This is a genomic window from Nocardia colli (assembly GCF_008704205.1).
In the GTDB taxonomy this organism is placed as follows: Bacteria; Actinomycetota; Actinomycetes; order Mycobacteriales; family Mycobacteriaceae; genus Nocardia; species Nocardia colli.
In genome coordinates, this window is sequence record NZ_VXLC01000008.1 from 284,834 (window position 1) to 394,939 (window position 110,106).

At 68.1% G+C, this 110,106-nt stretch carries 118 protein-coding genes; 41 read left to right on the forward strand and 77 right to left on the reverse strand.

All coding sequences use genetic code 11. The annotated features are described in order from the left end of the window. Positions 1 to 210 precede the first annotated feature (210 nt). Positions 211 to 1,149 carry an alpha/beta hydrolase gene (locus F3087_RS20260; protein ID WP_223885218.1) on the forward strand — a complete coding sequence of 313 codons (939 nt, stop codon included), beginning with the start codon at positions 211 to 213 and terminating at the stop codon, positions 1,147 to 1,149. 48 nt (positions 1,150 to 1,197) lie between these two features. On the opposite strand, the gene F3087_RS20265 is transcribed toward F3087_RS20260, so the two are convergent. Further along, positions 1,198 to 1,956: a class I SAM-dependent methyltransferase gene (locus tag F3087_RS20265; protein ID WP_150403565.1), complete on the reverse strand. Its 759-nt coding sequence runs from the start codon at positions 1,954 to 1,956 to the stop codon at positions 1,198 to 1,200. A 134-nt stretch (positions 1,957 to 2,090) separates the two neighbouring features. On the opposite strand from F3087_RS20265, the gene F3087_RS20270 reads away from it, so the two are divergent. Further along, positions 2,091 to 2,813, forward strand: coding sequence for a hypothetical protein (locus F3087_RS20270; protein WP_150403566.1), 723 nt, complete (start codon positions 2,091 to 2,093; stop codon positions 2,811 to 2,813). Positions 2,814 to 2,819: 6 nt separating this feature from the next. On the opposite strand, the gene F3087_RS20275 is transcribed toward F3087_RS20270, so the two are convergent. The 3 genes from F3087_RS20275 to F3087_RS20285 form a co-directional block, all read right to left on the reverse strand. Further along, entirely contained in the window at positions 2,820 to 3,740 is a 921-nt protein-coding gene (locus F3087_RS20275; protein ID WP_150403567.1) for an LLM class flavin-dependent oxidoreductase, read from the reverse strand. Between the two features lie 104 nt (positions 3,741 to 3,844). Further along, a complete protein-coding gene (locus F3087_RS20280; protein WP_150403568.1) occupies positions 3,845 to 4,255 on the reverse strand; it encodes a nitroreductase family deazaflavin-dependent oxidoreductase in 411 nt (136 codons plus the stop codon). A 124-nt stretch (positions 4,256 to 4,379) separates the two neighbouring features. Further along, on the reverse strand, positions 4,380 to 5,885 hold the full coding sequence (locus F3087_RS20285) for a flavin-containing monooxygenase (protein ID WP_150403569.1): 1,506 nt from the start codon (positions 5,883 to 5,885) through the stop codon (positions 4,380 to 4,382). Between the two features lie 69 nt (positions 5,886 to 5,954). Between F3087_RS20285 and F3087_RS20290 the strand changes: the two genes are divergently transcribed. Next, complete coding sequence (locus F3087_RS20290) at positions 5,955 to 6,959, forward strand: AraC family transcriptional regulator (protein WP_150403570.1); 1,005 nt, start codon at positions 5,955 to 5,957, stop codon at positions 6,957 to 6,959. 5 nt (positions 6,960 to 6,964) lie between these two features. Here the strand turns inward: F3087_RS20290 and F3087_RS20295 are convergent, their stop codons facing one another. Next, positions 6,965 to 7,534 carry a TetR/AcrR family transcriptional regulator gene (locus tag F3087_RS20295; RefSeq protein WP_223885219.1) on the reverse strand — a complete coding sequence of 190 codons (570 nt, stop codon included), beginning with the start codon at positions 7,532 to 7,534 and terminating at the stop codon, positions 6,965 to 6,967. 126 nt (positions 7,535 to 7,660) lie between these two features. Here F3087_RS20295 and F3087_RS20300 point away from each other — a divergent pair, with 126 nt between their 5' ends. Then, a complete protein-coding gene (locus tag F3087_RS20300) occupies positions 7,661 to 9,091 on the forward strand; it encodes an MFS transporter (RefSeq protein WP_223885220.1) in 1,431 nt (476 codons plus the stop codon). Positions 9,092 to 9,232: 141 nt separating this feature from the next. Further along, on the forward strand, positions 9,233 to 12,103 hold the full coding sequence (locus F3087_RS20305) for an AfsR/SARP family transcriptional regulator (protein WP_191094065.1): 2,871 nt from the start codon (positions 9,233 to 9,235) through the stop codon (positions 12,101 to 12,103). Positions 12,104 to 12,417: 314 nt separating this feature from the next. Here the strand turns inward: F3087_RS20305 and F3087_RS20310 are convergent, their stop codons facing one another. Together F3087_RS20310 and F3087_RS20315 are read right to left on the reverse strand one after the other, a co-directional pair. Then, on the reverse strand, positions 12,418 to 12,840 hold the full coding sequence (locus F3087_RS20310; RefSeq protein WP_150403573.1) for a MarR family transcriptional regulator: 423 nt from the start codon (positions 12,838 to 12,840) through the stop codon (positions 12,418 to 12,420). Between the two features lie 118 nt (positions 12,841 to 12,958). Further along, complete coding sequence (locus F3087_RS20315) at positions 12,959 to 13,198, reverse strand: hypothetical protein (RefSeq protein WP_150403574.1); 240 nt, start codon at positions 13,196 to 13,198, stop codon at positions 12,959 to 12,961. Between F3087_RS20315 and F3087_RS20320 the strand changes: the two genes are divergently transcribed. Beyond that, a complete protein-coding gene (locus F3087_RS20320; RefSeq protein WP_150403575.1) occupies positions 13,198 to 13,716 on the forward strand; it encodes an FAD-dependent oxidoreductase in 519 nt (172 codons plus the stop codon). The two genes, F3087_RS20315 and F3087_RS20320, sit on opposite strands and share 1 nt — an antisense overlap. Here the strand turns inward: F3087_RS20320 and F3087_RS20325 are convergent. The 3 genes from F3087_RS20325 to F3087_RS20335 all read right to left on the reverse strand — a co-directional run bounded on the left by F3087_RS20325 (position 13,668) and on the right by F3087_RS20335 (position 16,710). Next, entirely contained in the window at positions 13,668 to 14,657 is a 990-nt protein-coding gene (locus F3087_RS20325) for a zinc-binding alcohol dehydrogenase family protein (protein WP_150403576.1), read from the reverse strand. The two genes, F3087_RS20320 and F3087_RS20325, sit on opposite strands and share 49 nt — an antisense overlap. A 4-nt stretch (positions 14,658 to 14,661) precedes the next feature. Further along, entirely contained in the window at positions 14,662 to 15,126 is a 465-nt protein-coding gene (locus tag F3087_RS20330; RefSeq protein ID WP_223885221.1) for a MarR family winged helix-turn-helix transcriptional regulator, read from the reverse strand. A gap of 147 nt (positions 15,127 to 15,273) precedes the next feature. Next, positions 15,274 to 16,710, reverse strand: coding sequence for an alpha/beta hydrolase (locus F3087_RS20335; RefSeq protein ID WP_150403578.1), 1,437 nt, complete (start codon positions 16,708 to 16,710; stop codon positions 15,274 to 15,276). A gap of 72 nt (positions 16,711 to 16,782) precedes the next feature. Here F3087_RS20335 and F3087_RS46005 point away from each other — a divergent pair, with 72 nt between their 5' ends. The 3 genes from F3087_RS46005 (at position 16,783) to F3087_RS20350 (ending at position 18,795) form a co-directional block, all read left to right on the forward strand. Next, entirely contained in the window at positions 16,783 to 17,385 is a 603-nt protein-coding gene (locus tag F3087_RS46005) for a TetR/AcrR family transcriptional regulator (protein ID WP_191094066.1), read from the forward strand. 96 nt (positions 17,386 to 17,481) lie between these two features. After that, positions 17,482 to 18,018, forward strand: a complete 537-nt coding sequence (locus F3087_RS20345; protein ID WP_396897571.1) for a YdcF family protein — start codon at positions 17,482 to 17,484, stop codon at positions 18,016 to 18,018. 45 nt (positions 18,019 to 18,063) lie between these two features. Beyond that, entirely contained in the window at positions 18,064 to 18,795 is a 732-nt protein-coding gene (locus F3087_RS20350) for a VIT1/CCC1 transporter family protein (RefSeq protein WP_150403579.1), read from the forward strand. 50 nt (positions 18,796 to 18,845) lie between these two features. Here the strand turns inward: F3087_RS20350 and F3087_RS20355 are convergent, their stop codons facing one another. Continuing rightward, entirely contained in the window at positions 18,846 to 20,057 is a 1,212-nt protein-coding gene (locus F3087_RS20355) for an alpha/beta hydrolase family protein (protein WP_150403580.1), read from the reverse strand. A 110-nt stretch (positions 20,058 to 20,167) separates the two neighbouring features. On the opposite strand from F3087_RS20355, the gene F3087_RS20360 reads away from it, so the two are divergent. Further along, positions 20,168 to 20,758 carry a TetR/AcrR family transcriptional regulator gene (locus F3087_RS20360; RefSeq protein WP_150403581.1) on the forward strand — a complete coding sequence of 197 codons (591 nt, stop codon included), beginning with the start codon at positions 20,168 to 20,170 and terminating at the stop codon, positions 20,756 to 20,758. Between the two features lie 104 nt (positions 20,759 to 20,862). Further along, on the forward strand, positions 20,863 to 21,828 hold the full coding sequence (locus tag F3087_RS20365; protein WP_396897572.1) for an alpha/beta hydrolase: 966 nt from the start codon (positions 20,863 to 20,865) through the stop codon (positions 21,826 to 21,828). A gap of 14 nt (positions 21,829 to 21,842) precedes the next feature. Here the strand turns inward: F3087_RS20365 and F3087_RS20370 are convergent, their stop codons facing one another. From F3087_RS20370 to F3087_RS20375, 3 genes are read right to left on the reverse strand one after another with little or no spacing between them, the layout of a single operon-like run. Then, entirely contained in the window at positions 21,843 to 22,019 is a 177-nt protein-coding gene (locus tag F3087_RS20370; protein WP_150403582.1) for a CsbD family protein, read from the reverse strand. 9 nt (positions 22,020 to 22,028) lie between these two features. Beyond that, the gene (locus F3087_RS46010; RefSeq protein WP_191094067.1) at positions 22,029 to 22,184 is read right to left on the reverse strand and encodes a DUF6131 family protein; all 156 of its coding nucleotides are present in this window, start codon (positions 22,182 to 22,184) and stop codon (positions 22,029 to 22,031) included. Between the two features lie 24 nt (positions 22,185 to 22,208). Next, positions 22,209 to 22,664: a hypothetical protein gene (locus F3087_RS20375; protein WP_150403583.1), complete on the reverse strand. Its 456-nt coding sequence runs from the start codon at positions 22,662 to 22,664 to the stop codon at positions 22,209 to 22,211. 127 nt (positions 22,665 to 22,791) lie between these two features. Here F3087_RS20375 and F3087_RS20380 point away from each other — a divergent pair, with 127 nt between their 5' ends. Next, on the forward strand, positions 22,792 to 22,986 hold the full coding sequence (locus tag F3087_RS20380; RefSeq protein WP_150403584.1) for a heavy-metal-associated domain-containing protein: 195 nt from the start codon (positions 22,792 to 22,794) through the stop codon (positions 22,984 to 22,986). 38 nt (positions 22,987 to 23,024) lie between these two features. On the opposite strand, the gene F3087_RS20385 is transcribed toward F3087_RS20380, so the two are convergent. Further along, positions 23,025 to 24,596, reverse strand: coding sequence for a Na+/H+ antiporter (locus F3087_RS20385; RefSeq protein ID WP_150403585.1), 1,572 nt, complete (start codon positions 24,594 to 24,596; stop codon positions 23,025 to 23,027). A gap of 151 nt (positions 24,597 to 24,747) precedes the next feature. Between F3087_RS20385 and F3087_RS20390 the strand changes: the two genes are divergently transcribed. Then, entirely contained in the window at positions 24,748 to 25,920 is a 1,173-nt protein-coding gene (locus tag F3087_RS20390) for a cytochrome P450 (protein WP_191094068.1), read from the forward strand. Positions 25,921 to 25,927: 7 nt separating this feature from the next. On the opposite strand, the gene F3087_RS20395 is transcribed toward F3087_RS20390, so the two are convergent. Further along, positions 25,928 to 26,923 (reverse strand): DUF418 domain-containing protein, encoded by a 996-nt coding sequence (locus F3087_RS20395; RefSeq protein WP_150403587.1) that lies wholly within the window; start codon positions 26,921 to 26,923, stop codon positions 25,928 to 25,930. A gap of 120 nt (positions 26,924 to 27,043) precedes the next feature. On the opposite strand from F3087_RS20395, the gene F3087_RS20400 reads away from it, so the two are divergent. Together F3087_RS20400 and F3087_RS20405 are read left to right on the forward strand one after the other, a co-directional pair. Beyond that, positions 27,044 to 27,484 carry a MarR family winged helix-turn-helix transcriptional regulator gene (locus tag F3087_RS20400; RefSeq protein WP_150403588.1) on the forward strand — a complete coding sequence of 147 codons (441 nt, stop codon included), beginning with the start codon at positions 27,044 to 27,046 and terminating at the stop codon, positions 27,482 to 27,484. An 18-nt stretch (positions 27,485 to 27,502) separates the two neighbouring features. Continuing rightward, on the forward strand, positions 27,503 to 27,883 hold the full coding sequence (locus F3087_RS20405) for a DUF5313 family protein (protein ID WP_150403589.1): 381 nt from the start codon (positions 27,503 to 27,505) through the stop codon (positions 27,881 to 27,883). A gap of 48 nt (positions 27,884 to 27,931) precedes the next feature. On the opposite strand, the gene F3087_RS20410 is transcribed toward F3087_RS20405, so the two are convergent. Continuing rightward, positions 27,932 to 29,182: a cytochrome P450 gene (locus F3087_RS20410; RefSeq protein WP_150403590.1), complete on the reverse strand. Its 1,251-nt coding sequence runs from the start codon at positions 29,180 to 29,182 to the stop codon at positions 27,932 to 27,934. A gap of 228 nt (positions 29,183 to 29,410) precedes the next feature. On the opposite strand from F3087_RS20410, the gene F3087_RS20415 reads away from it, so the two are divergent. Next, the gene (locus tag F3087_RS20415) at positions 29,411 to 29,965 is read left to right on the forward strand and encodes a TetR/AcrR family transcriptional regulator (protein WP_150403591.1); all 555 of its coding nucleotides are present in this window, start codon (positions 29,411 to 29,413) and stop codon (positions 29,963 to 29,965) included. 9 nt (positions 29,966 to 29,974) lie between these two features. On the opposite strand, the gene F3087_RS20420 is transcribed toward F3087_RS20415, so the two are convergent. The 3 genes from F3087_RS20420 to F3087_RS20430 are packed head-to-tail and all read right to left on the reverse strand — an operon-like array spanning position 29,975 to position 32,717. Beyond that, positions 29,975 to 30,859, reverse strand: coding sequence for an aminoglycoside phosphotransferase family protein (locus F3087_RS20420; RefSeq protein WP_150403592.1), 885 nt, complete (start codon positions 30,857 to 30,859; stop codon positions 29,975 to 29,977). A gap of 32 nt (positions 30,860 to 30,891) precedes the next feature. Beyond that, positions 30,892 to 31,536: a response regulator gene (locus F3087_RS20425; RefSeq protein ID WP_150403593.1), complete on the reverse strand. Its 645-nt coding sequence runs from the start codon at positions 31,534 to 31,536 to the stop codon at positions 30,892 to 30,894. Then, a complete protein-coding gene (locus F3087_RS20430) occupies positions 31,533 to 32,717 on the reverse strand; it encodes a sensor histidine kinase (protein WP_223885222.1) in 1,185 nt (394 codons plus the stop codon). Before F3087_RS20430 ends, F3087_RS20425 begins: the two co-directional genes overlap by 4 nt. 126 nt (positions 32,718 to 32,843) lie before the next feature. Here F3087_RS20430 and F3087_RS20435 point away from each other — a divergent pair, with 126 nt between their 5' ends. After that, positions 32,844 to 33,842, forward strand: coding sequence for an SDR family NAD(P)-dependent oxidoreductase (locus F3087_RS20435; protein WP_223885223.1), 999 nt, complete (start codon positions 32,844 to 32,846; stop codon positions 33,840 to 33,842). A gap of 3 nt (positions 33,843 to 33,845) precedes the next feature. Here F3087_RS20435 and F3087_RS20440 read toward each other — a convergent pair whose 3' ends face one another. The 13 genes from F3087_RS20440 to F3087_RS20505 form a co-directional block, all read right to left on the reverse strand. Then, complete coding sequence (locus tag F3087_RS20440; protein WP_150403594.1) at positions 33,846 to 34,730, reverse strand: aminoglycoside phosphotransferase family protein; 885 nt, start codon at positions 34,728 to 34,730, stop codon at positions 33,846 to 33,848. Between the two features lie 46 nt (positions 34,731 to 34,776). Next, positions 34,777 to 35,589 (reverse strand): hypothetical protein, encoded by an 813-nt coding sequence (locus tag F3087_RS46015; RefSeq protein WP_191094069.1) that lies wholly within the window; start codon positions 35,587 to 35,589, stop codon positions 34,777 to 34,779. A 168-nt stretch (positions 35,590 to 35,757) separates the two neighbouring features. Further along, a complete protein-coding gene (locus F3087_RS20455) occupies positions 35,758 to 36,363 on the reverse strand; it encodes a hypothetical protein (protein WP_150403596.1) in 606 nt (201 codons plus the stop codon). 14 nt (positions 36,364 to 36,377) lie between these two features. Beyond that, complete coding sequence (locus F3087_RS20460) at positions 36,378 to 37,334, reverse strand: MlaD family protein (RefSeq protein ID WP_150403597.1); 957 nt, start codon at positions 37,332 to 37,334, stop codon at positions 36,378 to 36,380. After that, on the reverse strand, positions 37,331 to 38,452 hold the full coding sequence (locus F3087_RS20465) for an MlaD family protein (RefSeq protein WP_150403598.1): 1,122 nt from the start codon (positions 38,450 to 38,452) through the stop codon (positions 37,331 to 37,333). The genes F3087_RS20460 and F3087_RS20465 overlap by 4 nt, the downstream gene beginning before the upstream one ends. After that, on the reverse strand, positions 38,449 to 39,519 hold the full coding sequence (locus F3087_RS20470; protein WP_191094070.1) for an MlaD family protein: 1,071 nt from the start codon (positions 39,517 to 39,519) through the stop codon (positions 38,449 to 38,451). The genes F3087_RS20465 and F3087_RS20470 overlap by 4 nt, the downstream gene beginning before the upstream one ends. Further along, entirely contained in the window at positions 39,519 to 40,553 is a 1,035-nt protein-coding gene (locus F3087_RS20475; RefSeq protein ID WP_150403600.1) for an MlaD family protein, read from the reverse strand. The genes F3087_RS20470 and F3087_RS20475 overlap by 1 nt, the downstream gene beginning before the upstream one ends. Continuing rightward, entirely contained in the window at positions 40,541 to 41,542 is a 1,002-nt protein-coding gene (locus F3087_RS20480) for an MlaD family protein (protein ID WP_150403601.1), read from the reverse strand. Before F3087_RS20480 ends, F3087_RS20475 begins: the two co-directional genes overlap by 13 nt. Next, the gene (locus F3087_RS20485; RefSeq protein ID WP_223885224.1) at positions 41,539 to 42,606 is read right to left on the reverse strand and encodes an MlaD family protein; all 1,068 of its coding nucleotides are present in this window, start codon (positions 42,604 to 42,606) and stop codon (positions 41,539 to 41,541) included. The genes F3087_RS20480 and F3087_RS20485 overlap by 4 nt, the downstream gene beginning before the upstream one ends. Next, positions 42,570 to 43,436, reverse strand: coding sequence for an ABC transporter permease (locus F3087_RS20490; RefSeq protein WP_150403602.1), 867 nt, complete (start codon positions 43,434 to 43,436; stop codon positions 42,570 to 42,572). Before F3087_RS20490 ends, F3087_RS20485 begins: the two co-directional genes overlap by 37 nt. A gap of 1 nt (position 43,437) precedes the next feature. Then, on the reverse strand, positions 43,438 to 44,283 hold the full coding sequence (locus tag F3087_RS20495) for an ABC transporter permease (protein ID WP_150403603.1): 846 nt from the start codon (positions 44,281 to 44,283) through the stop codon (positions 43,438 to 43,440). A gap of 439 nt (positions 44,284 to 44,722) precedes the next feature. Further along, on the reverse strand, positions 44,723 to 45,814 hold the full coding sequence (locus F3087_RS20500; RefSeq protein ID WP_223885225.1) for a calcium:proton antiporter: 1,092 nt from the start codon (positions 45,812 to 45,814) through the stop codon (positions 44,723 to 44,725). Positions 45,815 to 45,918: 104 nt separating this feature from the next. Next, positions 45,919 to 46,320, reverse strand: a complete 402-nt coding sequence (locus F3087_RS20505) for a PPOX class F420-dependent oxidoreductase (protein ID WP_150403605.1) — start codon at positions 46,318 to 46,320, stop codon at positions 45,919 to 45,921. Between the two features lie 115 nt (positions 46,321 to 46,435). Between F3087_RS20505 and F3087_RS46020 the strand changes: the two genes are divergently transcribed. Beyond that, a complete protein-coding gene (locus F3087_RS46020) occupies positions 46,436 to 47,434 on the forward strand; it encodes a DUF4189 domain-containing protein (RefSeq protein ID WP_191094071.1) in 999 nt (332 codons plus the stop codon). Between the two features lie 7 nt (positions 47,435 to 47,441). On the opposite strand, the gene F3087_RS20520 is transcribed toward F3087_RS46020, so the two are convergent. Further along, positions 47,442 to 47,837, reverse strand: a complete 396-nt coding sequence (locus F3087_RS20520) for a nitroreductase/quinone reductase family protein (protein ID WP_150403608.1) — start codon at positions 47,835 to 47,837, stop codon at positions 47,442 to 47,444. Positions 47,838 to 48,046: 209 nt separating this feature from the next. Here F3087_RS20520 and F3087_RS20525 point away from each other — a divergent pair, with 209 nt between their 5' ends. Then, positions 48,047 to 49,207 carry an FG-GAP repeat domain-containing protein gene (locus F3087_RS20525; RefSeq protein WP_150403609.1) on the forward strand — a complete coding sequence of 387 codons (1,161 nt, stop codon included), beginning with the start codon at positions 48,047 to 48,049 and terminating at the stop codon, positions 49,205 to 49,207. Between the two features lie 6 nt (positions 49,208 to 49,213). Here the strand turns inward: F3087_RS20525 and F3087_RS20530 are convergent, their stop codons facing one another. Next, positions 49,214 to 50,017: a transglutaminase-like domain-containing protein gene (locus F3087_RS20530; RefSeq protein ID WP_150403610.1), complete on the reverse strand. Its 804-nt coding sequence runs from the start codon at positions 50,015 to 50,017 to the stop codon at positions 49,214 to 49,216. Between the two features lie 141 nt (positions 50,018 to 50,158). Between F3087_RS20530 and F3087_RS20535 the strand changes: the two genes are divergently transcribed. After that, a complete protein-coding gene (locus F3087_RS20535; RefSeq protein ID WP_223885226.1) occupies positions 50,159 to 50,824 on the forward strand; it encodes a phosphate signaling complex PhoU family protein in 666 nt (221 codons plus the stop codon). A gap of 3 nt (positions 50,825 to 50,827) precedes the next feature. Here F3087_RS20535 and F3087_RS20540 read toward each other — a convergent pair whose 3' ends face one another. Beyond that, on the reverse strand, positions 50,828 to 51,733 hold the full coding sequence (locus tag F3087_RS20540; RefSeq protein WP_150403611.1) for a LysR family transcriptional regulator: 906 nt from the start codon (positions 51,731 to 51,733) through the stop codon (positions 50,828 to 50,830). Between the two features lie 70 nt (positions 51,734 to 51,803). On the opposite strand from F3087_RS20540, the gene F3087_RS20545 reads away from it, so the two are divergent. Continuing rightward, on the forward strand, positions 51,804 to 52,952 hold the full coding sequence (locus F3087_RS20545) for a TDT family transporter (protein WP_150403612.1): 1,149 nt from the start codon (positions 51,804 to 51,806) through the stop codon (positions 52,950 to 52,952). Here the strand turns inward: F3087_RS20545 and F3087_RS20550 are convergent. Both F3087_RS20550 and F3087_RS20555 read right to left on the reverse strand, forming a co-directional pair. Then, entirely contained in the window at positions 52,949 to 53,806 is an 858-nt protein-coding gene (locus F3087_RS20550) for an RNA polymerase sigma factor (protein ID WP_150403613.1), read from the reverse strand. The genes F3087_RS20545 and F3087_RS20550 overlap by 4 nt on opposite strands. Before the next feature lie 45 nt (positions 53,807 to 53,851). Continuing rightward, positions 53,852 to 54,991, reverse strand: a complete 1,140-nt coding sequence (locus tag F3087_RS20555) for an FAD-dependent monooxygenase (protein WP_150403614.1) — start codon at positions 54,989 to 54,991, stop codon at positions 53,852 to 53,854. Between the two features lie 117 nt (positions 54,992 to 55,108). On the opposite strand from F3087_RS20555, the gene F3087_RS20560 reads away from it, so the two are divergent. Beyond that, on the forward strand, positions 55,109 to 56,041 hold the full coding sequence (locus F3087_RS20560) for a TetR/AcrR family transcriptional regulator C-terminal domain-containing protein (RefSeq protein ID WP_150403615.1): 933 nt from the start codon (positions 55,109 to 55,111) through the stop codon (positions 56,039 to 56,041). A 21-nt stretch (positions 56,042 to 56,062) separates the two neighbouring features. Here the strand turns inward: F3087_RS20560 and F3087_RS20565 are convergent, their stop codons facing one another. After that, positions 56,063 to 56,938 carry a haloalkane dehalogenase gene (locus F3087_RS20565; protein WP_150403616.1) on the reverse strand — a complete coding sequence of 292 codons (876 nt, stop codon included), beginning with the start codon at positions 56,936 to 56,938 and terminating at the stop codon, positions 56,063 to 56,065. A gap of 670 nt (positions 56,939 to 57,608) precedes the next feature. On the opposite strand from F3087_RS20565, the gene F3087_RS20570 reads away from it, so the two are divergent. Then, positions 57,609 to 58,334 (forward strand): HNH endonuclease family protein, encoded by a 726-nt coding sequence (locus F3087_RS20570; protein ID WP_150403617.1) that lies wholly within the window; start codon positions 57,609 to 57,611, stop codon positions 58,332 to 58,334. A 1-nt stretch (position 58,335) separates the two neighbouring features. On the opposite strand, the gene F3087_RS20575 is transcribed toward F3087_RS20570, so the two are convergent. Together F3087_RS20575 and F3087_RS20580 are read right to left on the reverse strand one after the other, a co-directional pair. Continuing rightward, entirely contained in the window at positions 58,336 to 59,355 is a 1,020-nt protein-coding gene (locus tag F3087_RS20575; RefSeq protein WP_191094072.1) for a zinc-dependent alcohol dehydrogenase family protein, read from the reverse strand. Beyond that, positions 59,352 to 59,798, reverse strand: a complete 447-nt coding sequence (locus F3087_RS20580; protein WP_150403618.1) for a hypothetical protein — start codon at positions 59,796 to 59,798, stop codon at positions 59,352 to 59,354. Before F3087_RS20580 ends, F3087_RS20575 begins: the two co-directional genes overlap by 4 nt. A gap of 129 nt (positions 59,799 to 59,927) precedes the next feature. On the opposite strand from F3087_RS20580, the gene F3087_RS20585 reads away from it, so the two are divergent. Further along, complete coding sequence (locus F3087_RS20585; RefSeq protein ID WP_150403619.1) at positions 59,928 to 60,719, forward strand: helix-turn-helix domain-containing protein; 792 nt, start codon at positions 59,928 to 59,930, stop codon at positions 60,717 to 60,719. A 160-nt stretch (positions 60,720 to 60,879) separates the two neighbouring features. Here F3087_RS20585 and F3087_RS20590 read toward each other — a convergent pair whose 3' ends face one another. From F3087_RS20590 to F3087_RS20625, 9 genes are all read right to left on the reverse strand, one after another. Beyond that, positions 60,880 to 61,803 carry a LysR family transcriptional regulator gene (locus F3087_RS20590; protein ID WP_150403620.1) on the reverse strand — a complete coding sequence of 308 codons (924 nt, stop codon included), beginning with the start codon at positions 61,801 to 61,803 and terminating at the stop codon, positions 60,880 to 60,882. Positions 61,804 to 61,942: 139 nt separating this feature from the next. After that, positions 61,943 to 63,508 carry a hypothetical protein gene (locus F3087_RS20595; protein WP_150403621.1) on the reverse strand — a complete coding sequence of 522 codons (1,566 nt, stop codon included), beginning with the start codon at positions 63,506 to 63,508 and terminating at the stop codon, positions 61,943 to 61,945. Beyond that, positions 63,493 to 64,260 (reverse strand): ABC transporter ATP-binding protein, encoded by a 768-nt coding sequence (locus tag F3087_RS20600; RefSeq protein WP_150403622.1) that lies wholly within the window; start codon positions 64,258 to 64,260, stop codon positions 63,493 to 63,495. Before F3087_RS20600 ends, F3087_RS20595 begins: the two co-directional genes overlap by 16 nt. A 71-nt stretch (positions 64,261 to 64,331) precedes the next feature. Beyond that, positions 64,332 to 65,537, reverse strand: coding sequence for an FAD-dependent oxidoreductase (locus tag F3087_RS20605; protein WP_150403623.1), 1,206 nt, complete (start codon positions 65,535 to 65,537; stop codon positions 64,332 to 64,334). A 184-nt stretch (positions 65,538 to 65,721) separates the two neighbouring features. Further along, complete coding sequence (locus tag F3087_RS20610) at positions 65,722 to 66,381, reverse strand: PadR family transcriptional regulator (RefSeq protein ID WP_150403624.1); 660 nt, start codon at positions 66,379 to 66,381, stop codon at positions 65,722 to 65,724. A gap of 82 nt (positions 66,382 to 66,463) precedes the next feature. After that, positions 66,464 to 68,497, reverse strand: coding sequence for an MDR family MFS transporter (locus F3087_RS20615; protein ID WP_150403625.1), 2,034 nt, complete (start codon positions 68,495 to 68,497; stop codon positions 66,464 to 66,466). 55 nt (positions 68,498 to 68,552) lie between these two features. Further along, positions 68,553 to 68,777, reverse strand: coding sequence for a sigma factor-like helix-turn-helix DNA-binding protein (locus tag F3087_RS46665; protein WP_223885227.1), 225 nt, complete (start codon positions 68,775 to 68,777; stop codon positions 68,553 to 68,555). Then, positions 68,774 to 69,496, reverse strand: coding sequence for a sigma-70 family RNA polymerase sigma factor (locus F3087_RS20620; RefSeq protein WP_223885228.1), 723 nt, complete (start codon positions 69,494 to 69,496; stop codon positions 68,774 to 68,776). Before F3087_RS20620 ends, F3087_RS46665 begins: the two co-directional genes overlap by 4 nt. A gap of 74 nt (positions 69,497 to 69,570) precedes the next feature. Continuing rightward, positions 69,571 to 69,852: a hypothetical protein gene (locus tag F3087_RS20625; protein WP_150403626.1), complete on the reverse strand. Its 282-nt coding sequence runs from the start codon at positions 69,850 to 69,852 to the stop codon at positions 69,571 to 69,573. Positions 69,853 to 69,954: 102 nt separating this feature from the next. On the opposite strand from F3087_RS20625, the gene F3087_RS20630 reads away from it, so the two are divergent. Further along, entirely contained in the window at positions 69,955 to 70,590 is a 636-nt protein-coding gene (locus tag F3087_RS20630; protein WP_150403627.1) for a TetR/AcrR family transcriptional regulator, read from the forward strand. Here the strand turns inward: F3087_RS20630 and F3087_RS20635 are convergent. Further along, a complete protein-coding gene (locus F3087_RS20635; protein ID WP_150403628.1) occupies positions 70,575 to 71,219 on the reverse strand; it encodes a TetR/AcrR family transcriptional regulator in 645 nt (214 codons plus the stop codon). The genes F3087_RS20630 and F3087_RS20635 overlap by 16 nt on opposite strands. A 196-nt stretch (positions 71,220 to 71,415) precedes the next feature. Here F3087_RS20635 and F3087_RS20640 point away from each other — a divergent pair, with 196 nt between their 5' ends. The 4 genes from F3087_RS20640 to F3087_RS20655 all read left to right on the forward strand — a co-directional run bounded on the left by F3087_RS20640 (position 71,416) and on the right by F3087_RS20655 (position 74,823). Next, entirely contained in the window at positions 71,416 to 72,822 is a 1,407-nt protein-coding gene (locus F3087_RS20640) for a lipase family protein (RefSeq protein ID WP_223885229.1), read from the forward strand. Between the two features lie 172 nt (positions 72,823 to 72,994). Next, positions 72,995 to 73,870, forward strand: a complete 876-nt coding sequence (locus F3087_RS20645) for an oxidoreductase (protein ID WP_150403629.1) — start codon at positions 72,995 to 72,997, stop codon at positions 73,868 to 73,870. 108 nt (positions 73,871 to 73,978) lie between these two features. After that, entirely contained in the window at positions 73,979 to 74,431 is a 453-nt protein-coding gene (locus tag F3087_RS20650) for a transcriptional regulator (protein ID WP_150403630.1), read from the forward strand. Then, positions 74,428 to 74,823, forward strand: a complete 396-nt coding sequence (locus F3087_RS20655) for a DUF3817 domain-containing protein (RefSeq protein ID WP_191094073.1) — start codon at positions 74,428 to 74,430, stop codon at positions 74,821 to 74,823. The genes F3087_RS20650 and F3087_RS20655 overlap by 4 nt, the downstream gene beginning before the upstream one ends. 75 nt (positions 74,824 to 74,898) lie before the next feature. Here F3087_RS20655 and F3087_RS20660 read toward each other — a convergent pair whose 3' ends face one another. From F3087_RS20660 to clpS, 10 genes are all read right to left on the reverse strand, one after another. Beyond that, complete coding sequence (locus F3087_RS20660; RefSeq protein WP_150403631.1) at positions 74,899 to 75,510, reverse strand: non-canonical purine NTP pyrophosphatase; 612 nt, start codon at positions 75,508 to 75,510, stop codon at positions 74,899 to 74,901. Between the two features lie 2 nt (positions 75,511 to 75,512). Then, complete coding sequence (gene rph, locus F3087_RS20665) at positions 75,513 to 76,283, reverse strand: ribonuclease PH (protein ID WP_150403632.1); 771 nt, start codon at positions 76,281 to 76,283, stop codon at positions 75,513 to 75,515. A gap of 46 nt (positions 76,284 to 76,329) precedes the next feature. Beyond that, positions 76,330 to 77,094: a cyclic nucleotide-degrading phosphodiesterase gene (locus F3087_RS20670; RefSeq protein ID WP_150403633.1), complete on the reverse strand. Its 765-nt coding sequence runs from the start codon at positions 77,092 to 77,094 to the stop codon at positions 76,330 to 76,332. 69 nt (positions 77,095 to 77,163) lie between these two features. Continuing rightward, positions 77,164 to 77,901 carry a rhomboid family intramembrane serine protease gene (locus tag F3087_RS20675; protein WP_150403634.1) on the reverse strand — a complete coding sequence of 246 codons (738 nt, stop codon included), beginning with the start codon at positions 77,899 to 77,901 and terminating at the stop codon, positions 77,164 to 77,166. 89 nt (positions 77,902 to 77,990) lie between these two features. Beyond that, on the reverse strand, positions 77,991 to 78,953 hold the full coding sequence (locus F3087_RS20680) for a PLP-dependent cysteine synthase family protein (RefSeq protein WP_150403635.1): 963 nt from the start codon (positions 78,951 to 78,953) through the stop codon (positions 77,991 to 77,993). A gap of 7 nt (positions 78,954 to 78,960) precedes the next feature. Further along, positions 78,961 to 79,233: a MoaD/ThiS family protein gene (locus F3087_RS20685; RefSeq protein ID WP_150403636.1), complete on the reverse strand. Its 273-nt coding sequence runs from the start codon at positions 79,231 to 79,233 to the stop codon at positions 78,961 to 78,963. A gap of 33 nt (positions 79,234 to 79,266) precedes the next feature. Then, positions 79,267 to 79,689, reverse strand: a complete 423-nt coding sequence (locus tag F3087_RS20690; RefSeq protein WP_150403637.1) for a Mov34/MPN/PAD-1 family protein — start codon at positions 79,687 to 79,689, stop codon at positions 79,267 to 79,269. 100 nt (positions 79,690 to 79,789) lie between these two features. Next, on the reverse strand, positions 79,790 to 80,854 hold the full coding sequence (locus F3087_RS20695; RefSeq protein ID WP_150403638.1) for a P1 family peptidase: 1,065 nt from the start codon (positions 80,852 to 80,854) through the stop codon (positions 79,790 to 79,792). 76 nt (positions 80,855 to 80,930) lie between these two features. Beyond that, complete coding sequence (aosR, locus tag F3087_RS20700; protein ID WP_150403639.1) at positions 80,931 to 81,500, reverse strand: oxidative stress transcriptional regulator AosR; 570 nt, start codon at positions 81,498 to 81,500, stop codon at positions 80,931 to 80,933. Between the two features lie 22 nt (positions 81,501 to 81,522). After that, complete coding sequence (gene clpS, locus F3087_RS20705) at positions 81,523 to 81,873, reverse strand: ATP-dependent Clp protease adapter ClpS (RefSeq protein WP_150403640.1); 351 nt, start codon at positions 81,871 to 81,873, stop codon at positions 81,523 to 81,525. Between the two features lie 162 nt (positions 81,874 to 82,035). Here clpS and F3087_RS20710 point away from each other — a divergent pair, with 162 nt between their 5' ends. Next, positions 82,036 to 83,349 (forward strand): nicotinate phosphoribosyltransferase, encoded by a 1,314-nt coding sequence (locus F3087_RS20710; protein WP_150403641.1) that lies wholly within the window; start codon positions 82,036 to 82,038, stop codon positions 83,347 to 83,349. 4 nt (positions 83,350 to 83,353) lie between these two features. Here F3087_RS20710 and F3087_RS20715 read toward each other — a convergent pair whose 3' ends face one another. Beyond that, a complete protein-coding gene (locus tag F3087_RS20715) occupies positions 83,354 to 83,539 on the reverse strand; it encodes a hypothetical protein (protein WP_150403642.1) in 186 nt (61 codons plus the stop codon). Positions 83,540 to 83,719: 180 nt separating this feature from the next. Between F3087_RS20715 and F3087_RS20720 the strand changes: the two genes are divergently transcribed. From F3087_RS20720 to F3087_RS20730, 3 genes are all read left to right on the forward strand, one after another. After that, positions 83,720 to 84,286 carry an isochorismatase family protein gene (locus F3087_RS20720; protein ID WP_150403643.1) on the forward strand — a complete coding sequence of 189 codons (567 nt, stop codon included), beginning with the start codon at positions 83,720 to 83,722 and terminating at the stop codon, positions 84,284 to 84,286. A gap of 44 nt (positions 84,287 to 84,330) precedes the next feature. Next, on the forward strand, positions 84,331 to 86,373 hold the full coding sequence (locus F3087_RS20725) for an ATP-dependent DNA helicase (protein ID WP_150403644.1): 2,043 nt from the start codon (positions 84,331 to 84,333) through the stop codon (positions 86,371 to 86,373). Between the two features lie 177 nt (positions 86,374 to 86,550). Next, positions 86,551 to 87,246 (forward strand): class I SAM-dependent methyltransferase, encoded by a 696-nt coding sequence (locus F3087_RS20730; protein ID WP_223885230.1) that lies wholly within the window; start codon positions 86,551 to 86,553, stop codon positions 87,244 to 87,246. On the opposite strand, the gene F3087_RS20735 is transcribed toward F3087_RS20730, so the two are convergent. The 7 genes from F3087_RS20735 to F3087_RS20765 all read right to left on the reverse strand — a co-directional run bounded on the left by F3087_RS20735 (position 87,247) and on the right by F3087_RS20765 (position 93,277). Next, positions 87,247 to 88,014: an ESX secretion-associated protein EspG gene (locus F3087_RS20735; RefSeq protein ID WP_191094074.1), complete on the reverse strand. Its 768-nt coding sequence runs from the start codon at positions 88,012 to 88,014 to the stop codon at positions 87,247 to 87,249. It abuts the gene before it with no gap. Then, positions 88,011 to 89,369 carry a hypothetical protein gene (locus tag F3087_RS20740; RefSeq protein WP_150403645.1) on the reverse strand — a complete coding sequence of 453 codons (1,359 nt, stop codon included), beginning with the start codon at positions 89,367 to 89,369 and terminating at the stop codon, positions 88,011 to 88,013. Before F3087_RS20740 ends, F3087_RS20735 begins: the two co-directional genes overlap by 4 nt. Further along, positions 89,369 to 89,779 (reverse strand): hypothetical protein, encoded by a 411-nt coding sequence (locus F3087_RS20745; RefSeq protein ID WP_150403646.1) that lies wholly within the window; start codon positions 89,777 to 89,779, stop codon positions 89,369 to 89,371. The genes F3087_RS20740 and F3087_RS20745 overlap by 1 nt, the downstream gene beginning before the upstream one ends. Positions 89,780 to 89,857: 78 nt before the next feature. Next, positions 89,858 to 90,430 carry a DUF3558 domain-containing protein gene (locus F3087_RS20750; protein WP_150403647.1) on the reverse strand — a complete coding sequence of 191 codons (573 nt, stop codon included), beginning with the start codon at positions 90,428 to 90,430 and terminating at the stop codon, positions 89,858 to 89,860. A 279-nt stretch (positions 90,431 to 90,709) separates the two neighbouring features. Further along, on the reverse strand, positions 90,710 to 91,105 hold the full coding sequence (locus F3087_RS20755) for a RidA family protein (RefSeq protein ID WP_150403648.1): 396 nt from the start codon (positions 91,103 to 91,105) through the stop codon (positions 90,710 to 90,712). A gap of 121 nt (positions 91,106 to 91,226) precedes the next feature. After that, positions 91,227 to 91,766, reverse strand: a complete 540-nt coding sequence (locus F3087_RS20760) for a DoxX family protein (RefSeq protein ID WP_150403649.1) — start codon at positions 91,764 to 91,766, stop codon at positions 91,227 to 91,229. A 149-nt stretch (positions 91,767 to 91,915) separates the two neighbouring features. After that, positions 91,916 to 93,277, reverse strand: a complete 1,362-nt coding sequence (locus F3087_RS20765; RefSeq protein ID WP_150403650.1) for an NCS2 family permease — start codon at positions 93,275 to 93,277, stop codon at positions 91,916 to 91,918. Positions 93,278 to 93,415: 138 nt separating this feature from the next. Here F3087_RS20765 and F3087_RS20770 point away from each other — a divergent pair, with 138 nt between their 5' ends. After that, on the forward strand, positions 93,416 to 94,105 hold the full coding sequence (locus F3087_RS20770) for a DUF3108 domain-containing protein (RefSeq protein WP_150403651.1): 690 nt from the start codon (positions 93,416 to 93,418) through the stop codon (positions 94,103 to 94,105). 3 nt (positions 94,106 to 94,108) lie between these two features. On the opposite strand, the gene glgP is transcribed toward F3087_RS20770, so the two are convergent. Both glgP and F3087_RS20780 read right to left on the reverse strand, forming a co-directional pair. Beyond that, positions 94,109 to 96,697 (reverse strand): alpha-glucan family phosphorylase, encoded by a 2,589-nt coding sequence (glgP, locus tag F3087_RS20775; RefSeq protein WP_150403652.1) that lies wholly within the window; start codon positions 96,695 to 96,697, stop codon positions 94,109 to 94,111. A gap of 189 nt (positions 96,698 to 96,886) precedes the next feature. After that, complete coding sequence (locus F3087_RS20780; RefSeq protein WP_223885231.1) at positions 96,887 to 97,375, reverse strand: hypothetical protein; 489 nt, start codon at positions 97,373 to 97,375, stop codon at positions 96,887 to 96,889. Between the two features lie 93 nt (positions 97,376 to 97,468). On the opposite strand from F3087_RS20780, the gene F3087_RS20785 reads away from it, so the two are divergent. The 3 genes from F3087_RS20785 to glgB are packed head-to-tail and all read left to right on the forward strand — an operon-like array spanning position 97,469 to position 102,319. Continuing rightward, positions 97,469 to 98,110 (forward strand): LysE family translocator, encoded by a 642-nt coding sequence (locus F3087_RS20785; RefSeq protein ID WP_150403653.1) that lies wholly within the window; start codon positions 97,469 to 97,471, stop codon positions 98,108 to 98,110. Between the two features lie 55 nt (positions 98,111 to 98,165). Continuing rightward, positions 98,166 to 100,166 carry an alpha-1,4-glucan--maltose-1-phosphate maltosyltransferase gene (locus F3087_RS20790; protein WP_150403654.1) on the forward strand — a complete coding sequence of 667 codons (2,001 nt, stop codon included), beginning with the start codon at positions 98,166 to 98,168 and terminating at the stop codon, positions 100,164 to 100,166. Positions 100,167 to 100,180: 14 nt separating this feature from the next. Beyond that, entirely contained in the window at positions 100,181 to 102,319 is a 2,139-nt protein-coding gene (gene glgB, locus F3087_RS20795) for a 1,4-alpha-glucan branching protein GlgB (RefSeq protein ID WP_150403703.1), read from the forward strand. Positions 102,320 to 102,339: 20 nt separating this feature from the next. On the opposite strand, the gene F3087_RS20800 is transcribed toward glgB, so the two are convergent. The 3 genes from F3087_RS20800 to F3087_RS20810 form a co-directional block, all read right to left on the reverse strand. Then, on the reverse strand, positions 102,340 to 103,191 hold the full coding sequence (locus F3087_RS20800; protein ID WP_150403655.1) for a tetratricopeptide repeat protein: 852 nt from the start codon (positions 103,189 to 103,191) through the stop codon (positions 102,340 to 102,342). A 61-nt stretch (positions 103,192 to 103,252) separates the two neighbouring features. Next, a complete protein-coding gene (locus tag F3087_RS20805) occupies positions 103,253 to 103,630 on the reverse strand; it encodes a DUF3817 domain-containing protein (protein WP_150403656.1) in 378 nt (125 codons plus the stop codon). A gap of 162 nt (positions 103,631 to 103,792) precedes the next feature. Continuing rightward, on the reverse strand, positions 103,793 to 104,971 hold the full coding sequence (locus F3087_RS20810; protein WP_150403657.1) for an acetyl-CoA C-acetyltransferase: 1,179 nt from the start codon (positions 104,969 to 104,971) through the stop codon (positions 103,793 to 103,795). A 106-nt stretch (positions 104,972 to 105,077) separates the two neighbouring features. Between F3087_RS20810 and mce the strand changes: the two genes are divergently transcribed. Both mce and F3087_RS20820 read left to right on the forward strand, forming a co-directional pair. Next, positions 105,078 to 105,539 carry a methylmalonyl-CoA epimerase gene (gene mce / locus F3087_RS20815; protein ID WP_150403704.1) on the forward strand — a complete coding sequence of 154 codons (462 nt, stop codon included), beginning with the start codon at positions 105,078 to 105,080 and terminating at the stop codon, positions 105,537 to 105,539. Positions 105,540 to 105,625: 86 nt separating this feature from the next. Continuing rightward, positions 105,626 to 106,624: a coiled-coil domain-containing protein gene (locus tag F3087_RS20820; RefSeq protein WP_150403658.1), complete on the forward strand. Its 999-nt coding sequence runs from the start codon at positions 105,626 to 105,628 to the stop codon at positions 106,622 to 106,624. A 268-nt stretch (positions 106,625 to 106,892) separates the two neighbouring features. Here F3087_RS20820 and F3087_RS20825 read toward each other — a convergent pair whose 3' ends face one another. Then, on the reverse strand, positions 106,893 to 107,201 hold the full coding sequence (locus F3087_RS20825) for an ATP/GTP-binding protein (RefSeq protein ID WP_150403659.1): 309 nt from the start codon (positions 107,199 to 107,201) through the stop codon (positions 106,893 to 106,895). A gap of 259 nt (positions 107,202 to 107,460) precedes the next feature. Here F3087_RS20825 and F3087_RS20830 point away from each other — a divergent pair, with 259 nt between their 5' ends. Further along, positions 107,461 to 108,177, forward strand: a complete 717-nt coding sequence (locus F3087_RS20830; RefSeq protein ID WP_150403660.1) for a rhomboid-like protein — start codon at positions 107,461 to 107,463, stop codon at positions 108,175 to 108,177. Between the two features lie 37 nt (positions 108,178 to 108,214). Beyond that, positions 108,215 to 108,901 (forward strand): endonuclease NucS, encoded by a 687-nt coding sequence (gene nucS / locus F3087_RS20835; protein ID WP_150403661.1) that lies wholly within the window; start codon positions 108,215 to 108,217, stop codon positions 108,899 to 108,901. Positions 108,902 to 108,944: 43 nt separating this feature from the next. Here nucS and F3087_RS20840 read toward each other — a convergent pair whose 3' ends face one another. Together F3087_RS20840 and F3087_RS20845 are read right to left on the reverse strand one after the other, a co-directional pair. Beyond that, a complete protein-coding gene (locus F3087_RS20840; protein ID WP_191094076.1) occupies positions 108,945 to 109,721 on the reverse strand; it encodes an SDR family oxidoreductase in 777 nt (258 codons plus the stop codon). 44 nt (positions 109,722 to 109,765) lie between these two features. Further along, positions 109,766 to 110,106: MMPL family transporter (locus F3087_RS20845; RefSeq protein ID WP_150403663.1), on the reverse strand; the 341-nt coding region annotated here is incomplete at its 5' end.

The window sequence follows — 110,106 nt, forward strand, 5'->3', positions numbered from 1 at the left end:
GGATCACTGTGCCGGATGGGTTCGCATTCGCTGTCCATCGGGTTCTGCGGTCGAGAAGCGCTGCTTTGCAGGGTGATTCAGCCGGGTCCGGCAGTTCGTGAGAAGTCCCAATCTGCGAACAACACTATTCGCAAAGGGGTGATCTGCTCTAGATTCAGTCCTGCGGGATCGAGCGGTTCGGAGCCGATCCGGGGAGGAAAGGATCACCTGTTGCCCAGACTCAGCCGACTGACCCTGGCCATCGCCACCGTAATCACCAGCCTCACTTTGCCTTTCACGGTCGATGTGCCCGCCGGGGCCGCAGCGGGCACGGTCCGCTGGGAAACCCGGGTCAGTGACCGCATTCTCGATATCGGCGTCTCCTCCCCCAACCTCGAGGGGCCGGACTGGTCCGTCAAGGTGGTCCGGCTGCTGCTGCCGCCGGGCTGGACGAAGGAATCCACGCGCAGCTGGCCGACCGTCTGGGTGCTGCACGGCGGCTTCGACGATCACAAATCCTGGACCGACAAGGGCAACCTCGAAGCGCTCACCGCGGGCAAGAACGCCATCTTCGTGCTGCCCGAAACCAGCTGGTGCAGCGCCTATTCCGACTGGTACAACGACGGCCACGGCGGACCACCCGCGTGGGAGAAGTACCTGCTCGGCGATGTCCGCACCATCCTCGAATCCACCTACCACGCCAACACCACCCGGGCCATCGCGGGCAACTCGATGGGCGGTCTCGGCGCGATGAAGTTCGCTGCCGCCCACCAGGGTTGGTTCAACTCCGCCGCCTCGTTCAGCGGGAACGTGGACCCGTTGCACGAGTCGGGCGCGCCCGGCGAACCCGACAAGCCGGGCCAGGGCTGCGCCGCCGACTGGAAACGGGTCTGGGGCGATTACCAGAACCATCGTGATATCTGGGTCGCCAACAATCCCTACAGCCAAGCCGGCCAGCTGACCGACATCCCGCTGTTCGTCTCCTACGGCAAGGGCGATGCCGTGGAATCGCTTGCCTACGAACAGAACTTCCGCTTCGTCGACCACCTGCAAGAGCTGGGCGCCCAGGTCGACGAACGCTATGTGCCCGGGCAAGGCCACAACTGGGACGCCTGGAAGGTGCAGATGCAGAACGCGCTCCCGATGCTGCTCAGCTCGATCGGCGCCTGATCCGCCGAGAAGCCGTGCTGGACAATCCTGTTCAGCACGGCTTCGCGGTCAGGTGGTTTCCCGGCGCAGCACGGCCTGGTATTCCCAGGCGTCCCAGAGCGGGTGCGTTGTCGAATTCCGCTGGTCTGTCCGGAGTTCCGCGCCGTCGAGTTCCATCCGCTCCACGGTCAGGCCGGTGCCCTCGGCCAACAGCAGCAGGTCGGCGGGCGCGTAGCAGCGGCCGAACTGATCGAGGGCCTGGGATTCTTTGTCGACCGGCCACCATCGGTCGCTGAAGTGGCTGGTCAGCGGGTCGTAGTCGGTCAGGTTCGCGAGGTCGACGAGGTACTGCTCGTGATCGATCTCGCCTGCGGCGCGGGCCCATTTCCACGGGCTGAACACATCGAGGATCAGCGCACCGCCGGGACGCAACCATTCACCGCTGACCCGGCGCAACAGCTTTCGCTGATCGGCGTCGCTGCCGACCCCGAAGCCGTTGAAATAGACCACGCAGTCGAACTGCGCACCGAGCTCGACCTGATAGAAATCACCCTCGATGATCCGCAGGTCGCGCCCGCCGACCTCGGCCGCGCGCTCCCGCGCCTGCTGCGCGCGCACCGAACTGAGTTCCACCGCGGTCACGGAGTAGCCGAGATCCGCCATGACCACCGCGGTCGTCCCGCTGCCCGCACCCAATTCGAGGACTCGTTCGACCCCGTCGCCCGCCAGCCGCGCGATGGATGCCGCGCGCTGCCGGTCCGATTCGCGCACCGTCTGCGGACCCCACCACATCGGCGCGGTCTCGAAAAACAGCTTTACCCAATCCATGGAAGAACCGCCCCGCCAGAGGTAACCGGCCACTGCCCCAGGCCGATTCGATACCAATCGGATGATGCCCGATATTCGCCTGCACGGAAAGGACAAAACCGCAGGGTTACATCACGATTCCGTAATCTGTAACGATGGGTACCGTGACCGCGCGGATCGACACGAACGAGTGGGTGCGCGCGGCCGCGCTCGACAATGCCGCGTGGTGCGCGGCGGTGTGCCGATCCCACGGGTTGACCGGTGACTTCGATGCCACCGCGTGGGCGAACGCCCGGCGGACCCCGCCGCTGTATCCGGACGCGGTGACCCTCAGCCCGCAGACGACCGCGGATCAGCTGCTGGGCCGAATCGATCGCACGGCACCCGGCGCGTCCGTCAAGGACAGCTTCGCGTGTCTGGATCTCAGTGCGGCAGGTTTCCGCGTCCTGTTCGAGGCGCAGTGGATCTATCGACCGGCCGACCTTCCGCCGCCGGCCTCGTCACGCCGTTGGACATCGATCGATGATCCTGCCACGCTGACCGAATGGGCAAGCGCCTGGAGCAGGGATCCGTTACTCCGCAAGATATTTCGACCGGAGCTGCTGGCCGACGATTCGGTGGCGGTGCTCGGCCGCCGGGATGACGACCGGTTCACCGCCGGCGCGGTCGCTCATCGAAGCCGGAACGTGGTGGGTGTGACCAATCTGTTCTATGACGGCATCGAGGCTGCCGAGGCTTGGGCCGGCTGTTTGCGCGCGGTTCACCAATTGTGGCCCGGCCTGAGCATTGTCGGCTACGAGCGGGACGCGGACCTGACCGCGGCGATCCACCACGGCTACACGCCGGTTGGCCCGCTGCGGGTTTGGGTTGCCGCCTAGACCGCGTCAGTCGACGTGCGGCAATACCTCGGCGGTGATCCGTTCCATCTGGGCCGCCGAGTCGAAAAGCGGGTTGATCAGGATCATTTCGGCGCCGGCCGCGGCGACCGCACGTAGTCCTTCGACGCAGGTTTCCGGCGATCCGCAGACGGCGACCGGCAGTAGTTTCTTGCCGTAGTCGCCGTATTGGGCGATCAGAGCCTCGGACATCCGTTGCCGAGCACGGTCGGCGTCGTCGTCCACCGCGATGTAGACGCGTTTGGCGATACGGAAATCTGTTGCTTCCCGGTCGGATTCGGCCAGGGCCGCGCGGACGATCGGAACCTGCTCAGCGAACTGCGCGGTCGTCGATGATCCGGCGCCGAAGAACCCGTCCCCGTGGCGCACTGCTCGCCGCAGTGCCGCGGGCTTACTGCCGCCGAACCACAAGGGCGGGTACGGCTTCTGGAACGGCTTCGGCTCCATCGCGGCGTCGGCCAGCTGCCAGAACTCGCCGTCGAGATCGACCGTCGGCTCGGTCCACAGCGACTTCATCACCCGTAAGCCCTCGTTGAATCGCCGCACCAGGTTGTCTTCGGGATCTACACCGAACGCCGAGAACATCCGGCCCCGCCCGCCGATCCCGACGCCGACCTCCAGCCGTCCCCGGCTCAACTGATCCACCGTCGCGATCCGCTTCGCGAGATGCACCGGATTGTGCAGCGGCGTCACGAACACCGCACACCCCAGCCGCAACCGCTCATTGCACGCCGCCGCGAACGCCAACGTCTCCAACGGACTCGAACTAGGTGCCGCCCCCAGCACCTGCTCCGTCATCCACGCACCCTCGAACCCGAGCTCCTCGGCCCGATCCAGATACTCCCGCAGCTCCTTCGGCCGAAAACCCCCGTCGGCGGCATGCTGCGGAATCGAGATCGCGTATCGCATGGCTTCGACCCTAACCCGACTGGTCGACGACGTCAGCGACCCGAGGTCAGCGGCGGCCCGGCGAGCGCCGCCGGCCGGTCCACCACCACGGGAAGCGGAGTGCGTCAGTCCTCGAGGGCGAGGGAGACGACCGGGATGACGCGGTCGGTCTTCTGTTCGTATTCGGCGAAGCCGGGCATGACCTCGACCATGGCGGCGTAGAGGCGGTCGCGCTCGGGGCCCTCGGTGATCGGGGTGGCGGTGGCCTTGTGGGTTTCGGTGCCGATCTCGACCGAGACCTCCGGGTTGGCGCGCAGGTTGTGGTACCAGTCGGGGCTGGTGGGGGCGCCGGCCTTGGAGGCGATGATGACGACGCGGTCCTGGTCACGGATGAAGGCGACCGGGCTGGTTCGCGGGAGGCCGGATTTCGCGCCGGTGGTGGTGAGCAGAAGCAGATCGTGCCCCTCGAAGGGACCACCCACCTTGCCCGCGTTGGCATGGAATTCTTCGATGATGCTCGCGTTCCAGTCGGACATCCAAAACTCCTCACGTCGGAAGGCACACGCCGTCCCCCCGACCCTATCGAGAAGATCACCTCGGCGAACGGGACATCACTGTGGCGACACGCCGGGCGGGGCGCGGTGATGTCCCGTTCGACGGTCAGCGCAGCGCCAGGACTGGTTCGCGGACGGCCGACTTCGGGGTGGCGGCGAGGGTTTTGTTCAGGTCGGTGCGCAGGGTGGTGGCGGAGTCGAGCAGGTAGTTCTGCCGGACCTTCCAGGGGTGGCGATCGCCCTGGTGCGGGAAGTCGGCGATCGAGCGCTGGATGTAGCCGGCGGCGAGGTCGAGCAGCGGTTGCTGGTTGAGCTTGCCGTCGGGCTTCGGGACGACGGCGGCGTAACCGCGGCGGTCCATATGGTTGATGACCCTGCAGACCAAGCGGGAACTCAGGTCGGCGCGCAGCGTCCAGGAGGCGTTGGTGTAGCCGACGCAGACGGCGAAGTTGGGCAGGCCGGTGAGCATCGCGCCCTGCCAGATGAATTGGTCGGACAGGGTGACCGGCGCGCCGTCGACGCGCGGGGTGATGCCGCCGAAGGGCAGCATTTGCAGGCCGGTGGCGGTAACCACGATGTCCGCCTGGAGAATTCGGCCGGACTTCAGTCGAATGCCTTCCGGCACAAAGCTATCGATGTGATCGGTGACGACCTCGGCCTTGCCCTTCTTGATCGCCCGGAAGAAATCGGCGTCGGGGACCGCGCACAGGCGCTGGTCCCACGGGTTGTAGGTGGGCGTGAAGTGTTCGGCAACCGCCTTCTCGTCCTTGAGGATTCGCGTGGTGAGCGCGGTGAGCAGTTTGCGCGCGGCGGCCGGACGGCGACGGCAGTACTGATAGAAGCCGATGGAGAACAGGATGTTCTTGGTGCGGATCACCCGGTGCGCCAGTTCCGGCGGCAGCAGCTCACGGATCCGGTCGGCGTACTTGTCCCGGCCGGGCACCGCGCTGATCCAGGTCGGCGTGCGCTGCAACATGGTCACCAGCTCGGCCTGCCCGGCCATCGACGGCACGAGGGTGACCGCGGTGGCGCCGCTGCCGATCACGACGACGCGCTTACCGGCGTAGTCGAGGTCTTCGGGCCAGAACTGCGGATGCACCACCTGACCGGAAAACGAAGCGAGACCGGGGAATTCGGGCGTGTACCCGTGGTCGTAGTTGTAGTAGCCGGCGCACGCGTACAGGAAGCCACAGGTCAGCTCGCGCCGCGATACGGCGCCCGCGGCGTCGCGCTCTTCGAGAGTCAGTGTCCACCTGGCGGTTTCGCTCGACCAGTCGGCGGCGAGCACCTTGGTCTGATACCGGATGTGCCGGTCGATGCCGAACTCTTCGGCGGTCTCGTTGATGTAGCGCCGAATCGACGGCCCGTCGGCGATCGACTTGGCCTCGCGCCACGGCTTGAACGGGTAGCCGAGGGTGAACATGTCCGAGTCCGAGCGGATGCCGGGATAGCGGAACAGATCCCAGGTGCCGCCCATCGCGGCGCGCGCCTCCAGCACGGCGTAGGTCTTGCCGCGGCATTCGGTCTGCAACCGGTAGGCGGCGCCGATGCCGGACAGACCGGCGCCGACGATCACGACATCGAGGTGTTCGGTGGCTACGGTCTCGCTCATGGTCCCAGTCTGGGACCGAATCGACGCGCGTTCTTGACTTTGCGCGACAAGTATTTGACTCTGGGCGACATGAGCGTGATCAGATCCGCCGGGCTGCGCGGCTTCCGCGCGACGGTGGCCGAACTCGGCGGCGATGCCGAGCAGTACGCCCTGGCCTGTGGGCTGCCGATCGCCGCGCTCGACACCGACGACCTGCTGATCCCCGATCAAGCCCTGGCCGCGGTGCTCGAACTGGCCGCGCAGCGCCTGGACTGCGACGACCTCGGCCTGCGCATTTCACTCCGCCAAGACCTCGACATGCTCGGCCCGCTCGCCCTGGCCATCCGGAACTCGCCGTCGCTGACCCACGTCCTGGAATGCTCGGCGCGCTACCTGTTCCTGCATGCCCGCGCGCTCACGCTGACCACCGAACCGGACCCCTACGGCGATCGCGGCGTGCTCGCTCTGCACTACGGCGTGCAGCCGGGCATGCTGTCGCCTATCCAGGCCACCGATCTCGGCCTCGCGTTCGTGCACCACACCATCGAACGGCTGGCCGGCGACCACTACCGGCTCCTCTCGGTCGAGCTGCCGTACCGGCCGCCCGCGCCGATCGCCCGCTACGAGCAATTCTTCGGCGCACCGGTGCGGACCAACCGGCCGTACGCCGCGCTGCGGGTGCCGCGAAATCTGCCGGGGCTGCCGCTGAGCGGCGGTGACGAGAACCTGCACCGGTTGGCGATGGCATTCCTGGCCGGGCAGGCGGGCGGCATCGATGGTTCGGTGGTGCCCAAGGTCCGGGCCACCGTGCAACAGTTACTCGGCACCGTCGCGCCCGAAATCGGTTCCGTCGCAAAGCTGTTGACCGTCCACCCGCGCACCCTGCAACGCCGCCTGGCCGCGGAGGGCAGCTCGTTCGCCGCCATCCTCGACGACGTCCGCCGCGACGAGGCCCGCCGCTACCTCACCACCACCGACATGCCGATGAGCCAGGTCGCCTCGATCATCGGACTGTCCGAGCAGTCGACCTTCACCCGCTGCTGCCGAAGATGGTGGGGCACGACGCCGACCGCGATTCGCCGCAACCGGACGTGAGCCGGCTACTTGGCGACGCGCAACCCGTCGAGCGTGACCCCGATCAGTCGCTCGGCGGCCTCCGGCGTCTTCTCGCAGGCGATGCCGATGCCGTGGCCCAGCCGCAGCATGTCGCGCGGCTCGATATCGGTGCGAATCACGCCCGCGTCCTGTGCGGATTTCAACAACGCGGCGGCCGCGCCGTTGATCAGCCCCCGGCACAGGGCGAAGGTCTCGGAGTCGTGATCGATCAGCGCCTTCAACGTGGTGGTGAGACTGCGCTTGTCCATCACGAAGTCCACCTGCTCGCGCATCCACTGCTCGAATGCGTCTGCGGGAGTCTCGGTTTCGAGTAATTCGTAGGCGCGCTGACTCAGCTGTTCGATGCTGGCCCGATACACCGCCTCGATCAGCGCCTCCCGATTCGGGAAGTGCCGGTACAGCGTCCCGGGGCCGACCGCGGCGCGGCGCGCGATGTCGTCCAACGGCACCTCGGGCCCGTCGTCGGCGAACGCCTCGCGCGCGCACTCGACGATGCGCTCATAGTTGCGCCGCGCGTCGGCCCGCATCGGCCGCGCGGTCGACGGTTCGGCCACGGTCCCTCCAGTGGAAACGGATGAAGTCTCCGGTTAGTCTTGCGTAAACGGAGAATCTCTCCATATGATAGCTCTATCGGAAGCGGAGACTCTCTCCGTTTAGCTCACGAATCGATGGAGCGCTTCTTGTCCACGAACACCATCTCCGCGGGCACCCCCACGTCCGCTCCAAGCACCCGGCCGTTCCGTTCCGGCCTCGTGCTGGTCACCCTGCTGACCTGCCAATTGATGATCATCCTCGACATCACCGTGATGAATGTCGCGCTGCCGCGCATCCGCACCGACCTGGAGTTCAGTGCCACCGGCCTGTCCTGGGTGATGAACGCCTACACGTTGGTCTTCGGCGGCCTGCTGCTGCTCGGCGGCCGGGCCGGCGACCTGTTCGGCCGGCGCAACCTGTTCATCGCGGGCACCACCCTGTTCACCCTGGCCTCGCTGGCCGGCGGCTTGGCGCCGTCGGCGACCTGGCTGCTCGTCGCCCGCGTCGTCCAGGGCATCGGCGCGGCCATGGCCGGCCCGAGCACGCTCGCCCTGCTGACCACGACGTTCAGCGAACCGAAGGCCCGGATGCGGGTGCTCGCGCTGTTCTCCGGCATGTCCAGCGCCGGCTTCGCCATCGGCCTCATCCTCGGCGGCCTGCTGACCGAATGGCTGAGCTGGCGCTCGGTGCTGTTCATCAACGTGCCCTTCGGCCTGGTCGTCGTGCTGCTCGCGCTGCGGTACCTGCCCGACGCGGTGCGCCAGCCGGCCCGCCTCGATCTGCCCGGCGCGGTGACCGCGACCGGCGGTGTGGCCGCGCTGGTCTACGGCTTCATCAGCGCCGCCTCGAACGGCTGGAGCAACGAGACCACCGACATCTCGCTGGCCGCGGGCGTGCTCCTGCTCGTGGCGTTCGTCGCGATCGAACTGCGCACGGCACAGCCCCTGCTGCCGCTGCGGCTGTTCACCGATCGCAATCGCGCCGCCGCCTACGCCAACATGTTCCTCGGGCCGATGGCGGGCATGTCGATGTTCTTCTTCCTCACCCAGTACCTCCAGGAGGTGCGCGGATTGAGCGCGCTGGCAACGGGTTTCGCGTTCCTGCCGACCGCGGTGCTGATGTTCACGATGATCCGGCTGATCCCCCGGCTGCTGCCGCGGTTCGGGCCGAAGCCGGTGACCCTGGTCGGCACGGCGTTGATGGGGTCCGGATTGGCATTGCTGACGCAATTGCGCACCGACAGCGGATATTTCCCGCTGCTGTTCGTGGCGATGGTGCTGATGGGGTTCGGTATCGGACTGGCGTTCTCGCCGTTGAACGTGATCATCATGTCGAGCGTGCCGCCGAGCGACGCCGGCGCGGCGGGCGGTGCGTTGCAGACGTTGCAGCAGACCGGCTCCGCGCTCGGCTTGGCCATTCTGGTCACGGTGTTCGGCACGGCGGCGCTGGGCGCGACCGGATCGCCCCAGCAGGTGCTGGTCAGCGGCACCACGACGGCGTTCGCCGTGGCGGTCGGCATCGCGGTGCTGACCTTCCTGGTCGCGCTCACGTTCCGGAGCACCCGCACGACCAGCTGATCCCCTTCGATGCAGGAAGCCGGAGGTCCGGCGCCCACTGGCGGCGCGGGGCCCCAGCTTTCCGCGTATCCGACCTGGCCGAGATCCGCTCCCCGGTCGCCACGCCGCGCCGCGTTAAACTCCCAGCGTTCGGGAGGTCCGTTGTTGCATTTCGTGGTCTTGGGCGAGGTCAGGGCGTGGCGCGGGGAGGAAGCGCTACAGCTCGGACCGCCGCAGCGCCGGGCCGTGCTCGCGGCCCTGCTTTTGCGTGCCGGCAGCGCGGTCACCGCGGCCGAGCTGGTCGAGGGCATCTGGGGGCAGCGGCCGGTGCCGCGCGCGATCGCCGCGCTGCGCACCCACGTCGCGCAGTTGCGCCGGACACTGGAACCCGATCGGCCGGCGCGCGGTCCGTCGACGGTGCTGGTGTCCATCGGGGACGGCTACGCGCTGCGGATACCGCCGGGGTCGACCGATGTGGCCGAGGTCGAGCGGCTCGTCGCGGCGGCCGGACAGGTCCGGGACCGCAGGCCCGCCGCCGCGCGGTCGAATCTGGTTGCCGCACTGAGCAAGTGGCAGGGCACCGCGCTGAGCGGGCTGCCCGGCCCGTTCGCCGAACGGCAGCGCTCGCGGCTGGAGCAGTGGCGGCTGGCCATCCTGGAGGATCGGCTCGCCCTGGACATCGAGACCGGCCGCAGCGCCGACGCGGTCGCCGAGCTCACCTCGTTGATCGAGGAACATCCACTGCGCGAACGGTTTCGGGCGTTGCTGATGACGGCGTTGTACAACTGCGGCCGCCAGTCCGACGCGCTCGACGCCTACGCGCAGGCCCGCCGCGCCCTGGTGGACGGCGTCGGGGTCGAGCCGGGTCCGGAGCTGACCGTGGTGCACGATCGGATCCTGCGCGGCGCGATGCCTGCGATCACCGAAACCCGCGCGGAGCCGAGCCTCGACCAGGCGCCCGCCCAATTGCCGCCCGACATCGCCGATTTCACCGGCCGGGAGCGACTGGTGGACGAGTTGGCGGCGCAGCTGACCGGCGCGGGCAGTGCGGTGGCGATCTCCGCGGTCGGGGGCATGGGCGGGGTCGGGAAGACGACCCTCGCCCTGCATGTCGCGCACCGGGTGCGAGATCGGTTCCCGGACGGGCAGTTATACGCGAACCTGCACGGCGTCGACCCGGTCCCTACTCCCCCGGGTGCGGCGCTCGGCGGCTTCCTGCGTGCGCTCGGGGTGGCCGAGGGTGACATCCCGTCCGGTGTCGACGAACGTGCCGCCGAACTGCGAACTCGCTTGTCCGGCAGGCGAATACTCATGGTGCTGGACAACGCACGGGACTACGCGCAGGTGGCCCCGCTGCTTGCCGGGTCGGCGGTGCTGATCACCAGCCGATCCGCGCTGACCGAGTTGCCCGCGGTGACCCGCACCCGGCTCGACGTGCTCGAAACGGCCGAGGCGATGGCGCTGCTCGTCCGCATTCTGGGCGCGGAACGCGTTGGCGCCGAAGTGGAGTCGGCACGGGCGGTGGTCGCGCATTGCGGCCTGCTGCCGCTGGCGGTGCGCATCGTCGGCGCCCGGCTCGCGGTCCGGCCGCAATGGACGATCGCGTCGTTCGCCGAGCGACTGGCCGACGAGAAGAGCAGGCTGAACGTGCTGAAGACCGGCGAGCTCGCGGTCGAGGCGGTGTTCCGGCTCGGCTACGGACAGCTAGTTCCCGCGCAGGCCAAGGCTTTTCGCACGCTGGCGCTCGCGGAGGTGCCCGATCTGTCCGTCGACGGGATCGCGGCGATCCTCGGCATCTCCCCGCATGACGCGGAGGAGGTGTGCGAATCCCTGGTCGACCTCAGCCTGTTGGAGACGACCGCGCCCGGCCGCTACCGATTCCACGATCTGCTGCGGCTGTTCGCGCGCGGGGTGGCCGACGAGGACGAATCCGCCGTGCTGGTCCGAGTGCTCGACTATCACCTGGCGAGTGCGAAGAACCTGCTCAGCGCGATCGACTACAGCAACACGACCCGGCTGCTGGTCGCGACGAACGTTCCCGGTCGCGCGTTCGCCAGCGGCTCGGATGGCCAGGCGTGGAACGACATCGAGCGTCCGGTGGTCATCGCACTGCATCAACAGGCCGCGCGCGTCGGCGGCCGGGCACTCGACGTGGCGGCGGATCTGGCCTGGGTGATGGCCGAGTTGATGGACGCGGGCACCGGTGCGCGCGAGCTGTCCCGCGCGCTGGAGTCGTTGCTGGACACCGCGATCGCCGAGGACAACCTGGACGCCGAGCGCCGGATCCGGACGGCGCTCGGCGCGCTGCTCCAGGTCGGGCTCGGCGAGGTGGAGGCGAGCCTGCCGCATCTGCGCGCGGTCTCCGGGCCGCCGGCCAACGACGTCGACCGCAGGCTCTCGGTGCTCGCGTCGGTGCTGCTCGGTGTGGCCGCCCGGCGGATGGGCGACGCGTACGCCTCGCATCGGCATTTCGAGCACGCCACGGAGCTCACCCGCACCCTCGGCGACCGTTCGATGGAGGCCTGGTGCTTGGCGCTGGTCACCCGAACCTACTGCGAGGCAGGGCAATACGACGAGGCGGTGCAGATGGCGGAGCGGGCCATCGCGCTCGCGCGCGAGTCGTCCAATCCGGTCGCGCTCGGCTGGGCCACGCACGAACTGGCCGCCACCCTGTCGATGCTCGGCGAGCATCAGCGCGCGATCGAACTCGGCGGCGAGGCGGTGCGTGCGGCGCAACACAACGGCGTGCGGCTGTGGGAGGGCTGGGCGCGGACCCGGCTGGCGCAGATCCATCTGCAAGCAGGCAATGTGGCCGAGGCGGAGACGCATGCCGCCGGCGCGCTGCAACTGCTGACCAAGGCCGCCGATCCGATCGATCGAGCGCGGGCGATGGCGTTGCATGCCGCCGCGCTGGCGGCGCGGGGTCGGCCGGTGCGCGCCGAGCAGGAGTTCCGCGAGGCGGCCGAGATCTTCACCCGCGCGGGGCTTTCACCGCCGAGCATCGACCGGTTGTTCGGCACCGGAGCGGAGTGAGCGCGAATCTGCCGCACCGAATAACGAACGTTTATTCGATATTTATCGGTCGCTGAACCGCGGCTGGCATCCTGCTGAGTCGATGCGACCACACCATCGCCAATGGTGCGCAGGAGAGGGGTCGTGCGGACTCGCGACCGCCCGGAACTGGGACCGAGCGGTCACTCGGGTCCGCGCCGACTCGCGCTCGCGGGGTGCGCGAGCCGTTGCGCGGACCCGCGACGTCAAGGCTCGAAGGTCACGTCGAAGACCCCGCCGAATTGATCGAGGGCGGCGGGGTCACCGAACACGAATTCCGAGCCGACATCCGGACGTCAGGCGCGAAAATCCTTGGCCAGGGCCGTGATCCGGGTGCGGTGGCGCTCCTGGAGTTCGCGGGATCGGCGCAGGAAATCGAGGATCGTGCGCAGTTCGTCGGCGGTGTAGCGGGCCACCTCGTCCGCGCCCTCCGCGGCGATGGGTCCGTAGATCTGCCAGGCCTTCGCGGCGGCCTCGGGCGTGATCCGGACCAGCACCTTGCGCCGGTCCCCCGGTTCGGGCTCGCGGACGACGTAGTCGAGCCTGGCCAGCCGGTCGAGCATCGTGGTCACGCTGCCGCTGGTCAGGCCAAGCGCGGTGGTGAGCGCGCTCGGGGTCGAGTCGCCGGCCAAGAGGATCTCCAGACAGCGCAGATCGGTCCGGTTGACGCCGAGGACCGCAGCGGCGGCCGCGTCCACCGAGTCGACCGCGGCCTGCAAAAGCGAAACCTCGGAGGCACACCATGAAGCAGGCGTTGATCATCGGCGGCGGCATCGCCGGGCCGGTCACAGCCATGGCCTTGCAGCGGGCCGGGCTGGAGCCGATCGTCTGCGAGGCCTACCAGGAGGCGGCGGCCGAGCAGATCGGCGCGTACCTGACGGTCGCGGTGAACGGGCTGTCCGCGCTGGCCCTGCTCGACGCCGAACACGTCGTCACGGAGACGGGCCACCCGACCGGCACGCTGTCGTTCGCCACCAGCGCGGGCAAGCACATCGTGGACACGCCGATCGGCGGCACCCTCCCCGACGGCACCACCACGCACAGCGTCAAGCGCCGCGACCTGTATCGCGCGTTCAATGCCGAGGCTCGTCGAGCTGCTGTCGGTCGACCACACGCCCGCCGCTCGCATTGTCGCGGCGACACCGGACGACACCTTCGTCTCCGGCTTCAACCAGTACGACATGCCGTCGGTGCGGACGTGGCACACCGGCAACATGGTCATCGTCGGCGACGCCGCGCACGCCGTGGCCTCCTCGTTCGGGCAGGGTGTGTCGATGGCGGTGGAAGACGCTGTGACACTGGCGATCTGCCTGCGCGATGTGCCGGATACCGCCGATGCGCTGGCGGTGTACGAGCAGCGCCGCCGCGACCGGGTCGAACGTGTCGTGCAGCACGGCGCGGCGACCAGCGGCGACAAGGCGTCCAGCGGGTTCGGCCGGTTGCTGGTCCGGCTGCTCACGCCCTACTTCCTGAAGAAGGCCGCCAAAACCGGTGTCGGTCCGTTGAGCTGGATGTACGACTACCGGATCGGCTGGGACAACGAGGCTCAGAGCGCGACGACGAGTTTGCCGGTAGCGCCGCCGGATTCCATGTAGCCGTGGGCTTCCCGGATCTGGTCGAGGGTGAAGACGCGGTCGACCGGGATGGTGATCCGGTCGGCGGCGGCCGCGTCGAGGAAGTCTTGCAGCACCTCGGCGGGCAGGTCGCTCGCGTCGCCGCCGTAGGCGGTGAGCCGGACGCCCTGCGGGAGATAGCCGATGGGATAGAAGTTCTCGACCAGCCACTCGTTGGACAGCATGCCGGTGAAGCAGACGACGCCGTGGATTCTGGTGGCGCGCAGGGTATCCGGCAGGGTCGGGGTGCCGACGAGTTCGAGGGCCGTGTCGACGCCGTCGGGGGCGATGCGCCGGACCTGGTCGGCGACCTCGCCGTTGTCGATCAGCACGTGATCGACGCCGAGTTGCTTCAGTGCGTCGGCCTTGGCCGGGTTACGGGTGGTCGCGAAGACGATCATGTCGCGCTGCTTGGCGAGGATCGCGGTGGCCGCGCCGACCGAGGAGGTGCCGCCACGGATCAGAATCGACTGCCCCGGCCGGCCGTCGAGGCCGATGGTCAGCGAACCGTAGGCGGTTTGCAGCATTTCCGGGACGGCACCGAGGGTGGGCCAGTCCAGTGCGCTGGTAAACGGAATCACTTGGGCCGCAGGGACACAGGTGTACTCGGCATAACCGCCGTCGAAAGTGCGGCCCATGCCGCCCATCATCGCGACGACCTGTTGGCCGGCCTCGAATTCGCCGCCGGGACTGGACGCGACGATGCCGGTCGCCTCGATGCCCGGCACGCGCGGGAAGGTGACGCCCTCCGCCAGTCCGAGGCGCGTGTGAAGTTCGGATCTGTTGAGGCCGAATGCTTTTACTCGGATGAGCACTTCGCCCGGTCGCGGCGTCGGTACCGGAAGGTTCCGTATCTGCAAGGCTTCCAGGGGACCCGGGCCGTCCAGCACGACGGCCCGCATAGTGGTGGGGATCGCGGACATTCGTTTACTCCTTCTCTTGCTCCGCCGTGGGCGCGGCGGACAGGTTGGCGGAGCGGAGCAGGCGCAGCGTGGCCTCGAGGCGATCCACGGAGCCGGGGCCGAGTACCGCGCCGATCCGTTCGGCGAGTTCGGCCTCGACCGTCGTCGTCGCGGCGTGCAGCAGACGGGTACCGCTGCGCGTCAACGTGATTCGATGCGAGCGACCGTCGGCGGGATCGCGCTGCCGTTCGGCGTGGCCCGCGGCCTGTACTCGATCGACGACCTTGCTGGCCCCACCCTCGGTGATGGTCATCGCCTCGGCGATATCCCGTACCCGTGCGCCGCCGAGGCGGTCGGTGACGCGCATCATCTCGAACCAGGGCAGCGGCAGCGCGTGGTCGTCGCGCAGTCGGCGCTCGACGGTGTTCCACAGCAGGATTTCCACCCGCACCAGCTGGTCGAACAGCTCGACCAGGCGTGCTTCCGCCACGAGAAACTCCATTCCTTGTCATGCTCATGGCTCAACCAAAGTGGGACCATGTGCACTATCTCGTGGAGTTGTCGCCTTCAGAGCCGCACAACTCCATTCCATGGAATGGAACATACTAGGTGTCGTCCAATATTCCCGTGAGTCGAGCTATCGACAGACAGTCCCCCGCTCGGGCACCGCACCCTCGCGCAGGTAGGCGTTCACCACACGGTCGACGCAGTCGTTCACGCCGCCGTACGCACCGTGCCCCACCCCGTGATAGGTGACCAGAACACCCGACGCCAGCGCCTGCGCCAGTTCGGACACCCACTCGATCGGGGCCTCCGGATCACCGGTATTGCCGATCAACACGATCGGCGCCGCACCCGCGCCACTCAGCGGAGCGCGTCCGACACCGTGCACCGGCCAATGCGTGCACTCGGCCAACCGGAGGCCGGTCAGCTCACCGAAACGCGGTGAGACCTCGGCGAACTCGGGCAGGATCCCGCGAACCTGGTCGATGCTGTAGAAGTCCGGATAGTCCGCGCAGTTGGCGGCCGTGTTGATCGACGCGAAGTTGGAGCGGGAGCCGTCCGGGCGGCGGCCTGCGAAAAGGTCGGCGTAGCCGATGAGTTCGTTGCCGTTGCCTGAATAGGCATGGGCGAGTGCGGTGGTCAGATGTGGCCAGACCTCCGGGGCCGCCACCCCGAGGCCGAGTGCCGCCGTGGCGACCGGCCTGGTGAGCGGTGCACCGCGGTCGGTGCTCAACGGCGATACCTCGACCCGGGCGAGGAACGCGTCGATCCCGTCCGACGCCGCCTGCTCCGTGCCACCGAGTGGGCAATTTCCCTGAGCCACACAAAAACTCAGGAACTGCCGCAACGCCGCCTCGCTACCCGCGGACTGATCGAGCAGACTTTGCCGGAAGGTGCGCAGTGGCGTGCCCGGCGCGTCCAGGAGCATGCGGCCGACCCGCTGCGGGAAGAGCGTGGCGTAGGCGGCGCCTAGCTGACCACCGTAGGAAACACCGAGGTAGTTCAGCTTCTCGTCGCCCACCGCCGCGCGAACGAGGTCGATGTCGCGCGCGGAATCGAACAGGCCGATATGCGCGAGCAGCGGTCCGGACGCCGCCACACACGAGTCGGCGAACTGCTCACTGCCGGCATCGATCGCCGCCCATTCGGCGTCCGTACGCGGAACCCGTTCCGGCAGTCCACCATCCGAGCAATCGACCGCGGAGCTGCGACCGGCACCCCGCGGATCCCAGGACACCAGGTCATACCGATCGAGCAAGGCCGAGAACCGCGAAGCCACGCCCACCACGGTTTCCAGGCCGGAGCCGCCGGGCCCGCCCGGGTTGTAGACCAGCGAGCCGAGCCGCCTCGCCGGATCGGCGCTGCGGGTTCGAATCAGCGCGAGATCGATCGTGCCCGCACCGGGCGCCCGGTAGTCCCGCGGCGCGGTGATCGTCGCGCATTCCCACACCCGCCCGTCGCCTGCGACGCCCGGACACGGCGACCACACCGTCTCGTCCCGTTTCGGGCCTCCCCCGCAGGCCGTCGCCATCAGCGCAACGATCCCGAGCACTACGCCGAACCATCGCATCTCCGTCCCCACCTTTCCCAGCACGACTGTGTTACTTATCGAAAGCTAACACAGTCGTGCTACAAATACGAGGTGGCAAGAACCGTCGACCAACAGGCCCATCAGCAGCGCCGGCAGGAGATCGCCGAGGCCGTGTGGCGGGTCATCCAGCGCGACGGGCTGGAGAACGCGTCGGTCCGCAAGGTGGCCACCGAGGCCGGCGTCTCGATGGGTAGCCTGCGGCACTACTTCTCCACCCAGTCCGAGCTGCTCGCCTTCTCCCTCGGCATGGTCGGCGAAGGAATGATGGACCGGATCCGGCAACTGGACCTGGCCGCGGATCCGCTCGACCGCGCCGCACAGATCCTGCTCACCGGATTGCTGCCGACCGGTCCCCGGCAACGCGCGGTGACCAAGGTGTGGCTGGCGTTCCTCGGCCGCGTGCTCACCGAACCGGCCTTGCGCAAGAGCAGCGACGAACTCTATGACTCCACCGCGGAACTCGTCACCTGGATCATGCGGGAACTGGCCGCGAGCGGCCGGCTACGCGACGGCATCGATCTGGAATCGGAAACCGATCGCCTCTACGTCTTCGTCGACGGCCTCACCGTGCAGTCCCTGATCCGCCCGGAAAAGGTTCCGCCGGAGCGGGTTCAGGAATTGCTGCGACAGTACCTGGACCAGCTGTGCCGCTGAGCTCGAGGCCGGCGGATCACAGCGGAGCCGGACGCTTCCCGCCTGCGTGAAACCGGCCCGCGCGCGGATTTCGGTATCGTCGGGCGAGTGACCGGCCTGCGACGAGCTGGAATCTTCTTCGGAGCCCTGCTCGCGCTGATCCTGGGGATCGGGGTCGCGGGTCTGCCGGTGTACGTCTATCCGCAGACCGATCCGTTGCGCAAGGCCGATGCCATCGTGGTGCTGGGTGGTACCGCGTACGAGCGGTTCGATGTCGGACTCGAGCTCGCCGAGCAGGGATACGCTCCGACGCTGTTGATTTCGCGTTCCACGGGGCTCGACGACCACGAGATGGACAGATACTGCGCGGGGCACTTCGCCTTCACCGTCAGCTGTTTCGTCCCGGATCCGTGGACCACTGAGGGCGAGGCGCAGGAAATCCGGCGGCGGGCACAGCAATTCGGCTGGCGGCACATCATCGTGGTGACCTACACCCCGCACGTGTCGCGGGCGCGCTACATCGTGTCGAAATGCTTCGACGGCGAGCTGACCATGGTGGCCAGCCCGAGCGCGTCGGGACTGCGGTTCTGGGCGTGGATGTACCTGCGGCAGTCGGCGGGATATCTGCGGGCGTTCCTGTCGCCGGGCTGCTGAGCGAGCTACCGGTCGGCCGGCCGACTTTCGCTTAGTCTTCGATTCATGGACGAGACGACCAGTGCACCCGCGGGCGCGCACCCGCACGAACCCCATGCCGAGGGGTTGGCGTCCAAGCTGAACTGGTTGCGCGCGGGGGTGCTCGGCGCGAACGACGGCATCGTGTCCACGGCAGGCCTGGTGGTCGGCGTCGCCGCCGCGACGACCAGCACGAGCGCCATCTTCACCGCGGGCATCGCGGGACTGTCGGCGGGCGCGATCTCGATGGCGGTCGGCGAGTACGTCTCGGTGAGCACCCAGCGCGATTCCGAGCGGGCCCTGCTGGCGAAGGAGCAGCGCGAGCTGCGCGAGGAACCGGAATTCGAGCTGGCCGAGCTGGCGGGCATCTACCAGGCGAAGGGCCTGTCCGCGGACACCGCCCGCAAGGTCGCCGAGGAGCTCACCGCGCACGACGCGTTCACCGCGCACGCCGAGGCCGAGCTGGGACTCAATCCGAAGGACCTGACCAACCCCTGGCAGGCCGCGTTCTCCTCGGCGGTGTCGTTCACCTTCGGTGCCCTACTGCCGTTGCTGGCCATTCTGCTGCCGCCGGTCCCGCTGCGGATTCCGATCACCTTCGCCGCCGTGCTGGTCGCGCTGGCGGCCACCGGTTCGGTCAGCGCCCGCCTCGGCGGCAGCGAACGCGGCCGCGCGGTGCTCCGGGTGGTGATCGGCGGGGCGCTGGCCATGGCGGTCACCTACGGCATCGGGCAACTCGCCGGCGTCGCCGGGATCTGATCCCGGCGAGGGGAACAGCCCGGCTCCGGCCACCCAGCAGGCGACCGCGATCACGCGACCGGCAGCGCTTCGAAAATGCCGTCCAGCCAATCGAATGCGCGCTGGTGGGTGAGCAGCATGGCGCCCATGTGGCAGTGCGCGCCCGCGCCCTCGGCTTCGGTGCCGACGATCAGTTCCTTCGGGCAGGTCAGGGCCGCGTAGACGCGCTGCGCCTCCCCCTTGAAGAACAGGTCGTTCTCGGCGTCGAAAACGAGTGTCGGGCAGTCGATCCGGTCCGCGATGCCGTCCAGGGTGTACGGCTTGGTCTTGCGGATGTAGTCGGCCGGTGAGGTCGCGCCGAAGGTCCAGGTGCCGTTGCGCAGCGCCCACCGGACGGTGGTGTCGAAGGCCATGATCAGCCCGGTGACCGCGAGCGCCTCGGCATCGCGTCCGGACTCGACCCACTCGGCGAGGAATTCGGGCATCGCCCTGGTGTTGGCGGTGTGGTAGTCGAAGAGTCCGTCGTTGAGCACGAGCGCGGCGATCCGGTGTTCGAAGGCGGCCGCGCGGGCGACCAGGTAGCCGCCGAGGCTGTAGCCGTACACCGCGATTCGCTCCGGATCCACTTCCGGCAGGCTCAGCGCGAAGTCGACGACCGGGGTGATGACCGCCTCCCAGTCGTGCCGGAACGGCAGGCCTTGATCGCGGATCACCGCACCCTGACCCGGCCCATCGAACGCGAGCACGTGGTACCCGCGCTCGACCGCGGCGGCGCCAAGGGCGAACCACGCCTCCTCCAGGGTGGAGTCGAAGCCGCTGTTGAAGATCACCGTCGGTCGCGGCTCGCCGGAGTCGTCGGCCAGGAAGAGGTAGCCGGGAAGGGTGGTGTCCTGGAAGGGAATTGCCACCTCGCGCACCGGGGTGCCGAGCAATTCGGCTGCCTGCGCGAAAGTTTCGCGTGAGCGACGGGACAGCTCGCGGGCGACCGGGTCCGCGGTGGGGTTGTCGCGGAGATAGAACTCGGCGGTGCGGTAGTAGTTCGAGGCGCGCAGCAGCGCCTCCCTGGCGCTGATCGTGCGCCCCTTCGCCAGCGCGTCGGTGCCGATCGCGTGCACCCGCTCGGCGGTGGCCTGCCACTCGCGCCGCCAGGCCTCCTCGTCGCCGTCGGTGATCCGGCTCGCGGTGGCCAGCACCTCGCCCAGATCGGCCCCGCCGTAGCTCGCGAAGCCGGCCGCGCGCAGCGTCTCGAAGTCGAAGGACTCGTTGTCGAACTGGAATTTCATCGCTCTACCTCGATCTATACGTCGATACGGTTGCGTTTCGTCGTGCATGAATGACGGTACGACGACTCACGACGAAACGCAACCGTGTCGACGTGATTAAGATAGGTGACATGACGGACTCACCCCGCGTCCCCGCCGGAGCCGCGGTGATGCAGCCACAGGTCACCACCGCGATCACCCGCGCGGCCTTCGCCGAACTGGCCGAGGTCGGCTACGGCAAGCTGACGATGGAGGGGGTGGCGCGACGCGCGGGGGTCAGCAAGCCGACGCTGTACCGGCGGTGGGCGACCAAGGAGCAACTGGTGCTCGCGCTCGTCGAACAGGTCGCGGTAGCCGCCGCGGAGGTGCCCGACACCGGGTCGCTGCGCGGCGATCTACGGGCATTCCTCGAGGTCACCGCCGCGGGTTTCAGTCACCCGCTCGCCTCGCGGATTATCCCCGACCTGCTCGCCGAGGGCATTCGCACGCCCGCCGTCGCCGACGCGTTGCAGGCCGTCGGGCTAGGCCGCCGGGAAAAAGTCGGGCAAATTCTGCGGCGCGGGATCGATCGGGGCGAACTCCCGGCCGGGCTCGATCTCGAACTCGCCCTCGATCTGTGCATCGCCCCGCTGTTCTGGCGACGGCTGCTGGGCGGGGAGCCGACCAGCCCCGATTACCTGGACAGCCTGACGGACACCCTGATCGCGGCGTTCCGCGGCTGAGGCTCTCCTGAGGATTCGGATCGCGTAGCGAATCCGCCGCTACCCTGGACTGGGTGCCGAGTTGCCGAAGAACCTACGCGGCGAGCCTGCTGCTCGCGGTCACGCTGACGCTCGGAGCGGCACCGGCGTACGCGGCGAACATCGCGGCCGCGACGACTTCCGCGATCACCGAATCGCATGCGGTGAACGACCGGACGGTGCAGCTCCAGGTCTATTCGGCGGCCATGCGGCAGAACATCACCGTCAATGTGCAACGGCCGGCGGATGACTCGGTGCCGCGGCCGACGCTGTATCTGCTGAACGGCGGGGGCGGCGGCGAGGACCAGGCGACCTGGCAGCTCAACACCGACGCGCTGAGCTTCCTCGGCACCAAGGACGTCAATGTGGTGCAGCCGGTCGGTGGACAGTGGAGCTATTACACGGATTGGCGGGCGCCCGACCCGAAACTCGGGCTGTACAAGTGGAAGACGTTCCTCACCGAGGAGCTGCCACCGCTGATCGACGCGAAGTTCGGCACGAACGGCGTGAATGCCATTGCGGGGCTGTCGATGTCGGGGACCTCGGCGTTGCAGCTGCCGATCGCGAAGCCGGGTCTGTATCGGGCGGTCGCGTCCTACAGCGGGTGCGCGCAGATCAGTGATCCGGTCGGGCAGAGCTTCGTGAACCTGGCGGTGCAGATGTGGGGCGGCGGCAATACGGTGAATATGTATGGGCCGCCCGATGATCCGATGTGGCAGGCGAACGATCCCTACGTGCACGCGGACCGGTTGCGCGGGCTGAAGTTGTTCCTGTCCAGCGGAACCGGGGTGCCGGGGATGTACGACGTGCCCGGCGGCAAGTACGTGCAAAAGGGACCGAACGGCTTCGTCGATCAGGTGGCCGGCGGCAGCGTGATCGAGGCGGCGGCCGACTGGTGCACGCGGAACATGCGAGATCGACTGGACGCCTTGGGTATTCCGGCGACCTATGATTTCCAGCCGACCGGGACGCACTCGTGGGGATACTGGCAGGACGCCCTGAAAGCGTCATGGCCGGTTTTAGCCGAGGGGCTTGGTGTGCCCCTCGGCTGAAACCGGCCGTCAGGTCAGCGTTTGAACGCGTCCCGCAATTTGTCCGCGGCGCGTTTCACGTTGCCGCGAGCCTGTTCTCGACGTCCCTCGGATTCCAGGCGGCGGTTGCCCACCGCCCGGCCGAGGTATTTCTTCGCATTGCCCCGGGCGGCTTGCACCTGGTGCGCGATCCGATCTTCGAACTTACTCATGGCCGGGCCCTAGTAATACCAGCGCCGACCACCGACCGGGCGGCCGACCGATCCGGCGATCATGAGCACGAGGCCGACGACGAGGATGATGATGCCTGCGGTGGTGAGCAATCCGATTCCGAGCAGCCACCCCGCGATGAGGAGGACAAGTCCGAGAATAATCATGGTCGTATTTCCTTTTCTCGATGATTATTTCGACGCCGGCGCCTGCACGCGGGTCGTGCTGTCGGCGCGCGGTGTGCCACCGGCCGGAGTCGTGGCCGGACGGCGCACGAATCGACTCCAGACGGGCTCGCGGTGCGGCTGCGGTACGGGCTCCTTGCGGGCCGGCGGTGTGCTGCCGCCCGCCAGATCGCGCCGGACCGCCGCCATTTCGCGGCGGGATTGCCTGAGCTCACGACGTGCCGCCATGTTTCGGCGGGACACACGCCATACACCGGTCAGCAGTAAGGAAAGGCCGACGGCGCCGATGGCGCCGAGGACGATGCCGTAGCCGAACAGCAGACCGCTGGAGCCATGGAAGTGGTAGTCGAAGACGGCGAAATCACTTGATAGGAAGTGGGCTTCGCCGTTGTTCGCCACCACGCCGGCGACCCCGACGATCACTGCTGCGATCAAGACGACGAGCCCGATGATGATGATCATGACAATCCTGTTGTGTCGAGTTGTATGACATCCCGGCTATTCCCGGGGCCACGACAACCAAACGTAGGGAATCGAACTCGACTGTTCGCCGGCGTTTACCGGCCCGGAATCGGTCTATCCGAAGGGCATGAGTTCGTACACCATCACCTTGCACAACGTCACCCATGAGTCCGCCTCCGCCATCGAGTCCTCGCTACGCAGCGTCAACGGCGTCGACTACGTCGACATCGACGTGCCGTCCGAATCCGCCACGGTCAACTCCGACCTCACCTACAACGAGGTGCTCGAGGCGATCCGCAGCACCGGCGTGGCGGCAAGCTGATCTTGCTGTCCGCCTGCACGATTCGATCTTCGGCCGGCTCAGCGCCTGCCGAGATCGAGCCGGCGGGTCACCCGGTCGACGAGGTCCGGCGGCATGCCCGGTTCGCGCCGGGCGTTGAGTGCTTCGCGGCGTCCTGCTTCGACCACCTCGTCGCGGATGACGCGTAACCGCTTGGCCAGCTTCATGTTTCGCTCGGCCTCTGCTTTGGCATCCGCGTCGGCCGCCTGTGGGTCGGCGCGCGCCATTCGCTGACGGAAGCCGTCCCGGAGACGTTCGTAGACGTCGTCGGGTAGATCTTGTTCGGCGGCAACTTCTTTCAGTCTCGTCATCTCGGCCTTGATCACGCGGTCCCACAGCTGACGTTCGAGTTCGCGTTCCTTCTGGGTGTCCGCGTGCACACCGGTGAGCCGGACGACGAACGGCAGCGTCGGCCCTTGCAGCAGCAGGGTGAACAGGACGACGACGAACGCCGTGAACAGGATTTCGGTGCGGCCGGGAAAGTCCTTCCCGTCGTCGGTCACGAACGGAATGGCCAGTGCCAGTGCGACCGTCGCGACGCCGCGCATCCCGGCCCACCAGGTGACGACCGTCTCGCGCCAGGTGTAGGGCTCGTCGGCGTTCGGCCACCAGACCCGGCCGATCGCCCAGGTGGTCAACAGCCAGACCAGGCGCAGACCGACCACCACCGCGACCACCGCCCCGGCCCCGCCGATCAGCTTCGGCCAGTCGTGCCCGGTCGCGTCGAGCACCGCGCCGAGTTCCAGGCCGATCAGGCCGAAAGCGAAGCCGCTCAACAGCATTTCGATGATGTCCCAGAACGAGGCGCCGACCAGGCGGTAATCCGAGTCGCCGAACTCGGTGACGGCGTCGGTCAGGTACAGCGCGCAGACCAGCACCGCGAGCACGCCGGACCCGTGCCAGGCCTCGGCGAGCCCATACGCGGCGAACGGCAGCAGCAGGCTCAACGCCACCTGCCACGTCGCCTCCGCGAGATAGTTGGTCAACCGGCTGCCCGCCCAGCCGAGCACCAACCCGACCGCGATCGCGACCACCGCCGAGATCACGAATTCCGCTGCCGCACGGGGCGCGGAGAACTTTCCGGTGACCACGGCCTGCACCGCGACGCCGTAGATGACGATCGCGGTGACGTCGTTGAACAGCCCCTCACCGCCGAGCACCACCACCAACCGGCGCGGCAACCCGAGACTGCCCGCCAACGCGGTGGCCGCCACCGGATCCGGCGGTGCGACCAACGCGCCCAACGCGACCGCGGCCGCGATCGGCAACGCCGGATACCAGGCATGGAACACCGCGGCCACCGCCGCGGCCGTCGCGACCACCAGCCCGAACGCCCGCAGCGCGATCAACCCCCAGCTCTCCGCGAACTGCCGCCACGATGTCCGGCGCGACGCCGCGTACAGCAACGGCGGCAGCACCAACGGCAAGATCAGATCCGGCGGAATATTGATCCGCGGAGCGAACGGAACCAGCGCCACCACACACCCGAACACCGTCATCAACACCGCCGACGCCACCCCGAGCCGCTTCCCCAACGGCTCGGCGAAGATCGCGGCGAACAGAATCACGAACATCAGCACCAACTGGTCCATGACCGACCAGTCTGCGATGCCTGCCCAGCGTTGCTCAGCCGCCGCGCCGATTCGCGACTGTGAGATTTGCCGGACGATAGCCTGCTGACCGGCGGCCGGTGGGTGCCGGACCTTCGAGAAGTCTTGCCGCGCAATGCGAGATGATGAACCGGTGACGGACGTATTCGATGCCGGGTTCGCGGCGAATCCGTGGCCGACGCTGGCGAGGTTGCGGGCCGAGGGCGGGGTGCATCGGGTTCGGACGCCGGATGGTCCGCCCGCATGGTTGGTGACCAGGTATGGCGATGTGCGCGCGGGGCTGCTGGATGATCGGCTGTCGACCGACATTCACCGGGCAGGCCCAGAAGACTATCGAGGTTTCGCCGTCCCGCCGTCGTTGCTCGCATTCCTGCTTGCCGATCCGGTCGAGCATGCGCGCCTGCGCCATTTCGTGACCAGCGAACTGTCGCCACGACGACTGTCCGAATGGTCGCACCGCGCCCCGATCCTGGTTGATTCCTTTCTGCGCGAACTGGATTCGGGAGCCGAAATCGACCTGGTCGAACGACTCGCCGTCCCGCTGCCCGCCGCCGTGCTCGGCGAACTGCTCGGGCTCGAAGCGGCCGAACGCGAAACCCTGCTCGGCTGGGCGACTTCGACGCTCCTCCCCTCCGCCGATCCTCCGCGCGCTCGCGACACGCTGACCACCATGCTCGCGATCATCACCGCGACAACGGAACAGGGACGGGCAACGCGCGCCGACACGCTGCTCGGCCGGCTGGTAGCGGCACACGACGACACCGGCTCCCCGTCCGCGGACGAGCTCGCCGGGTTGCTGTTCTACCTCCTGTTCGTCTGGTACGAGGTGCTCGTAGACCTGATCGCCGGCTCGGTGCTGACGCTGCTCGGCCGCCCGGATCAGCTGCGTATCCTGCGCGACACCACCGAAAAACCCTCAGCGGTGGACGAATTGCTGCGTTACCTGTCGCCGCAGGTCCTCGCCGGTCCACGCTTCGCCACCACCGACCTGACCATCGGCGGGCAAACCATCCACGCCGGTCAGACCGTCCTGCTGTGCCTCGCCTCAGCGAACCGCGACCCCGAAATCTTCGACCGCCCGGACGAATTGGACCTCGCCCGCGCACCCCACGCCCAACTCGGCCTCGGCTACGGCCTGCACGCCTGCCTGGGCAACGCGCTGGTGCGCACGCTCACCGCGACGGCCCTCGACCACATCTTCACCCGCTGGCCGGGCACCACATTGACGGTGGACGAGCGAGATATCGCGTGGCGCTCGGGCTTTCGGCATCGCGGACCGTTCACGCTGCCGGTGAAGCTCGGCTGATTCGCCGTTACCGGTACCGGATGGGCTCCGGGATGCGCCTGGCGGGAACCAATTCCCACCAGGTCACGCAGCGCCACACCCATTCGACGGGGCCGTAGCGGAAGAGTTTGAGCCAGGCCCAGCTGGCGAGCGCTTGGATGGTGATGATCGCGGCGGCCAAGGCGAGGAGGATGCCGTACTTGGCGGTTCCGGCGAGGGCGAGGTGGGGTTCGGCGAGGAGGATCAGTGCGGTGGCGGTGAGGTAGTTGGTCAAGGCCATTCGGCCCATCGGTTCCAAGATCTCGGACAGGACGCTGCCGGTTTCGGTGCGTAAGACCAGGAGTAGGCCGGTCAGGTAGGCGAGAGCGCCGAGGAGACCCGCGATCGGCGGGGCGTTGCTGATCAGGAGGTCGAGGTAGGGGACGCGGTACTCCCACATCGCGGTCAGGACCGCCGCGGGGAGGGCCAGCGCGAACACGGCGGCGATCTGCCAGCCGCGGTCTTCGAGGGTGTCGGGGATGCCGTAGCGGGCGGTGGCCAAGCCGAGCAGGAAGAGTCCGGGGACGAGGCCGAAGCCGCCGCCGAGGGTGACCGCGACACCGATGGTCGCGGCGAGGCCGGCGACCAGTATCGCCAGGCGGGGCAGGCCGGCGGCGGGCAGCAGGATCACCAAGCCGACGAGCGCGTAGGGCAGGAGCGCTTCGCCGGGCTGGAACTGGTGGTGGATGAGGCCGAGGACGCCGAGTGCGACGAGCCGACGGATCAGGACGAGGCGCGGGCGGTCGGTGCGCTGGGCGGCGCTGTCCAGGAACAGCGCGAAGCTCAGGCCGAACAGGAACGAGAAGATCGGGAAGAAGCGGCCCTCGAACAGCACCGAGAGCAGGTGCCGCAGCGGGATCATCTCGCCGGGCGCGCGCACCACGGCCATGTCGGTGAGCTGCCAGATGTTGACCACGAGAATCCCGCACAGGGCGAATCCGCGCACGGCGTCGAGCTCACGGATGCGGCCTGTGTCGGAGTTCATGTGTCTCAAACTAACGATCACCCGCGCCGGAACCACGCTTCTCCGACGTGATGTCGCCCATATACTTCATGCACTAACTGTTTGTGCGTTAATCTTAATGGTAGGTCGACAGGAGGACAGATGGACGATCCGTTGCAGCTCGACCGCCAGGTGTGCTTCGCCTTAGCGGTGGCCAATCGCGCGGTGCTCGGCGTGTATCGGCCGCTGCTGGAACCGCTCGGCCTCACCCACCCGCAGTATCTGGTGATGCTCGCGCTGTGGGGCGAGGCGCCGATGTCGGTGAAGGCGATCGCCGAGGCCATTCAGCTGGACTCGCCGACGCTCTCGCCGCTGCTCAAGCGGTTGGAGAGCGCCGGGCTCATCACCCGCGAACGGGACAGCCGAGACGAACGGAACCTGGTCGTGAAGCTGACCGAGGCCGGTGCCGCGCTGCGCAAGCAGGCGGAAAAGATCCCGCCCGCGGTGGTCGAGCGGCTCGGCGTCACCCTCGCCGATCTCGAGGAACTGCGCGAGGTCCTCACCCGCGTCAACGAGGCCGCGCGTCGAACGATCACCGTCTAGCTCTCGTCAGGAGTGCGAATGTCCCGAAAATCACGGCGGCCCAATCCCATCCAGTGGATCGGCTATGCGTTCGGCCGCCGCCTGCCCGACTCGATGCTGGACTGGGTGCGCAACGACCTGGCCGGAAAGCACGCGACCACCCGGCACATCGTGCGCGGCATGATCCCGTTCACCCCGCTGTTCGTCGTCTTCCTGCTCTTCCCCGGCGAGCTGTGGCTGCGCGGTGCGATGGTGCTGCTCGCAGTGCTGCTCGCGCTGTTCTACACCGCGGCCTTCATGCCGATGAACCGCGCGCACCGCCTCGCCAAGCACGGCCTGCCCGCCGACCTGGAAAACCCGGAGCGCGCCCACCGCCGCGCCCTCGAACGCGCGAAGTACGCAGCACAACACCCACATTGACGATTGCCGCGCACCAGTCGTGCCGCTGCGCCTGGAATTGCTGGCAATTCATTGCGCAGGTTGATGATTCGTGCGCGGGGGCCAGACGGTAGTCAAGCGCAGGCGTTGGTGGCGGCGGACGAAGATGCTCGGGACCCAGTGGGCCGCATCGGGCAGCAGGTGGAACTCGTCGGTGCGTTCGAGTAGCGCGGTCAGGGCAATTCGGGCTTCCAGTCGCGCCAATGCCGCACCGACGCAGAAGTGGATGCCCTTGCCGAAGGCCAGATGTCCGCGCGGGACAGGACGATTCAGCCGGATCTCGTCCGGCTCGGCGAATACCGCCGGGTCGCGATTCGCGGCACCCCACATCAGCAGCAGGTGACTGCCCGTGGGCAACTCGACGCCGCCCAACTCGGTGGTGGCGACGACATGGCGGTGATGCGCCCGGAACGGCGATTCCAGCCGCAGTGCCTCCTCCAGGAATGGTTCGAGCAGGTCCGGCTGCGCGCGGACCCGGCGCTGCATGGACTGATCGGAAGCGAGCAGCCGGGCGGCATTGCCGAGCAGGCCCGCGGTGGATTCGCCACCTGCGCCGACCAATTGGACCAGGATCAGGACGGCGACCTCGCGGCTGAGGTCGCCTGCGGCGCACGCGCGGGCCAGGTCACCGAGCAGGTCGTCCTGCGGCGCAGCGCAAGCAATCGCGAGCTTCTCGTACAGGTAGCCCGCTAACTCGACCGACGCCGTGACGACCGCGCCGAGCCGCTCGGTCGTGACCACACCGGCGAGCAGCTCGGTGCTGGTGTATCCCCAATTCATCAGCCGCACAACATCGCTGTCCGGCAGGCCGATCAGGCCGGCGACCACGGTCATCGGCAGCTGATCGCCTATCGCCGACATCCACTCGATACCTTCGCCGTCGAATCCCTTCTCCCACAGCCGATCCACGGTCACGGTGATGGTCGGCTCCAGTGCCCGAATGCGTTTCGCGACCAAGGTAGGCAACACCAGCTTCCGCTGCCGCAGGTGCGCGGGGTCGTCGCCGGTGGCGAGCACGTGCACGGCGTCGCGGCGGTCATCCAGCCCGAACACCGTCGCGGACCCGTCCGGCTGACGAACCAGCGCGCCGGTCAGGTTCGAGGAGAAGTCCGTCGTCCGGGCGGTCGCCTCGACCACCAGATCCCACCGGCTCACCAGGAAGAAATCGGTGCCGGCCACCCGATGCACCGGTGCGTCCGCGCGCAGCCGCGCATAGAGCGGGTACGGGTCGTCGAGCAGGCCCGGCTCGAACAGATCGATCGCGTCCAGCGCATTGGTCATCGCCGCCGCCTTTCCGTTGGGCCGATATCTGTTTCTCTGCAACAGATTTCGCATGTTCCGCGGCCGAGTCAACCGTTTAGGAAAAGTGAGAATCGACTGGTCAGCGCCGCTATCGGTGTCTGTCTCAGGGATCGGGAACACCTGCGCATTCCTGTGGCAGACTGGGTGCATTCGTCTCACCGTGAGACAAAATATTTGAACCGTATCTCGCCTGAATCGGGGTTCCTGATGACCCGGCAACCGGACTGGCTGGCCGGCGGCGACCGCCGCGAGCTCGCCGTCGAACGCATCCACGCGGCAGCCGCCGAGCTGATCGCCCGTGCCGGAATGGGCGGACTGAACATCGACCACGTCGCCGCGCAGGCAGGCTGCTCGCGGGCGACGGTCTACCGCTACGTCGGCGGGAAGTCGGCCTTACGCGAGGCGGTGCTGGCGGCGGCGACGGCCCGGACCGCCCAGCTCATTCGACGGTCGGTCGCACCGTTCAGCGGACCCGAACGGGTGACGCAGGCGATCCTCGAGTCGCTGGCGGTGATCCGGGCCGACCCGGTGGTGGTCGCGTTCCTGAACGCCAGTACCCCGCGGGAGATCGACGGGTTCCTCGCGGGCAATCCCCGCCTCGCCGACGCCGCCGTCGACCTCACCGGAATCGCCACCGCCGACCCCGCCGCTGGGCAGTGGATCGTCCGGGTGGTGCTGTCACTGTTGTTTTGGCCCGCAACCGATCCCGCCACGGAGCGGGCGCTGGTCGAACGGTTCGTCGTACCCACTTTCGCCGCATAGCAACCACACTCAGCGCAGGGCCCACGGCGCGATGTCCTGCACCGCGAAGTAGCCGTCGTCGTCGAGATCGTCGTCGTCCAGGAAGTCCAGCCAATTGCGCACGGCGCGAACGAGAGTCCATGCTCTGGCCCGGTCGGGGTCGAGACCCGCGCCGTCGACGATCGCGGCGAACCGGTCGTCCAGCGAGGACTCCGAGCGGCGATTCCAGATCAGCGACAGGGTGGTGAACTCGGGGTCGCCGACGAGTGGTTTGGGATCGATCACCAGCCAGGGTTCACGGGTGCCGCCCAGCACGTTCTCGTAGTGCAGGTCCTCGTTCGCCAGGAGCCGGGCGGCACTGGGGCCCAACTGATTACATGCTTCGACGGCCGCATCCAGCAGCTTGCGCGGGAACGGCTCGCCGAGGCGCTGCCAGTCCTGCGGCAGCTCCACCGCATGGCGTTCGGCCTCGGTCCGCAGGTCGCGGCCGAGTCCCGGCGGGGCCGGGATCGCGAGCCGGCGGAGCAGGCCGGCGGCGATCCGCACGGCGTCGTCGATCGGCTCGGTCTCCAGCGACCTGCTCGAATCCAGGCGTTCCAGCAGCAGCACGCCGCGCTCGGGATCGCTGTCGAGCAGTCGCACCGCACCCACCCCGCCCCAGGTGGCGAGCGCGAGCGGTTCGTCGCGGGTCTCTGGCTCCACCATGCTCATTTTCAGCACGACCGCGGTGCCGTCGGCCATGGTGGCGGGCAGCACCAGCCCGACGTAGCCGTACATCGCGGAGCCATCGAGGCTCAGTTGCCAGCGTTGCCGGAATTCCTCGGCCAGCGCGGGCAGACCGGCCAGCCAGGGCCGCGCCTCCTCCCCCGCGGTTCGGGCGATGTGCTCGGCGAATGACTCGGGAACAATGCTCACCTATCGAGCCTCTCAGCCGTGTCCAGCCAATTTCAGGTGCCGCGCACGCCGAGGACGGCCAGTTGGACGCGGTTGGTGGTGCCGGTTTTGGTCATCAGGTTGGTGATGTGGGTCTTGACGGTGGTGACGCCGAGGTGCAGGCGGTCGGCGATGTCGGCGTTGGCCAGGCCCTCAGCGACCAGGGCGAGTACCTCGGATTCGCGGGTGGTCAGGCCGTCCGGTGCGACGGGTGCGCGCGGCGGCGGCACGGTGCGGGCGGCCAGGGCGGAGTCGACCACGCGGCGGAGGATATCGGGCGAGAAGGGGTGATCGCCGGCGGCGGCGCGGTGGATGCCGTCCAGGAGGTCGGTGGGTGAGGCGTCCTTGACCAGGAAGCCGCAGGCGCCCGCGGCCAGCGCCGGGTAGAGGTGATCGTCGTCGTCGAAGGTGGTGAGGGCGAGCACGCGGGCGGCGGGCCGGTTGGCGAGAATCGCTGCGGTGGCGCGGATTCCGTCCATGCCGGGCATGCGGAGATCCATCAGGATCACGTCGGGGGTCAGTTGTTCGGCGAGGCGGACGGCGTCGGTGCCGGTGGCGGCCTCCCCCACCACGTCCAGGCCGTCGTCGGTCTGGCAGAGCATGCGCAGGCCCGCGCGGACCAGGTGCTGGTCGTCGACGATGAGCACGCGAATCGTCATGGCCGCACCGGCCTGCCGAGCGGAAGGCGCGCGGCGAGTTGCCATTGCGCGCCGACGCGGGCGGCGATGCAGTCGCCGCCGAGCAGTTCGACGCGCTCGTGCAAGCCGATCAGGCCGAGCCCGTGGCCGCCGGATCGGTGTGCGGCCGAACCGTTGCCGGCGCCGGACGGAGTTCCGTTGTCGCGCAAGGTGAACCGGACATCGTCATCCTGCATGGCAATGGTCAGCCACGCTTTCGTTCCCGCCCCGGCGTGTTTCGCGATGTTCGAGATGCCCTCCTGAGTGAGGCGCAGCAGCGTAAGGGCAAGTACCGCATCGACTTCGACGATGTCGTCGGTCACCTCGGCCTCGACGGTGATCCCGGACTGCCGCGCGCGATCCAGCACCGCGGTGAGTGCGGCGGGCAGGTCGGCGGGGGCGAGGAAGGAGTCGCCGGTCATCGCCGGGTCGCGCAGGATGGCGACCAGTCTGCGCAGGTCGGTGAGGGTTTCTTTGCCGCTGGCGTGGATGTCGTCGAGGACCTCGAGTGCGCCGGGTGGCGCGTCGGGCATGGCATGCCGGGCGACGCCGACCCGCAGCACGGTCGAGGACACGTGGTGGGCGATCAGGTCGTGCAATTCCCTGGCGATGGCGGTGCGCTCGACGGCGCGGGCCGCGGCGACCTCGGCGTCGCGGCGCTGGGCGATCTCGTGTGCTTCGCGGCGCGCGTGGTCGGCGCCCTCGCGCGCGGTGCGCAGCAGGATGCCGATCAGCACCGGTGCGCCCGCCATGACCACGGCGCGATAACCGTTCGCGGCCAGATCACCGCTGGGATGCAGGAGGTAGGCACCGGCCAGCGCGCACGCGGCCAGCCACGGTTGCCAGCCGGATCGGCGCGCGGACAACTCGATCAGTGCGATCGCGGCGGCCACCTTGGCCACCATCGGACCGGTATCGCCGATCTCGAAGCCGAGCAGCAAGAGCCCGCTCACCAGGATCGACGTGCCGAACGGCCAGCGAATCGCGCCCGCCGTCGCCAGCACCGCGAGCGCGCCGATCGCCCAGTCCAGCAGGCTCGGCCGATCGGCGAGGAACACCAGATACCCCGCCGCGGCCACCGCGAGCACCAGCATCCGCACCGGCAGGAACCGCGCGTCGAGCCACGATTCCACGCCACGCGTCACTTCCGCCGATCGCACCACGTCCTCATCATGCCGCGCGCCGAGACCGCCCGGCTCCTCCCGCCGGAGGAGCGGCCTCCTCCGGGCGGCCGGGATTCGGGCCCGCGGGCGGAGTCGCCGGAGAGCGATTGCCGAGAAGGTGAGGGCATGACGAACGAAATCGACCCGGTGCCCGCGTCCGACGGCGGCGAACCGCACAACTCGACCCAACCCGCCGCGGGATCCGACAAGTCGCGGCCGAGCCGCAGGCGGCTACTCGGCACGATGGCGGCATCCGGTCTCGCGGTCGGTGCGGTCGCGGGTCTGGCCGGCGGCGTTGCGCTGGGCGCGAATTCCAACCCGCCGAAGTTCACGCCCACCGCGCTGCGGCGGTTCGCGGGCAAGACCGTGCTGATCACCGGGGCGACCTCGGGCATCGGCGCGGCGGCGGCGCAGCTGTTCGCGGCCGAAGGCGGGCGGGTCGCGTTCTGCGGGCGACGCGAGGACCGCGGCCGTGCGGTGGAGCGCGAGATCCGCGCGGCAGGCGGCGAGGCGACCTACATCCGCGCGGACGTCCTGATCGAGGAGGACGTGCGCAATTTCGTCGACTCGGCCGTGAAAACCTATGGCGGACTGGATGTCGCGTTCAACAACGCCGGCATCACCGTGCAGAAGAAGCTGCACGAGTACAGCACCGCGGACTTCGACCGGGTGCTGAACACCAACCTGCGCGGCACCTTCCTCGCGATGAAATACGAAGTGCCGCACATGCTGCGCAACGGCGGCACCATCGTGGTCACCTCGTCGAGCAACGCGCTCGCCACCGACGCCGGACGCGGCGCCTACACCGCGAGCAAGCGCGGCCTGGTCGGCCTGGTGCAGGCCGCGGCCCTGGACTACGCATCCAGCGGCATCCGGGTCAACGCGCTCGTCCCCGGCACCACGGACACCGAATTGGTGCGCCGGGCAGGCGGATTCGAGAACATCCCGGATGACGTGTACCAGGTGATGATGAAACAGTGGGCGAGCAGCAATGTTCCAGGCCTCGGCCGGCTGGCGACGGCAGCCGAGATCGCCGCGTTCGCGCTCACCCTGGCCTCCCCCGAGCACCCGTATCTCACCGGCGCCCAGCTGGTCATCGACGGCGGAAAGACCGCGCACGCCTGAGGATCAGCGCAGCGCCCACGGTCCGATCTCCTGGACGGACGGGTAGCCGGGGTCGTCGCAGCCCGGCTCCTCGGCGAACCACAACCAGTTCCGGGCGCACTGCACGAGGGTCCAGGCGCGGGCCAGCTCGGCGTCCAGTCCGGCGTGGTCGACCACGGCGGCGAAGCGGTCGTCGAGCGCGGATTCGGTTCGGCGACTCCACAACAGCGACAGGGTGGCGAATTCGAGATCGCCCGCGAGCGGCTGCGGATCGATGACCAGCCACGGCTCCCGTTGTGCCGCAAGCACATTCTCGAAGTGCAGGTCCTCGTTCACCAGCAGTTGGTCCGCGACGGGTCCGAGCTGGGTGCACACCTCGACGGCGGCGTCCAGCAGCTTGCGCGGATACGGTTCGCCGAGCCGGGCCCACTCCCTCGGCAGTTCCTCGGCCCAGCCCGCGGATTCGGTGCGCAGATTCCGGGAAATGCCTTGCGGCACCGGGATTGCCAGCCTGCGCAGGAGTTCGCAGGTGATCCGCACCGCGTCCTCGATCGGTTCGGTGTGCAGGGAGCGCCCGGCATCCAGGCGTTCCAGCAGCATGGCTCCGTCGGCGGCGTCGCTCTCATAGAGCAGCACCGCGCCGTCACCCTGCCACGCGGCCAGCGCGACCGGTTCGTCCTTGGTCTCGGGTGTCAGGTAAGCCAGCTTGAGCACGGCCGGAGTGCCGTCCGCGCGCCGGACGGGCAGCACCAGCGCGCCGTAGCCGTGCATGGACGGTCCGTCGAACGTGAGACGCCAGCGATCGGCATAGTGCGCGGCGAGGTCGGGCAGGCGGTCGAGCCAGGCGCGGGCCGGTGCACCCTCCTGGTCGGCGAGTCGGGTGGCGAAGAATTCGGGCACGACGGTCACGCCATCGAGCATCTCAGCCGTGTCGATCGATTTTTCGCGGACCCGATCAGGGGGCGGGCGGCGGGGGCGGCGGCACCGGAATGAAGGGCGGCAGTCCGGGAAACAACGGTGGCGGAGGCGGTGGCGGCGCAGGCGCAGGCGGCGGCGGATCAGCAGGCAGGCCCGGGTCTACCGGCGGCGGGCCAGGATTCACGGCCGGCGGGCCGGAGTAGACCGGCGGCGGTCCGGGATCCGCGGGCGGCGGGCCCGGATCGGCAGGCGGCGGGCCCGGATTGGGCGGCACCGGCGCGGGCGCACCCGGCGGCAGCGGCACGCAGACCCAGCGGCCATCCGGCGGCAGACCCCACCGCGCGGCGATCCCGTCGTGCGAGCAATCGTCACCGACCGCGTGGATGTCCGGTCCCTGTCCCTGCGGCAGGCAGACCGAGCGCCCGTCGGGCCCCCGTCCCCACCGCGCGACGATTCCGTCGTGCGAGCAGTCGTCGCCGATGCGGTGCACGTCCTGCCCGGCCGGGACGCACGCCCACTGCCCCGCGCGCAGATCCCAGCGGGCGAGGATGCCGCCCGCCGAGCAGTCGTCGCCGAGCTTGCGAGCGGGTTGCGGCACCGGCGCGACCGGCGTCGCGGGCCCGGGGCTCACCCGGTTGGGCGTCGAGGTGGCGTTGCCCTCGGCCGACGGGCTCGCGGTGACCGTCGTCGCGGCCGACTTCTCGTCCTTCGAGTCGTCACTCGACCCGAGCAACAGCCCGATCGCGACCACCAGCACCAGCGCCGCGGCGACCACCGCCGCAACGACCAGGCCACGGTTGTCGGCGCCGCCGCCCCCTTCGGGTTCGTGACTGCCGCCGGGTGCCACCATCGAAACCGCCTTCACTGTATGGACAGGAAATACCGGTACGAAAGTTGATCTTCACGGCACGCTACCCGAAGGTTGCTGAGTCGATGCTCACTTTATGTATTTTTTGTTTACGCAGGTAGAAGCCATTTACCAGAAATAGCTACCGGTAAACTCGTTTGCTGGGACGGGTCACTGCTTGGGCAGCGCGCCCGCGACCCCGCCGACGTCGGCGACCTTCCAGCCGTTGTTCGGGTCCACGTTCACCGTGTAGGTGACCGTGGTCTGCGCGCCCTCGGGCGTCTGGGCGCTGGTCGAGGTGACGTTGAGGAAGACGTTCACCTTGTAGACCCCGTTGTCGGTGTTCATCACCTTGGCGGTGATCGGGGTGGAGGTCGAGGTCCACTTCAGCGGGACCAGGATGTCCTGCAACTTCGACGCGGTGGCGTCGAACTTGCCGGCCAGCTGCGGGGTGGTGTTGGACTTGAGCTTGACCACCCAGCCGTTGACGTCCTGGAAGTTGATGTTGGACGCGCCGACCGCGTAGTCGGTGGCCACCTGCTCGGCGTGCTGGTTCGCCGCGGCCGCGGCATCGCGGTCGCTGAGGTCGCCGCGCGCCGAGGCCCACAGCGTGGCGAACACGGCGGTGGCGGCGGCCAGCGCCACCAGCGCGGCGCCGAACGCGACGGTCGACAGGCGGATCGACACGGTCCGGCCGCCCTTGCCCGCCGCGGGCGCGGCCGCGGTGGTCTCTTCGTCGGTGTTCGACTTCGGTTCGGTCACAACGTCGTTCGACATCGCGGCCTCCTTTCCTACTTGATGGCGACCCGCACCTTGACGGCGCCGTCGGCGTCGACGTCGGCGAGGGCCTGGGAGATCAGGGCGGAGATATCGATCCGCGGTGCGGCCGAGACGATCGCGTCGAGCAGCGGGCGCAGGATCGGCGCCAGCGAACTCAGCTCCGGCTGCAACTCACGCAGCGCGGCGACGGTCCTCTCGGTGAACGGGGCGATCCCGTTGCCGGTGGTGTACTGGTCGATCGGCTCGCTGTCGACCATGCTGCCCACGTGCGTGACCAGGTTGCTCACCGCCTCGGCGAACTTGGTCCACTCGGGCGCGGCGGCGCTGAACGACGGGCCGACCCAGTCCATATTGGTCGCCGTGTTCTGCAGGCTGTTGAGCAGCGAGACGATCTGCGGGTTGCGGCTCATGATGGCCGCGGCGAGCAGGTCGCCGGAGCGGGCCAGGTTGGGGATCGCGCCGTCGGTGCCGACCAGCGACTGCTCCGCGGTGCTCACCAGCGAGCCGACGATGTTCGGGTCGAGCTGGTTCAGCGTCGCGGTGGCCAGCCGGGCGACCTCCGGAATCGACAGCGGCGTACGCACATTCGCCGTCTTGAGTTGCTGACCGTCCCGAATGTACGGTCCGCCTTCGGAATTCGGCCGGAACTCGACGTACGGCTCGCCGAGCGCGGAGAGGTGTTCGATGGTGACCATGCTGTCGGTGGGCACCTGCCGGTCGGCGACCAGCTTCAGGCCGACCTCGACGCCGGCGATGCTGTTGGTCACCGAGTTGACCCGGCCCACCTCGATGCCGGTGAGCAGCACCGGCGAACCGACCGCCAGCCCACCGGAATTGGCCAGCACCATGGTGGCGTGGGTGTAGTCGCGCAGCGGATCGACCCGTACCACGCCGAAGGTCAGATATCCCGCGCCGAGCACGATGATGGCGGCGATGCCGCCGAGCGAGGCGAGCGAACCGAGCTTCATCGGACGACTCCGATCATGCGTAGCGTCTGGATGATCCGGTCGGTCTGGTCCTGCACCGGCACCGCCGCGCCGTCGGTTTTCACCCCGACGATGTTCACCTTGGGGCCGCGCTCGGCGAACGGGATGATCTTGTCGCGGATCAGCGAGACCAGGGTTTGCAGGTTCGACGGCTGACTCAGATCCAGCGGCCGGGCCGAGGCCAGCAGCGGCAGGAACGCCTGCACGGTGCCGTCGGCACTGGTCAGCAGCGGGCCGAGCCAGGTGAGCGAGGTGCCGATCGGGCCGAGCGCGTCGAAGATCTTGGTGACGCCGATGATGGACGGCGCGATGCCGTTCATCTGATCGACCGACTCCTGGGTCAGCAGCTGCGCGAGTTCGGGCCGGATCTCGTGCAGCACATTGGAATTGCGGTCGATGCCGTCGAGCAGCGAGTCCAGCTTGTCCAGGTGATTGCCCAGATCGACCGCGTCGTCGGCCATGGTCTTGCCGATCTGCGCGGTCCGGCCGACATCCTGGGGCAGCACGTCGTTGAGCTGCTGGATGGTGTCCTGCACCTGCTGGATCGCGCCGCCCTGGGTGAAAGTGGCCAGCGCGGACATCGTGTCTTCCAGCTGCACCGGGGGTTTCGTCTGCGACAGCGGGATGGTGCCGTCCGCGGGCAGCAGCTTGTCGAAGCCGTTCGTCGGGGTGAGCAGGGCGAGGTGGATGTCGCCGAGCACGGTGTTCTGCCGCAGTTCGGCGCGGGTGGCGGCGGGCAGCCGCACCGACTTCGAGATGCGGGCCTCGACCACGACGTAGCCGCCGCGGCCGCCGGCCTTGGCCGAATCCACCACCGCCACATCGGAAACCGTGCCGACCTGAGCGCCGTTGGCCATGATCTTGGCCCGCGCGGGCAGATTCAGCACGTTCTGGAACTGGATCTTGATGTTGTAGGTGGCGCCGGAGACCTCGGCGCCGGGCACCGGCACCGACGACGGGTCGAACGCGCAGCCGGCGGCGGGCAGCACGGCCACCATGACCGCCGCGACGCCCGCGGTGAAACGCGCACCGCGCCGGTGGCTTTCGGGGCGCTGGAAGGAGACGGTCAACCGTCCCGCGTCGTCTCGCTGAATCCTCATCGCGCACCTGCCATTCCGAACACCAGGTCCGCCATGTCGATCTTCGCCACGCCGCCGTCCGCGGTGCAGCGCCCCGGCGTCACCAGGTTCACCGCCGCGCAGGCCTCCTGCGGGATCGCGACCTTCGGTGGGGTGTAGGCGATCCCGTTGCCCACCGCGCGGAACGCGTCGGTCAGCACCGGCATCATCGAGACGACCTGGGCCAGCGAACCGACCCGGGCGCGCAGGAACTTCACCAGCGGCACGGTGAAATCGAGGGTCTTCATGATCGGATCACCGAACGCGGTGGTCAGGTCGTTGAGCACCGGAAGCAGTTGGGCCAGACCGTCGATCACGTCCGCGCCCGGCACCAGCAGGTCCTCCCTGGCCGTGACGAGCACCGGGGCCAACCGGGTGAACATGGATTCGATGTCGCCCCAATGCTCTTCGACCTTCTTGCCGACCGAGGAGAACGCGTCGAAGACGCCGACCAGGTGGCCGATGTCCGCGTCCGGCGAGGCCATCGCGCCGCTGAGCTGCTTGATGATCTCGTTGATCTGCGGACCCGTGCCCGCGGTGGCCGCGTTCAACTGGGACAGCCCGTTGGCCAGCGCGTTGGGCGTCTTGGAGTCCGGGCCGGAGATCTCCGCGGACAGCTGGGCGACCGCGTTCAGCGTCTCGGTGACGCTCTTCGGCGTCATGGTCTTGGTGATGCACTGCGACGAGTTCCAGCGCGCGGTGTTCTTGCCGGTCGTCACGACGGCCAGCTGGCGCGCCGCGACGATGCTGTTGGCCAGCGTGGTCGCGCCCGCGTCGGCGTACACCGGCTTGTCCGCCTCGACGGCGAACTCGACCTTCACCGCTTTGCCCTGCGGGGCAATGGAAGTCACCGTGCCGACCGGAATGCCGCGCATGGTCACCTGATTGCCGACGTAGAGCCCGACGGTGTCCGGCATGATCGCGCAATAGCTCTCGGTCTGCTTCAGCGGATCGAAGACGATGAAGTAGCCGACGACCACCAGCACGATCGCGACGACCGCGCCCGAGACCGACATGAACGCCCGGGATCCGAGGACCTTGTGCAGCATCAGCAATCCCTCCCCGGCACCGGGACACACACGCGCGCAAGCGCGTTCGGGGGTGCGGTAATGGTCTGGCCGGACTGGTCGATCCGCACGCCGTCGTCCGGGATGGCCAGGTTCGACAGCTTCTGCTGAATGTCGCGCACCGAACCGACGACCGGATCGAGCCGGCCCAGCAGCTCCTCCATCCGCGGCACCGCGTCGAAGAGCGGCTGCAACTTCGGCTTGATCTCCGCGTAGGTGGGCGCGATGGCGGCGGCCTTGCTGATCACCGCGCGCAGCAGCCGGATGCCCTCGGCCAGCTCGGCGCGCTTGTCCAGCACCAGGTCCTCCAGGAGGTTGGTGGCCTGCACCAGCCGGCCGAGCGAGCTCTTCGCGCCGTCGTACATGGTGACGTATTCGTCGGCGTTGGCGATCGCCTTGGAGATCATCACGTGCTGGCGGTTGAGGTCGTCGACGAAACTGTTGAGGCTGTCCAGCGTGGTGCGCAAGGTGTCGGGAGCCTGCGCGACCGAGGTGCCGAGCGCGGCGAGGTTGCGCCGCAAGGTATCTCCGTCGATCTTGCGCAGCGGCTCGGCCGCGTCCTGGAAGGTCTGCACCAGGCTGTACGGCAGGCGCACCCGATCGGCCGGAATGTGCTTGTCCCCCAACGGCTTGGCGCCGGAGGGGAACAACGCGACGTAGTTGCCGCCGACGATGGTGAGCATGCGCACGTCCAGCGTGGACTGGTCGCCGACGAACACCGAGGAGTCCACGGTGAACCGCATGATCACCCGATCCGGTTTCAGCTCCAGCGATTTCACCGTGCCGACGCTCACCCCGGCGACCCGGATGTCGTCACCGGACTGCACCGACTGGGCCTCCGACAGCTCGGCAGTGTAGGTCTTCTTGCCGAACGGGACGACGTAGAGCACGCCGGCCGCGATCGCCAGGATCGCCACCAGCACCACGCCGACGATGCCGAGCCGGATCTCGCGCCGCTTGCGCTCCGGCTCGCCGATCACCTTGCGGTCGGCGAACATCTTGGTCAACCAGCGCATATCGCCACCTGCTGTCCTGCGATCAGTACGCCGAATACCTGCGGCACGTCGGCCTGCCCCTTGGTGCACTGCGGCTTCCAGCCCGCCACCGCGGATTTCGGGATGGCGGCGTCGAAGCCGGCCAGCAGCCCGGGCAGCTTGTCGAACACCTCCAGGGCCTGCTGGGGATCGGGAAAGATCTTCTGGATCAACGCGTTCACGTCGTCGGGGCCCTGCAGGCCGAGCGCGTTGAACAGGTTGTCCAGCGGCCCGAGCACCGACGGCGCGGCCGCGGCGAACTGCGCCAGGCCGGTCATATTCGATTGCAGGCCGGAGATGACGTCGGCCAGCCGGGCCAGGATCGGCACCATGTAGTGGATCTTGCCGCTGGCCGTGTCGTGCAGGTCGGACAGGTTCTGCAGCACCGCGTCGATCACCGTCTGCCGGTCCTTGACGTGCGCCGCGAGCTTGTCGATCGCCTCCAGCGCGGGCCCGATGCCGTTGCCGTCGCCCTCGATCAGCGCGACCATGCTGGCGCTGAACTGGTTGATCTCCTCCGGGGAGATGGTGGCCAGCACCGGCTTCAGGCCGTTGAACATGCTGGTCACGTCGAACGAGGGCACCGTGTGGTCGGTGCCGACGGTCGCGCCGGCGGGGATGCGCTTGCCGGGCTGCGGCTGCTGTTGCAGGTCTATGTAGCGCTGACCGGTGAGGTTCTGATAGCGGATGGCCAGCTTCGAATTGTCGTAGATCGGCGCATCGGTCTTGAGCGACAACCGGACTCGCGCCTGCGTGCCGTCCAGTGCGACGCCGTCGACCTTGCCGACCTGCACGCCGTACATGCGCACGTCGTCGCCGACCTTGAGGCCGTTGGCGTCGGTGAACAGCGCGGCGTGCTGCTCGGTCGGTCCGGAGACCGGCCGCTTGATCGCGGTGCAGACGATGAACAGCACGCCGATCATCACGGCGGCGAACAGGGCCAGGCGCCATCCGGCGGAGCGTACGTTCATCGGACACCGCCCAGCAGCGGCGCGAGCACCGGCATCCCGCTCACATCGACCTCGGCGTTCAGCACCGGCCCGTCCGGCGTATCCGCCATGGCCGCGCGCAGCCGGCGCAGCAGTTCGGTGAGGTCGGCGCCGGACTGGCGCGGTTGCGGCACCATCTGGGCGAGCAGCGCCAGCACCGGGCCGAGTTGGTCGGTGAGCCCGGAGAGGTCGCCGCCGAGCGCGCCGCCGAGATTCGCGATGCCGGGCAGCAGCCGTTCGGTGTGCATCCGCACGCCGGCATCGAAGGCGTCCCGATTGCTTTGCAGCCGTGGGATATTCCGCAGGATGTAGACCATCAGCTCGTTCGCGCCGGCGAAATCACCCGCGCCGTAGAACGCCGGGCCGAGCCGGCCGGCCAGCTCCGAGGGCGGCATCCGCTGGTTGTCGGTGACGATCTGGGCCACCTGGATGATCGACTGGGCCAGCGGGGTGAACGCCTTCATGTCGTGCGAGACCTGGCTGATCACCGTGGCCATCTGCGGGGTGAGCACCGAGTCGCCGGTCTGCGACAGGCTGCGCAGCATGCTGCCCATGGTGGCGTCGAACACCGCGTCGGTGTGGCTGCCGGTCAGGTCGATCACGCTGTCGTCGCGCAGCGCGGATCCGCCGGAGCCGCGGCGCAGGCCGATCTCGCTGATGCCGAACAGGTTCGCCGGCGCATAGTCGACCTTCATGCTGTCGTCCAGGCCGTGCAGTTGAGCCTGGTTGAGCCGCAAGGTGATTCGCTGCGTGCCGCGTTCGTCGGGGGCGATCGCGGCGACCGTGCCCACCTGGACGCCGTCGACCCGCACCGGCGTGCCCTCCAGCACGCCGTCACCGATCTGTTCGGTGTGCAGGGTGATCTGTAACCCGTTGTCGGAACGGAACTCTCGATAGATCAGGCTGGCCGCCAGGACGGCGACGATCACGCCGACCGCGACCACCCCGACCAGCCGGGTCTGCCGCTTGTCGATGGCCACTCCGGGCATTCCGTACTTCGGCATCGCCATTACCCCGTAAAGCTGATCGTCGCGTTGAAGCCCCACAGCACGATGGTGAGGACCATGTCGATGGCCACGATCGCCACCGACGAGGCGCGCACCGCGCGGCCGGAGGCAATGCCGACACCCTCGGGCCCGCCGGTGGCGAAGAAGCCGTAGTAGCTGTGGATGAGGATCACCACGGTGGCGAAGATGGCCACCTTGATCACCGCGGCGACCACGTCGAACCCGGACACGAACTGGAAGAAGTAGTGGTCGTAGACGCCCGCGGATTGGCCGTGCACCAGCGTGATCAGCCCGCGGCAGGACAGGTAGGCCAGGATCAGCCCGATCAGGAAGGTCGGCACGATCGAGATCGCGCCGGCGATCACCCGGGTGGTCACCACGAACGGCACCGAGCGCAGGCCCATGGCCTCGAGCGCGTCGATCTCCTCGGAGATGCGCATGGAACCGATCTCCGCGGTGATCCGGCAGCCGGCCTGCGCGGCGAAGCCGATGGCCGCGGCGATCGGCGCGAGCTCACGGGTGGTCGCGTAGGCGGACACGATGCCGGTGACCGGGCCCATGCCGAGCATGTTCAGCATGGTGAACGATTCGACGGCCACCGAGGCACCCATGACCAGGCCGAGCACGATCATCATCGGCACGGTGCCGCCGCCGACGATGACCGAGCCGCGGCCCCAGGTCATGTCGGAGATGATGCGCAACGTCTCGTCGCGATAGTGCTTGAGCGTCGACGGGATCGAGGACAGCACCTGCCAGACGAAGGCCAGCACGAAGCCGAGCGATTCGAAGCGCGCGAGGAGCAGGCCGCGCCGGTGATAGAAGCGGGCGATCCAGCCCAGTCCCCTGGGCGCGTAACTGGAGGCAGCCACGTCACACCAGCCTGGTCGGCAGGAACATCTCGACCACCTGGGTGACGCCCAGGTTGACGATGGCGATCGATACGACCGACAGCACCACGGCCGCGTTCACCGCGTCGGCGACCCCGCGCGGTCCGCCCTTCGCCTCCAGCCCGCGCTGGCAGGCGATGACCACCACGAGGAAGCCGAACAGCGCCGCCTTGAGCAGCGAGACCCACACGTCGGCGACGGTGGTGAAGGAGCCGAAGGTGGCCCAGTAGCTGCCGGGGGTGACGTTCTGGCCGCCGACAGCGACCGCGTAACCCGCGACGATGCCGACGAAGATGATGAGGATGTTCAGCAGCGGCGCGACCAGGATCATCGCGACCAGCCGCGGAATCACCAGGCGCGGGATCGGACTGATGCCCATCGTGTTGAGCGCGTCGATCTCTTCCCGGATGGTGCGCGCGCCTAGATCGGCGGCAATGGCGGCGGCACCCGCGCCACCCAGCAGGAATCCGGTGGCCAGCGGAGCGCCCTGTTTGATCACGCCCAGGCCGCCGGTCGCGCCGAGCAGCGAATCCGCGCCGAGGGTGTGGATGAGATTGCCGACCTGAATGGAGACGATGACGCCGAACGGGATCGCGATGAGGATCGCGGGGATCGCCGTGGCGGTCACCAGGCGCCACGCCTGCGTCGTCGCCTCGCGCCACTGGAACTGCCCGCGGGCGATCCCGGTGACCGTGCCGGTCACCGATTCGCGCGCGATGTCCACGGCCCGGCCGAACGTCCGCAAGGACGAGACGACCGTGTCGGAGAAGTTCTTGCGGACGATACGAACGGCAGTAGCGCTCGAGCGAGCCCGGGTCACAGGCGCCACGCGTGGCCCCGGCCAGGCCGGTGTGTCTCAGGTTTCACAATCGCTCTCTCCATGATGGGCGTCACTGCCACCAAGAAGCTATCGGTGACAATCGGTAACAGTAAAGCTGATCACGGTGTGATCATCGCCTCCTATTCGATTGCCCGCGACTAGCCGAAAGCGCTGGTCAAAACGTCCGAATGGAAGCAGTTCGGCGTTCTGCAACAAGTTATCAGCGCATTTTGCTAATCAATATGACTCGCATCACGTCGGCCGGTTAACTCTGAGCAAGATCGCGGTGTCATTGCGATGCGGACCAAATCAGCGAAAAAGACAAGGTAGACGCGATATCGCGACACGCCGGTGCACGCTGGGACAACAGTCAGCACACCGAAAGGGCGTGACCCCGGTCACTCGATCCCGAATTTCGATTCTCAGCCGTGAGCTGAATCACGCTCCACTACGGACTGGCTGCCAGGAAAACAAAAGCGGAGAACAGTGCCAAATGCACCCCGCCCTGCAAAAGCGTCGCCCGACCGGGGACAACCGTGAGCACGCCGACCACGATCGTGAGTGCGAGCAACACCATTTGGGTGGCGCCGAGCCCGAGTTCCAGCGGACCGTCCAGCCAAATGGTCGCCACCGCGATCGCCGGAATGGTCAGGCCGATGCTGGCCATCGCCGAGCCGAGCGCGAGATTGAGGCTGATCTGCACCTGATCGCGACGCGCGGCCCGCACCGCGGCGAGGGTCTCGGGCAGCAGCACGAGCAATGCGATCACCACGCCGACCGCGGACGGCGGCAGCCCGGCGTCGGCGACGGCCGACTCGATCGACGGCGAGACCACCTTGGCCAGCCCGACCACGCAAACCAGCGCGATGAACAGCATGGCCAGGCTGAGCAGCGCGGCCCGGCTGGTCGGCGATTCGCTGTGCTCGTCGTCGTCGGTGACCACGCCGTTGCCCTCGACCGGCAGGAAGTCGTCCGGATGCCGGACCGTCTGGACCATCACGAACAGCCCGTAGAGCGCCAGCGAGGCGACCGCGGCGAAGGCCAGCTGCCCGGCGGAGAACTCCGGCCCGGACTGGCTGGTGGTGAAGGTCGGCAGCACCAGGCTGAGCGTGGCCAGCGTCGCGACCGTGGCCAGCGCCGCGCCGGTGCCCTCGGCGTTGAACACCGCCACCCGTCTGCGCAGCGCGCCGACCAGCAGGGACAGACCGAAGATGCCGTTGCAGGTGATCATCACGGCGGCGAAGACGGTGTCCCGGGCCAGCGACGCGGCCTTGTCCCCGCCGGAGATCATCAGCGTGACGATCAGCGCCACCTCGATGATGGTCACCGCGACCGCGAGCACCAGCGACCCGAACGGCTCGCCGACCCGGTGCGCGACCACCTCCGCGTGATAGACCGCCGCGAGCACCGCACCGATCAAGGCCGCGGCCACCGCGACGACGGCCACCCCGGACAGACTTCGGCCCCAGGTGGCGGCCAGCGCGAGGGCGGCAAGAATAGGAATGAACACGGTCCAGCGGTCGGTCAACACACGGATCATGTGTTCCATCGTTGCAGCTAACCCTCCGCATCCTGGTCAGAGCGGTGCAGCGGGGCGATTTGCCCGATTTCCCGGCCGCGCCGCGGCGGCCGGGAGCACGCGAATCAGCGCTCGGTGGCGTTGCCCCGGATACCGGTGAGCCGGATCGCGATCGCCACCCGGTCCTTCGCGTCCGGCGGTACCACCGGGCCGTTGCCGTAGCGCTCGGACAGGCTCGAGTAGAGCGCGCCCTCGGGGTCGGCATCGATGTGGTCGAGCTCGCCGCGGACCTCGAGGTAGCGGTACGGGTTGTCCGGGTCGTAGATCGAGATGGAGACCCGCGGCTCGTGCGCGAGATTCTTGAACTTCTGCCGGTAGTTGGTGTGGGTGAACCAGATGAACTCCCCGTCCCACACGAACCACATCGGGTTCACCTGCGGGGCCCCGTCCGGCCTGGTCGTGCCGAGGCTCGCGTAGACGGGCCGTTCCAGCAGGTCCCGCGCCTTCTCGGGAATCTCGATTGTCATGCACCCTCCAGTCGATGTATTTCAGCAACCGGCCCCTACTGACAGGGGCAGATAACTGGCTACCGAGCCGATACCCTGGTTCGGCCTTGATCGAGACGAACAACAGCGGGGGCGCATGTCATACCCACCCGGCCAATATCCCGGGCAGCAGCCTTACGACCCGAACGCGCACAATGCGCGCGAGGGTGAGCAGCAGGCGCCCGGCAATCCGCGCTCGGATCCGACGATGCTCAATCCGATGGGCCGGCAGGGGCATCAACCGCCCCCGGACCCGACTCAGCTGAACCCGTTGAGCCAGCCCGATCCGGCCTATCAACCCGTGCCGCCGTCTGATCCGACCGTGTTCAATCCGCTGAGTCAGCCGGATCCGGCGTATCAGCAGGGACAACCCTACGACCCGTACGCGCAGCAGCAGCAGGTTTCGCAGTACCCGTCGGTGCCGCAGTATCAGCAGCAACCGATGTATCAGCAACCGCCGCAGCAGTATCCGCCGCAGCAGGGTGGCTTCCCGCCGGGTCCGCCCCCGCCGGGATATCCACCGCAGTACGGGCCCGGCCCATCCGGGTCCGGCGGCGGCGGTGGCGGAAAGGTGCTCGCCGCAATCGGTTCGATCCTGCTCACCGTGCTGGTGATCGCCGGGATCATCGGGCTGAAGGTGTGGAAGAACAACGCCAAGCACCACCGCGACGACGCGGGCGCGACCACCACGACCAGCCTCGCCATCTCCACCAGCGCGGCCGGCGCGCCGACCACTCCCCGGTCCACCGCCAAGGTCCCGCCGATCACCCCCGCGCCCACGACCCCGCCCAAGCCCGCGACCGTGTGGATCGCGGCGGCCTATAACGAGGCGAGCAACGAAGTGCATTGGGCCAGAAGCTCGCTCGGCCAGGATGCCGCCGTCGGCCAGGCCCAGGCCGCGTGCGGGTTCTCCTGCCAGGAACCCATCTGGTCGAAGGACGCCTGCGTCGCGTTCGCCTTCGGCCGCAACAACGGCTGGGCCTCCGCCTGGGGTCTCACCATTCCCGAGGCGCAGAACAAGGCTCAGGCCAGGGCGCAGAACGACTTCAGCGTCCAGGGCCCGTTCGAGTTCTGGTCGAAGTGCGCGACGGAGTAGTCCTCGGCTAGACGTCCAGGTCGATGCGGACGGTGAGCAGGTCGGTGCCGACCAGCTGCACCACCGCGCTGTTGCCGCGCGGGAGTTCGCGCAGCCGGGCGCGCGCGTCGTCCTCGGGCAGCAGGTGTGCGGTGCCCGCGTGCCAGGCGCCGTGCAGACGCAGTCGAACGCGGTTGTTCGCCTTGATGTTGCGGATGTATTGAGAGCGGTCGCCGAACTCGGAGACGAGCCAGAACTCGTTGCCGACCTTGCGCCCGCCGATCGGGGTGATGCGCGGCTGTCCGCTCACCCGGCCGACGGTCTCCAGCAACTGCTGGGCGGGCACCTTGCGCTGCAACGGATTGACGACCCGGCGCTGCACTGTGGTCACCAGTCGGTGCTGAATATCGCGCTTGCTCGGCATGGGGCCGACCGTAGCACCGGCTTGGGCAGTGTGCCGCACGACGTGCGCGAATTGCCGACACAATGCCGAAAGCGCTTTTGGCACAGTGCAACAGCCGAATACGGACGCGGTGGGCAATCCGACGAATTGGTGTGAATAGCAGTGTTTCAGTGTGATGCACGTCATAAAGTCCGTGCCCTGCAATAACTCTGAACACACCAGGACCACTCATGCATGATTCATCCCTGCATTCGCGCGGCCTAGTTCTCGCCGCGACCGCCGCGGCACTGTCCCTGATCGGCTCCGGCCTGATCGCCGCCGCCCCCGCGCACGCCGCGGGGGCGATCAATTTCGCGCCGAAGGTGGATTCACCGTCCGGCGGCCAATTTCCGTCGTGGGGACCCGGCCCGTCTCCGATCGGCACCGTCACCGCCGACTTCAACGGCGACGGCAAGGCCGATGTCGTCGCGGCCGATTTCCAAGGGGCGGGCCCGATTCTGATGACCGGCAAGGGGGACGGCCGGTTCAACACCGGAACCAGAGTGGGCGACGTCGGGATCGGCTTCGGCGCGGTCGGCGTCGGCGACCTGAACGGCGACGGCAAGCCGGATGTCGTCGCGCAGGCGTGGACGACGATCGCGACCTTCGTGAACAACGGCGACGGTACGTTCCGCGCGGCCGAGAAGTACACGACTCTCGAAGGCGCACAACAGGAAGTGATCGTCGCGGACGCCAACGGCGATGGCAAGGCCGACGTGCTCAGTCTGGCCCCGGCCGGCGTGCAGACCTGGCTCGGCAAGGGCGACGGCACCCTGGACGCCGGGCCGACCAGCCTGATCCCCGGGGTGGCCGCCGCGTTCACGGTCGGAAAGTTCAACTCGGACAACAAGATCGACATCGCGGTGAACAACGATGTGCTGCAACAGGTGCACGTCTTCACCGGCAACGGCGACGGCAGCTTCACCCGGCGCGGGGCGAGCACATCCGGCCTGATCACCGAGGACGTGCGCGCGGGCGACTTCGACGGCGACGGCATCGACGACGTGATCACCGCCGACTCGTTCTCCTTCAGCACCACGCTGCTGTTGTCCGACGGGAACGGCGGATTCAAGAAGACCGACCGGGTGGCCGTCTCCGGCCTCGGCCCGACCAGCATCGCCGCCGCCGACTTCAACAAGGACGGCAAGCTGGACGCCGCGATGTCGGCGGTGCTGAACTCCAGGATCGTCGTCTTCACCGGCAATGGTGGAACCATCACCAAGACCGGCGATTTCGGCGTCACCTCGCAGCCGCAGACGCCGGCCATCGCCGACTACGACGGCGACGGCAAGCTGGATGTCGTGGTGGCGGGCAGCGCGAACGCGGTGTCGTTCTTGAAGAACATTTCCTGAGCGCGGTCAGCAGACCGAGGTCAGGGTGACGTTGTCGTCGAAGGGCAGGAAGCCGTCGACCAGGGCGGTGACCTGCAAGCTGTGCACGATGATCTCGCCGCCGTGGTTGTCCAGGAAGGCGACGTCGGAGGCGTCGCGGCCGGTGGCGATCCGGACCAGCGTCGAGCGCGGCGCGAGCCCGGTGGCGTCGAGGGCCCGCCAGGCGCCGTCCACATAGGCCTCGGCGACCGCGTGGAAATCCATCGGTGAACAGCCCGGCGCGTACACCGACACCACTCGCGCGGGCACCTTCACCGCGCGCAACAGGGCCACGACCAGATGCGCGAAGTCGCGGCACACACCGGCACCGGACAGCAGCGTCTCCACCGCACCGTCGATGGGGTCGCTGCTGCCGGCCACGTACCGGATCCGTCGGCCGACCCACTGCGCGACCTGCACCGCGAGCTGCGCATCCGGTGTGCCGGACGGGAATTCGGTGGCGGCGAAGCCGAGCAGCTTGTCCGACTCGGCGAATCGGCTGGGGCGCAGATACAGTGCGCGGTCGTAGTCGGAGCCGGCATCCGGAATCGCGGTGCCGAGCACGGTCGCGCGATAGTGCGCGCGCAAAGTGCCTGGGCCGACCGAGAATTTGTGAATACGGGTGCCGTGCGGGCCGAGGATCTCCCACGGCGTGATCGCCCAGCCGTCGAGCTCGAACACCAGCGACTCGTTCAGTTCCAGATTCGGCTGCCGGGCAACGGCGATCTGGAATTCGAGCGTGGTCGGCGCGGTGATCGCCACCTCGAGCTGAGCTGAGACATCGCGCTTCACGCCACAATCCTGTCAGTCGCGGTCAAGTGCCCTTCCTATTTTCGGCCAGACCGCATCGAGTTGGCATCATCTGCACCGTCAATTCATGTCCAGGAGGGGATAAATGTGCCCGGCCGCCCGGATATGGGCGAGAATTTGCGCGTGCGCACCCAGTTCACCCGCGAGCTCGTCGCGTTGACCAATGATTTGACGCTGATGTGCCGGCTCACCCACGACGCGGCCGAGCGGGTGACCGACGCACTCGTCGGCGCCGACCTCACCGCCACCTACGAGGTGTTCGCCCTGGACGAGCAATTGCAGAAGATGTACGGCGCGTGCGAGGCACGGACGGTGGTGCTGCTCGCGTTGCAGGCGCCGGTGGCCCGCGATCTACGGCACGTGGTCACCGCCATTCAGATCGCGACCGAGTTGTCCCGGATCGGCGGGCTGGTCAGCCGGGTCGCCGATCAGGTGTACCAAAGCCATCCGGGACATGTTGCGCCGCAATCCATTCTGGACATCCTCGCGGAGATGGGCCGGCTCGCCGCGACGCGCACCGCGCTCAGCGGCGAGGCCGTCGCGACGGGTCATCAGGAACCGCCCGGGGAACACGATCCCGGACTGCACGCGATGGAACTGCTGCACAAGCAACTGCATTCGGCCCTCGCCGCGCCCGCGTCGGACCAGCCGGCCACCGCCGCGATCAATGTCGCGCTGCTGGCCAATCATCTGGAGCGCTGCGTCGACCACACCGCGCGCATCGATCGGCTGATCCGGTTCCTGGACACCGGCGTTCCCCCGACCGCTCAGCCGGCCGACAGTGCGTGAGGGCTAGCCGGCGCGGGCGATCGTGTAGAGCTCGCGCGCGGGCCCGGTCAGCCGCTGCCCGGTCGGCCATACGGCGCGCAACGTGCGTTCCAGTTCGAGGTCGGTGACCTTGGGGGAAACCAGTGTGCCGGCGGCGATTTCGGCGGCGACAGCCAGTGAGCTGAGCACCGCCGGGCCGACGTCGGACGCGGCGGCGGTCTTGATCGCGGTGGTGGAGGACAGCTCCAAGGCGACCTCGGGTTTCCAGCCGGTGAGCTTGCGCGAGACCGCGTGCTCGAACCAGTTTCGGGTGCCAGAGCCGGTTTCCCGTTGGATCAGCGGAGTTTCGGCCAGTTCGGTGAGGGTCACCGAGCCGCGACGAGCCCACCGGTGCGTCGGAGCCACGACGACGATCAGGTGATCGTGCGCGACGACGTGCGACTGGAGTCCGCGGAAGTTCTGCGGGCCTTCGATGAAACCGATCGCCGCCTTGTTGTCGAGCACCTCCTTGGCCACCTCGACCGAGTTGCCGGACTCCAGCGCGATGGCCGTGCCCGGCGCGGTGGCGCGCAGTTTCATGAGCCACGCCGGGAAGAGATACTCGGCGATCGTCTGGCTCGCCGCGACGCGCAGGTGCGAGTCGCGCTCGGCGCGCAAGGTGTCGATGCCTGCGTCGAGTTGCTCCGCCGCCCGGACCACGCCGCGGGCCCACTCCGCGATCAGCGAACCGGCGCGGGTCGGCCGGGAGCCGAGCGTGGTGCGCTCCAGCACCGGCATGCCGACCAGCTTCTCCAGATAGCTGATCCGGGACGACGCGGACGGCTGGCTGATGCCGTGCGCGGCCGCCGCACGACCGAGGCTGCCCAATTCGATCACCGTAAGCAGCAGGTCGAGCGCGGCCAGGTCGGGGACACGGGGCGACAGAGGCATAGAACGAGTCTATGCATGCATAGGCACGTGCCCGCTACCCGACGCGACGACCTGCGACGACGCTGAAGACATGACCGCCACCGTGACCTTCCGCCCCGCCTCGCCGCGGCGCGTGGTCGGCGAGCTCGACCATCGTGCCGACCGCCGCCCCGGCTCCCTGCGCCAACTCGGCCCGAACTGGTTCGCCGCCGTGATGGGCACCGGCATCGTCGCCACCGCGGCGGCCACCCTGCCGATGCAGTTCCCCGGGTTGCGCGGCGCCGCGACCGTCGTATGGGCCTTGGCCGCCGCGCTGCTGGTGGCCCTGAGCGGCGCGTGGCTCGCGCACCGGGTGCGTTTTCCCGATACCGCCCGTGATCACCGCAACCACCCGGTGATGTCACAGTTCTTCGGCGCTCCCCCGATGGCGTTGCTGACCGTCGGCGGCGGAACCCTGCTGCTCGGCGCCGACGTGATCGGCCTGCCGGCCGCCGTGGCCGTCGACTGGGTGCTGTGGACCGCCGGCACCGTCCTCGGCCTGCTGACCGCGGGCGCCATCCCCTACCGGATGTTCACCAGGCACCGGGCCGAGGCCGATGCCGCCTTCGGTGGCTGGCTGATGCCCGTTGTGCCGCCGATGGTTTCGGCCGCGATGGGCGCGCTGCTCGTCCCGCACACTCCCGCGGGCCAGTTGCGCTTGACCATGATCCTGTTCTGCGTGGCCATGTTCGGCCTCAGCCTGCTCGCCGCGCTGGTCACCATCACCATGATCTGGTCCCGCCTGGTGCATCACGGCACCCCCCAGGCAGGCATGGTGCCGACCCTGTGGATCGTGCTCGGCCCGCTCGGCCAATCGATCACCGCCGCCGGACTTCTCGCCAACGCCGCACCGTTCGCCCTGCCCGACCTGTACGCCAAGGGCTTCCTGGTCTTCTCGGTGATCTACGGCATCGCCGCCTGGGGCTTCGCCATGCTGTGGCTGACCCTGGCACTGGCCGTCACCGTAAAGACCTACCGCGCAGGCGAATTGACCTTCAACCTGACCTGGTGGGGCTTCACCTTCCCGCTCGGCACCTGCGTCACCGGCAGCACCGTGCTCTACACCCACACCGGCGCAAACCTGTTCGCCGCCACCGCCGTTGCCCTGTATCTGCTGCTGGTCGCCGCCTGGTCGGTGGTGGCAGGCGGCACCGCCCGCGGCGTGTTCAGCGGCGACTTGCTCCGTCCCGCGACAGGTTAATCCAGCAGCGGGAAGCGACCGGAATGCAGCAGACCCGCGATGACGTCCATCTTCGCTTGCGGCGCAGCGTAATCCGGGTGAGCGCGCAGGACGGCGGCCGCGTCGTGTAGCCGGGCCATCTGCTGCTCGGCCTGCACGACGGTGCGGCCGCCGGGGGTGATCGGGTGGCGGGCGAAGCCGGGTGTGCGCGCATCGACGCGACCGAGGGCGACGGCCTTGTCCACGCGGCGCGAGCAGCGGCAGAAGGCCTCGGGGTTGGCCAGGCCGCAGGTGGCGGTGAGGAAGTCGCCGAGGCGTTTCTTGGCGCGCTCCAGGCGCTTTCGGTAAGCGGCGGGGGTGATGCCGAGGATCCAGGCGGCATCGGTGGAGTTGAGTTCGAAGACGTCGCCGAGGACGAAGGCGACCCGCTCGTCGCGGGCCAGGCATTGCAGCATGGCCTGCGAGCAGGTCAGCCGGACCTCCGCGGTGAGCAGGGTCGCCTCCGGGCCGCGGTAGTCCGCTTCCGCGAGCCCGTCGGCCAGGCCGTCGCGGTAGGCGTCGAGGCTCAGCTCGGCCGCTTCCTGCGGCGTCTGGCGTTTCAGGTTCAGCAGATAGTTGACGCCGATGCGGTAGGCCCAGGTCAGCAGCTTCGCCTCGGCGCGCCAGGTGGCGAGGTTGCCGAGGACGCGGAGCAGGATCTCCTGGGTCGCGTCCTCGGCCTCGGCGGGGCGCCACACCATGCGCAGGGCGAGCCGGTACAGCGGATCTTGCAGCAGGCGTACTACATCGGCGATCGCGTCGCGCTCCCCGGCAACGGCACGCCCGACCAGCGCCTGCTCCTCGGCCGGCGCGCCGGTGTGTGCCTCCGTGCTCATCCCGCCATCCTTCGGCCGGTGGGCGGTGCGGCGCAAGCCGAATTGTCAGTAGTCCTTCAGCGTGAGGAACTCCGGGTCGGCCTCCGGCGGGTTGGCGGCCATGGCGTCGAACACCTCCTGCGGGGGCGGCTCGGCGAACAGCATGCCGACTACTTCGACGGCGCCTTCCTGATTGGTTTTCACGTACTCGCGCAGCTGATTTTCGTAGGCGGCGAACGCGGCGTCGTGATCGCCTGCGGCAGTGGCCAATTCGCCTGCCAGGAGGTACGCCCCGATCAGCGCCTGGGAGGTCCCGCGGCCGGACAGCGGCGAGGCGCACGCGCAGGCGTCGCCGAGCAGCACCACCCGCCCTGCCGACCAGGCGTCCATCACGACCTGGCTGATCGGGGTGAAGTACAGGTCCGACGATGCCGCCAGATCGTCCAGCAGGCGCGGGATCACCCAGCCGTCTCCGGCGAAGTGTTCCGCGATGATCCGCTTCTGCTCCGCGACGTCGCCTCGGTCGTAGTCGAGCGGGTCCGAGCCGAAGTACAGCGACGCGCGGGCCTCGGCGTTGTCCCTGGTGCTGAACACATTCGCGGTCCGGCCGCCGGCCAGCTGGCAGCCCCGGCCCTCGTAGTCGAGGCCGAGGAAGTTGTCGGTGGAGAAGATCGCGTTGTAGACGCCGAGGTGGTGGATGTAGTCCGCGTGGTCGCCGAAGGCCAGGGCGCGGACCTTCGAGTACAGCCCGTCCGCGCCGACCACCAGGTCGAACCGGCGCGGCTCGCCGCGTTCGAAGCTGACCAGAACGCCGTCGGCGTCCTCGTCGAGGGCGGTGATCGAGTTGTCGAAGAGGTACTCGGTCGTGTCCTTCGTCAGCGCGTAGAGGACATCGGTGAGGTCGCTCTTGAGCACCTCCAGCTCACCGGCGAAGATCGCCGCGGGCATGGTCACCACGTGGCGGCCGTCGGGGTCGACCACCTCGCTGTCGCGAATCGTGGTGCTGTACTTGCGGATCTCGTCGAGGATGCCCATCCGGTCGAGCACCGTCATGGCCTCGCCGCGGAAGTCGACCGCGTAGCCGCCGGGGCGCGGTGCTGCCGCCCGCTCGACGACGGTCGGGGTGAAGCCGTGCCGGCGCAGCCAGTACGCCAGCGCCGGGCCCGCGACTCCGGCGCCGGAAATCAGGATGTTCGTGTTCTTCATGGCGTTCCCACTTCTCTGCACATTCGAGCTGTCGAGGTACAACGTACATGCCGATGTGTACGTTGTACAGACCGTACTAGTGCAGATATTGCGAGATGATTAGCTAACATCAGTCATATGCGTACTAGTACAGCTGGCTCGGCGGACGCCACTCCGCCCTACCTGCGCATCGCCGCGGAGATCCAGGAACGGATCAGCTCGGGCGAACTGCGGGCCGGCGATCGCGTGCCCTCCGCCCGGCAGATCACCAAGGAGTGGGGCGTCGCCATCGCCACCGCGACGAAGGTGCTGGCCGTGCTGCGCCAGGCGGGCGCGGCGAAGGCGGTGCCGGGCGTCGGCACCGTGGTGGACAGCTCGCAGGCCGCTCCCGCGCGCGAGCCCGACACCGAGCTGACCGCGGCGTCGATCGTGCGCGCGGGCATGGCGATCGCCGATGCGGAAGGCTTGCCCGCGCTGTCGATGCGCCGGGTCGCCGCCGAACTCGGCGTGCCGACGATGTCGCTGTATCGCCATGTGGGCAGCAAGGATCAGCTGGTGCTGCTGATGGCGGACGAGGCCTTCGGCGAGGCCGAACTGCCCGACCCGCCGCCCGCGGGTTGGCGAGCGCGCCTGGAAGTGCTGGCCCGCCTGCAATGGGCGATGTACCACCGGCATCCGTGGGTGGTCGCCGCGCTCTGGGTGAATCAGCCGAAGCCGGCGCCGAAGTTGCTGGCGCACACCGAATGGGCCGTGCGCGCGTTCGACGAGCTCGGCCTCGATCCGGACGCCATGATGTACGCGCACGTCTCGCTGTACAGCTACGTGCGCGGGATCGCGGTGAACCTCGAACTGGAGGCCGGGATCCGGCGGGCGGGTACGCCGATGGAACCGTGGGACGTGCTCGAGCCGGAGTACGAGCAGTTCCTGACCAGCGGCCGCTATCCAACACTGGCAAGCCTGAACGAGCGCAACGACTTCCAGTTCGACATCGACAAGCTCTTCGATTTCGGCCTGCACCGGCTGCTGGACGGGTTCGCCGCCTTCATCGCGCCGGGTGCGGGACCGGGGTAGCCCGGTCCCGCTCACCGATCGTCAGGAGATCGCGGCCGCCACGTCGACCAGCGCGTGCCTGCGCACCCAGTCGGCCACCGCGGCGCCGATCTCGTCCGGCCGATCCTCGGGCGCGTGATGCCCGGCCGGACCGATCGACGCGACTTCGGCGCTCGCGAAAGTCGTTGCGGCCCAGTCGATCACCTCCGGCGAACCGAGTCCGACGCCGTTCTCCAGTCCCATCACCAGCTTCGGCACCTCCGGCGATCGGGCCGCCCAGTTCCCGTAGTTGTCCACGATCGCCACCACATCGGCGGGTTCGCCGTCGAGCGGGAACTCGCGCGGCCACACCAGCATCGGCTTGCGCGACTCCGGCGTCGGGTACGGCGCGCGGTACACGTCGCGATCCTCGGGCGACAGGTTCGCCACGCCCCTGGGCAGGTTGAACTCGATGAACATATTCTCCTCCAGCACCATTCGCTCCCCCTCCGCGCTGCGGAACTTGCGGAACAGCTCGGCGCCGAGCGGCGGCAGTTCGTCCCAGCGCATCGGCCGCAGGAAGGTCTCGATCAGCGCGATGCCGCGCACCCGGCCCGGATGGCGTGCGGCCCAGTCCATACCGAGCGCGCCGCCCCAGTCGTGGCCGACGATCACCACCTGATCCAATTCCAGCGCGTCGAACCACGCGTCGAGGTAGCGGGCGTGATCGACGAGCCGGTAGCCGCTGTCCGGCTTGCCGGACTCGCCCATGCCGACGAGATCGGGTGCCAGCGCCCGGGTTTGGCCGGTGACGTGCGGAATCACGTTGCGCCACAGGTGCGAGGACGTGGGGTTGCCGTGCAGGAACACCACCGGCACCGCACCGGTGCCCGCATCGCGGTAGTAGATGAACGAGTCGAGGACGTCGACGGTTGCCATGATCTATCCTTCCGAGGTCCGGCTTGCTTGCCTTCACTCGGTTTGGACACGGGATATCTCCGCACTGTGACCGTCCGCGGAAGTGACCCTCGTCACCGCTTCGACCGCTCTCCCGCGCGCTGCACAAATCCCGCAACTGACCGGCACATCCGTAAGAATCCAGTAGATATAACTACCAGTCTGAAATGAACCTGAGAAAACTCCCGAATCAGACATATCGACTTGCCAAGATCGAAGCCGGTTATCTACTGTCTCAATACGTAGCAACGAGCAAGATTCGGGACGGAGCGAAGCGGTGCAGGAGCGAGAGGCGAATTCCCAGTCGTGGGTAGCACTCTCAGCCGGCCCCGATCGAATCCCGATCTGCCCCTAGTCATCACGAGCGAGCACGCCCGGCGCGGCTCGACATCTCGGGTCCTCCCTCATCGGCCCTGTGGTGTCGGCGCGTGCGGTAACGGACTGGACAACCAGCCGCACCACCGCGCGACGGACGATCTCCCTCGTGATCAGCCACCCTCGAGTCGGCGCCGGCACGGCGACTCGAGGGTGGTTTCATATCAAGCCCCCTTGGCTGTGCGGAACGTCATAGCCCACAATCACTTCCGCGACCTCGCCCTCCGGATACGTTGGCGCCCGTTATAGTTCAGGGTGGTTGGCGTTAGGAAGCTCGATGAAGTTCACAGTTCAGCGGCTCGCTCTGATAGGGCTGGCCATCGCGACATTCATCGGAGTGTCCTACTACTACGTGAACCGAGTCGAATCCCCCAAGGCGAATGCCGGCTGCGGCACCGCGCAGGTCTGCGCCAACGCACCGGCCAGCATGCCCAGCCGGGACGCGCTCGCCCTGCTCGACACGATCCGAGTCGCCGGGCGCGCGGCCAAAACCGGTTACACCCGTGAGCAATTCGGCACCGCCTGGACCGACGACGTGTCGGTCCCCGGTGGCCACAACAAGTGCGACACCCGCAACGACATCCTGCAACGCGACCTGACCGAGGTCACGTTCAAGGACAACAGCCGCTGCGTCGTCGCCACCGGCACGCTCAACGATCCGTACACCGGCAAGACGATCAAGTTCGTCCGCGGTCCAAAGACCTCCGACGATGTGCAGATCGACCACATCATCCCGCTGTCGGACGCCTGGCAGAAAGGCGCGCAACAGCTTTCCGCCGAGCGGCGCCAGGACCTGGCCAACGATCCGCTGAACCTGCAGGCCGTGGACGGTCCGACCAACCAGTCCAAGAGCGACTCCGACGCCGCCACCTGGCTGCCGCCGAGCAAGGTTTACTGGTGCGCCTACCTGACCAGGCAGATCCAGGTCAAAGCGGCCTACCAGCTCTGGGTGACCCAGGCCGAGAAGGACGCCATGACACGGGAACTCACCACCTGCCCCTGATTCACGGCATGGTCACGACGACCTTGCCGAACGGGTTGTCGTCACGGAAGTAGCGGTAGGCCTGCACCGCCTCATCGAACGGGAACACTCGATCGATGAGCGGCCGCATCCGGTGTTCGGTGATCGTCCGGTTCATCGCCTCGAAGTCGGTGCGGCTGCCGACGGCGATCCGGCGGATCGATACGTACTGCGTGCCGAACACGTCCGCGACCGACTCCACCACCGGCGTCCGTGCGGCGCCGATCATGGTGACCTGTGTGTTATATCCGCCGGAGCGAACGGATTTCGACAGGGTCGGCAGGCCGACGGCGTCGACCACATGCTCGACGCCGAGGCCGCCGGTCAGGTCCTGCACCGCCCGATCCCAGTCCGGCGTCTCGGTCGAGACGATCACCTCGTCCGCGCCGAGCTTGCGCAACCCGTCGGCCTTGCCCGGGCTGGAGGTTACGGAAAAGACCCGCGCGCCCAGCATTTTCGCGTGTTGCACAGCGAACAGGGCGACCGCTCCGCTACCGACGGTCAGCACCGTCTCGCCGGGCGCGACCGGCACCGGCTTCGTGAGTGCCGCCCACGCAACGACTCCCGCGCAGGTCAGCGTCGCCGCCTCCACGTCGGTCAGGTGCGCGGGCACGTGCACCACCGAATCCTGCTCGACCACCGCGTAAGTGGCGAGCATGCCGTCGAAGTTGGCGCCGTACTGCTCGGCCGCCATGGCCAGCCGCTGCGGGCCGTCGACCCACCGGACGAAGTAGCCGGCGGTGACCCGATCGCCGAGCGCGGCCCGGGTCACGTTGCCGCCGACGGCGATCACCTCGCCGACGCCATCGGAGAGCGGGACGATGCCCGGCGTGGCGGGCAGCGGATAGACGCCGTCCATCAGCATCAGGTCGCGGCGATTGATCGAGGCCGCGCGCACCCGGATCACCACCTGATCCGGACCAGGCTCGGGAATTTCTTGCGCCGCGGTGCTCAGGCCGTCGAGGCCGCGCAGCGGATCCAGGTGGTAGGCAACGCCATTCATCGGACACCCACGATGTACTGGTGGTCGGACACGATCCGGCCCTCGTCGTCGAGGCCGATGACCTCGAAGCCGCCGCCGGCCACCGTGCCGTCGGCCTTGGCCACCATCGTCCAGCTCACGCCGATCAGCCCGGCGGGCAACCGGATCGCCGCGTCCTCGACCGCGAATTCGTATTCGCCCGACTCGATGAACATCGCGTAGGCCCGGGTCACCCTGCGGTCCAACGCATCATGGCCGCGAACCTCCAGCGGCGGCATCGGGAATTGCAGCTGCTCCGCTGCCTCGCGCATCTCCACCGGCGGGTCCACCAGCGTCTGCGCACCGGTCGGCGCCCACAGTTCCCGGATCGCCTTGCTGCGCGCCGCCGGGTCGGCCTCGTTCCACTGCGCCGCGTACTGCTCGGCGAAGCGGGCCAGTTCGTTGTCGTTCAGTTGCTTGCTCATGACCCAAAGTTTTGCGATCCCGGCGATTCCGCGCGATTCCCGGCAGGGAATAGCCGAACCGCGTCCCACCTGCTTGCTCATACCCTGCACGGAATCGCCCTCCATCGCAGGTCAGATAAGAATGGGAACATGACGACGGCGATAGAGGCACCGGGGTTCGCCCGTGAGCTCAAGCACTGGCGGACCCTGCGTCGGGTCAGTCAGCTGGATCTGGCGATCCGGGCGGACACCACGCAGCGGCATCTGAGTTTCCTGGAACAGGGGCGGTCGCGACCGGGGCGCACCATGGTGGTGCGGCTGGCGGAGTCGCTGGATCTGTCGCTGCGAGAGCGCAACGATCTGCTGCTGGCCGCCGGTTACGCGCCCGCCTTCCCCGAATCCGACTTGGATGCACCGGAATTGGGCCCGGTGCGGGAGGCGCTGACCACGATTCTCGACGGCCACCTGCCCTACCCGGCGATCGTGGTGAAGCCGCGCGGCGTGCTGCTCGCCGCCAATGCCGCTTTCTCGGTGCTGACCGAGGGCGCCGCGCCCGAGCTGCTGAAGTCGCCGATCAACGTATTGCGCCTCGCGCTGCATCCAGATGGGCTGGCGCGCAGGGTGATCAACCTGCCCGAGTGGGGCAAGCACGTGACCGAGGCCCTGCGCGGACGGATGTCGCGCAGCCCCGATCCGGCGCTCGCCGAGCTGATCACCGAGCTGGAAAGCTATCTCCCGCAAGCGGACCCGGGCCCCGATCACCTCGGGTTCGCGGTGCCGTTGCGGCTGCGCAGCGACGACGGAGAGCTACGGCTGATCACCACTCTGACCTCGTTCGCAACGGCCACCGACATCACCCTCGCCGAGCTGCATCTCGAGGCGTTCCTGCCCGCCGACGCCCAGACCGCGGAAATCCTGCGCAAACGCGCGGCGCGCGACTGACCGACCACGAAACGCCGCGGAGGTCCGCCGCAACCTGGATCAGCGCCGTCCCGCGCGGCCTCTCCCCCGGCCCGCATTTCCCCATCTGACGCACACCTCCTGATTTCCCGCACATCGATTCGCATGCGATTGCGTGTGCGGGAAATCAGGGGGTGTGCGGCTACCAGGTTCGTGCGGCGGTGCGTAGGCGGGCGTGGACCAGGTCTACGTGAGGGCGGGTGTCGGTGCCTGCGCGGCGGACGAGAAAGCCGGTGTTGATCGGTGGGTCGGGTGGGTCGAGCAGGGTGACCAAGGTGCCTGAATCGAGTTGGGCTGCACAGAGATAGCGTGGGAGCACGCTGATGCCCGCGCCCGCGACGACCGCGCCGGCTACCGCGCGCAGGTCCGCGACGATGACGGCCGCTTCGCCGGTCAGTCGGATCCCGAAGACGTGCCGCCAGTACCGGCGCAGAATCGGCAGGTCGGGGGCATAGCTGACGAGCGGCAGGGTGGACAGCGCGGCCGGGCCCTCGGTGCGCAGCCGTGCGGTATCGATCCGTCCGGCCACGGCGGGCGCGGCGACCAGCACGAATTCCTCGTCCGACAAGGCCTCCGCGATCACCGTCCGCCCGCGCGGGCGCACGGTCGACAGCACCAGGTCGTAGTGTCCCGCCCGCAGTCCGGTCAGCAGGTCCTCCGAGAGCCCGGAACTCACGGTCAGCCGGACACCGTGCACGATCAGCGGGGCGAGCGCCGGAAGCGCCTGTATCGCAAGCAGTTCCGCGGGACCGGCCAACCGGACCGGCGGCTGCGGGTCGTCACTGTCGGTAATCGACCGTCCGGCAACGGCACTCAACGCGTCCAGCGGCTCGGCGATCCGCGCGGCCAATTCGGCGGCGGCCGCGGTCGGCGCCACCCCACGCGGCAGCCGCTCGAACAACCGCTGCCCGAGCCGCTTCTCCAACGCCTGCAACTGCGCGGTCACCGTCGGTTGCGACAACCCGATCAGCCGCGCACCGCCGGTGATCGACCCCGCCCGATGCACGGCCAAAAAAGTGCGCAACTGATTCAGATCCAAACTGCCATCAGAATCCCTATCGCTCACCCCACAAGTCTATTGCCCCGCCGATACGCCCCTCGCCCCCCTTCCACCCGGCCGTCCACACGCACCACTTCTGATTTCTCGCACCGAAAATTGCATGCGATTTTCGGTGCGGGAAATCAGAAGTGGTGCGGCTTGCCGGTCAGCGCGGGCGGACGGCGTCGAGGAGTTCGGGGCCGTGGGTGGTCAGGCGGGTTTCGGCGACGCGGGAGGCGATCAGCGCTGCGGCGATGCCGGTGGCGATGCCTACCGGGACGGCTAGCCATTCGATCGCTTTCAGCTCGGTGAAATGGCCGATCAGCAGGACGGCCAGCACCGGGAGGACCGCGAACAGCTGACCGAAGAGCACGACGAACTGGAGCAGCACCTTCGCGCAGCCGGGGTTGCCCGAACCGGAGAACGGATTGCCGGTGCGCTGCGGAATCGGATACGGCGCGAGCGTGGAGATGATCATGGCCGCACCGACGCCGACGCCGAGCGCGGCGAAATACAGCGCGAGCACCCACGGGTACTGGTCCCCATGACCGAACGCACCCGGCAGGATCAGCGCGAGCAGCAGCGTGGGCAGCCCGAGCACGATCATCAGCGCCAGCAAGCGGCCACGCACGTCCGCGCGGATTGCGCCGGGAGTGACCAGCGCCTGCCACACGGCGGTGCCGTCGTAGCCGTACAGATTGGCCCCGGCGAGCGCGGCGAACGAAACCGAGGTGACCCCCGCGAACGGCACACCACCGGTGCCGCCGCCCTGGAAGGCGGGGAACACCGGCATCAGAATGCCGACCACCAGCACCGGCAGCAACGCGGCCCGGCGCCGACTGTCCCGCGACCAAGTGCGCAGTTCCTTGATCAGCACGGCCCCGACCGGTCCGCGCTGGCGCACCCGGCCGAGCAGCCCGCCGCCGGTGCTGCCGGCCACGGAGTTCATCGGCGCGGCCAGCCGCCGGGCCAGCAGTACCGCCCAGGCCTGCCACAGCCCGAGCGAGACCACGGCCAGCCCGGCCAGCGGCAGCAGCGCGCGCAGCCAATTCCCCTGTGCCGCACCCTCTACCGCGACCGGCGCCCAGCCGGACGGAATCCAGCGCACGGCCGCGGACGCCCACGGCGGGAGGTCGCGCAGCGCGCTCACGTGGGAAAACAGCCAGCTCATCGGGTAGTAGGCAACGCCGAGCAGCCCGGCCAGCAGCACGCCGATATCCCGGCCCCGCCGCGACCGCATCGCGGCGCCGACCCAGGCCAGCACCACCCGGGACAGCAGGACCACGAACACCAGCTGCAACACGATCCCGACCACGGCGACCAGCGTTGCCGCCCAACCCAATTGGGCCGCCAGGATGATCAACCCGCCGAACGCGACCACGTTGATCACCGGCGCGGGCCCGGCGAACGCCGCGGCGAGCAACCCGCCGGCCAGCTGCCTGCTGCTGATCGGCAGCAGCCGCAGATGCTCCGGCTGGATGGTCTCGTCGCTGCTGCCGACCAGCACCGGCCCGCACAGCCAGCCGAGCGTCCAGACACCGAAAATCGTTGCGGCGATGGTGATCCCGTTCGCGACGTCACCATCGCGCACGGCGAACCCGATCAACGCCGCGGTGATGACCGCGAACACGGCGCCGAACAGCACACCCACCACGAAGCTGAAGCCCTGCCAGCCGTTGCTCAGCGCGCGGCGGGTGAGCAGCAGCCGCATCCGGATCAGGATGCCAGCCACGACAACCCGTCCTCTCCGCCGACGCGGCCGCCGACCAGCCGGACGAACGCCTCCTCCAACGTCGTCTCGCCGCGCACCTCGTCCACGGTGCCCGCCGCGACCACGCGGCCGCCGGTGATCACCGCGACCCGGTCGCACATGCTCTGCACCAGCGCCATCACGTGACTGGACAGCACCACCGAGCCGCCGGCCGCGACGAAGCGTTGCAGGATGACCCGAATCGTGCTGCCGGACACCGGATCCACCGCCTCGAACGGTTCGTCGAGCACCAGCAGTTTCGGCGCGTGCAGCAGCGCGGTCGCCAGGCCGATCTTCTTGCGCATGCCCGCGGAGTAGTCGACCACCAAGGTCTTTTCCGCGCCGGTCAATTCGAAGACGCCGAGCAGTTCGTCGGCGCGCTCGGCGACGGTGGCCTCCGGCATGCCACGCAAAAGGCCGGTGTAGGTGAGCAATTCGCGGCCGGTGAGCCGTTCCGGCAGCGCGAGACCGTCCGGCAGCACGCCGACCAGGGTCTTCGCCCGGATCGGATCGGCCCACACGTCGGCGCCGAAGATCTCGGCGCGGCCGCCGTCCGGGCGGAGCAGTCCACAGGCCATCGACAGCGTCGTCGTCTTGCCCGCGCCGTTCGGGCCGACCAGGCCGAAGAAGGAACCCGGCGGCACCGCCAGGCTCACGTTGTCGACGACCCACGGTCCGCCGAAGCGTTTACACAGGCCGGTCAGGTGCAGTGCGGGCTGATGGTCAGGTTGCATGTCCCCCGGGGTCCTTTCGGGTCGATGTTCCCCAGAGAGTACGGACCATCAGCCCGCGTGGTTCGAGCGAATCAGGCCGCCGCGGCGAGTTCTTTCTGCGCCGGGGCGTCCCAGTCGATCCGATAGCGCTGCTCGGGGCCCATGCTCTTCTCCGGGTTCATCAGCTTGACGAACAGCGGCGCCATCAGTTGCATCAGCTTGCGTCCGACCGGCCCGAGGGTCTTGCTGTGATTGGTCTTCGCGACCCGGGCGGCGACGGCTTCCACCCGGGGCCTGCGCAGCTGCTCATAGGTGGCGAAGGCGGCCTCGGGCGTCGGCAGATCGCGCAGGCAGCGAGCCACCTGGACGGCGCTCTCGATGGCCAGCGAGGCGCCCTGCCCGGAACTGTTCGACGGCGCGTGCACCGCGTCCCCGACCAGCGCCATCCGGCCGCGGAACCAGTGCGGCACCGACGGCATGATGTGCAGTGCCCCGGACACTTCCAGCTGTTCCTCGGTGGTGCGCCGAGCGAATTCACCGCCGGGCGTGTCGTCGGCGTAAGTCTCGCGCAGGATGCCGAGCCAGTGCGACTTAGGAATCGCCCGGGCCGCGGTGAGCGACAGGTACTCCTTGTGCGGCAGGTTCGCGCCCCACATCACACGGCCGTCGCCGGTCGGCCCGTACAGGTAGTAGGCCTTCTTACCGAAAGCGAAGGTCATGGAGTCCGGCTCGACGTGACCGTCATAGTCGATGATCGCGCCGAAGCCGAGCATGCCGAGGTATTCGGGGCCCGGTGCGTCCGGGTCGATCAGCCCGCGCACGGTGGACCGGATGCCGTCGGCGCCGATCAGCACGTCGGCAGTGGCGGTGCTGCCGTCGGTGAACCGGGCGGTGATGCCCGCGTCCGACTCGACCACGTCGACCAGGCGCTTGTTGTATTCGAACGGCACGCCGGCGGCGACCGCGTGATCGTGCAGGGTCTGGTGCAGTTCGCCGCGATCGACCAGTTGCAGCGGCGGCAGGCCGGTCAACCCACGCATGAACATGTCCTTCCCGCCGATGGACAGGCCCATCTTGGAGATCGGCTTGGCGATGCCGCGGACCGCGTCGCCCGCGCCGATGATGTCCAGGGCGGCAATGCCGTTCGGGGCGAGCGCGAGCCCGCTGCCGATGTTGTAGGACGAGCCGGGATAGGCCTCGTAGACGCGGGCATCAATGCCCGCCTCGAGCAGCGCGGTGGCGGCGACCGGTCCGGCGATGCCGCCGCCGATGACCAGTGCGGTTCTTACTTGTGACATGGATGTCTCCAGGATTGATGGTGCGGGTGTTTTTCGAATCCCCGAACCAACCCGTGCACCACGCACCCAGTTATCCTGTGGTTGCCAGCCTTGTAGCCGGGTGCGCGCATGCGGGCGCGGTTCGAGACTGTTCAATCGGGCTCGGCGGCGGTGTTGCCGCACCCCGCCGAGCCTGGTCTCGCTGTCAGGATGTTTCCGGTTGGGCCATCCTCCCTTCCACGGACGCGACCACTTCCGCGGGCGAGATGTTGTCGGCGTGTATCTGCCGCCACCACTCCACCTCGGGGAACGTGCCGTCGATGAGCTCGTCGCGCAGCGAGCTGGCCCAGGCCGCTTCGGCTTCCAGCATGGCGAGCCCGAACTCGGATTCGATGATGAACAGCCGGGGCAGCTTCATGGCGGCGACCTTGTCGAGTTCGGCGCGCACACCGTCGATGGTGTGACCAAGCGCGTCGATGCGCTTACCGAGTAATTCGATGACCTCGTCGGGAGGCAGCACCGAGAGAATGGACAGGCCGGCGACGAAGCGGTGCTGTTCCGGCTCCGGCACGGCGACCAGTTCCCTGGTCCAGTCGACGAGTTCGGCGCGCCCGGCGTCGGTGAGCTGGTAGATCACCCGTTCCGGGCGCGCGCCGTCGCGCTCGCTGCCGACGATCTCCAGGTAGCCGACCTTCTCCAGGTTCTGCACGACGGTGTAGAGCGAGCCCCACTTGATCACCATGTCGTGGTCCTTGCCGCGGTCACGCAGCGTCTGCGCGATCTCGTAGCGGTGCTTGGGCCGGTCGATCATCGCCGAGAGCACCGCCAGCGCGAGCAGATTGTTCACCTTGCGCTTCGTGGCCATCACACCTCCTTACTCGTCTACGAATATACGTGCACGAGTATTTGTGATGCAAGGGCGTCTTGCGGGGCGAGTGCGGGCGAATTCAGGTGCGAGCGGGTTCGTGCTCGCCGGCCTCTTGCTCGAGCAGCTTGGCGGCAAGGTTGTCCAGGGCCTGGTCGAACAGGGCACGGTCGGCGGGGTCGTCGTTGTTCCAGTCGTCGAGCCTGCGGTCGAGCCAGCGCCGCCACGCCGCCTTGACCCGGTCCAGCTCGGCCTGGCCCTGATCGGTCAGGCGCAGCTCGTGGCCGTCGTCGACCAGGTAGCCCTTGTCCGCGACCCGGCGATAGATCGGCGCGAGGACGTCGTCGGGGAGCTTGTGTGCCCGGGCGACCGAGTCGAGGGTGGCGCCGCCTTGGACGCGGTCGCGCAGGTAGACCTGGCCGAGCGCCCACGCCTCGCCGCGGCTCAGCGTGCTGCCCGCGTCGGCGAGGATGCGCGGTCCGATCGGCCCCTCGGCGTGTTCTTTGCGCAGCGATCCGGCGATGGCGCGTTCCAGCTGGACCACCCGGTCCGCGGAGTCCGGCACCGAAAAGCCTTCGCCCACATCGCCTGCGCTCGTTCGGGAGCTGTCGCGCAGCGGAACCTCTTTGAGGAACCAGGCGACCACGAAACCGACCAGCGCGACCGGGACCACCCAGACGAAGACGTGATCGATGGTGTTGGCGTAGGCGTCGATGATCGGCGCCGCCGCATCTTCCGGAACCTTTTGCAGCGCTTGTGGATTCGCCGCGACCGCGGGCGGCACCACCTGCACCTGGACCAGCGCCTCACGCAGGTTCGGGCCGATTTCGTTGCTGTACAGCGTGCCGAAAATCGCTGTGCCGAAGGTACTTCCGAGGGTACGGAAGAAAGTGACGCCGGAGGTCGCGGTGCCGAGTTGCGCGTACGGCACGGTGTTCTGCACGACGATGGTGAGCACCTGCATGGTCAAGCCGATGCCCAGGCCGAGGATCAGCATGTACAGCGATTCTTCCCAGAAGCCGGTGTCGCGGCCCATGGTCGACATCAGATACAGCCCGAGCGCCATCACCAGCGTGCCGACGATCGGGAAGTACCGGTAGTGGCCGGTCTTGCCGACCACCTGGCCGGACAGGATCGAGGTGACCAGCAGCCCGGCCACCAGCGGCAGCGAGCGCACGCCGGACATGGTCGCCGAAACCCCGTCCACGTATTGCAGATACGCGGGCAGGTAGGTGATCGATCCGAGCATGGCGAAGCCGCAGATGAAGCTGAGGATCGAGCAGACGGTGAACACTCTGCTGCGGAACAAACCCATCGGCAGCATGGGTTCCTCGGCCCGCAATTCGACCACGACGAACGCCGCGAACAGCACCACCGACGCGGCGAACAGCCCGAGGATCATCGACGAGCCCCACGCGTATTCCTGCCCGCCCCACTCCAACCCGAGGATGAGCGTGGAGACCGCGACGGCGACCAGGCCGATGCCCGCGTAGTCGATGATCGGCTTGATCGCCGCGCGCACCCGCGGAATGGTGCGGGCCGACATGACGATCATGATGATCGCGACCGGCACGTTGACGTAGAAGCACCAGCGCCAGCTCGCGTGGTCGGTGAACAGGCCGCCGAGCGTCGGCCCGATCACCGTGGTGACGCCGAAGACCGCACCCAGCGCGCCCTGATATTTACCGCGCTGGCGCAGCGGGATGGTGTCGGCGATGAGCGCCATCGCGGTGACCATCAGCCCGCCGCCGCCGAAACCCTGGATGCCGCGGGCGATGATCAGCAGCGTCATCCCGTTGGCCAGGCCGGCGATCATCGAGCCGACGATGAAGATCAACGCGCTGAGCTGGAAGATCAACTTGCGGCCGAACAGGTCGCCGAGCTTGCCGGCCAGCGCGGTCGCCACCGCCTCGGCGAGCAGATACGCCGTGACCACCCAGGCCATGTGCCCGGCCTCGCCGAGATCGGCGACGATCGTCGGCAGCGCGGTGGACACGATCGTCTGATCGAGCGCCGCCAGCAGCATGCCCAGCACAATGGTGGCGAACACGAGGTTGATCTTCGCCCGGCTCATCGGCTCGGGAGCTTTCTCGGCGACAGCGACTGCACCGGTCATCAAAACAGTATGGTCTTGTTTCGCTGAGCTGTCCGTCCAGCGACACGGCAGTGATTCAGCCGAGCAGTCCTTCCAGCGCTTTCACGCGTCCCGGTCGACGCAGCTTGGCCATGCCCTTCGCCTCGATCTGGCGGGCGCGTTCGCGGGAGAATCCGTAGGTCTTGCCGATCTCGTCGAGCGTCTTCGGGTCGGCGCCGTCGAGGCCGAAGCGCAGGGCGATCACCCGGGCCTCGCGGTCGGTCAGGCCGGTGAGGACCTCGGCGAGCTGGCGTTTTATCACCGTCGCGAGGGCCGTCTCGGCGGGATCGGGCGCGGTGTCGGCGAGGAGTTCGCCGAACTCGGCGGTGTCGTCGGCGCCCACCGGGGTGTGCAGCGAAATCGTTCGCGCGCATGGTCGAGCACCTCGCGCACCTTGTCCGGGGTCAGGTCGAGTTCGGCGGCCAGTTCGGCGACTGTGACGTCGCGCCCGAGTTGCTGGGTGAGTGCCCGGCGGGTGCGGGTCACCCGGTTCAGCACCTCGACGACGTGCACCGGGATGCGGATGGTGCGGCCCTGGTCGGCCAGCGCGCGGCCGATGCCCTGCTTGATCCACCAGGTGGCGTAGGTGGAGAACTTCAGGCCGCGGTGGTGATCGAACTTCTCCACCGCGCGGATCATGCCGAGGGTGCCCTCCTGCACCAGGTCGAGCAGTGAGATGCCGACCGGTGTCGGGTAGCGCTTGGCGATCGAGACGACGAGGCGCAGGTTGGCCTCGATCATGTGGTCCTTGGCGCGTTGGCCGTCGGCGATTCGGCGACGCAACTCACGCTGGTCCGCGGGGTCGGCGGTGGCGAGTTGCTCGGCGGCGCGGACACCCGATTCGATGCGCTCCGCCAGCTCGACCTCCTGCGTGGCGGTGAGCAGCGGGGTGCGGGCGATGAGCCGCAGGTAGTCGCGGACCGGGTCTTCGCTGACCGTGCCGGAGACGCGGGTGGGGCGGGCGGTGCAGAGCTGGGTCACGGGTGAGTCCTTCCGAAGGGAGCGAACCGGGCGCCGGCACAAGGCCGGCGCCCGGCGGGTCGGGCACTCGACGATCAGCCGCGGCCGGGGATGCGCAGCGGGCGCTGCGGGGCCGCGCGGAACGCGGCCTGGCTGCGAGACAGTCCCGCGCTCTTGCGGTCGAGCCGGGGCGCGGCCGGGAATCCGTTGGTGCGCTGCTTCTTTCGCTCGGACGCGCGGTCACTCGGCGCGAAGCGGTTCAGGACTGCGTCGATGGTGTTTTGCGCGGTGGTCTTGTCGGCCATGGTGGCTGGTCCCTTTCGGTCGGTGCTGGCGCTGGTGCGGGCCGGGGTCGCTTCGACAAGTCCGTGATTCATACGCGGTGGCGCTCCTTCGTTCTCGGTAACGAGGACAAAATTAGAACAGACCTAAAAATATGTCAAGCATAAATTTTGGTCGGTATCAGATATGGTGATCGCATGAGCACAGAGACGTTGAGCCTCCGGGACCGGAAAAAAGCGCAGACCAGGGAGAACATCTCCCATCAGGCGACCGTGCTGTTCCTCGAACACGGCTACGACAAGGTGACGATCGCCGACGTCGCGGCCGCCGCGCAGGTCGCCAAGATGACGGTGACCAACTACTTCCCGCGCAAGGAAGACCTGGCGCTCGATCTGCACGACGTGTTCGTGGATCAGCTCGCGCGGATCGTGCGCGAGCGCGAGCCCGGCCAATCCGCGCTGGCGGCGCTGCGGGCGGCCTATCTGACCGCGGCGGCCGAGCAGGATCCGGTGGCCGGGTTCTCCGGGCCGGAGTTCGCCAAGCTGATCAGCGACAGCCCGGCGCTGGTCGCGCGGCTGCGCGAATTCCACGACGAGCGCGAACAGTCGCTCGCGGACACCTTGGCGGCCGAAACCGGCTCGGCGGCAACGGATATCACGCCGCGCGTGGCGGCCGCGCAATTAGGCGGGGTGCATCGGGTGCTGTTCGACGAGACCATGCGCCGCACCCTCGACGGTCAGTCGAACGACGAAATCGCCACGGCCATCATCGAATACATCGGCACGGCGTTCGACGCGCTGGCCCCGTCGCTGAACGACTACGCCGTGCGCTGATCAGGAACTTCCAGCAGCGACAGCGCGATCGGCACCAGCAATTCCACCAGTTCGCCGACCGCGGGCCGCGGATCGGCCAGCACCCATTCGTGCGCGAGTCCGTTGATCGCGCCGATGAGAGCGCTTGCGCCCCAGGCACTTCCGCCGCGAATCCGGGCGCCCGGCGCCACTGTCGGCACCAGACTGTTCTCCAGCAGCGCGGCCCACGCGTGCCGCCGTTCCCGGCGGTGCCGCTCCATCCGGTCGCTGACGCCGACCACCTCGACGAAGGCGACCTTGGCCCGATACGGGTCCGAGCCGATCGAGCCGAGGTAGGCCGCGACCATGGCGGTCATCGCCGCGGTCATGTCGACCTGCGGATCGAGTTCGGCCAGCGCCACGACGAGCACGCCCGCCGCGTCGTCCTGGATCCGGTCGTAGGCGGCGACCAGCACGTCCTCCCTGGTCTGGAACTCCTCGTAGAACTGCCGCTTGGACAGCGACGCGGCGGCGCAGACGTCGGCGAGCGAGCAGTTGGCGTAGCCGCGTTCGGCGAAGATCCGGGTCGCCGCGTCGAGGAACCGCGCGCGGCGCTCGGCCTTGCGTTCCGTTACGGCGCGTCCGCCGTATTGCCTGCCCACGATGGTCACCCGTCCACCGTATCGGAGCCACCGCCGCAACCGTCGTGACCAGGCACGTTCACGTCGGGCGCGAACGTGCGGCAACCAGGCTGCCGGATAGGTCTCACCGACCGGCATTTGTGATCCGCGTCATGGCGTTGCATACTCGACGCATCTGAAACCAACTGGGCTCACATGTGCGTCCGGGCAACAAAGAGGTTGATCTGTGGTTACTCCGCACAAGCACGCATCGAAGCTGCTCGTCGCCCTCGCCGCGCTGGCGATCGGGCTGCCGTTCGCCCTCGCCGGGCCTGCCGTCGCCGAGCCGGACACTCCCCCGGTCCAGCCCGCGCTGCAGTTCCCGATTCCGCCCATGCCGCCCGGCTTCGACCCGGCGTTCTATCGCCCGGCGCCGGAGTCCTACGCGAATCTCGAACCGGGACAGCTCATTGCGGCCCGGCAGGTGAATGTCGCCAATCTGTCGCTGATCCCGGTCAACGTCGATTCCTGGCAGCTGTCCTACCGGTCGACCAACACCCGCGGCGAGCCGATCGCTGCGGTGGCGACCGTGCTGAAGCCGCGCGGGTACGTCGCGGATCGGCCGCTGTTCTCCTATCAGATCGCCGAGGACTCCACCGGCAACTACTGCATGCCGTCCTATCAACTCCAGATGGGTTCCATCCCAGCGACATTGACCGGCTCGGTCCTCGTCGCCGCTCAGTTCCTGGAGGTGCAGGCGGCGCTGGCACAAGGCTGGGCGGTGGTCGTGCCCGATCATCAAGGCCCCGATTCGGCCTATGCCGCAGGACCTTTGGCCGGCCGGATCACCCTGGACGGCATTCGCGCAGCGGAGCGCTTCGATCCGATGCAGTTGTCCGGCAACAACACTCGGGTCGGGATGATGGGATATTCCGGCGGTGCGATCGCCACCGGCCATGCCGCTGAACTGAAGCAAAGCTACGCGCCGGAACTCGACGTCGTCGGCGTCGCCGAGGGCGGCATCCCCGCCGACCTGTCCGCCGCGCTGAAGATGGCCAACGGCAATCTCTCCGCCGGGCTGATCTTCGCCGGCGCGATCGGCGTCTCCCGCGAATACCCGGAGCTGCGAAACTTCCTGAATACCAACATGAACGGCCTCGGCCAGCTGATGATGGCGGCGAAGGACCAGCTCTGCGCGAGCTACCAGTCGATCTTCTTCCCGTTCGCGGACAACGTCGGCATGCTGGCGAAGAATCCGTTCACCGATCCCACGGTGGTCGCGGTGCTGGACAAGACCAAGATGGGCAAGGCGGTGCCGGACATGCCGATGTTCATGTTCCAGGCGAACCCGGACTGGCTGATCCCGGTGGGTCCGGTCAACGACCTCGTCGCCTACTACGCGCAGGATCCGAACGCGCGGGTCGAGTACGTGCGCGATCACTTCAGCGAGCACCTGACCCTCGACCCGATCGGCGCGCCGCGCGCGCTGCTGTGGCTGAAAGATCGGTTCGCCGGCAAACCTGTGGCACCCGGCGTCACCACCACCGATGTCGGCTCGATGATGCTCGACCCCGCGACCTGGCAGGTGTGGGGCGACACGGTCGGCACCACGCTCGCCGCCGCGTTCCAGCAACCAATCGGCAGCGGACGCTGAGTGAACTCTGGGTGGGCAGAATGTGATCTGTAGCGAGCGTGTGGCAGCCGGCGCAGAGCGCTGTTGTTATAGCGCTCGACCGAGTGACAGTCATCACCTCCGTCTGAGACACTCATCGACAGATCGCGGGGAAACCCTTCCCCAGGAACTTACTCCAGAGTAAGGTTATTTCATGGCGTGGAAACCTTCTGAAATCCCGGATCAGACCGGACGCACCTTCGTGATCACCGGCGCGAACGGCGGGTTGGGCGCCGTGACCACCGAGGTGCTCGCGGCCAACGGCGCGACCGTCATCATGGCCTGCCGCAACGCGGCCAAGGCCCAGGCGGTCGCCGACGGCATCACCGGCGACGTCCGGGTGGCCGAGCTGGACCTGTCCGACCTGGCCTCGGTGCGCAAGTTCGCCGACGAGCAGGCCGAGTTCGACGTGCTGATCAACAACGCGGGCCTGATGAACGTCCCGTTCTCCCGGACCAAGGACGGCTTCGAGACCCAGTGGGGCGTCGACCACCTGGCCCACTACGCGCTCACCGGCCTGCTGCTCGATCGCATCCGCGACCGGGTGGTGACGCTGGCCAGCATCGCGCACAAGCAGACGCCGAAGCTGTGGGTGGACGATCTCAACTACGAGCACCGTCGCTACCAGCGCAATCTCGCCTATGCGCAGGCGAAGCTGTCGAACCTGATGTTCGCTCGGGAACTGCAGCGCCGGCTGGCCGAATCCGGTTCGAGCAAGCGGTCTTACGGGGTGCACCCCGGTGTCTCGGCCACCGACCTGTTCGCCCGGACCGAGACCCCGATCGACCGGATCATCAAGCCGTTCGTCGCGATCGTCGGCCATCCGCCGAGGAAGGCCGCGCACTCCTCGCTGTTCGCCGCGACCGTGCCCGATGCCGATCCCGAGGTCTACTGGGGTCCGCGCCGGTTCTTCCAGACCCAGGGTCCGGTGGAGTCGTCGCCGTCGAGCCGGCTGTCCAAGAACAAGGACCTGTGGAAGCGGCTCTGGGAGGAATCCGAGCGGCTGACCGGAGTCACCTACAAGTTCTGAGCCCGACGACCCGCCCGCGTACCGCCGGCGGGTCGTTGCGCGTCCGGGCGGGTTCGGACCGTCGACCTGCTCCTACGGACCGTGTAGTAGACGGGTACCGTAGTAGCCGTGTCCGCTTCACCCCGCCGCTCGGCACACAATCGCCCGGCCCTCATCGTGCTGGTGATCGTCGCTGCGCTCGGCTGCCTGGCATTGGCGTGGTGGCAGTGGCAGCGGTTCGAATCGACGAGCGGCACCGGCCAGAATCTGGGTTACGCGCTGCAATGGCCGTTGTTCGCGGCGTTCGCGGTGTTCGCCTACTTCCGGTTCGTCCGGCTGGAACGCGAGGCCGAGGAGAGCGAGCAGCCCGTCGACGATCAGCCGCGGCCCGCGCCGAAAGCCGTTGCGCCGCGCGAGATCCCGGCCGGGCTGCTGCCGGAGCGGCCGAAGGCGGTGCGCGACGAGGATCCGGTGCTCGCCGAATACAACAGGTATCTGGCCGCTCTGCACGCCCAAGACATCGATGATCAGGTCCGCGAGGCGGGCCTGCATGCCCGCGACACCGAGAGGAGCGCCGGTTGACCGCCAGCGAGAATTCCACCGAGAGCACTGCGGCGCCGGCCACCGACAGCGTCCTGGCGCCGAAGCCGATCGGCGGGGCGAACACCGCCAAGATCAAGTCGGCGCTGCTGCGTTACCGCACGCTGGCGTGGATCACCGGTCTGTGGCTGCTGCTGCTCACCGGCGAGATGATCGCCAAGTACGGCTTCGACGTGCACACACCGAGCTGGATCGCGGTCGTGCACGGGTGGGTGTACTTCGTCTACCTGCTGGTCACCGCCGATCTCGCGGTGAAGGTGCGCTGGCCGGTGCTGCGCACGGTCGGCACGCTGCTCGCGGGCACCATTCCGCTGCTGTCGTTCTTCGTCGAGCATGTGAACGCGAAGAAGGTCAAGCAGGAGTTCGGCGTCTAGCACCGCACCACTTCTGATTTCCCGCACCGAGAATCGCATGCAAATCTCGGTGCGGGAAATCAAAAGGCGTGCGGCTCAGCTCTCGGCCAGCTCGGCGAGCGTCGGGAGCAGCTGGGTGAGGGCGCGGCCGCGGTGGGAGACGGCGTCCTTCTGGGCGGGGGTCAGCTGGGCGGCGGAGGTGTCGCCGCCCTCGGGGATGAACAGCGGGTCGTAGCCGAAACCGCCGTCGCCCAAGGGTTTCCGGCCGACGACGCCCGGCCATTCGCCGCGCACCACGATTTCCGCGCCGTCGGGGACGACCAGTGCGCAGGTCGAGACGAATCGCGCGCCGCGCCGCTCGTCCGGCACGTCGCCGAGCTGAGCGAGCAGCAGCGCGTTGTTGGCCGCATCATCGCCGTGCCGGCCCGACCAGCGGCCGGACAGCACGCCGGGCATGCCGTTGAGCGCGTCCACCTCGATGCCGGAATCGTCTGCGACACAGGCCAATCCGGTGGCGACCGCGCCGTCGCGGGCCTTGGCGAGGGCGTTCTCCTCGAACGTCGCGCCGGTCTCCGGCGCCTCGTCGTAGGCGGGCACGTCGTCCAGCCCGACGATCTCGATCCCGGCGATGCCCGCGTCGGCGAGAATGCGGCGCAGTTCGTTCAGCTTCTTGGCATTGCGGCTGGCCACCAGCACACGACGGGCCATGACTACTTCTTCTTCGACTCGGACGGCTCCGGCAGCACGCCGGGATAGGGCAGCGCCAGCGCCTCTTTCTGGATGGCGAAGATCTGCTCGCAGCCGACGACCGCGGAGTCGAGCATCTTGTCCAGGGTGGAGCGCGGGAAGGTGGCGCCCTCGCCGGTGCCCTGGATCTCGACCAGGGTGCCGGTGTCGGTGGCGACCACGTTCATGTCGACCTCGGCGCGCGAATCCTCTTCGTACGGCAGATCCAGGCGGACCCGGCCGTCGACGACGCCGACGCTCACCGCGGCGATCGCGCAGGAGATCGGCTGCGGGTCGGCCAGCACGCCCTTGGCGGCCAGGTAGGTGATCGCGTCGACCAGCGCGACGTAGGCGCCGGTGATGGCGGCGGTCCGGGTGCCGCCGTCGGCCTGCAGGACGTCGCAGTCGATCGCGATGGTGTTCTCGCCGATAGCGGCCAGGTCGATGCACGCGCGCAGCGAACGGCCGATCAGCCGGCTGATCTCCTGGGTGCGGCCGCCGACCTTGCCCTTCACCGACTCGCGTCCGCTGCGGGTGTGCGTGGCCGCGGGCAGCATCGCGTATTCGGCGGTGACCCAGCCCAATCCGGAGTCGCGCCGCCACGGCGGCACGCCCTCGGTCACGCTCGCGGTGCACATCACCCGCGTCTGACCGAATTCGACCAGCACCGAACCGGCCGGATGCGTGGTGAATCCACGGGTGATCTTTACCTCGCGGAGTTCGTCGTCCGCCCTGCCATCGGCTCGTCTAGACACGCGCCACAGCCTAGGGGATGGCGGTCGACGTCAGCCGGGCACCCGGTCAGAGATCGAAGGTTTCACCGGGCGCGACGGCGTGCACGGGTCCGGAGAACTGCGCCTTCGCCTCGGCGATGACGTCCTCGCGCGAGGTCCACGGCGGGATGTGGGTGAGCAGCAGCTCCTTCACCCCCGCCCGGGCCGCGATCTGGCCGGCCTCGGTGCCCGAAAGATGAATGCCGGGCGGCCGATTCGCCGGATCGTGGGTCCAGGACGCCTCGGCCATCAGGATGTCGGCGCCCTGCGCGAGTTCGTTGACCGAATCGCACATCGCGGTGTCGCCGGTGTAGACGAAGGTGCGTCCGGCGGCCGTGACGATGCGCAGGCCGTAGGACTCCGGCGGGTGGAACATCCGGCGCGCGGACACGGTGTGACCGGGCCCGAATTCGATCTCCTCGCCGACCGTCCACGGCCGGTGATCGATCACGTCGGACCAGTCGTCGCATTCGCCGCCGACCTCGGCCGAGGCATTGCCGATGCGCAACGCGCTGTCCGACGGGCCGCGCACGATGGCCCGGCCGACCGGCGGGGCCGGATGGTAGCGCCGCCAGACCAGCAGGCCCGGCAGATCCAGGCAGTGGTCGGCATGCAGATGGGTGAGGAAGATGTCGACCTCACCGGGATCGGCGTAGCGCTGCAACGCGCCCAGCACACCGGGACCGAAATCGATCACCACGGGCGTCATATCCGGCCCGGTCAGCAGATAGCCCGACGCTGGGGAATCCGGGCCGGACACACTGCCCGAGCACCCGAGGACGGTGAGGCGCATTCCCCCATGCTCCCACGACGAATTCTCGCTCAAGAACCGATCCCCCACATTCCGTTCCGAGCCGCAGAATCACCGTGGCGACGCAATGATTCCAGCCTGATTCCCGCGACGATTTCGGCGTGCATCACCAGAGAGTACCCAGCCGGCGAGCAGTCCACCCGCCGCCCCGAAAAGATGGCCCTGCCAAGAGATTCCAGCTTGCCCGGGTAATACACCCCACAATACAGAGCCGTAAAGGGCCAGGACCACGAGTCCTAGGATGATCTGACCGAGGTTGCGGGCGAACCAGCCGCGCGAGATCAGGAAGGTCAGCCAGCCGAAGACCAGGACCGATGCGCCGAGGTGCACGCTGCCGGAGCCGCCGGTCAGCCAGGTGCCGATACCGGCCACGATCCAGATGATCGCGGTGGCGGCCAGGCCGCGGCCGATGCCGGCGAGCAGCGCGAGGAAGCCGAGGACCAGGACCGGAACGGTGTTGCCGATCAGATGCGGCCAGCCGTGGTGCAGGAGCGGGGCGAACAGGATGCCCCAGAGTCCGTCGGCCGAACGGGGATGGATGCCCGCGTTGTCGAGTTGGTTGTCGTCGAGGGTGTCGACGCCCTCGATGCCGTAGAGCAACACCACGAAACCCGCGATGAGCACGCCCGCGCGCAACCACAATTGCCGGACGACGGCGAAATTGTCCGATTTCGCCGGAGCATTCGCCGTTGTCCGCGGCGCCGACGCACCCGGATTCCCCACCTGGGCCCGGATCGCCGCGATCCGATCGGGGTCGAATGACGAACCGATTCCCGAACCGCCGGTCATCGCAACCTCCTCGTCGAGCCGGCGGACGACTCAGGTGCGAGCCGTCATCCCGCTATTTTCGAGGGTACCGGCGTGACCGCCGTCGAGCGCTATGCCCAGAGCTGGCCGTCGAGCCGTTCCTCGGCCTCTTCCAGCGTGCCGTCGTACGCGCCGGTCGACAGGTACTTCCAGCCGCCGTCGGCGACCACGAACGCGATGTCGGCGCGCTTGCCCGCCTTCGCCACCTTGCGCGCGACGCCGAGCGCCGCGTGCAGGATCGCGCCGGTCGAGATGCCCGCGAAGATGCCCTCCTCGGACACCAGCTCGCGGGTGCGCTTGACCGCGTCGAACGGGCCGACGGAGAAGCGGGTGGTCAGCACCGACTCGTCGTACAACTCGGGGATGAAGCCCTCATCGATGTTGCGCAGCCCGTAGACCAGCTCGCCGTAGCGCGGCTCGGCCGCCACGATCTCGATGCTCGGCACCTTCTCACGCAGGAAACGCCCGGTGCCCATGAGCGTGCCGGTGGTGCCGAGACCCGCGACGAAATGGGTGATCTCCGGCAGATCGGCCAGGATCTCCGGGCCGGTGGTCTCGTAATGCGCCAGCGCGTTCGCGGGATTGCCGTACTGGTACAGCATCACCCAGTCCGGGTTCTCCGCGGCGATCTGCTTCGCCAGCGCCACCGCCTGATTGGACCCGCCGGCGGCCGGCGAATCGATGATCTGCGCGCCGAACATGGTGAGCAGCTGCCGCCGCTCCACCGAGGTGTTCTCCGGCATCACGCAGACCAGCCGGTAGCCCTTGAGCTTGGCGGCCATGGCGAGTGAGATGCCGGTGTTGCCGCTGGTCGGTTCCAGGATCGTGCAGCCGGGCGTCAGCAGTCCGTCGGCCTCGGCCTGTTCGATCATGCGCAGCGCCGGGCGGTCCTTGATCGAACCGGTCGGGTTGCGGTCCTCCAGCTTGGCCCACAGCCGCACGTGGTTCTCGCCGTCCCACTGCGGGGACAGCGTGCGCAGGCCGACCAGCGGGGTGTCGCCGAGGGTCGCGATCAGCGATTCGTAACGCGCCACCGGTCGCTCAGCCGCCGGCGACGGCGGGCAGGATGGTGACGCTCGCGTCGGCGGGGACCTCGGCCTCGAGGCCGCCGGAGAAACGCACGTCCTCATCGTCGACGTAGATGTTGACGTAGCGGTTCAGCTTGCCGTCCTTGAGCAGCCGCTCGGCCAGGCCGGGGTGGTTCGCGTCGAGGTCGGTGATCAGCGCGCTGAGCGTGGCGCCCTGCGCCTGCACGCGCTTCTCCCCTCCGGTGAGGCCACGCATGATGGTCGGGATGGACACGGTTACCGGCATGAGAACTCCTCGGTTTCACGAACAAGCATCGGTTCAGGCGGTTTCGTACGCGTCGACGATCTGCACCGGTTCCTCGGTGACCTCGCCGTCGACGATCCGGTAGCTGCGCAGCTCGTGCTGCTCGGGGTCGCGGGTGGAGATCAGCACATAATGCGCGAACGGCTCGGACGCGTAGGACACGTCGGTGCGGCTCGGGTACGCCTCGGTGGCGGTGTGCGAGTGGTAGATCACCACCGGGGTCTCGTCCGCGTCGTCCATCGCGCGCCAGACTTTGAGCTGTTCCCCGGAATCGAAGCGGTAAAAGGTGGGCGAGCGCTCGGCGTTGACCATGGCGATGAAGCGCTCCGGCCGATCCGAATCCTCCGGTCCGGCGATGACGCCGCACGCCTCGTCGGGGTGATCGGCGCGCGCGTGCGCCACCATTGCCTCCACGAGGTCGGCCCTGATCACCAGCACGAGTCAAACCTTTCCGCAGTGCCGACCTGTCGCTGTCGACAACGAGCCAGAATATTCGGCTATTCCCCGAGTGCTTCGGCTGGTCCCGGATTCTCCGCGGCTAGCGGGGAAATAGCGCGCTGTACGCAGGGACTTCCCCGACCGACACGGCGGACAGGATCGCGTCCACGATCGCGCGTTCCACGCAGAGCGCGGCGGCGGTGCCGAGCAGATCGACCATCAGGATGTCCGGCGGGAGCGCGGGCGGCAGCTCGAAGGTCGCGGCCGGCGGCTGCCAGGTGCCGGTCGACAGGGCGAAGAACGCGTCACCGTCGAACGGTCCGTGCGCCGGGCGGATCGCGCGGGCGAGTCCGTCGTGGGCGGTCATGGCCAGCCGCTGACAGCCGATCGGGTCCAGCGGCGCGTCCGTGGCCACCACGCCGATGGTCGTGTTGAGCCGCATGCTTTTCGCGGGCAACGCGTTCGCCTGCGCGAGTTGTTCGGCGGTCGGCGGCCGCAGGCCGAAGTGCTCCGGGCCGTCGGTGCCGACGCCCCACGGCAGCCCGGTGCGCGGGTCGAAGACCGAGCCCGCCGCGTTCGCCACGACCAATGCGGACACCGTGGCACCGGCCGCGAGCCCGTCGCCGAGCACCACGCTCGCGGTGCCGACGCCGCCCTTGATCGAACCGGCGCGCGCACCCACGCCGCCGCCGACCACCCCGCGCTCGAAGTCGAGCGACGCGGCGGCCGCGGCCTGGTAACCGAACTCGGCGGTGGGCCGAATGTCCCACGCGCCCAACGGAAGGTCGTAGACCACCGCGCCCGGCACGATCGGCACCACCCGGCTCGGGTCGGTCGGGTCCATCGGGATGCCCTCGTGGTGTTCCTCGAGCCAGCGCATCACCCCGTCGGCCGCCGCAAGGCCGTAGGCGCTGCCGCCGGTGAGCACGATCGCGTTGGCCCGGCGCATGGTGCGGGCCAGATCCAGCACGTCGGTTTCCCTGGTACCCGGCCCGCCGCCGCGCACGTCGACCGCGGCGGTCGCGCCGCCCGGGGCGTAGACCACGGTGGTCCCGGTCGCCGCGCCGGAGCCGAGCGTCGCGTCCGGGTCCAGCGCGGTGTGATGACCGACCAACAGACCGGATACATCGGTGAGCGAATTACGTTGCCCGGCTTGCACCTTCACACTTGCTCCTGACGGTCGGTCGCGACAATAGTCGATCTACGCGCATTCAGGTTCTGTTCTACCCCGGTTCGCGGGGTCAGGGGGCCAGAGCTTGCAGCAACGAGTCCTGCATCCAGGTGAGCCAGTGATAAACGTCCAGGTGCGGCGCCCGCGGGTCGTCCGGGCCGAGATGATCGGGAGTGTCGGCGTCGATGCCGAGCACCGTGCCCAGGGCCAGCCGCACGTCGGTGAGCGCGGTCAACCAGGCGTCGGCCTGCTCGGGGGTGAGCACGATCTTGCCGCCGGAGGTCGGCACGGTGTCCAGGATGACGCTGCCCGCGGCCAGCTTCACGTCGATGATCTCCGGCTCGTGCAGCCCGCGCAGCGCGCTGTTCAGGTCGGCGCGGTCGGCGTCGGGGGAACCGGGTTCGCTGCGATGGAAGTCCGGCAGCAGCCGGCGCAGCCGCGGATCCTCGGGCGCGACGCTGTTTCCGGTGCGTAATCCGGTCAGCGCGGCCAGGTCGTCTTCGGGCGCCGCCTCGGCGCGTTCGGTGAGCAATCCGGAGACGGCACCGACCAGCGAGCGCAGCACGTTGGCCTCACGTGCGTCCATCTCGGATCGCAGTTTGAGACCGCTCAGCGAGTTCTTCCTGCTCCACTTCCGCACGGCGTCAGGGTAGTCGTCCTGGTCAGTCGTCCCGCTGCATGGTCGCCCAGAGTCCCGCCGCGTGCAGCCGCTGGACGTCATGTTCCATCTTGTCCCGCGAGCCGGACGAGACCACCGCCTTGCCCTCGTTGTGCACGCAGAGCATCAGCTCGTTCGCCTTCGCTTTGCTGTAGCCGAACAGCTTCTGGAAGATGTATGCGACGTAGTGCATGAGATTGACCGGGTCGTCCCAGACCACAGTGACCCACGGGCGGTCTTCCGCCTCCAAGATCTCGGTGTATTCGACCGCCTCGGGGGTCGCCTGTGCCGCTGACAGTGTCGCGTCCACGGCGTCCACCACGACGCCACCTCGGACTGTGTTGCACAAGGCCATGACGTCAAGGGTACGACTCGACTCCGATTGAGCAACACCCCACTGAGCGCTGTTTCGAGCATTTCCCGACTCGCTGGCCGGGCACCCGCCTATCATGCGCGCCTCGCATATTCACCGGCTCGAGCGAGCTGAAAGCCGACCGCCCTGTCTACAGTTGGCAGCGTGGACATCCGCGACGGCGTCACCAGCACCGCACTGCTGACGGACCAGTACGAACTGACCATGCTGGCCGCCGCGCTGGCCGACGAATCCGCGCATCGCCGATGCACCTTCGAGGTGTTCGCCCGCCGCCTGCCGCACGGCCGCCGCTACGGCGTGGTCGCGGGCACCGGGCGGCTGCTGGACGCACTGGAGCGATTCCAGTTCGGCGAGGCGGAACTGGAAGTAATCGCCCACTTCCTGCCCGCGCAGACGGTGGATTGGCTGCGCGCGTACCGGTTCACCGGTGACATCGACGGCTATGCCGAGGGCGAGTTGTACTTCCCCGGCTCCCCCATTCTTTCGGTGCGCGGCAGCTTCGCCGAGTGCGTCGTGCTGGAGACGCTGGCGCTGTCGATCCTCAATCACGACAGTGCGATCGCCTCGGCCGCCGCGCGGATGGTCAGCGCGTCGGGCGGGCGGCGGATGATCGAGATGGGGTCGCGGCGCACGCATGAACTGGCCGCGCCGGACAGTTCGCGGGCCGCTTATCTGGCGGGCTTCGACGCGACCTCGAATCTGGAGGCGGTGCGTCGCTACGGCGTGCCCGGCGCGGGTACCAGTGCGCACGCGTTCACGCTGCTGCACAGCGGTTCCGACGGGGAGCACGAGGCGGCGGCGTTCCGCAGTCAGGTCGCGGCGCTCGGCATCGGCACCACATTGCTGGTGGACACCTACGACATCACCCGCGGCGTGGCCACGGCGATCGAGGTGGCCGGGCCGGAACTCGGTGGGGTGCGCATCGATTCCGGTGATCTCGGCGTGCTGGCCAGGCAGGTGCGCGATCAGCTGGACGGGCTCGGCGCGACCAAGACGCGCATCGTGGTGTCCGGTGATCTCGACGAATACGCCATCGCCGCGCTGCGGGCCGAACCGGTCGATGTATACGGCGTCGGCACCTCGCTGGTGACCGGGTCGGGCGCGCCGACCGCGGGCATGGTCTACAAGCTGGTCGAGGTCGAGGGCGTGCCGGTGGCCAAGCGCAGCAGTCACAAGGAGTCGCGCGGCGGGACGAAGAAGGCGATCCGGTTGTCCCGGCAGACCGGCACGATCGTCGAGGAGATCGTCTACCAGGCGGCCGGGCCGGCGCCCGCGGTGAACGGGTTCGAGGCGCGGGAACTGCTGGTTCCGCTGGTGCGCGGCGGCAAACTCGTCGACGATCTGCCGACGCTGTCGGACAGCCGCGACCATGTGGCGAGCGGGCTGATCAGCCTGCCGTGGGAGGGACTGAAGCTGTCGGCCGGCGAACCGGCCGTGCCCACCACCTTCGTGAGCTGACCGCTCAGCGCCGGGCCAGCCGGAGCAGCAACAGCAGGCCGGCCGCGAACAGCATCGCGAACAAGACGCCGCTGGCGGCGAAGCGGACCCAGTCGGCCTCGCTTTCCGGTCGGTTGCCGAGCAGGACCGTGGTCGCGAGGTAGGCGATGGTGCAGATGAGGACGCTGGTCGCGAGTCTGGTGCGGGTCATGGATGCTCCGTGCGGTGAGTCGAGGGGATGCCCGGGAAAACAGGGGCACCAAGTAATCAGCGGACGGGTTCGCGATGTTTACAGGGCGGGCCGGGGTTTACGGCAAGCCCCCTGTTTCGTGACCCGCGGCGAACGGCACAATGCACCACAGGTATTCAGTTCACACCGCGGGAGGTCATGATGACCCGAGCCCTGATCGTCGTCGACGTGCAGAACGATTTCTGCGAGGGCGGGTCGCTCGCCGTCGCGGGCGGCGCCGCGGTCGCGTCCCGGATCAGCGAGCACATCGCGGCGTCGGACTACGCCGCGATCGTCGCGACGCGTGACTATCACATCGATCCCGGTGAGCACTTCTCCACGCATCCCGATTACGTCGACTCGTGGCCGCCGCACTGCCACGTCGGGACGCCGGGCGCGGAATTCCATCCGAACCTGGACACCGCGCCCGTGCAGGAAATCTTCTCCAAGGGCGCGTATTCCGCCGCCTACTCCGGTTTCGAGGGCGCGGCCGAGGACGGCGCCACGCTGGCCGACTGGCTGCGCGAGCACGGCATCGACGCGGTCGATGTCGTCGGCATCGCCACCGACCACTGTGTCCGCGCGACCGCGCTGGACGCCCGGATCGAGGGCTTCGACACTCGCGTCCTGCTCGACCTGACCGCCGGGGTCGGCGGCGACACCACCGAGGCCGCGCTGGCTCGTATGCGCGCCGCGGGCGTCGACCTCGAAGGAAGCGTTTCCGGGTAACCACGCCCGGCATCGGTGTCGGTGCCGGGCAGTAGGCTGCTCGGGTGCCCGAACTCCCCGCCGTCCCCGAACTTTTGGCCACTGCCGTGCAGGCGCTCGGCGGGAAAGAGCGCGTCGGGCAGGTGACGATGGCGACCGCGGTGGACCACGCGATCGACACCAAGGAGCACCTAGCCGTGCAGGCCGGCACCGGCACCGGCAAGTCGCTGGCCTACCTGGTGCCGAGCCTGCGGCACGCGGTGCGCACCGGGCGCACGGTGGTGGTGTCGACCGCGACGATCGCACTGCAACGTCAGCTCGTCGACCGGGATCTGCCGCGTCTGTCCGAGGCATTGAGCAAGCCGCTCGGTCGCACGGCGAAGTTCGCGATCCTCAAGGGGCGCAACAACTATCTGTGCCTGAACAAGATCAACAGCGTGATTCCGGAGGAGCCGGAGGCTGAGCTGTTCGACGCGTTCGCCATCTCCCGGCTCGGCCGCGAGGTGCAGCGGCTCAACGAGTGGGTCTCCGACACCGAGACCGGCGACCGGGACGAGCTCGTGCCCGGCGTCACCGACCGCGCCTGGAAGCAGGTCAGCGTGTCCTCGCGCGAGTGCCTCGGCAAATCGCGCTGTCCGTTCGGTCAGGACTGCTTCGCGGAGAAGGCGCGCGCCGAATCCGCGCAGGCCGACGTGGTGGTGACCAACCACGCGCTGCTGGCCATCGACGCGATCAGCGGCATCCAGGTGCTGCCCGAACACGACGTGGTGGTCATCGACGAGGCGCACGAACTGGTCGACCGGGTCACCGGCGTGGCCACCGCCGACCTGGCCTCGTCCGCGATCAGCGCGGCCGCGCGCCGCTGCACCAAGCTCATCGACGAAAAAGAGGTGGACCGGCTCGAGGGCGCGGCCGAGGCGTGGCACGACGTTCTGGACGAGCTGCCCGCCGCCCGCTGGGAACGCCTGCCCGACGGAGTCGCCCCGGTCCTGGCCCTGGTCCGCGACGCCGCGTGGAACGCCCGCACCGCGCTCGCGCCGCAGGGCGGCACCACCCAGCAGGGTGATGTCGAGACCGCCGCCGCGCGCACCCAGGCGCTGGCCGCGATCGACGAGATCCACGACAGCGCGGTGCGCGCGCTCACCGCGTTCGACGAACCGGACCCGGCCAAACGGCACGACGTCATCTGGTTGTCCGCCGAGGAGATGCGCGGCGTGGCCCGGCGCTCGCTGCGAATGGCGCCGCTGTCGGTGGGCGGGTTGTTGCGCAGCAGGCTGTTCGGCACCGCGACCGTGGTGCTCACCTCGGCGACGCTGCAAATCGGCGGCACGTTCGACGGGCTCGCGGTCACCTGGGGCCTGCCCGCGCAGTCGTCGAACCAGTCCGATCCCGGCCTGGCCAACGGCGCCGAGGCGCCCGCCGACGCCGACAAGGTGCGGTGGAGTTCGCTCGATGTCGGGTCGCCGTTCGACCACGCCAAATCCGGCATCCTCTATGTCGCCAAGCACCTGCCCCCGCCGGGCCGCGACGGCCTCGCGCCCGCCTATCTGGACGAGATCGAGCGGCTCATCAAGGCCGCCGGCGGGCGCACGCTCGGGCTGTTCTCCTCGATGCGCGCGGCCAAGGCGGCCACCGAGGCGTTGCGCGAACGGCTGGACACGCCCGTGCTGTGCCAGGGCGACGATTCGACCGGCGCGCTGGTCCGCAAGTTCGCCGACGATCCGGAGACCTCGCTGTTCGGCACGCTGTCGCTGTGGCAGGGCGTGGACGTGCCCGGCCCGTCGCTGAGCCTGGTGATCCTGGACCGGATTCCGTTCCCCCGCCCCGACGATCCGCTGCTCACCGCGCGCCAGCGCGCGGTGGAGTCGCGCGGCGGCAACGGGTTCATGGCGATCGCGGCCAATCACGCGGCGTTGCTGCTCGCCCAGGGCACCGGCCGGTTGCTGCGCAGCGTCGACGACCGCGGCGTGGTCGCCATCCTCGACTCCCGGCTGGCCACCGCCCGCTACGGCGGATACCTGCGCGCCTCGCTGCCGCCGTACTGGGAGACCTCCAACCCCGAGGTCGTCGTGAAAGCACTGAAACGACTCACCGAAAACGCGGTGTGAAACAGCGCACATTGGCGCGCATATGCTTCCGGACAGAAGTAAATTAAGGGTGGTACTTCGGTGAACCCCAATTCCCACACCGAATGTATCGGCGGTCCCCGCGCCAAGCCCTGCACGCGGCGCGGGGACACCACAAATTCCTCCGCGCGCCCGGTCCGCGCATGAGACCGTTTCCAGATGAAGCACCCTTCCGACAGTGATGTCCTAGGCGAATTCCTGGTCAGCTCAAGATCATTGGCCGAGTATCGCGCGATATTCTCCCTCTCCGACGCCGATCTGCACGGCCGAATTCTCGACTGCCCCGGCGGCGCAGCGAGTTTCACGGCCGAGGCGAGTGCACTCGGCGCCCAGGTCACCGCCACCGATCCGGTCTACCGCCATCCACTCGATGACCTGCGCAGACTCGCGATTTCCGAGACCGATCGCGGAAGCGACTGGGCCACCGCGCATTCGGAAAGATACCGGTGGGATTGGTACGGCGGGCCGCGCCAGCACCGCGAGATGCGGCACGCGGCGGCTCGTCGTTTCGGCGCCGATTTGCTCGCCAATCCTGGACGGTATGTCGCCGCCGAACTGCCGTCGCTCCCCTTTCCGGACGACAGCTTCGACCTGGCGCTCAGCTCCCACCTGCTGTTCACCTACGCCGACCGGCTCGACGCCGATTTCCACCTCGCCGCGCTGGTGGAGCTGGCTCGCGTCTGCGCGGGCGAGATCCGCGCCTATCCACTGGTCGACCACCTCGGTAATGCGCAGGACGACCTGGTCGCTTATCTCCGAAAGGAATTGGAAGACAAAGGTATTCGTACCGGTCTCCGCGAGATCAGTTACGAATTCCATCACGGGGCGAATACCGTGCTGGTGTTGCGACCCTGATCACCAGCTGTGCGCCGCCGCGCGATAGGTGGTGTCGATGAGCGAGTGCAGTTGCCGCTGGATCTCCTCGGCCGAGCCCGGGACCAGGGTGAACTCGTCGTCACCGTGGTTGTGCAGCAGGTAGCGGCCGTCGGCGGGCAGGTAGTCCATCCAGTGGAAGCCGCGGCCGTCGGTGGTCGGCCTGCTGTCGATCGCGCCGCCCGCGAACACGCCGACCTCGCCCAGCCCGGAGCGGGGGCGGCGGACGATGCGGTTGAGTTGCTCGGTGTGCGACAGGCGGGTCGGGTGCTTGGCGTATTCGACCCTGGTCAAATCCGAGCGGCGGCCGCTGATCGTCGGGTATTTGCCCGGCGCGCAATTCGGCAGCTGCGCGGCGATCTGCGCGGGTAAAGCTTGCGGCGGGCAGCGGGTGAGCAGGATATCGCGGCCGTATTCCTGTGTCGGGCCGGGCAATTGGACGGCGACCGTGGCGGCACGTCCGGTCATGCCCGCGTGCACGCGCACCACCTGATTGAAATCGCGGCCGAAGAAGCCGTGCACCTCGATCCGAACCTGCGGTTCCAGCAACACATTCAGCGCGTTGAACAAATCCGGGCTCGCGAAACCCGACAGCTGTCGCTGCGCATTCGCGCGCAGCCGCTGATAGTCCTCGTAGGCCTCGACACCTTCGATCGTGTAGCGCAGCGGATAAGGCAGACGGTCGCGGCCGAGCGCCTCCAGCGCCAGCTCGAACATCAAACCGTCCAGGCGCCAGCGGGATTCGTTCATCCGCCGATGACCCCGCCCGGTGGAAGCGCGGGCGGCTGCGTGCCCAGCAGTTCCGAACCACGGTCGTAGATCAGGTAGTCCGGGGTCTTGTGCTCCCCGTCCTCGTCCCCCTTGCCGCGGCCTGCGCCCGCACCCATGCCTGGAGCGCCGGCGGTGCCCGGTTTGCCGGACGACGCGGAACGGGCGGCGGTGGTGGCCGCGGTTGTCGAAGGGGTGCCCGCCTTGCCGGGAATGCTCTTGCCCGGAGCGGGGGTCGTCGAGCTCGGAGTACCCGGGGTGCGCGACGGCGAGCCGGGGAACGTCGTGGTGGGGTGGTTGTTCGAGGGAGTCGACGGGGTCGACGGCGTCTTCGTTTTACTCGGATCGTCGGTCGGCGTGTTCGCCGGCGTAGTCGAGGCCGGCGTCGTGTTCGTCGTCTTCTTGTCCGTGGTGTCGCTCGGATCCGTGCTGGCCGGCTGCGTCGACGGATCGACGGTGCTGTCCTGCTTCTTCGAATCGTCCGTCGTCTTCTTGTCCGTCGTGTCCGGCGACCCGCTCGGGTTGTTGCTGTTCGGACTACCCGGCTGATTCGAATTCGGATTGTTGTTCGGACCATCCGGGTTGTTCTTGTCCACGGTGCTGGTCGGCTCGGGGAGGATCGGAGTGATGCCGTCGACCTCGTTTACGCCGGGACGGTAGTACTCGGTCATCGCGAAGCGCGCGTTGCTCTCCGCTTCTTGGGCACGATAGGTCGGCCCTTTGATGACGTTCTGACCAGGCAGCATGTCGATGAGCTTGTCGCCGGTGGTGTAGCTATCCGGCTTGGGCACAGAGCCTTTGGCTTGAGCCAGGTGGCCTTGCGTCAGATCCAAACCGTGCCCGACCATTTGGAACGAGGCCGCGAGCTTCGTAAAGGTCTGGGCGAACTCACGTGTGGCGTCGATCGCACCGCTACCGGACTTACCGGTCCAATGCTCGGTTATGGACCTCTCGACACCCTTGGAGTACTCATCGACCGCGGTTCGGCCGTCCTTGGCCAGATTGCGCCAACCATCGGCTACGGTGTTGATCGCGTTCGAATCCACGCCTTGAAGCGCGTCGTAGATTGCCTGGTGAGACATGGTTTCGAAGGGGTCCTGCGCCGTGATGGCCCTACCTGCGAACGCGGCACTGCCATACTCGGACAGCAAACCGGCCCATTCGTTGTTGACGTACCCGCGGTCCTCGTCCCACTTCGTCTTTTGGTCGGAGATCTGCTGCTGATCATCGTGCTTGTTCTTGTCGGCCTCGTTCCGCGAGCTGATCACACTTCCCGCGCCGGCCCCCACGGCAGTGTTGCCGATCGCAGCCAGCCAGTCGTTCACGGACAACCCCATCACGAATCCCCCATGTCCAGCTGAGCAAGTTTGTCGGCGGCGGCCTGGTCGGACTGGGTGAGCTTGCCGATGGCGAGGTTATAGGTGTCACTCATCAACGTCAGGACTTCGACGCTCTGCTTGAGTCGCTTGACCGCAGAATCGTCGCCGCTGTTCGCCTTATTAGCGAACTTGACTCGCAAGTCTTCGGCGGACGTCAACGTTCCAAAACCGTTCAGTCGCTTGAGGTTGTCGGCACTGACGATCATCGCGTCGAGCTTGGACCGCATCTGTTCGGCATGCTGAGCTAGAGCCGCCCCAACTTGCGTATCCAAACGAAGCTCGCCTCCCTCGGCCTGCTTCTTCAATGCCTGCCACCGGGCCACCGCCGCTTCCATCTGGGCACTTGCGCTCTGCTCAGACTCCGACATCGTCCCTCCTCACCAGAAACACGTTCTCCAACGTTGACGGCCGTTGATGGTCCAACAAATTTCGGCCATCTATCACATCTACTTCGGCAGGTACGGCTCGAGCTCAGTAGCGTGCCGAACTGCAAGTTTGCAGGGGGGCGCCTCGGGCATCGAAGCACGTTCGCTGTAGCGCCAACCGACACTTACTTCAACCAAGCCCTGGGCCGCAGGAAGGCTGACATAGCACCCCAGCTTGTCTTCGTCGTCCTTCGTGCGGGAGAGCAGGCCAGATCGTGTGCCGACTCGTGTATCGCCCAAAACGACGACCTCGCGGTTCTTCCGCACATCGTCCAGCGTGTATGTCATCGACGAGACAGTCACGAAGTAGGGGCCCTCGGTTGACGTCCATTTGCAAATCCGGGCGACCACCCCACCTGCCGGGGCATCGGTGACGACCGATTTCGATGCCGGGTCCACCTTGGTGGCCTGTAGCGCCGCATCGGACATGTCAGTGCACGGATTGAAGAGATTCTTCCCGTCGTTGGTCGGTGTCCCAGCCGTCGTCGGGTTCCCGTCCTTCGTAGGCGAGCACCCAGCGACCAGCCCGACCACCGCCATCCCGGCCAGGACCGTCCGCACAACGACCTTCGGCGACACAACGGCGGTTTGCATATCTCTCCTGACTTCGGCCCAGACACCCCGACACAGGATAAGACGCACAAGCTCTCCCCCTGGTTCCACTCCAAACTAGAGCAATCCAATTGGATCGTTCCAGTCCGGCGGCGGAATCGGGTGCGCGCTCACCCACCAGAGCAAGCTACTTCGTCAGGTAACCCTCGAGCTGGGAGGCGTGCCGGAAGCCGAGGTCACACGGCGAAGCCCGAGAAAGCGAAGCATCAGGTCCACCGACCCCCTTCCAGTTCGGCCGCCGCACCCCGGCGACCGACCGGATCAACCGCGCACAGCTACCGCATCCACCTCGAACAACATCCCCGGCAACGCAAGCGCGGCAACACCATTCAACGTCTGCACCGGCGGCCGCCCACCCCAGATCTCCCCGATCTTCTTACCGATCACCGCCAGCTTGTCGAGGTCGTGATCAACAATGAACGTCCGCAATTGCGCGACATCCGCATAGTCCAAACCCACTGAGCGCAAAGCGATCCCGAGATTCGCAAAGGCATTACCAACCTGAACCGCGAAATCGCTACTAGTCGTATGCCCCTCCCCATCGGAGTCGTACTGCCCCGCAATTAGCACCAACTCCCCACTCACCCGAGCCACGTGGCTGTACCCGAACCCAGTCGGATCGTGCAACTCCGCCGGATTACTGATCTCGATCCCCATCACCGTCTCCCTGTCCTCAACTCTTCCGCCCAACAACGAGACGACGACACAGCTTCCCCGACTGTGACATGACTCGGCGCGGTGACCTGGGGGGGTCACCGCGCCGAGGTGCAGCAGTAGGTCAGAGGACCCACTTGAAGATGAGTGTGATCACCGCGGCGACCACGCCGAGCGCGACGGCGGCCGCACCGATCACGAATCCCTGTCGCTGCCAGGGCCGCCCGTGGTCGAGCGAGAACCGTCCGGCCCCGGTGAAGGCGAAGCCCGCGCCGACGACACCGAACAGCAGCGGGGTTTCCCAGCCGTTCTGACCGAACAGCCCGGGCGCCCACGTGGCGTTGATCGCGTTGATCATGGTGCCCAAAACGATCGCGCCGGCGAGGGGCGTGAGCAGGCCGATCGCCAGGAGCACACCGCCGGCGATTTCACTCAACCCGGCCAGGGTGCCGAAGAATCTGCCCGGGTTGTAACCCATGCCGTCGAACATGGCGGCATTCGTGTCCCAGCCGAAGCCCGAGAACCACCCGAAGAGTTTCTGCGCCCCATGCGCGGCCAGTAATGCGCCGAAGACGACGCGGATGATCAAAAGCCCGATGTCGGCGGATACGCCGTCGAGTTCGGTGTTGGCGGTGGCTCGTTCCAGAACAGATTTTGTGGTCATGCTGGTCCTCGTCCCTGCAAGTCAGAATCCGAACAGCTGGTCAATGGCCTCGGCGTTGAAGCGGACTGCGGTCCGATTCTTGCACAGGGCAGCCTAACTTTCCAAGAGCCGGTCTTTATTCTGATCTACGTTGCGCCGCGGCGCTGGGTTCATTCGGCCAGGAAGAAGAAATATCCGAGGAAAATCACCAGCAGGGCCCACATCGCGGGGTGCACGTCCTTGATCCGGCCCTTGGCGACCATCACGATCGGGTAGAACAGCATGCCCATGGCCAGGCCGTTCGCGATCGAGTAGGTCAGCGGCATCATCACGATGGTGATGAACGCGGGCACCGAATATTCGAGCCGATTCCAGTCGATCTCGCCGAGCGACCGCGCCATCAACACGCCGACCACGATCAACGCGGGTGCGGTCACCTCCCCGGAACCGGCGATCACGGCGAAGATCGGGTAACAGAACATGGCCAGCAGGAACCAGCCGGCGGTGGTCACGGCGGTCAATCCGGTGCGCCCGCCCGCGGACACGCCCGCGGTGGATTCGACGTAGGCGGTGGTGGTCGAGGTGCCGATGACCGCGCCCGCCATGGTGCCGACGGAATCGGCGGCCAGCGCGCTCGCGGCCCGCGGCAGCTTGCCGTCCTTGTCGAGCAAGCCGGCCTGGTTGGCGACGCCGATCAACGTGCCCGAGGCGTCGAAGAAGTCGACGAACAGCATAGTCAGGATGACCACGGCCATCTGCCCGGTGAACGCGTCCGGCAGGTGAATGACCGCCTGCCCGAACGTGTGCTCGAGCCCCTTCGGCGCGGCGACGACCCCGTTCGGCAGATCGACGAGCCCGCTCACGATGCCGACCCCGGCGGTGAGCACGATCCCGTACAGCACCGCGCCGTGCCACCCGATGACCAGGAAGACCACGGTCACGACCAGCCCGAACAGCGCAAGCAGCGTGGTGCCCTTGGTGAAGTCACCCAGCGTGACCAGCGTGGCCTCACTGTTCACCACGATGCCCGCGTTCTTCAACCCGAGGAACGCCACGAACAACCCGATGCCCGCGCCCACGGCCAGCTTCATCTGCATCGGAATCGCATTGAGAATCCGCTCGCGCACCTTGGTGACGGCGAGCAGGAAGAAGATGATGCCGGACAGCAATGTCCCGGACAGCGCGACCTGCCACGGAATGCCCATGCCGAGCACCACCGAGTAGGCGAAGAACGCGTTGAGCCCCATGCCCGGCGCGAGCGCGATCGGATACTTCGCCCACAGCCCCATGACCAGCGTGCCGAACACCGCGGCCACGGCGGTCGCGGTGAACACCGCCTGCATCGGAATGCCCTTGGCGCCGAGCGCGCCCTCGTCGCCGAGCACGGACGGGTTCACGGCGAGCACATAGGACATGGCCAGGAACGTGACCGTGCCCGCCATCAGCTCGCGTTTCATGGTCGAACCAGTCGCGCTGATGCCGAAGAACGCGTCGACGCGACCTCGGGGCTCGGTCGGTACGGCGGTGGCCATGGGCGGTCTCCAGTCGGGGAGTGGTACGGGCGTGCCCAGGCACGTTAGCCGACGATTCACTGAATCGGGGAACCCGACTCAGCGGTAGCCATCTCAGACAGTTTGTCTTACGCTGTCTGCGACAGAGGGGAACTCAAGGTGCGCAATAACTTTCGTGATCCGGGCATCGAACACGGCGAATTGTCCCACTACGTCGCGACGGTCGGCGGCGACCCGGCGCAGTACCGCGCGTCGTCGCTGGTCGAGCACGACGGCGACACCCGCTATCGGACGAACCTGAAGGTCAGCCTGCCGGACAACTTCCAGATGGAGGTCGTGCAGGTCTTCGATCGCAGCGGCGGCACGCTCTCGACGCTCAGCTACGTGGCGGAGAGCAAGCTCGGCGACACGCTGGTCAGTCGCGAGGAGGGCAACTTCGCGGGCACCGCGCACCTCCAGTTCGGCGGCAAAGTGGAGCCGTTCCCGAGCCCGCTGACCTCACTGCTCGGCGGCGCGACGACGTTTCGCGGGCTGGAGTTCAGCAAGGGTGCGAAGGCGACGATCAACCTGTGGCTGGCGTACTCGATCCACTGGCCGGTGGAGGTCAAGGTGGAGAAGCGCACCACCGTCGACGTGCCTGCCGGGCGCTTCGACGCCTGGCAGGTGAAGGCGAAGCCGAGTTTCGCGCACATCAACGGCCTGCTGGACAAGGTGATCCACGGGATACTGCCCGCGTTCACCCTGCACTTCGACGCGGCCGCGCCGCATCGGCTGATCCGGTTCAGTTTTCCGACCGGACCGCTGCCGTGGGATCCGAAGGGGCTCGTCCAGCTCAGCCCGGATCGGTAGCGTTCACGCGCTCGGGGCGGCGACCAGACCGAGTTCGGCGTCGCTCGCGAGCAGTTCGTTGTGCGGCAGTACCCGCACGGTGTAGCCGACGGCCCCGGACAGCGGGACCGGCGTGTCCACGGTGAAAAGCTCTACGCCGGAATCGGATCCGGTGTGCGTCATGGCCACGGTGGTGACGTCGGACAGGTCGTCGGCGGGCGACACCCGGCCGAGGACCGCCTGCACGACGACGTCGGAAACCCGCAGGCCGCCGAGGTCGATGCGCGCGGTCAGCGACAGCTTGGCGCCGATGATCGGCGTGTCCGGCAGGCCGGCGCTGTCCACCTGGATCACCTTCACCGCCGGCCACGCCGATTCGACCCGGCGGCGGTAGTCGGCGATGGCGCGGGCGGCGGCGAACTCGTCGGCGGTCGCCTGCTGGTAGGCGTTGGCGGCGGGCGCGTAGTACTCGACGGCGTAGTCGCGGACCATGCGCGAGGCGAGCACCTTCGGGCCGAGGGTCTGCAGGGTGTGGCGAACCATCTCGACCCAGCGCACCGGCATGCCGGCGGCGTCGCGATCGTAGAAGCGGGGCGCGACGGTGCGTTCGAACAGGTCGTAGAGGGCCCCGGCCTCGAGGTCGTCGCGCCGGTGCTCGTCCCGGACACCGTCGGCCGTGGGGATGGCCCAGCCGTTCTCGCCGTCGAACATCTCGTCCCACCAGCCGTCCCGGATGGACAGGTTCAGGCCGCCGTTGAGCGCGGACTTCATGCCGGAGGTGCCGCACGCCTCGAGCGGGCGCAACGGGTTGTTCAGCCAGACGTCGCAGCCCCAGTACAGGTAGCGGGCCATCGACATGTCGTAGTCGGGCAGGAAGACGATGCGGTGGCGCACTTCCGGGTCGTCGGCGAAACGGACGACCTGCTGGATGAGCGCCTTGCCGCCGTCGTCGGCGGGGTGACTCTTGCCCGCGACCACCAGCTGCATGGGGCGGTAGGGGTCGAGCAGCCTGGCGCGCAAGCGTTCCGGGTCGCGCAGCATCAGGGTGAGGCGCTTGTAGGTGGGGACGCGGCGGGCGAAGCCGACGGTCAGCACGTCGGGGTCGAAAACGCTTTCCACCCAGCCCAATTCGGCTTCCGCCGCACCACGGTCGAGCCAGGACGCACGCACACGGCGGCGCACCTCGGCAACCAGGATGCCGCGCAATTCATTTCGCGTCGACCACAGCTCGCCGAGGTCGACGTCGCGCAGCCGCTCCCAGCCGCGCGCCTCTTCGACGAGGTCGGCGCCGATGTGCTTGCGCGCCTTGTCGAACCACTCGCGCGCCGCCCAGGTCGGGGCGTGCACGCCGTTGGTGACCGAGCCGATCGGCACCTCGGCCGCGTCGAAGCCCGGCCACAGTGCGGCGAACATTTCCCGGCTGACCTCGCCGTGCAGTTTCGATACGCCGTTGGCGCGCTGGGCAAGTCGCAGGCCCATGTGCGCCATGTTGAAGACCGACGGATCCGCCTCGCGGCCCAGAGCCGCGATCCGGTCCACGGAAAGTCCTGGGAGCATGGCGGATTCGGATTCGCCGTGCGCGCCGCCGAAGTAGCGGCGCACCATCGGCATCGGGAACCGGTCGATGCCCGCGGGGACGGGGGTGTGCGTGGTGAACACCGTGCCCGCCCGCACCGCGGCCAGGGCGGTGTCGAAATCCTGTCCGGTAGAGACGAATTCGCGAATGCGCTCGACACCGAGGAATCCGGCGTGGCCTTCGTTCATGTGGAACACGTCGGGGTCGGGCAGACCGGTCGCGTTGGTGTAGGCGCGAACCGCGCGCACACCGCCGATGCCGGCCAAGATCTCCTGGCGGATCCGGTGCTCCTGATCGCCGCCGTAGAGCCGGTCGGTGACCGCGCGCAACTCCGGATCGTTCTCCGCGATATCGGAATCCAGCAGCAGCAACGGCACCCGGCCGACCTGTGCGATCCACACCCGCGCCCGCAGCACCCGCTGATCCGGCATCGCCACATGAATCAGCACCGGCGCCGGGTCCGAATCACCGTTGTCCGAGGTGAGCAGCCGCAACGGCAGCCCCTGCGGATCCAGGTCCGGGTAGTGCTCGGTCTGCCAGCCGTCCGCCGACAGCGTCTGCCGGAAATAGCCTGAGCGATAGAGCAATCCGACACCGATCAACGGCAACCCCAGATCCGAGGCCGCCTTCAGATGGTCGCCGGCCAGGATCCCGAGCCCACCCGAATAGTTCGGCAGCACCTCGGTGACCCCGAACTCCATGGAGAAGTACGCGATCCCGCGCACCCCCTCCTCGCCGGCCCGCCGCTCGAACCAGCTCGGCGCGGCCAGATAGTCGCGCAGGTCCGCCGCCGCGGCATCCACCCGGCGCACATACTCCGGGTCCGCCGCCAGCTCGTCGACCCGCGCGGCCGGCACCTCCCCCAGCATCCGCACCGGGTCGTGCCCCATCTCCAGCCACCGCTGCGGATCCAGCTCGGCAAACAGATCCTGCGTCGGCGGATGCCACGACCAGCGCAGGTTCGTAGCAAGCTCGCCGAGCGCGGCCAACCGCTCGGGCAAATGGGCACGGACGGTGAATCGACGAAGTGCCTTCACCCGCCGAACCCTACCGAACGTCGCAGGTTCCGGCCGCCCCGGCGGTGTGGCGCACAGCACGCGCAATTTCCATCCAGAAGGATGCCTGGCACTGCGCCGTCGTTCACGCCGCGTGCCCTTTGCGTTGACGGTGGTAGCGGGCGGACACGTGCCCGCCCGCTATCAACCGCTCCCCCTCGACGCCACCCCTCAGCGGAGGGTGAAGGTCGCGTCTCCCGACAGGTGTTCCATATCCCGGTGATCCTCGGTGGTGGTGACGATGTGGGCTTCTACTCGCCCGACACCCGGCGCCGTGCCGAAGCCGGTGATGATGTTGTCCTTGGCGTCGATGACCGTTCCGGTGACCCGGTGTGATTGGCCGTTCTCGATTCCGGTATCGAGGTTCCGCCAGCGCACGGCGACGCGGTAGGCGCCGCAGCGCTCACCGGTCTGAGTGATCTTCAGCCGGACACCGAACGTTCCGGCCTGCGGCTGCGGCACGGTTTCGGCGTTGATGATCGCGGCGCAGTCGCCGCCACCCGGCATAGCGCGGGTGAGAGTCGGGCTGAAATGGACGACCGGGTCGGTAGGTGAGGCGACGGACGGGGCAGCGAGCCCGACCAACGCAGCACCGGTCACAGCGGCGATGACAACGGAACGACCCGAGAACCGTTGAACCTGCTTGCTTTTCAGCTTCATGTCCAACTTTTCGCGCCGCCGCCGTGGCCCGTTATCCGCGCCCGTGCCCCCAAATACATTGACAGCGAAACTATTCGACGTCAGCATCGGCGGATGCCGCATTGGGTCGCTGTTCTTCCGCAATTCCTGCTGGCCTCGCTGATTCTCGCCGCGCTGCCGGGACCTGCGACCGCCCTGTTCCTCCAGCGCTCGGTGCGGGACGGCCGCGCGGCGGGGCTGGCAGCGGTCGCCGGAAACGAGATCGGCGTACTCGGCTGGAATATCGCCGGTGGCGCGGGGTTGTCGGTGCTGCTGGTCGCCAACCGGTACCTGAACACCGCGATGCATGTGGTCGGCGCGGTGGTGCTGATCTGGCTCGGCGTGCAGGCGTGGCGTGGTGCGCGCAACGACGACGAGTTCGGCAGCACCATGACGAAGCTGCTGCCGTCGGGCCGGACGCCCGGCGCGGCGTTTCGCGCCTCGCTGGTGTCGATCGCGGCGAATCCGAAGGCGGCGGTGTTCGGGTTGACCATCCTGCCGCAGTTCCTGCCGTCCACCGGACCGGTGCTGCCGACCGTCATGGCACTCGTGTTGATCCAGTTGGTGGTCGACACGGCGTGGTGCGTGGGCATCGTGCTGGCCGCCGACCGCGCGGGCGGCTGGCTGCGCCGAACCGGCATCAGGCAGCGGATCGAACGTGTGCTCGGCGCGATCCTGGTCGCGCTCGGCCTCGGTCTCGCGGTGGACGCCCGCTGACCGTCGTTCCCGCGCTGATCCCGTGCATCGGCCCCGCTGCCGGTAGGTTGGTTCCGTGACCGGCCGCATCGCAATCGATGACACTGCCCCGTCCATCGCAGGCGGTCGGCCTGCCAAGGCCGTCGTCGGGGAGGTTTTCCCGGTGCGCACCGTGGTGTGGCGGGAGGGCCACGACGCGGTGGCGGCGACGCTGACCGTGCGCGGGCCGAATTCGTCGCGCCCGATCCGGATCCGGATGACGCCCGATCTCGAGCCGGACGTGTTCAACGCCACCTTCACCCCGAACCTGCCCGGCGCGTGGACCTACCGCATCGAGGGCTGGAGCGATCCGATCGCGACCTGGCGCTCAGCGGTCGAGGCGAAGCTCGCGGTCGGCCAGAACGCCGCGGACCTGGACAACGACCTCGAGCTCGGCGCCCGCCTGCTCGACCGGGCCGCGCAGGCGGTGCCGAAGAAGCAGTTCGAGCGATTGCGCGCGGCGGCCGCCGCCTTGCGCAGCGACGAGCAGCTGCCCGCGCGGGTGGCGCCGGCCTTCGCCGAGGAGATCGCCGAGATCCTGCGCGCGACCCCGTTGCGCGACATGGTCACTCGCGGCCCGCAGCACACCGTGCAGGTGGAACGGCAGCGCGCGCTGTTCGGCTCCTGGTACGAATTCTTCCCGCGCTCCACCGGCGGCCGGGACAAGACCGGCAAGCCGATCCACGGCACGTTCGCCACCGCGGCAAAGGAGTTGCCGCGCATCGCCGGGATGGGTTTCGACGTGGTGTACCTGCCGCCGATCCATCCGGTCGGCGAGGTGAATCGCAAGGGCCGCAACAACACCCTGGTCGCCGAGCCCGGTGATGTCGGGTCGCCGTGGGCGATCGGATCCGAGGACGGCGGGCACGACGCCGTGCACCCGCTGCTCGGCACCGCCGCCGACTTCGCCGAATTCGTCGACACCGCAGCCCAACTCGGTCTCGAGGTGGCCCTCGACCTGGCCTTGCAGTGCGCGCCCGATCATCCGTGGGTGGCCACCCATCCGGAGTGGTTCACCACGCTGCCCGACGGCACCATCGCCTTCGCCGAGAACCCGCCGAAGAAGTACCAGGACATCTACCCGGTCAACTTCGACAACGACCCGGACGGCCTGTACGCCGAGGTGCTGCGCGTGGTCCGGCACTGGATCGAGTTGGGCGTCAAGATCTTCCGCGTCGACAACCCGCACACCAAGCCCGCCGACTTCTGGGAGTGGCTGATCGCCACGGTCCGGCGCACCGACCCGGACGTGCTGTTCCTGTCCGAGGCGTTCACCCGCCCGGCCCGGCTGTACGGGCTCGCGCGCCGCGGTTTCAGCCAGTCCTACACGTATTTCACCTGGCGCGTGGCGAAGTGGGAGCTGACCCAGTTCGGCGAGGAACTGGCGGCCAAGGCGGACGAGGCCAGGCCCAACCTGTTCGTCAACACCCCCGACATCCTGCACGAGAGCCTGCAACACGGCGGCCCGGGCATGTTCGCCATCCGCGCGGTGCTCGCCGCCACCCTCGCACCGACCTGGGGCGTGTACTCCGGCTTCGAGCTGTTCGAGCATCAGGCGGTCCGTCCCGGCAGCGAGGAATACCTGGACTCGGAGAAGTACGAGCTGCGCCCGCGCCCGTTCGCCGAGGCGCTGGCCCGCGGCGAATCGCTGGAGCCGTGGATCACTCGGCTCAACGAGATCCGCCGCGCGCACCCGGCCCTGCAGCAGTTGCGCTGCATCCACTTCCACCACGTCGACAACGACTCGCTGATCGCCTACTCGAAGGTCGATCCGAGCAGCGGCGACGCGGTGCTGGTGGTGGTGAACCTGAACCCGTTCGCCCCCGAATGGGGCATGGTCTCGCTCGACCTGCCCGCCATCGGCCGCGAATGGCACGACCACCCAGTGGTGCTGGACGAGGTCAGCGGCGAGGAATACCACTGGGCCCAAACGAATTACGTGCGCCTGGACCCGTCCGTCGCGGTCGCGCACATCCTCACCCTGCCCCCGGTCGCGCAGCAGGCCCGCACCGAACTCGCCTATCGGAGCACACTGTGAAACGCCGCGATCTGATGCTGCTGGCCGCAGGCACCCACGGCGACCCGCACACCGTGCTCGGCGCGCACCCGCATCCGGACGGCACGCAGATCAGTGTGCTGCGCCCGCACGCGGAGTCGGTCGCCGCGCGCGTCGGCGGCGCCGACCATCCGCTGAAGTCGTTGGGGCACGGCATTTTTGCCGGCGTTGTCCCCTACCCCGACCTCATGGACTACCGCATCGTCACCACCTATCAGGGAGGCCAGACCATTCTCTCCGCCGACGGCTACCGCTTCCTGCCGACGGTCGGCGAACTGGACCTGCACCTGATCGGCGAGGGCCGCCACGAACGACTCTGGGACGTGCTCGGCGCGCACCCGCGGCACTACACCACCCTCGACGGCGACGTGGACGGCACCTCGTTCGCCGTGTGGGCGCCGAATGCGCGCGGCGTCACCGTGATCGGCGACTTCGACGGATGGAGCGGCAACACCGCACCGATGCGCGCGCTCGGCACCTCCGGCGTCTGGGAGGTCTTCGTTCCCGGCGTCGGGCCCGGCGCCCTGTACAAGTTCCGCGTGCACGGCGCGGACGGCCGCACCATCGACCACGCCGACCCGATGGCCTTCGCGACCGAACTGCCGCCCGCCACCGCCTCGGTGGTGACCGAGAGCCAGCACACCTGGGACGACCAGGCCTGGCTCGACACCCGCGCGAGCACCGACCCGACCCAGGCGCCGATGAGCGTCTACGAGGTACACCTCGGTTCCTGGCGCCCCGGCCTCGGCTATCGCGAATTGGCCGACCAGCTGGTCGATTACGTGCAGGCCACCGGCTACACGCACATCGAACTGCTGCCCATCGCCGAGCACCCATTCGGTGGTTCCTGGGGCTATCAGGTCACCTCGTACTACGCCCCCACCGCGCGCTTCGGCACCCCGGACGACTTCCGCGCCTTCGTCGATCGACTGCACAAAGCGGGCATCGGCGTGCTGCTCGACTGGGTCCCCGCGCACTTCCCGCGCGACGAATGGGCGCTGGCCCGCTTCGACGGCACCCCGCTCTACGAGCACGCCGACCCGCGCCGCGGCGAGCAACTCGACTGGGGCACCTACGTTTTCGACTTCGGCCGGCCCGAGGTGCGCAACTTCCTGGTGGCCAACGCGCGCTACTGGATCGAGGAATTCCACATCGACGGCCTGCGCGTCGACGCCGTCGCCTCCATGCTGTACCTGGATTACTCACGCCCCGAAGGGGGTTGGGAGCCGAACGTGTACGGCGGCCGGGAAAACCTGGAGGCCGTCGACTTCCTCCAGGACCTGAACAACACCGTGCACCGCCACCATCCCGGCGTGGTCACCATCGCCGAGGAGTCCACCAGCTGGCCCGGCGTCACCCGCGGCACCGACGTCGGCGGCCTCGGCTTCACCATGAAATGGAACATGGGCTGGATGCACGACACCCTCGGCTTCCTGCAGCGCGACCCGATCCACCGCTCCTGGCACCACAACGAGATCACGTTCTCGGCCATGTACGCGTGGAGCGAGAACTTCGTGCTGCCGATCAGTCACGACGAGGTGGTGCACGGCAAGGGCACGCTGTGGACCCGGATGCCCGGCGACGACTTCGCCAAAGCCGGCGGGGTGCGCGCACTTCTGGCCTACATGTGGGGTCATCCGGGCAAGCAGCTGCTGTTCATGGGCCAGGACTTCGGCCAGTTCCGCGAGTGGTCCCACGATCGCGGACTGGACTGGGCGGAGCTGGACAACCCACTGCACCAAGGGATCACGACCGCGGTGCGCGACCTCAACGCCGTCTATCGCGCCCATCCCGCGCTGTGGAGCCAGGACACCACCCCCGGCGGCTACTCCTGGATCGAGGCGAACGACCAGGCGAACAACGTGCTGGCGTTCCTGCGCTACGGCGCGGACGGATCCGTGGTCGCGTGCGTCTACAACTTCTCCGGCGCGGTGCACGGCGAGTACCGGGTCGGCCTGCCCTTCGCCGGAACGTGGACGGAGATCCTGAACACCGATGCCGCCGAATACGGCGGCTCCGGCATCGGCAATCTGGGTGCGGTCAAGGCCACCGACGAGGGCTGGCACGGTCGTCCCGCGTCAGCCACCATCGCGTTGGCCCCGAACAGCGCCGTCTGGCTGGCTCCGAACAGCTGAGCCGGTCCCGGACCGCCGAGTCAGTACAGCGCGGCGGCGAGCTTGCGGCGCGCGGCGACCACGAACGGCTCGGCCTGGTCGAACAATTCGAAGAGTTCGAGCAGCCGGGTGCGGGCCTTGGTCCGGTCGTCGCCCGCCGAGCGCTTGACCACGCCGATGAGCCGATCGAACGCGGCGTCCGGCTGCTGGTTGAGCATCTCCACGTCGGCGGCGTCCAGCGCGGCGTCCACATCGGCGGGGTCGGCGTCGGCGGTCGCGATCGCGGACTCCGGAAGCACCTGCGCGCGAGTCAGGAACCGCAGCTGACGCAGTGCGCCCTTGGCCTCTTCGTTGCCCGGCTCCGCGGCGATGATCGCCTCGTAGGCGGCCTCGGCGCCGGCCATGTCGCCCTGTTCGAGCGCGGTCTCCGCGGCGACGAACCGCGGATCCTCCGGCGCTTCCTCGGGCTCTTCGCCGCCGGGCAGCTTGCCGGCCACCGCGTCGATGACCGCGCTCAGCCACTGCCGGACCTGCGCCTCGGGCTGCGCGCCCTGGAAGTCGGCGAGCGGCTGCCCGCCGGCGACCGCGATCACGGTCGGAATGCCCTGCACGCCGAACGCCTGCGCGATCCGCATGTTCGCCTCGGCCTCGACGGTGGCCAGATCCCAGGCGCCGCCGCTCTCGCCGACCAGGCGCTCCAGCGTCCGGACCAGCTCGACGCTGCCCGGGCTACGCTGCGAATACAGCGCGACGACCACCGGCACCTGCACCGAGCGGCGTAGCACCTTGGTCTCGAAGTTCGCCTCGTTCACCGCGTAGTCGCCGCCCCCGGCCGCACTGGGTGCGCCGGCGGGCGGTTGCTTCAGACCGGAGAGATCAACTGCCCCGGACATGGCGGCGACAGCGGCTGGCGAAGGGCGGCGTGCGGCAGGTCGAGTCACGGTTTCCAGTTTGTCACGACGTGGCGGCGGCCGGGGCTCCGGAGTCGGCAGAAACCGCGTTGCTCAGCTCGCCGAGCTTGCCCGAACGGACGGCCCAGATCTCGAACACCACGGTGAAGAACGGCGGGATGCTGGACAGCAGCGCGAGCACCGTGGTCAGCGCGTTCCAGCCCAGCTCACGCGCGGCCATGATGGCGGCGATCACGAACAGCACGAAGATGATGCCGTGCGTCATGCCGAACACCTTGACCGGCCACAGCACCGGCTCGGGGAGGCGCTTGAACACCATGCCGACGATCAGGAAAACCCAGGAGATCGCCTCGAGCACCGCGATGAAACGAAACCGCTTCGCGACGCTGCTCAGGTCGAAGACATTGCCCATGCGCACCATTGTGCCGGATGCACTACGACGTGTCGTAGTGGGGCGAGTCACATCGTGCGGGCTCGACTCGAGCGTCGACACCGCGAAAGCCGGGACCGGAGTGCGGCTTTCGTCCGAATACGGCACAGCCCCCGCGAAACGCGTTCGCAGGGGCTGTGGCGAGAAACTCGGTTACACGCGCACGATCAGCGCGTCGCCCTGACCACCGCCGCCGCACAGCCCGGCCGCGCCGACGCCGCCACCGCGCCGCTTCAGCTCCAGCACCAGGTGCAGCAGGATGCGCGCGCCGGACATGCCCAGCGGGTGCCCGATGGCGATCGCGCCGCCGTTGACGTTGACCTTCGCCGGGTCGATGCCCAGCTTGCGGGTCGAGGCGACGCCGACCGCGGCGAACGCCTCGTTGATCTCCACCAGATCCAGGTCGGCCGGCGAAATGCCTTCGCGCGCACACGCCTTCGCGATGGCGTTGGCCGGCTGATCCTGCAGCGTCGAGTCCGGACCGGCGACCACGCCGGCCGCGCCGATCTCGGCGATCCAGCTCAGGCCCAGCTCCTCGGCCTTGGCCTTGCTCATCACCACGACCGCGGCCGCGCCGTCGGAGATCTGCGAGGCGGTGCCCGCGGTGATGGTGCCGTCCTTGCGGAACGCCGGACGCAGCTTGGCCAGCGACTCCGCGGTGGTGTCCGCGCGGATGCCCTCGTCGGCGGCGATCACCAGCGGGTCACCCTTGCGCTGCGGCACCGAGACCGGGACCACCTCGTCGTCGAACACGCCGTTCTTCCAGGCCGCGGCCGCGCGCTGGTGCGAGGCCGCGGCGAACGCGTCCTGCTCCTCGCGGCTGACCGGCTCGGTGTCGTTGCGCTGTTCGGTCAGCGCGCCCATCGGCTGATCGGTGAAGATGTCGTGCAGGCCGTCGTAGGCCATGTGGTCACGCAGCGTGACGTCGCCGTACTTGAACCCCTCGCGGCTCTTCTCCAGCAGATGCGGGGCCTGGCTCATCGACTCCTGGCCGCCGGCCACCACGACCTCGTACTCGCCGGCCCGAATCAGCTGATCCGCCAACGCGATCGCGTTGATTCCGGACAAACACACCTTGTTGACCGTCAGCGCGGGCACGTCCATCGGAATGCCCGCGGCGGCCGCCGCCTGCCGGGCCGGGATCTGGCCCGCGCCCGCGGTGAGCACCTGGCCCATGATGACGTAGTCGACCTGCTCGGGCGCGACGCCGCCCTTTTCCAGCGCGGCCTTGATGGCGAAGCCGCCGAGATCGGAACCGCTGAAGTCCTTGAGGCCGCCGAGCAGCCGACCGACCGGGGTACGTGCACCGGAGACGATCACGGAAGTGGTCACAGCAGCCTCGCTATCTTGTTTCGCAGGATTCCGTACTCCACGGTAACCGCTGTGCCCAACTTGCCGGTACGCAGGTAACGGCTACCTTCGAGTAGTGAGCAACGTTATGGATTCGGCCGATTTCATCCCCGCGGACTACGTCGTCGCCGTCGATCACGTCGGTGTCGCCGTGCCCGACCTGGATGTCGCGGTTGCCTGGTATGCCGAGAATCTCGGCATGATCGAGACCCATCGCGAGGTCAACGATGCCCAGGGCGTGCACGAGGCGATGTTGTCGCTGCCCGGCGCCCCCGATCGCGGCACTGCCCTGCAGTTGCTGGCTCCGCTCAACGAGGAGTCGACCATCGCCAAGTTCATCGACCGTAACGGGGCGGGCCTGCAGCAACTGGCCTACCGGGTGACCGACATCGATGCCGTCTCCGCGCACCTGCGCGCGCGGGGTCTGCGTTTGCTGTACGAGGCGCCGAGGCCTGGAACAGCGGATTCTCGCATCAATTTCATCCATCCCAAGGATGCTGGCGGTGTGCTGATCGAGTTGGTCGAGCCGAACGCGAATGTTACGCACTAGTATCAAGATCGGGCGGGAAAAACTCTTCGGAATCACATTCGCGGTCGAGTCACCATCAGGTCTCTGTAGGCTGTAGTTTGTGTGCCATGTCGTCACCTGAGTCCGATCGCAATCGCTTCGTTGCACTGCCCTTCACCGTTGTGCGCAAGGGTTATGCGCAAGACGAGGTACGCAACTACTTCGACCGCTTCGACGCCGAACTAAGGGTCACCGCTACCGACCGGGATGCTGCTGCGGCACAAGCCCGTAACCTCGCGAGCCAGCTCGAGGATGCGCGTGACGAGATCGACGAGCTCCGCAAGGAGGTCGACCGACTCTCGGTGCCGCCCACCACCGCGGAAGGCATGTCCGACCGCATCTCCCGCATGCTGCGGCTGGCCTCCGACGAGGCCTCCGAGGTCCGTGCCCTGGCACAGGCCGAGGCCGCGGAAATGGTGTCGATCGCGGAGCAGCAAGCCACCGAGATGCGTGGCAAGTACGAGTCGTTGCTGGCCGAAACCAAGGAAAAGCGCGAGGCGCTCGAGATCGAGTTCGAGCAGACCCTGGCCAACGCGCGCACCGAGTCCGCCAAGATCATCGAAGCCGCGCAGGCCGAGGCCGACCGCCTGGGCAAGGAAGCCGATGCCAAGCGCAAGGCGACCCAGCAGGACTTCGAGGTCACCATGGCCGAGCGGCGCACCAAGCTCACCCGCGCCATGGAGGAGCTGGAGGCCACCAGCCGCGCCGAGGCCGCACAGCGGATCAAGGACGCGACCGACGAGGCCAACCGCCTCATCACCTCCGCGACCCAGACCTCCGAGCGCAAGATCGCGCACGCGAAGGAACTGGCCGAGGAAATGCGCGTGCTGCGTGGACGCGTGCTCGCCCAGCTGCTCGGCATCCGCGGCCAGCTCGACTCGGTCCCCGCGATGCTCGCCGCGGTCAACCGGGAAAGCGAACTGCTGGACGGTGTTCCGGATCAGCGCAAGATCGGCAACAACACCAAGCAGGTCTCCGGTTCCAGCCGCAAGGCCATCTCCGAGGCTGCCTCCGAGGAAGACGACATCGTCGACGAGGAGCGCGAGAACGCCGACATCAGCAACTAATCTCGGCGGGCCACGCGGCGACTAGCGCAGTACCCCAACCGAATTCAACCCAAGGCCGCCCCGACACCGGGGCGGCCTTACTAATTCCCGGAGCCTTCGGGCGTTGCTTACCCGGAATCGCCTGCACCAACCGGACTTTGGGCATGAACATCACGTATCGGGCGAATCGCCTCGCTGGCAACGATATTCGGGCGAACTGCGGAATGACCCGGCGCGACACGGACATTCAGGATGAAGGGCTCCGTCGACGCCGAGCCGGCGATCTGGCCTACGACCAGCGTCGGGTGATACCCCGCGTCTGCCGCCCGTTCCAGCAACCACTGTGCCAGTGCCTGCGGTCGTCCTCGCCGCCGTCCGCGGCCCAGGCGACGATGTGCGCCACGCCGAGGGCGATTTCGTGGTCACACCCCGGGCAGCGGTAGGTCTTCACCGCACGGGACCCTGGGATGGTGCGGACGACGTACGTCTCGTCGCCGTCGGGCCCGGCCTCGGTCCGGCCGAAGACATCACCGAGCGGCGCGCCGCCCGTGCGCGAGCGGCCCGTGTGACCGTCTGCGCGCGGTTTACGACGAGGCATGCTCCCCAGACTATTCCCCGGTCGCCGACGCCTTTACCCGGCCGGTCCGTCCGACGTGCTGGTTTGCCGAATGCGATCGGCAGGTCGGTTGGTTCGCCCTGCCGTTCTCAGGTTGATATGGCACAGTAGGGCACCGCCCGCAACACCTTTTCCGCCGCACGCCGCGATCAGTTTCGCAGCAAAATCACAGGGAATACCCTGATCGAGCGCAGCGGAGAACTCGATCATGGAGAGATACCGCACAGACACGGAGGTACGCATGGCCGTCGCCACGATCACGGACGACCCGGCAACGGTCGTCGGTCCTCGCTGGTGGCGACCGCGGGTGCCCGCGACCGTCGGCTATCTGACCGCGCTGGTCATCGTCACGTCGATCTTCTCCGTGCTGAGCGACTCCGCCCAGTCGAAGGTGGTGCTGCACGCCAGCACCAATCTGCACAACCTGCTCCAGGGCCGCGTGGTCACGCTGCTGTCCAGCGCGCTGGTCATCGGCGACGTCGGCACCGCCTGGCTGATCATGCCGCTGCTCGCCTGCCTGCTCGGGCTGGCCGAGCTGCGCTTCGGCGCGCTGCACATGGTGCGCGTCTTCCTGGCCGGGCACATCGGCGCGACGCTGCTCGTGGCCGGCGGGCTCTGGGTGGCCGTCGAATTCGACTGGCTGCCCGCGAGTGTGCGCTGGAGCGAGGACGTCGGCATCAGCTACGGCTCGATGGCCTTGATCGGCGCCCTGGTATTCGTCGTGCCGAACCGGCTGCGGATCGCCTGGGCCGCAGTGTGGTTCACCGCCGCGATCGGCGGCGTGCTGCTCGGGCAGACCTTCACCAACGTCGGGCACCTGCTGGCCTTCTGCATCGGCACGGCCGTCGGCTACGGCATGATCCGGACCAAGACGCCGGTCACTCGCCGATTCACCCGGGTCGAGCAGGCCCTGCTCACCACCAGCGCGGTCCTGGCCGCGGCAATCCTGTTGGGCTGACGACAAGCTCCCGCACCCGGTCACCTACAGTGCTGGGGTGCGCCTAGTGATTGCTCGCTGTCAGGTCGACTACGTGGGGCGACTCACCGCCCATCTCGCGATGGCCCGCCGCTTGCTCTTGGTGAAAGCGGACGGCTCCGTCCTCGTGCACTCCGACGGCGGCTCGTACAAGCCGCTGAACTGGATGAGCCCGCCGTGCTGGCTGGAGGAGCGCGGCGCCGCCGACATCCCCGATGGCGCGAAGGCGCTCTGGGTGGTCACCAACAAGGCCGGCGAGGAACTCCGCATCACCATCGAGGACATCGAGCACGACTCCTCGCACGAACTGGGCGTCGACCCCGGCCTGGTGAAAGACGGTGTGGAAGCCCACCTTCAGGTCCTGCTCGCCGAGCACGTGACCAACCTCGGCCCCGGCTACACCCTCATCCGCCGCGAATACATGACCGCCATCGGCCCGGTAGACCTGCTCTGCCGCGACGCCGACGGCGGCACCGTCGCGGTCGAGATCAAACGCCGCGGCGAGATCGACGGCGTCGAACAACTCACCCGCTACCTCGAACTCCTCAACCGCGACCCCCTGCTCGCCCCGGTGGCCGGCGTCTTCGCCGCCCAGCAGATCAAGCCGCAGGCCCGCACCCTCGCCGAAGACCGCGGAATCCGCTGCCTCGTCCTCGATTACGACGCCCTGCGGGGTACGGAGAGCACCGAGTTCCGGTTGTTCTGAACGGCGGCGCCCGTCGAGACGGGCGCCGGCCGGTCCCGAACGATCAAGCGGCCCTTGCCTTGTCGGCGAGCCCCGCATGGTCGACGTACCAGTCGATCAGCGAGCGCAGATAGTCCACGTCCATCGGGAAGTGGATGGCCGCGCCGTACTGTTCGGCGACATCCTGCGCGAAAGACTTGGTGCCACCGCCCTGGGCCGGATAAAACCCCATGGTGCGGTCGAGTCGGCGCTCGATCGCGGTGAGGCTACTCGGGCAGGTGACGAATTCGAGCTCGCGCACACCTGCCGTGGCCGCCACAACCGACACGACATCCCCGACCGACGGGGCCGACCCGTTCGTCAGATGCACGATCCCGGCCGCGAACCCCGGCCGCAGGGACAGCGAAACTGCCTGCTGCACAACGAGATCGATCGGAACAAGATTGATCTCCGCGGTCGGGTCGACGCAGGCGCCCACCCGCTTCGGCAGGAATCGCGCACCGAGGATTCGCTCCGCACACCGCTCGAACCGCATGCACTCGCGAACCAGTCCGTACCGCCCGGTGAAGTTGGTCGCCGACAACGTCCGGCTGTGCCCGACAACGACACTCGGGCGCCAAATGCAGGTCGACATCGAGTCACGCTCCGCCACAAGGTGTTCCGCGGCGATCTTGCTCAGTTGGTACCTGCTGCGGTCCTCGAACCTGAGCGACGCCGCACAGTGCCACACGTCGGTGATTTCCCGGGCCGGCAGTTGGCCGACGACCGCCGCCGAGGTGAGGTCGCCGGCTCGCAGCGCCGACAGGCAACGCTGCTCGGCCGCCGAGTCGCCGTCGCGCACCAGCAGGTGGATCGGTGCGTCCGTCTTTTCCAGCAGTTCCAGGGTCAGCGCGGCACCGACGACCGGTCGCTCCGGTCAACAGATATTCGATCGACCGGTGGTCGGCATCTCCGCTCCTTCCCTAGGTATCGGGGGAACGAGGGGAACCACCAGTTCCAGCGGCCCATGATCTGCATCAACGCGGGCACCAGGACGAGCCGGATCACGGTCGCGTCGATGATCAAGGCCATGGCGATGGCGAATCCGAACACGCGCAGGCCGCTGATGTCGGAAACCAGCAGACTGCCGAAGGCAACCGCGAGAATCGCCGCGGCCAGTGAAATCGGCCGGGCCGTGCGTTGCAGACCGGTCGAGACCGAGCCACGGTTGTCGCCAGTGGCCTGAT

Coding starts and splice junctions, on each gene's coding strand:
- F3087_RS20265 (WP_150403565.1), bottom strand. CDS start 1,956: ATGGATTGGGTAAAGCTGTTTTTCGAGACCGCGCCGATGTGGTGGGGT.
- F3087_RS20270 (WP_150403566.1), top strand. CDS start 2,091: ATGGGTACCGTGACCGCGCGGATCGACACGAACGAGTGGGTGCGCGCG.
- F3087_RS20275 (WP_150403567.1), bottom strand. CDS start 3,740: ATGCGATACGCGATCTCGATTCCGCAGCATGCCGCCGACGGGGGTTTT.
- F3087_RS20280 (WP_150403568.1), bottom strand. CDS start 4,255: ATGTCCGACTGGAACGCGAGCATCATCGAAGAATTCCATGCCAACGCG.
- F3087_RS20285 (WP_150403569.1), bottom strand. CDS start 5,885: ATGAGCGAGACCGTAGCCACCGAACACCTCGATGTCGTGATCGTCGGC.
- F3087_RS20290 (WP_150403570.1), top strand. CDS start 5,955: ATGAGCGTGATCAGATCCGCCGGGCTGCGCGGCTTCCGCGCGACGGTG.
- F3087_RS20320 (WP_150403575.1), top strand. CDS start 13,198: ATGCCGAGGCTCGTCGAGCTGCTGTCGGTCGACCACACGCCCGCCGCT.
- F3087_RS20325 (WP_150403576.1), bottom strand. CDS start 14,657: ATGTCCGCGATCCCCACCACTATGCGGGCCGTCGTGCTGGACGGCCCG.
- F3087_RS20335 (WP_150403578.1), bottom strand. CDS start 16,710: ATGCGATGGTTCGGCGTAGTGCTCGGGATCGTTGCGCTGATGGCGACG.
- F3087_RS20350 (WP_150403579.1), top strand. CDS start 18,064: ATGGACGAGACGACCAGTGCACCCGCGGGCGCGCACCCGCACGAACCC.
- F3087_RS20355 (WP_150403580.1), bottom strand. CDS start 20,057: ATGAAATTCCAGTTCGACAACGAGTCCTTCGACTTCGAGACGCTGCGC.
- F3087_RS20360 (WP_150403581.1), top strand. CDS start 20,168: ATGACGGACTCACCCCGCGTCCCCGCCGGAGCCGCGGTGATGCAGCCA.
- F3087_RS20370 (WP_150403582.1), bottom strand. CDS start 22,019: ATGAGTAAGTTCGAAGATCGGATCGCGCACCAGGTGCAAGCCGCCCGG.
- F3087_RS46010 (WP_191094067.1), bottom strand. CDS start 22,184: ATGATTATTCTCGGACTTGTCCTCCTCATCGCGGGGTGGCTGCTCGGA.
- F3087_RS20375 (WP_150403583.1), bottom strand. CDS start 22,664: ATGATCATCATCATCGGGCTCGTCGTCTTGATCGCAGCAGTGATCGTC.
- F3087_RS20380 (WP_150403584.1), top strand. CDS start 22,792: ATGAGTTCGTACACCATCACCTTGCACAACGTCACCCATGAGTCCGCC.
- F3087_RS20385 (WP_150403585.1), bottom strand. CDS start 24,596: ATGGACCAGTTGGTGCTGATGTTCGTGATTCTGTTCGCCGCGATCTTC.
- F3087_RS20395 (WP_150403587.1), bottom strand. CDS start 26,923: ATGAACTCCGACACAGGCCGCATCCGTGAGCTCGACGCCGTGCGCGGA.
- F3087_RS20400 (WP_150403588.1), top strand. CDS start 27,044: ATGGACGATCCGTTGCAGCTCGACCGCCAGGTGTGCTTCGCCTTAGCG.
- F3087_RS20405 (WP_150403589.1), top strand. CDS start 27,503: ATGTCCCGAAAATCACGGCGGCCCAATCCCATCCAGTGGATCGGCTAT.
- F3087_RS20410 (WP_150403590.1), bottom strand. CDS start 29,182: ATGACCAATGCGCTGGACGCGATCGATCTGTTCGAGCCGGGCCTGCTC.
- F3087_RS20415 (WP_150403591.1), top strand. CDS start 29,411: ATGACCCGGCAACCGGACTGGCTGGCCGGCGGCGACCGCCGCGAGCTC.
- F3087_RS20425 (WP_150403593.1), bottom strand. CDS start 31,536: ATGACGATTCGCGTGCTCATCGTCGACGACCAGCACCTGGTCCGCGCG.
- F3087_RS20435 (WP_223885223.1), top strand. CDS start 32,844: ATGACGAACGAAATCGACCCGGTGCCCGCGTCCGACGGCGGCGAACCG.
- F3087_RS46015 (WP_191094069.1), bottom strand. CDS start 35,589: ATGGTGGCACCCGGCGGCAGTCACGAACCCGAAGGGGGCGGCGGCGCC.
- F3087_RS20455 (WP_150403596.1), bottom strand. CDS start 36,363: ATGTCGAACGACGTTGTGACCGAACCGAAGTCGAACACCGACGAAGAG.
- F3087_RS20460 (WP_150403597.1), bottom strand. CDS start 37,334: ATGAAGCTCGGTTCGCTCGCCTCGCTCGGCGGCATCGCCGCCATCATC.
- F3087_RS20465 (WP_150403598.1), bottom strand. CDS start 38,452: ATGAGGATTCAGCGAGACGACGCGGGACGGTTGACCGTCTCCTTCCAG.
- F3087_RS20470 (WP_191094070.1), bottom strand. CDS start 39,519: ATGCTGCACAAGGTCCTCGGATCCCGGGCGTTCATGTCGGTCTCGGGC.
- F3087_RS20475 (WP_150403600.1), bottom strand. CDS start 40,553: ATGCGCTGGTTGACCAAGATGTTCGCCGACCGCAAGGTGATCGGCGAG.
- F3087_RS20480 (WP_150403601.1), bottom strand. CDS start 41,542: ATGAACGTACGCTCCGCCGGATGGCGCCTGGCCCTGTTCGCCGCCGTG.
- F3087_RS20500 (WP_223885225.1), bottom strand. CDS start 45,814: ATGATCCGTGTGTTGACCGACCGCTGGACCGTGTTCATTCCTATTCTT.
- F3087_RS20505 (WP_150403605.1), bottom strand. CDS start 46,320: ATGACAATCGAGATTCCCGAGAAGGCGCGGGACCTGCTGGAACGGCCC.
- F3087_RS46020 (WP_191094071.1), top strand. CDS start 46,436: ATGTCATACCCACCCGGCCAATATCCCGGGCAGCAGCCTTACGACCCG.
- F3087_RS20520 (WP_150403608.1), bottom strand. CDS start 47,837: ATGCCGAGCAAGCGCGATATTCAGCACCGACTGGTGACCACAGTGCAG.
- F3087_RS20525 (WP_150403609.1), top strand. CDS start 48,047: ATGCATGATTCATCCCTGCATTCGCGCGGCCTAGTTCTCGCCGCGACC.
- F3087_RS20540 (WP_150403611.1), bottom strand. CDS start 51,733: ATGCCTCTGTCGCCCCGTGTCCCCGACCTGGCCGCGCTCGACCTGCTG.
- F3087_RS20545 (WP_150403612.1), top strand. CDS start 51,804: ATGACCGCCACCGTGACCTTCCGCCCCGCCTCGCCGCGGCGCGTGGTC.
- F3087_RS20550 (WP_150403613.1), bottom strand. CDS start 53,806: ATGAGCACGGAGGCACACACCGGCGCGCCGGCCGAGGAGCAGGCGCTG.
- F3087_RS20555 (WP_150403614.1), bottom strand. CDS start 54,991: ATGAAGAACACGAACATCCTGATTTCCGGCGCCGGAGTCGCGGGCCCG.
- F3087_RS20560 (WP_150403615.1), top strand. CDS start 55,109: ATGCGTACTAGTACAGCTGGCTCGGCGGACGCCACTCCGCCCTACCTG.
- F3087_RS20565 (WP_150403616.1), bottom strand. CDS start 56,938: ATGGCAACCGTCGACGTCCTCGACTCGTTCATCTACTACCGCGATGCG.
- F3087_RS20570 (WP_150403617.1), top strand. CDS start 57,609: ATGAAGTTCACAGTTCAGCGGCTCGCTCTGATAGGGCTGGCCATCGCG.
- F3087_RS20575 (WP_191094072.1), bottom strand. CDS start 59,355: ATGAATGGCGTTGCCTACCACCTGGATCCGCTGCGCGGCCTCGACGGC.
- F3087_RS20580 (WP_150403618.1), bottom strand. CDS start 59,798: ATGAGCAAGCAACTGAACGACAACGAACTGGCCCGCTTCGCCGAGCAG.
- F3087_RS20585 (WP_150403619.1), top strand. CDS start 59,928: ATGACGACGGCGATAGAGGCACCGGGGTTCGCCCGTGAGCTCAAGCAC.
- F3087_RS20600 (WP_150403622.1), bottom strand. CDS start 64,260: ATGCAACCTGACCATCAGCCCGCACTGCACCTGACCGGCCTGTGTAAA.
- F3087_RS20605 (WP_150403623.1), bottom strand. CDS start 65,537: ATGTCACAAGTAAGAACCGCACTGGTCATCGGCGGCGGCATCGCCGGA.
- F3087_RS20610 (WP_150403624.1), bottom strand. CDS start 66,381: ATGGCCACGAAGCGCAAGGTGAACAATCTGCTCGCGCTGGCGGTGCTC.
- F3087_RS20615 (WP_150403625.1), bottom strand. CDS start 68,497: ATGACCGGTGCAGTCGCTGTCGCCGAGAAAGCTCCCGAGCCGATGAGC.
- F3087_RS20625 (WP_150403626.1), bottom strand. CDS start 69,852: ATGAATCACGGACTTGTCGAAGCGACCCCGGCCCGCACCAGCGCCAGC.
- F3087_RS20630 (WP_150403627.1), top strand. CDS start 69,955: ATGAGCACAGAGACGTTGAGCCTCCGGGACCGGAAAAAAGCGCAGACC.
- F3087_RS20645 (WP_150403629.1), top strand. CDS start 72,995: ATGGCGTGGAAACCTTCTGAAATCCCGGATCAGACCGGACGCACCTTC.
- F3087_RS20660 (WP_150403631.1), bottom strand. CDS start 75,510: ATGGCCCGTCGTGTGCTGGTGGCCAGCCGCAATGCCAAGAAGCTGAAC.
- F3087_RS20670 (WP_150403633.1), bottom strand. CDS start 77,094: ATGCGCCTCACCGTCCTCGGGTGCTCGGGCAGTGTGTCCGGCCCGGAT.
- F3087_RS20675 (WP_150403634.1), bottom strand. CDS start 77,901: ATGACCGGCGGTTCGGGAATCGGTTCGTCATTCGACCCCGATCGGATC.
- F3087_RS20685 (WP_150403636.1), bottom strand. CDS start 79,233: ATGCCGGTAACCGTGTCCATCCCGACCATCATGCGTGGCCTCACCGGA.
- clpS (WP_150403640.1), bottom strand. CDS start 81,873: ATGGCCTTGTGCAACACAGTCCGAGGTGGCGTCGTGGTGGACGCCGTG.
- F3087_RS20715 (WP_150403642.1), bottom strand. CDS start 83,539: ATGACCCGCACCAGACTCGCGACCAGCGTCCTCATCTGCACCATCGCC.
- F3087_RS20720 (WP_150403643.1), top strand. CDS start 83,720: ATGACCCGAGCCCTGATCGTCGTCGACGTGCAGAACGATTTCTGCGAG.
- F3087_RS20730 (WP_223885230.1), top strand. CDS start 86,551: ATGAAGCACCCTTCCGACAGTGATGTCCTAGGCGAATTCCTGGTCAGC.
- F3087_RS20735 (WP_191094074.1), bottom strand. CDS start 88,014: ATGAACGAATCCCGCTGGCGCCTGGACGGTTTGATGTTCGAGCTGGCG.
- F3087_RS20740 (WP_150403645.1), bottom strand. CDS start 89,369: ATGGGGTTGTCCGTGAACGACTGGCTGGCTGCGATCGGCAACACTGCC.
- F3087_RS20745 (WP_150403646.1), bottom strand. CDS start 89,779: ATGTCGGAGTCTGAGCAGAGCGCAAGTGCCCAGATGGAAGCGGCGGTG.
- F3087_RS20750 (WP_150403647.1), bottom strand. CDS start 90,430: ATGCAAACCGCCGTTGTGTCGCCGAAGGTCGTTGTGCGGACGGTCCTG.
- F3087_RS20755 (WP_150403648.1), bottom strand. CDS start 91,105: ATGGGGATCGAGATCAGTAATCCGGCGGAGTTGCACGATCCGACTGGG.
- F3087_RS20760 (WP_150403649.1), bottom strand. CDS start 91,766: ATGACCACAAAATCTGTTCTGGAACGAGCCACCGCCAACACCGAACTC.
- F3087_RS20765 (WP_150403650.1), bottom strand. CDS start 93,277: ATGGCCACCGCCGTACCGACCGAGCCCCGAGGTCGCGTCGACGCGTTC.
- F3087_RS20780 (WP_223885231.1), bottom strand. CDS start 97,375: ATGAAGCTGAAAAGCAAGCAGGTTCAACGGTTCTCGGGTCGTTCCGTT.
- F3087_RS20785 (WP_150403653.1), top strand. CDS start 97,469: ATGCCGCATTGGGTCGCTGTTCTTCCGCAATTCCTGCTGGCCTCGCTG.
- glgB (WP_150403703.1), top strand. CDS start 100,181: ATGCTGCTGGCCGCAGGCACCCACGGCGACCCGCACACCGTGCTCGGC.
- F3087_RS20800 (WP_150403655.1), bottom strand. CDS start 103,191: ATGTCCGGGGCAGTTGATCTCTCCGGTCTGAAGCAACCGCCCGCCGGC.
- F3087_RS20805 (WP_150403656.1), bottom strand. CDS start 103,630: ATGGTGCGCATGGGCAATGTCTTCGACCTGAGCAGCGTCGCGAAGCGG.
- mce (WP_150403704.1), top strand. CDS start 105,078: ATGGATTCGGCCGATTTCATCCCCGCGGACTACGTCGTCGCCGTCGAT.
- F3087_RS20820 (WP_150403658.1), top strand. CDS start 105,626: ATGTCGTCACCTGAGTCCGATCGCAATCGCTTCGTTGCACTGCCCTTC.
- F3087_RS20825 (WP_150403659.1), bottom strand. CDS start 107,201: ATGCCTCGTCGTAAACCGCGCGCAGACGGTCACACGGGCCGCTCGCGC.
- F3087_RS20830 (WP_150403660.1), top strand. CDS start 107,461: ATGGCCGTCGCCACGATCACGGACGACCCGGCAACGGTCGTCGGTCCT.